Source organism: Allobosea sp. Root483D1 (genome assembly GCF_001429505.1).
Taxonomy (GTDB): domain Bacteria; phylum Pseudomonadota; class Alphaproteobacteria; order Rhizobiales; family Beijerinckiaceae; genus Allobosea.
On sequence record NZ_LMJW01000001.1, the window covers coordinates 954234 to 1069576 of the forward strand.

The 115343-nt window shown below is 67.3% G+C and carries 96 protein-coding genes (2 of these 96 cut by a window edge); 46 read left to right on the forward strand and 50 right to left on the reverse strand.

The window, feature by feature from the left end:
* The 3 genes in view from ASE66_RS04460 to ASE66_RS04470 are tightly spaced (at most 20 nt apart) and all read left to right on the forward strand, a layout consistent with a single transcriptional unit that may run on beyond the window.
* Positions 1 to 360, forward strand: the end of a protein-coding gene (locus ASE66_RS04460) for a leukotoxin LktA family filamentous adhesin (RefSeq protein ID WP_057188323.1). Its footprint begins 17178 nt before the window's first position; the window shows 360 of its 17538 coding nt (coding positions 17179-17538); its start codon lies off the left edge, out of view; its stop codon occupies positions 358 to 360.
* A complete protein-coding gene (locus tag ASE66_RS04465) occupies positions 357 to 1988 on the forward strand; it encodes a ShlB/FhaC/HecB family hemolysin secretion/activation protein (RefSeq protein ID WP_057188324.1) in 1632 nt (543 codons plus the stop codon). The genes ASE66_RS04460 and ASE66_RS04465 overlap by 4 nt, the downstream gene beginning before the upstream one ends.
* Positions 1989 to 2008: 20 nt before the next feature.
* Entirely contained in the window at positions 2009 to 2719 is a 711-nt protein-coding gene (locus tag ASE66_RS04470; protein WP_057188325.1) for a SapC family protein, read from the forward strand.
* A gap of 23 nt (positions 2720 to 2742) precedes the next feature.
* On the opposite strand, the gene ASE66_RS04475 is transcribed toward ASE66_RS04470, so the two are convergent.
* The 12 genes from ASE66_RS04475 to ASE66_RS04535 form a co-directional block, all read right to left on the reverse strand.
* Complete coding sequence (locus ASE66_RS04475) at positions 2743 to 3945, reverse strand: MFS transporter (protein WP_162262441.1); 1203 nt, start codon at positions 3943 to 3945, stop codon at positions 2743 to 2745.
* A gap of 216 nt (positions 3946 to 4161) precedes the next feature.
* Positions 4162 to 4911: an SDR family NAD(P)-dependent oxidoreductase gene (locus ASE66_RS04485; protein WP_057188328.1), complete on the reverse strand. Its 750-nt coding sequence runs from the start codon at positions 4909 to 4911 to the stop codon at positions 4162 to 4164.
* 156 nt (positions 4912 to 5067) lie between these two features.
* On the reverse strand, positions 5068 to 6435 hold the full coding sequence (locus ASE66_RS04490) for an aldehyde dehydrogenase family protein (protein ID WP_057188329.1): 1368 nt from the start codon (positions 6433 to 6435) through the stop codon (positions 5068 to 5070).
* Complete coding sequence (locus tag ASE66_RS04495; RefSeq protein WP_057188696.1) at positions 6432 to 8087, reverse strand: GMC family oxidoreductase; 1656 nt, start codon at positions 8085 to 8087, stop codon at positions 6432 to 6434. Before ASE66_RS04495 ends, ASE66_RS04490 begins: the two co-directional genes overlap by 4 nt.
* A gap of 39 nt (positions 8088 to 8126) precedes the next feature.
* Entirely contained in the window at positions 8127 to 9332 is a 1206-nt protein-coding gene (locus ASE66_RS04500) for an ABC transporter substrate-binding protein (RefSeq protein WP_057188330.1), read from the reverse strand.
* 259 nt (positions 9333 to 9591) lie between these two features.
* Positions 9592 to 10566 (reverse strand): quinone oxidoreductase family protein, encoded by a 975-nt coding sequence (locus tag ASE66_RS04505; protein WP_057188331.1) that lies wholly within the window; start codon positions 10564 to 10566, stop codon positions 9592 to 9594.
* Between the two features lie 35 nt (positions 10567 to 10601).
* The gene (locus tag ASE66_RS04510) at positions 10602 to 11594 is read right to left on the reverse strand and encodes a Bug family tripartite tricarboxylate transporter substrate binding protein (RefSeq protein WP_057188332.1); all 993 of its coding nucleotides are present in this window, start codon (positions 11592 to 11594) and stop codon (positions 10602 to 10604) included.
* Positions 11595 to 11657: 63 nt separating this feature from the next.
* On the reverse strand, positions 11658 to 12593 hold the full coding sequence (locus ASE66_RS04515) for a hydroxymethylglutaryl-CoA lyase (RefSeq protein ID WP_057188697.1): 936 nt from the start codon (positions 12591 to 12593) through the stop codon (positions 11658 to 11660).
* 5 nt (positions 12594 to 12598) lie between these two features.
* Positions 12599 to 13396 carry an enoyl-CoA hydratase/isomerase family protein gene (locus ASE66_RS04520; protein WP_057188333.1) on the reverse strand — a complete coding sequence of 266 codons (798 nt, stop codon included), beginning with the start codon at positions 13394 to 13396 and terminating at the stop codon, positions 12599 to 12601.
* A gap of 22 nt (positions 13397 to 13418) precedes the next feature.
* Positions 13419 to 14834: an MmgE/PrpD family protein gene (locus tag ASE66_RS04525; protein WP_057188334.1), complete on the reverse strand. Its 1416-nt coding sequence runs from the start codon at positions 14832 to 14834 to the stop codon at positions 13419 to 13421.
* A gap of 23 nt (positions 14835 to 14857) precedes the next feature.
* On the reverse strand, positions 14858 to 16018 hold the full coding sequence (locus tag ASE66_RS04530) for an acyl-CoA dehydrogenase family protein (protein WP_057188335.1): 1161 nt from the start codon (positions 16016 to 16018) through the stop codon (positions 14858 to 14860).
* Between the two features lie 25 nt (positions 16019 to 16043).
* On the reverse strand, positions 16044 to 17237 hold the full coding sequence (locus ASE66_RS04535) for a CaiB/BaiF CoA transferase family protein (RefSeq protein ID WP_057188336.1): 1194 nt from the start codon (positions 17235 to 17237) through the stop codon (positions 16044 to 16046).
* 273 nt (positions 17238 to 17510) lie between these two features.
* Here ASE66_RS04535 and ASE66_RS04540 point away from each other — a divergent pair, with 273 nt between their 5' ends.
* Positions 17511 to 18233, forward strand: coding sequence for a GntR family transcriptional regulator (locus tag ASE66_RS04540; protein ID WP_057188337.1), 723 nt, complete (start codon positions 17511 to 17513; stop codon positions 18231 to 18233).
* Here the strand turns inward: ASE66_RS04540 and ASE66_RS04545 are convergent.
* A complete protein-coding gene (locus ASE66_RS04545) occupies positions 18201 to 19037 on the reverse strand; it encodes an AraC family transcriptional regulator (RefSeq protein WP_057188338.1) in 837 nt (278 codons plus the stop codon). The two genes, ASE66_RS04540 and ASE66_RS04545, sit on opposite strands and share 33 nt — an antisense overlap.
* Positions 19038 to 19268: 231 nt before the next feature.
* Here ASE66_RS04545 and ASE66_RS04550 point away from each other — a divergent pair, with 231 nt between their 5' ends.
* Both ASE66_RS04550 and ASE66_RS04555 read left to right on the forward strand, forming a co-directional pair.
* Entirely contained in the window at positions 19269 to 21440 is a 2172-nt protein-coding gene (locus tag ASE66_RS04550; protein ID WP_057188339.1) for a TonB-dependent siderophore receptor, read from the forward strand.
* A gap of 59 nt (positions 21441 to 21499) precedes the next feature.
* Positions 21500 to 22594: an ABC transporter substrate-binding protein gene (locus ASE66_RS04555; protein WP_162262442.1), complete on the forward strand. Its 1095-nt coding sequence runs from the start codon at positions 21500 to 21502 to the stop codon at positions 22592 to 22594.
* Positions 22595 to 22632: 38 nt separating this feature from the next.
* Here ASE66_RS04555 and ASE66_RS04560 read toward each other — a convergent pair whose 3' ends face one another.
* The 6 genes from ASE66_RS04560 to ASE66_RS04585 all read right to left on the reverse strand — a co-directional run bounded on the left by ASE66_RS04560 (position 22633) and on the right by ASE66_RS04585 (position 28920).
* Positions 22633 to 23106: a YHS domain-containing (seleno)protein gene (locus ASE66_RS04560; protein WP_057188341.1), complete on the reverse strand. Its 474-nt coding sequence runs from the start codon at positions 23104 to 23106 to the stop codon at positions 22633 to 22635.
* Positions 23107 to 23126: 20 nt separating this feature from the next.
* Positions 23127 to 23612 carry a hypothetical protein gene (locus tag ASE66_RS04565; RefSeq protein ID WP_057188342.1) on the reverse strand — a complete coding sequence of 162 codons (486 nt, stop codon included), beginning with the start codon at positions 23610 to 23612 and terminating at the stop codon, positions 23127 to 23129.
* Positions 23613 to 23632: 20 nt separating this feature from the next.
* Entirely contained in the window at positions 23633 to 25027 is a 1395-nt protein-coding gene (locus ASE66_RS04570) for a tetratricopeptide repeat protein (protein WP_057188343.1), read from the reverse strand.
* A 69-nt stretch (positions 25028 to 25096) separates the two neighbouring features.
* Positions 25097 to 26293 carry an OpgC family protein gene (locus tag ASE66_RS04575; RefSeq protein WP_057188344.1) on the reverse strand — a complete coding sequence of 399 codons (1197 nt, stop codon included), beginning with the start codon at positions 26291 to 26293 and terminating at the stop codon, positions 25097 to 25099.
* Positions 26293 to 27945, reverse strand: a complete 1653-nt coding sequence (locus ASE66_RS04580) for a thiamine pyrophosphate-binding protein (protein WP_057188345.1) — start codon at positions 27943 to 27945, stop codon at positions 26293 to 26295. Before ASE66_RS04580 ends, ASE66_RS04575 begins: the two co-directional genes overlap by 1 nt.
* A gap of 72 nt (positions 27946 to 28017) precedes the next feature.
* Entirely contained in the window at positions 28018 to 28920 is a 903-nt protein-coding gene (locus tag ASE66_RS04585; RefSeq protein WP_057188346.1) for an alpha/beta hydrolase family esterase, read from the reverse strand.
* Between the two features lie 162 nt (positions 28921 to 29082).
* On the opposite strand from ASE66_RS04585, the gene ASE66_RS04590 reads away from it, so the two are divergent.
* The 3 genes from ASE66_RS04590 to ASE66_RS04600 all read left to right on the forward strand — a co-directional run bounded on the left by ASE66_RS04590 (position 29083) and on the right by ASE66_RS04600 (position 32101).
* Entirely contained in the window at positions 29083 to 29658 is a 576-nt protein-coding gene (locus ASE66_RS04590; protein ID WP_057188347.1) for a sigma-70 family RNA polymerase sigma factor, read from the forward strand.
* A gap of 75 nt (positions 29659 to 29733) precedes the next feature.
* A complete protein-coding gene (locus ASE66_RS04595; protein ID WP_057188348.1) occupies positions 29734 to 30375 on the forward strand; it encodes an NrsF family protein in 642 nt (213 codons plus the stop codon).
* Between the two features lie 205 nt (positions 30376 to 30580).
* Positions 30581 to 32101: a globin-coupled sensor protein gene (locus ASE66_RS04600; RefSeq protein ID WP_082613194.1), complete on the forward strand. Its 1521-nt coding sequence runs from the start codon at positions 30581 to 30583 to the stop codon at positions 32099 to 32101.
* Between the two features lie 36 nt (positions 32102 to 32137).
* Here ASE66_RS04600 and ASE66_RS04605 read toward each other — a convergent pair whose 3' ends face one another.
* From ASE66_RS04605 to ASE66_RS04615, 3 genes are all read right to left on the reverse strand, one after another.
* On the reverse strand, positions 32138 to 32923 hold the full coding sequence (locus ASE66_RS04605) for an SDR family NAD(P)-dependent oxidoreductase (protein ID WP_057188349.1): 786 nt from the start codon (positions 32921 to 32923) through the stop codon (positions 32138 to 32140).
* A gap of 121 nt (positions 32924 to 33044) precedes the next feature.
* Positions 33045 to 34103 carry an Ldh family oxidoreductase gene (locus ASE66_RS04610; RefSeq protein ID WP_057188350.1) on the reverse strand — a complete coding sequence of 353 codons (1059 nt, stop codon included), beginning with the start codon at positions 34101 to 34103 and terminating at the stop codon, positions 33045 to 33047.
* Between the two features lie 93 nt (positions 34104 to 34196).
* A complete protein-coding gene (locus ASE66_RS04615) occupies positions 34197 to 35207 on the reverse strand; it encodes an amino acid ABC transporter substrate-binding protein (RefSeq protein ID WP_057188351.1) in 1011 nt (336 codons plus the stop codon).
* Positions 35208 to 35393: 186 nt separating this feature from the next.
* Between ASE66_RS04615 and ASE66_RS04620 the strand changes: the two genes are divergently transcribed.
* Genes ASE66_RS04620 through ASE66_RS04630 form a run of 3 tightly spaced genes read left to right on the forward strand, consistent with a single transcriptional unit; the run spans position 35394 to position 38069 of the window.
* Positions 35394 to 36194: an HpcH/HpaI aldolase family protein gene (locus ASE66_RS04620; RefSeq protein ID WP_057188352.1), complete on the forward strand. Its 801-nt coding sequence runs from the start codon at positions 35394 to 35396 to the stop codon at positions 36192 to 36194.
* 13 nt (positions 36195 to 36207) lie between these two features.
* Positions 36208 to 37125, forward strand: a complete 918-nt coding sequence (locus tag ASE66_RS04625; protein ID WP_057188353.1) for a hypothetical protein — start codon at positions 36208 to 36210, stop codon at positions 37123 to 37125.
* 11 nt (positions 37126 to 37136) lie between these two features.
* A complete protein-coding gene (locus ASE66_RS04630; protein WP_057188354.1) occupies positions 37137 to 38069 on the forward strand; it encodes a DUF6282 family protein in 933 nt (310 codons plus the stop codon).
* Positions 38070 to 38302: 233 nt separating this feature from the next.
* Here the strand turns inward: ASE66_RS04630 and ASE66_RS04635 are convergent, their stop codons facing one another.
* From ASE66_RS04635 to ASE66_RS04665, 7 genes are all read right to left on the reverse strand, one after another.
* Positions 38303 to 39178 carry a flagellar motor protein MotB gene (locus ASE66_RS04635; RefSeq protein WP_057188355.1) on the reverse strand — a complete coding sequence of 292 codons (876 nt, stop codon included), beginning with the start codon at positions 39176 to 39178 and terminating at the stop codon, positions 38303 to 38305.
* Between the two features lie 27 nt (positions 39179 to 39205).
* Positions 39206 to 40063, reverse strand: coding sequence for a flagellar motor stator protein MotA (motA, locus tag ASE66_RS04640; protein ID WP_057188356.1), 858 nt, complete (start codon positions 40061 to 40063; stop codon positions 39206 to 39208).
* Between the two features lie 384 nt (positions 40064 to 40447).
* Positions 40448 to 41434 (reverse strand): Bug family tripartite tricarboxylate transporter substrate binding protein, encoded by a 987-nt coding sequence (locus ASE66_RS04645; RefSeq protein WP_057188357.1) that lies wholly within the window; start codon positions 41432 to 41434, stop codon positions 40448 to 40450.
* 85 nt (positions 41435 to 41519) lie between these two features.
* Complete coding sequence (locus ASE66_RS04650; protein WP_057188358.1) at positions 41520 to 42323, reverse strand: DNA-binding transcriptional regulator; 804 nt, start codon at positions 42321 to 42323, stop codon at positions 41520 to 41522.
* A gap of 91 nt (positions 42324 to 42414) precedes the next feature.
* A complete protein-coding gene (locus ASE66_RS04655) occupies positions 42415 to 43398 on the reverse strand; it encodes an NAD(P)H-quinone oxidoreductase (RefSeq protein ID WP_057188359.1) in 984 nt (327 codons plus the stop codon).
* Positions 43398 to 44033: a fumarate hydratase C-terminal domain-containing protein gene (locus tag ASE66_RS04660; protein WP_057188360.1), complete on the reverse strand. Its 636-nt coding sequence runs from the start codon at positions 44031 to 44033 to the stop codon at positions 43398 to 43400. The genes ASE66_RS04655 and ASE66_RS04660 overlap by 1 nt, the downstream gene beginning before the upstream one ends.
* Positions 44030 to 44899: a fumarate hydratase gene (locus ASE66_RS04665; protein WP_057188361.1), complete on the reverse strand. Its 870-nt coding sequence runs from the start codon at positions 44897 to 44899 to the stop codon at positions 44030 to 44032. Before ASE66_RS04665 ends, ASE66_RS04660 begins: the two co-directional genes overlap by 4 nt.
* Before the next feature lie 164 nt (positions 44900 to 45063).
* Between ASE66_RS04665 and ASE66_RS04670 the strand changes: the two genes are divergently transcribed.
* A complete protein-coding gene (locus tag ASE66_RS04670) occupies positions 45064 to 46518 on the forward strand; it encodes an aromatic amino acid ammonia-lyase (protein ID WP_057188362.1) in 1455 nt (484 codons plus the stop codon).
* A gap of 4 nt (positions 46519 to 46522) precedes the next feature.
* Here the strand turns inward: ASE66_RS04670 and ASE66_RS04675 are convergent, their stop codons facing one another.
* The 5 genes from ASE66_RS04675 to ASE66_RS04695 are packed head-to-tail and all read right to left on the reverse strand — an operon-like array spanning position 46523 to position 52434.
* Positions 46523 to 49006: a glycosyl hydrolase 2 galactose-binding domain-containing protein gene (locus ASE66_RS04675; protein WP_057188363.1), complete on the reverse strand. Its 2484-nt coding sequence runs from the start codon at positions 49004 to 49006 to the stop codon at positions 46523 to 46525.
* Between the two features lie 3 nt (positions 49007 to 49009).
* Positions 49010 to 50023 (reverse strand): DUF1839 family protein, encoded by a 1014-nt coding sequence (locus tag ASE66_RS04680; protein WP_244494811.1) that lies wholly within the window; start codon positions 50021 to 50023, stop codon positions 49010 to 49012.
* Between the two features lie 5 nt (positions 50024 to 50028).
* Positions 50029 to 50949 (reverse strand): amino acid--[acyl-carrier-protein] ligase, encoded by a 921-nt coding sequence (locus ASE66_RS04685; protein WP_057188364.1) that lies wholly within the window; start codon positions 50947 to 50949, stop codon positions 50029 to 50031.
* Positions 50950 to 50953: 4 nt separating this feature from the next.
* Positions 50954 to 52138 carry an acyl-CoA dehydrogenase family protein gene (locus tag ASE66_RS04690; RefSeq protein ID WP_057188699.1) on the reverse strand — a complete coding sequence of 395 codons (1185 nt, stop codon included), beginning with the start codon at positions 52136 to 52138 and terminating at the stop codon, positions 50954 to 50956.
* A gap of 50 nt (positions 52139 to 52188) precedes the next feature.
* A complete protein-coding gene (locus ASE66_RS04695) occupies positions 52189 to 52434 on the reverse strand; it encodes an acyl carrier protein (RefSeq protein WP_057188365.1) in 246 nt (81 codons plus the stop codon).
* A gap of 357 nt (positions 52435 to 52791) precedes the next feature.
* Here ASE66_RS04695 and ASE66_RS04700 point away from each other — a divergent pair, with 357 nt between their 5' ends.
* Positions 52792 to 53985: an acyltransferase family protein gene (locus ASE66_RS04700; protein ID WP_057188366.1), complete on the forward strand. Its 1194-nt coding sequence runs from the start codon at positions 52792 to 52794 to the stop codon at positions 53983 to 53985.
* Here ASE66_RS04700 and ASE66_RS04705 read toward each other — a convergent pair.
* Together ASE66_RS04705 and ASE66_RS04710 are read right to left on the reverse strand one after the other, a co-directional pair.
* Positions 53961 to 55217: a UDP-phosphate alpha N-acetylglucosaminyltransferase gene (locus ASE66_RS04705; protein WP_156412004.1), complete on the reverse strand. Its 1257-nt coding sequence runs from the start codon at positions 55215 to 55217 to the stop codon at positions 53961 to 53963. The genes ASE66_RS04700 and ASE66_RS04705 overlap by 25 nt on opposite strands.
* Positions 55214 to 57196, reverse strand: a complete 1983-nt coding sequence (locus ASE66_RS04710; RefSeq protein WP_057188368.1) for a GumC family protein — start codon at positions 57194 to 57196, stop codon at positions 55214 to 55216. The genes ASE66_RS04705 and ASE66_RS04710 overlap by 4 nt, the downstream gene beginning before the upstream one ends.
* Positions 57197 to 57903: 707 nt before the next feature.
* Here ASE66_RS04710 and ASE66_RS04715 point away from each other — a divergent pair.
* The 9 genes from ASE66_RS04715 (at position 57904) to ASE66_RS04755 (ending at position 70361) form a co-directional block, all read left to right on the forward strand.
* On the forward strand, positions 57904 to 58791 hold the full coding sequence (locus tag ASE66_RS04715) for a glycosyltransferase family 2 protein (protein ID WP_082613198.1): 888 nt from the start codon (positions 57904 to 57906) through the stop codon (positions 58789 to 58791).
* 79 nt (positions 58792 to 58870) lie between these two features.
* On the forward strand, positions 58871 to 60400 hold the full coding sequence (locus ASE66_RS04720; RefSeq protein ID WP_057188370.1) for a lipopolysaccharide biosynthesis protein: 1530 nt from the start codon (positions 58871 to 58873) through the stop codon (positions 60398 to 60400).
* Positions 60401 to 60441: 41 nt separating this feature from the next.
* On the forward strand, positions 60442 to 62229 hold the full coding sequence (locus ASE66_RS04725; RefSeq protein ID WP_162262443.1) for an alpha/beta fold hydrolase: 1788 nt from the start codon (positions 60442 to 60444) through the stop codon (positions 62227 to 62229).
* Positions 62226 to 63254 carry a glycoside hydrolase family 5 protein gene (locus tag ASE66_RS33100; protein ID WP_057188372.1) on the forward strand — a complete coding sequence of 343 codons (1029 nt, stop codon included), beginning with the start codon at positions 62226 to 62228 and terminating at the stop codon, positions 63252 to 63254. The genes ASE66_RS04725 and ASE66_RS33100 overlap by 4 nt, the downstream gene beginning before the upstream one ends.
* Positions 63251 to 64402, forward strand: a complete 1152-nt coding sequence (locus ASE66_RS04735) for a glycosyltransferase family 4 protein (RefSeq protein ID WP_057188373.1) — start codon at positions 63251 to 63253, stop codon at positions 64400 to 64402. Before ASE66_RS33100 ends, ASE66_RS04735 begins: the two co-directional genes overlap by 4 nt.
* A gap of 126 nt (positions 64403 to 64528) precedes the next feature.
* Complete coding sequence (locus tag ASE66_RS04740; RefSeq protein ID WP_057188374.1) at positions 64529 to 65236, forward strand: GntR family transcriptional regulator; 708 nt, start codon at positions 64529 to 64531, stop codon at positions 65234 to 65236.
* Positions 65237 to 65316: 80 nt separating this feature from the next.
* Positions 65317 to 66900: an ABC transporter substrate-binding protein gene (locus ASE66_RS04745; protein WP_057188375.1), complete on the forward strand. Its 1584-nt coding sequence runs from the start codon at positions 65317 to 65319 to the stop codon at positions 66898 to 66900.
* A 68-nt stretch (positions 66901 to 66968) separates the two neighbouring features.
* On the forward strand, positions 66969 to 68564 hold the full coding sequence (ggt, locus tag ASE66_RS04750) for a gamma-glutamyltransferase (RefSeq protein ID WP_057188376.1): 1596 nt from the start codon (positions 66969 to 66971) through the stop codon (positions 68562 to 68564).
* A 93-nt stretch (positions 68565 to 68657) separates the two neighbouring features.
* A complete protein-coding gene (locus ASE66_RS04755) occupies positions 68658 to 70361 on the forward strand; it encodes an IlvD/Edd family dehydratase (RefSeq protein WP_057188377.1) in 1704 nt (567 codons plus the stop codon).
* 6 nt (positions 70362 to 70367) lie between these two features.
* Here the strand turns inward: ASE66_RS04755 and ASE66_RS04760 are convergent, their stop codons facing one another.
* The 7 genes from ASE66_RS04760 to ASE66_RS04790 form a co-directional block, all read right to left on the reverse strand.
* On the reverse strand, positions 70368 to 71336 hold the full coding sequence (locus tag ASE66_RS04760) for an ABC transporter ATP-binding protein (RefSeq protein WP_057188378.1): 969 nt from the start codon (positions 71334 to 71336) through the stop codon (positions 70368 to 70370).
* Positions 71329 to 72312 carry an ABC transporter ATP-binding protein gene (locus ASE66_RS04765; RefSeq protein WP_057188379.1) on the reverse strand — a complete coding sequence of 328 codons (984 nt, stop codon included), beginning with the start codon at positions 72310 to 72312 and terminating at the stop codon, positions 71329 to 71331. Before ASE66_RS04765 ends, ASE66_RS04760 begins: the two co-directional genes overlap by 8 nt.
* Positions 72309 to 73814: an amidohydrolase family protein gene (locus ASE66_RS04770; protein ID WP_057188380.1), complete on the reverse strand. Its 1506-nt coding sequence runs from the start codon at positions 73812 to 73814 to the stop codon at positions 72309 to 72311. Before ASE66_RS04770 ends, ASE66_RS04765 begins: the two co-directional genes overlap by 4 nt.
* The gene (locus tag ASE66_RS04775) at positions 73811 to 75010 is read right to left on the reverse strand and encodes an amidohydrolase family protein (protein WP_057188381.1); all 1200 of its coding nucleotides are present in this window, start codon (positions 75008 to 75010) and stop codon (positions 73811 to 73813) included. The genes ASE66_RS04770 and ASE66_RS04775 overlap by 4 nt, the downstream gene beginning before the upstream one ends.
* Before the next feature lie 29 nt (positions 75011 to 75039).
* Positions 75040 to 75975 carry an ABC transporter permease gene (locus ASE66_RS04780; protein WP_156412006.1) on the reverse strand — a complete coding sequence of 312 codons (936 nt, stop codon included), beginning with the start codon at positions 75973 to 75975 and terminating at the stop codon, positions 75040 to 75042.
* The gene (locus ASE66_RS04785) at positions 75965 to 76957 is read right to left on the reverse strand and encodes an ABC transporter permease (RefSeq protein WP_057188383.1); all 993 of its coding nucleotides are present in this window, start codon (positions 76955 to 76957) and stop codon (positions 75965 to 75967) included. Before ASE66_RS04785 ends, ASE66_RS04780 begins: the two co-directional genes overlap by 11 nt.
* Before the next feature lie 145 nt (positions 76958 to 77102).
* On the reverse strand, positions 77103 to 78671 hold the full coding sequence (locus ASE66_RS04790; protein ID WP_057188384.1) for an ABC transporter substrate-binding protein: 1569 nt from the start codon (positions 78669 to 78671) through the stop codon (positions 77103 to 77105).
* A gap of 184 nt (positions 78672 to 78855) precedes the next feature.
* Between ASE66_RS04790 and ASE66_RS04795 the strand changes: the two genes are divergently transcribed.
* The 3 genes from ASE66_RS04795 (at position 78856) to ASE66_RS04805 (ending at position 81653) form a co-directional block, all read left to right on the forward strand.
* Positions 78856 to 79617: a GntR family transcriptional regulator gene (locus ASE66_RS04795; protein WP_057188385.1), complete on the forward strand. Its 762-nt coding sequence runs from the start codon at positions 78856 to 78858 to the stop codon at positions 79615 to 79617.
* Positions 79614 to 80318, forward strand: coding sequence for a flavin reductase family protein (locus tag ASE66_RS04800; protein ID WP_244494793.1), 705 nt, complete (start codon positions 79614 to 79616; stop codon positions 80316 to 80318). The genes ASE66_RS04795 and ASE66_RS04800 overlap by 4 nt, the downstream gene beginning before the upstream one ends.
* Positions 80319 to 80408: 90 nt before the next feature.
* The gene (locus tag ASE66_RS04805) at positions 80409 to 81653 is read left to right on the forward strand and encodes an aminopeptidase (RefSeq protein ID WP_057188386.1); all 1245 of its coding nucleotides are present in this window, start codon (positions 80409 to 80411) and stop codon (positions 81651 to 81653) included.
* 1 nt (position 81654) lies between these two features.
* Here the strand turns inward: ASE66_RS04805 and ASE66_RS04810 are convergent, their stop codons facing one another.
* Both ASE66_RS04810 and ASE66_RS04815 read right to left on the reverse strand, forming a co-directional pair.
* Positions 81655 to 82995: an aminotransferase class III-fold pyridoxal phosphate-dependent enzyme gene (locus tag ASE66_RS04810; RefSeq protein ID WP_057188387.1), complete on the reverse strand. Its 1341-nt coding sequence runs from the start codon at positions 82993 to 82995 to the stop codon at positions 81655 to 81657.
* Positions 82996 to 83072: 77 nt separating this feature from the next.
* Complete coding sequence (locus tag ASE66_RS04815; protein WP_057188388.1) at positions 83073 to 83954, reverse strand: FCD domain-containing protein; 882 nt, start codon at positions 83952 to 83954, stop codon at positions 83073 to 83075.
* 83 nt (positions 83955 to 84037) lie between these two features.
* Here ASE66_RS04815 and ASE66_RS04820 point away from each other — a divergent pair, with 83 nt between their 5' ends.
* Together ASE66_RS04820 and ASE66_RS04825 are read left to right on the forward strand one after the other, a co-directional pair.
* Positions 84038 to 85180, forward strand: a complete 1143-nt coding sequence (locus ASE66_RS04820; protein WP_057188389.1) for a C45 family autoproteolytic acyltransferase/hydolase — start codon at positions 84038 to 84040, stop codon at positions 85178 to 85180.
* A gap of 45 nt (positions 85181 to 85225) precedes the next feature.
* Complete coding sequence (locus tag ASE66_RS04825) at positions 85226 to 86785, forward strand: ABC transporter substrate-binding protein (RefSeq protein WP_057188390.1); 1560 nt, start codon at positions 85226 to 85228, stop codon at positions 86783 to 86785.
* 140 nt (positions 86786 to 86925) lie between these two features.
* Here ASE66_RS04825 and ASE66_RS04830 read toward each other — a convergent pair whose 3' ends face one another.
* Positions 86926 to 87573 (reverse strand): GntR family transcriptional regulator, encoded by a 648-nt coding sequence (locus ASE66_RS04830; protein WP_057188391.1) that lies wholly within the window; start codon positions 87571 to 87573, stop codon positions 86926 to 86928.
* A gap of 152 nt (positions 87574 to 87725) precedes the next feature.
* Between ASE66_RS04830 and ASE66_RS04835 the strand changes: the two genes are divergently transcribed.
* The 7 genes from ASE66_RS04835 (at position 87726) to ggt (ASE66_RS04865) (ending at position 97067) form a co-directional block, all read left to right on the forward strand.
* On the forward strand, positions 87726 to 88610 hold the full coding sequence (locus tag ASE66_RS04835) for a hypothetical protein (protein ID WP_057188392.1): 885 nt from the start codon (positions 87726 to 87728) through the stop codon (positions 88608 to 88610).
* 40 nt (positions 88611 to 88650) lie between these two features.
* On the forward strand, positions 88651 to 90195 hold the full coding sequence (locus ASE66_RS04840; RefSeq protein ID WP_057188393.1) for an ABC transporter substrate-binding protein: 1545 nt from the start codon (positions 88651 to 88653) through the stop codon (positions 90193 to 90195).
* Between the two features lie 63 nt (positions 90196 to 90258).
* The gene (locus tag ASE66_RS04845; RefSeq protein WP_057188394.1) at positions 90259 to 91809 is read left to right on the forward strand and encodes an ABC transporter substrate-binding protein; all 1551 of its coding nucleotides are present in this window, start codon (positions 90259 to 90261) and stop codon (positions 91807 to 91809) included.
* 36 nt (positions 91810 to 91845) lie between these two features.
* Positions 91846 to 92790 carry an ABC transporter permease gene (locus ASE66_RS04850; RefSeq protein ID WP_057188395.1) on the forward strand — a complete coding sequence of 315 codons (945 nt, stop codon included), beginning with the start codon at positions 91846 to 91848 and terminating at the stop codon, positions 92788 to 92790.
* A complete protein-coding gene (locus ASE66_RS04855; RefSeq protein ID WP_057188396.1) occupies positions 92787 to 93605 on the forward strand; it encodes an ABC transporter permease in 819 nt (272 codons plus the stop codon). The genes ASE66_RS04850 and ASE66_RS04855 overlap by 4 nt, the downstream gene beginning before the upstream one ends.
* On the forward strand, positions 93602 to 95248 hold the full coding sequence (locus ASE66_RS04860; RefSeq protein ID WP_057188397.1) for an ABC transporter ATP-binding protein: 1647 nt from the start codon (positions 93602 to 93604) through the stop codon (positions 95246 to 95248). Before ASE66_RS04855 ends, ASE66_RS04860 begins: the two co-directional genes overlap by 4 nt.
* A gap of 205 nt (positions 95249 to 95453) precedes the next feature.
* Complete coding sequence (gene ggt, locus ASE66_RS04865; protein WP_057188398.1) at positions 95454 to 97067, forward strand: gamma-glutamyltransferase; 1614 nt, start codon at positions 95454 to 95456, stop codon at positions 97065 to 97067.
* A 6-nt stretch (positions 97068 to 97073) separates the two neighbouring features.
* Here the strand turns inward: ggt (ASE66_RS04865) and ASE66_RS04870 are convergent, their stop codons facing one another.
* Entirely contained in the window at positions 97074 to 97574 is a 501-nt protein-coding gene (locus ASE66_RS04870; protein WP_057188399.1) for an Lrp/AsnC family transcriptional regulator, read from the reverse strand.
* Positions 97575 to 97783: 209 nt separating this feature from the next.
* On the opposite strand from ASE66_RS04870, the gene ASE66_RS04875 reads away from it, so the two are divergent.
* The 6 genes from ASE66_RS04875 to ASE66_RS04900 all read left to right on the forward strand — a co-directional run bounded on the left by ASE66_RS04875 (position 97784) and on the right by ASE66_RS04900 (position 106037).
* Complete coding sequence (locus ASE66_RS04875; RefSeq protein WP_057188400.1) at positions 97784 to 99016, forward strand: 3-methyl-2-oxobutanoate dehydrogenase (2-methylpropanoyl-transferring) subunit alpha; 1233 nt, start codon at positions 97784 to 97786, stop codon at positions 99014 to 99016.
* A 2-nt stretch (positions 99017 to 99018) separates the two neighbouring features.
* Complete coding sequence (locus ASE66_RS04880) at positions 99019 to 100035, forward strand: alpha-ketoacid dehydrogenase subunit beta (protein WP_057188401.1); 1017 nt, start codon at positions 99019 to 99021, stop codon at positions 100033 to 100035.
* The gene (locus ASE66_RS04885; RefSeq protein WP_057188402.1) at positions 100035 to 101345 is read left to right on the forward strand and encodes a dihydrolipoamide acetyltransferase family protein; all 1311 of its coding nucleotides are present in this window, start codon (positions 100035 to 100037) and stop codon (positions 101343 to 101345) included. The genes ASE66_RS04880 and ASE66_RS04885 overlap by 1 nt, the downstream gene beginning before the upstream one ends.
* Before the next feature lie 16 nt (positions 101346 to 101361).
* Entirely contained in the window at positions 101362 to 102759 is a 1398-nt protein-coding gene (gene lpdA / locus ASE66_RS04890; RefSeq protein ID WP_057188403.1) for a dihydrolipoyl dehydrogenase, read from the forward strand.
* Positions 102760 to 102870: 111 nt separating this feature from the next.
* Positions 102871 to 104364 (forward strand): amidase, encoded by a 1494-nt coding sequence (locus ASE66_RS04895; protein ID WP_057188404.1) that lies wholly within the window; start codon positions 102871 to 102873, stop codon positions 104362 to 104364.
* Between the two features lie 86 nt (positions 104365 to 104450).
* Positions 104451 to 106037 (forward strand): ABC transporter substrate-binding protein, encoded by a 1587-nt coding sequence (locus tag ASE66_RS04900; RefSeq protein ID WP_057188405.1) that lies wholly within the window; start codon positions 104451 to 104453, stop codon positions 106035 to 106037.
* Between the two features lie 108 nt (positions 106038 to 106145).
* Here the strand turns inward: ASE66_RS04900 and ASE66_RS04905 are convergent, their stop codons facing one another.
* Together ASE66_RS04905 and ASE66_RS04910 are read right to left on the reverse strand one after the other, a co-directional pair.
* The gene (locus ASE66_RS04905; protein ID WP_057188406.1) at positions 106146 to 107747 is read right to left on the reverse strand and encodes a gamma-glutamyltransferase; all 1602 of its coding nucleotides are present in this window, start codon (positions 107745 to 107747) and stop codon (positions 106146 to 106148) included.
* A 164-nt stretch (positions 107748 to 107911) separates the two neighbouring features.
* Positions 107912 to 108748, reverse strand: coding sequence for an endonuclease/exonuclease/phosphatase family protein (locus tag ASE66_RS04910; RefSeq protein WP_244494794.1), 837 nt, complete (start codon positions 108746 to 108748; stop codon positions 107912 to 107914).
* Positions 108749 to 108906: 158 nt separating this feature from the next.
* On the opposite strand from ASE66_RS04910, the gene ASE66_RS04915 reads away from it, so the two are divergent.
* Positions 108907 to 110454: a phospholipase D family protein gene (locus tag ASE66_RS04915; protein ID WP_057188407.1), complete on the forward strand. Its 1548-nt coding sequence runs from the start codon at positions 108907 to 108909 to the stop codon at positions 110452 to 110454.
* A 4-nt stretch (positions 110455 to 110458) separates the two neighbouring features.
* Here the strand turns inward: ASE66_RS04915 and ASE66_RS04920 are convergent, their stop codons facing one another.
* On the reverse strand, positions 110459 to 111709 hold the full coding sequence (locus ASE66_RS04920; RefSeq protein ID WP_057188408.1) for an ROK family transcriptional regulator: 1251 nt from the start codon (positions 111707 to 111709) through the stop codon (positions 110459 to 110461).
* A gap of 168 nt (positions 111710 to 111877) precedes the next feature.
* Here ASE66_RS04920 and ASE66_RS04925 point away from each other — a divergent pair, with 168 nt between their 5' ends.
* The 4 genes in view from ASE66_RS04925 to ASE66_RS04940 are tightly spaced (at most 37 nt apart) and all read left to right on the forward strand, a layout consistent with a single transcriptional unit that may run on beyond the window.
* Complete coding sequence (locus ASE66_RS04925; RefSeq protein ID WP_057188409.1) at positions 111878 to 113137, forward strand: extracellular solute-binding protein; 1260 nt, start codon at positions 111878 to 111880, stop codon at positions 113135 to 113137.
* Between the two features lie 37 nt (positions 113138 to 113174).
* Positions 113175 to 114101, forward strand: a complete 927-nt coding sequence (locus ASE66_RS04930; RefSeq protein WP_057188410.1) for a carbohydrate ABC transporter permease — start codon at positions 113175 to 113177, stop codon at positions 114099 to 114101.
* Positions 114101 to 114937, forward strand: a complete 837-nt coding sequence (locus ASE66_RS04935) for a carbohydrate ABC transporter permease (RefSeq protein ID WP_057188411.1) — start codon at positions 114101 to 114103, stop codon at positions 114935 to 114937. The genes ASE66_RS04930 and ASE66_RS04935 overlap by 1 nt, the downstream gene beginning before the upstream one ends.
* Positions 114938 to 114942: 5 nt before the next feature.
* Positions 114943 to 115343, forward strand: partial view of an argininosuccinate lyase gene (locus ASE66_RS04940; protein WP_057188412.1) — the 5' end (the start) only. 1117 nt of this gene lie beyond the right edge of the window; the window shows 401 of its 1518 coding nt (coding positions 1-401); it begins with the start codon at positions 114943 to 114945; its stop codon lies beyond the right edge, outside the window.

A 115343-nucleotide genomic window follows, 5' to 3' on the forward strand; every position in this document is an offset into this window, starting at 1 on the left:
CTCGCCAACAACCGCAGCCTCGCTCCGGTGGCCGGCTACGATGTCCAGATCTATGCGCGGGATCGGGGCTTCTCGTTGACGGTCAACGGCAATCGGTTGGCGACGAGCGCCTTCATCATCGGCGTCGACACCGATGTCGTCGATGCTCCGGAAGGCATGCAGCTCGGCCGCGACCTGGCCCGGCTCGGCGCGCTGTTCTCGAACGGGCCATCCTTCGGCGAGATCGCGCGCGGCTTCGTGCTGGGCACGGATGGGCGCTGGCGCAGCACCGGCACGACCGATGAGCCCGCAACAATGCCCGGCGCCGGCGTGCGGCAAAAGCCGCTCGTCAACCTCGCCGGTTTCGAGGAGCAGCCTTGATCCGCGTCGGACGCGCCGCCCGCTGTTTCGTCCTGGTTCTCGGCGCGGGTCTCATGGCGGGGCCGGCGCTGGCGCAGGTCCTGCCGCAGACCCTGGAAAACGAGGCTGCGCGCCAGCAGCGCGAGATCGAGCGCCAGACCGCGCCGCCGCGCCAGCGCGGCCCGGGCGTGGTGGCGCCGACGCCGGGGCCGAGGCTGGAATTTCCGGCCGGTGGGGCGACCGTATTGCTGACACGGGTCGAGTTCGACGACTCCAAATTTCTCAGCCTCGCCGAGCTCGATGCGATCCGTGGCCGCTATCTCGGCAAGAAGGTCGATCTCGCCGCGATCGGCAGGCTCGTCCAGGAGGTCAACGACCTCTATGCCGCGAAGGGCCAGATCACAGCGAGCGCCGTGCTGCCGCCGCAGAAGCTCGATGGCGGCGTCCTCAAGGTCAAGCTGGTCGAGGGCCGCGTCGGCAAGGTCGGCATCAGCGGGGCGATCCAGACCTGGCCCTGGTATGTCCGCTCGCAGGTCCCGCTCGCGGAGGGCGAGGTCGTCGATGCGCCGGCGCTCAACCGCGAGGTCTCGATCTTCAACCGGCTCAACGAATTGCAGATCCGGGCCCAGCTCGCCGCGGGAGCAGGTTTCGGACTGACGGATGTCGAGCTCGGGCTGACGGAACCGCCGCGCAACACGGCGCAGATCTCCTACGACAACCAGGGCGTGCTCACCACCGGGCGCTATCAGGGCACCCTGTTCCTGCGCCACCACAACCTGCTCGGGATCGACGACAAGCTCATCCTCTACGGCTCACGCTCGCGCGGCAGCGTCCTCGGCAGCGGCAGCTACACGATCCCGATCTCTCCCTGGGGTACGCGGCTCGGCGTGACCTATACGCGCTCGGCCTACCGCATCATCGGCGGCCCGATCCGCGAACTGCACCCGGAGGGCATATCGGAGAGCGGTTCGCTGACGCTGTCGCAGCCGATCTTCGCGACCGACACCATCCTGCTGCAGGCGACGGGTGCGCTTGGCCGTGGGCGCGGCCGCAGCAAGCTCCTCGACATCACGACGGTCGACACCAATTACATCCGGACCCAGGCCGGCGGGACGCTGACCGTGAACCTGCCGAACCTCACCCATTCGACCAGCGTGAACTGGTCGCAGATCGCGCATGAGGACACGCTGGCGGGGACGCAGCGCAACTACACGATCTGGACCGGCAACACCGCCTCGCTCTGGCGCATCACCGACAACATCTATGGCTCGTTCGTCGGCAGCGGACAGTACACCACCGAGTCGCAGCTCCCAGGCGACCAGATCTACCAGATCGGCGGCCCGACCACGGTCCGCGGCTATCCGATCGGCAGCGCTTTCGGCAATTCGGGCTTCTACGGCCAGGCCGAGTTGCACTATGCGCTGCCGGAGCCGCTGAAGCTCGAGAGCTTCGTCTTCCTCGACCACGGCCAGACCTATCTCAACGGTGGCGCAGCGATGCGCGCGACCTCGGTCGGAGCGGGACTGATCTGGCGCCCGCTCGAATGGGCCTCGCTCGAAGGCGGTGTCGGACGGCCGCTTCAGCGCGTCTCGGCGGCACAGCGCGATGTCGAGCTCTATTTCCGGCTCACTTTGCGCGCGAACATCTGATTTTCTGACGAGGACCCATCATGGCGCCCCTGCCGCTGTTCTATTCCAGCATCACCGTACTCGATCGCAACGAGCACCGCGAAGTACGCATAGCCCCGTCCGACAGCCCCTATCGTTTCGCGTCCGGAGCCCATGTGCTGCCGGCGCTGATGGCCGAATTCACGGTCGCATGCCGGGACATGCCGATCCTTTTCATCGAGGAGGCCGGTGTCGTCTCACCGCTGTTCATGGTCGGGATGCGGGCCGGCGAGAGCTGCTTCGTCGATGCCGACGGGCGCTGGCGCGGCCAGCATGCCCCTGCCTATCTGCGACGCTACCCGTTCGTCGGCGGCGAGGTTTCGGCGCAGCAACAGGTCATCTGCGTCGATGGCGGTTTCTCCGGCCTGCAGGACAAGGAAGGCGAGCGCCTCTTCACCGAGGCGGGCGAGCCGACGGAGGCCTTGCAGCGAGCCGTCGCCTTCGTCGGCGAATATGCCGACGCGGCGGCAAAGACAGCCGCCTTCACCGCCGAGCTCAAGGCGCTCGACCTGTTTCAGACCATCAACATCGAGATCCGTTCGCCCGGCGGGGCGAGCTCGAACTTCTCGGGCTTCGCGGCGGTCAGCGAAGAACGCCTCAACGCGCTGTCGGACGAGGCCTGGATCGACCTGCGGCGGAAAGGCTATCTGGTGCCGATCCATGCCCATCTGATCAGCCTGGCGAATTTCTCGCTGCTCGGCGAGCGCTCATAGGCTGCGTCCTCATGCCATCGGCGTCAGCGCCAGCCGCGACGCCACAGCACAAGGATGCCGCATGCGGCGAGTTGGGCGGCAACCAGCAGATAGGGCCAGTCGAAGCTCGCCGTCTGGCTGGCGATCAGCGCGAAGATGAGGGGACCGCAGAAGGAGCCGGCGAAGCCGAAGAGGTTTGCGGCGGAGGTGACGTCGCCGATCAGCGCCGGGGGCGAGAGCCGCGCCAGCTCAGCCATGTAGATGCCGTTCCATCCCAGGGACGTCGCTCCGATCAGGGCGACGCTGCCGTATAGGAGCCATGGCGGGCCGGCCGCCGACCAGACGAACAGGACGAGCGCACCGCTCGCAGCCAGCAAGAGCAGGCATAGCAGCAGCAGGCCTCGGCGCCACCGATCCGCCACCCAGCCGAGGACGATCCGCGACAGCGTGCTGGCGGCGAGCAGGACGGCCACGAAATATCCCGCCTCGGCGAGATCCTTGCTGCGCTGCGTGACCAGATAGGTCGCGGTGAAGGCCTGGACGCTCGCCTGGGCGATCGAAAACGAGATGCCCATGCCGGTGATGAGCGGCAATGACGGATGGGACCGGATGACCTTGGCCGAGCGGCGCAAGGCCGAGGGCGACAGGAACATCCGCGCCCACGCCCGGTTCGCAGGCCCTTTCTCGATATCGAGGCGTTTCTGAAACGGCTGGACGGCCAGCAGGCTGAGGACGACGATAGCCGCGATCAGCCAGGCCGTGTGAGCAAAGCCCAGACTGACCACTGCCGGGGCCACCGTTATGCCGGCGATCGCTCCCCCGAGCGGGACACCGGCCTGCCGGATCGAGAAGATCAGATTGCGATGCCGGGGCGGCGCCGTGCGCATCAGCATCGTGCTGCCCGCCGGATTGTTCGGCGCCAGACCGAGGCCGAGCAGTAGGGCGCCGATGAAGCCGAGCACGGCGACCGGCTGCGACAGGAAGATCATGCCCAGGCAGATCGAAGCCAGGCCGAGTTGCAAGGTGCGGATCGGGCCGTGGTGATCGAGCATCGGCCCGCCGCAGGCCAGGCACCAGCAGATCCCGAACGAAACCGTGGCGGAGACATAGCCGATGCTTTCCGGCGGCAGGTTCCAGCGTTGCGTCAGGATCGGGCCGAGCAGAGGGACGGCTGCCGCTGCGAAAGAACTCACGACCTGCACGAGGAGCGTCGCGCTCAGGGCGCTCCCCCACAATGGCAGCTTCAAAACAATGTCCTCCCGGCGCCTTTGCCGCATGGTCGAATCGGCGCGCCTTCGGCGGCGGCGTTCGACATCGGCTTGCACTGGTCTTCCGTGAATGCGCCGGCGCGGTCGAGGTCGGGCCCGGATTGCCTGACCTGCAGGATTTGCATGCGGCCGGGCTGACGGCCGGAGCAGGCCTGCCGGACCATAGCCTCCACGCGGCTTGCCAATCAGGAGCGATCAGGGTCCGACGAGCTGGCCGCCGTCGACCACGATGCTCTGGGCGGTGACCCAGCTCGCCTTGTCCGAGGCGAGGAAGAGCACGACCTCGGCAACCTCCTCGGGCTTGCCCATCCGGCCGAAGGGGATACTCGCCAGCGTTCCCTGATAGAGCTCAGGGTTCGAGGTTTTCCGGTCCTCCCAGGTGCCGCCCGGGAACTCGATCGAGCCGGGCGCGACGCAGTTCACCCGGATGCCCTTCCGCGCCAGCATCTTCGCCTGGCTTGCCGTGTAGTGCATCACGGCCGCCTTGACGGCGCCGTAAGGCGCCGAACGCGACGAGGCCCGCAGGGCCGAGATCGACGAGATGTTCACGATCGACGAGCCCGGCTTCAGATGCGGGATCGCCGCATGGCTGCCGCGGACGACGGCCATCATGTCGACATTGAGCGAGGCCGCCCAGCCCTCCTCGTCATCCGAATGGCCGAAGCCGGAGGCGTTGTTGACGAGGACGTCCAGCCCGCCGAGAGCCTCCACCGCCGCGGGCACATAGGCCTTGATCGCATCCGCATCGGCGAGGTCGACGCTGGCCGCATGTGCGGTGACGCCGAGCGCCTCGATCTCCCGACGCGTCGCCTCGAGCGGCCCCGCGCTGCGGGCGCAGATCGAAACGGAGGCGCCGCCCGCCGCAAAGCCGAGCGCGATGGACCGCCCGATGCCACGGCTGCCGCCCATCACGATGACGCGCTTGCCGGTGAACTGCTTGGCCATAGGGCATGCCTTCCTGATTGCCTGTCAGCGCCGTTATAGCAGCGGCGGCGTGCCTGACTTCCAGGCCCGACAGCATGGGGGGTACCGTCGAAACACGGGCTCGGCTACCGGCCGCCGCCAGGTTCGGACCGGATGGAGGCGCCCCCGTCGTGGTTCTCAGCCGCGAGCCCGCAAGGAGGGTCTCACCACGACGACCTTCGGCCGCGTATATTCCTCGACCGCATAGCGGATTCCCTCGCGCCCGAAGCCGGAGGTTCCGGTGCCGCCATAGGGCATGTGGTCGACGCGCCAGGTGCCGGGGCCGTTGATGATCACGCCGCCCGCCTGGATGCGGTCCGCCATCGCGAAGGCCGTGTCGATGTCTGCCGTATAGATGCCGTGGTGGATCGCGCCCTCGACGGCGTTGATCTCGGCGATCGCCTCCTCGACGCCCGCGACCGCCGCGACCGCCACAACGGGACCGAAGGCCTCGCGCCGCATCACCGTCATCGCGCCGGTGGCGCCCGCCAGCACGGTCGGCGCCAGCATCGCCTGCGACAGGCTGCCGCCGCAGACCAGTTGCGCGCCCTTGGCGAGAGCATCCTCGATCAGCGCCATGACCCGGCCGGCAGCGGCTTCGTCGACCATCGGACTGATCGCAGCCGTGCCGCCGGGCAGCATCGGCCGCACTTGCTCGGCGAAGCGGCGAACGAACTCGTCATAGACCGGGCTCTCGACATAGATGCGCTGCACCGAGATGCAGGACTGGCCGGAGCGCACGAAGCCGGCCGCGGCGCATTCGCGGGCCGCGGCCTCGACATTGCCGTCGGCCGCGACGAAGACCGCACCGATGCCGCCGAGCTCGAGATGCACATGCTTGCGCGGCACGCGGTCCTTGATCGTCCAGCCGAAGGTGCCGCCGGTGAAACTGACCACCGGCAGGCGCGGATCCTCGACCAGCGCCATCGTGCCGGCATCGTCGAGATCGAGGACCGCGACGGCATCCTGGGGCCAGCCGGCGCGGACCGCGAGCTCGGCCAGGCGGATCGCCGCCCGCGGCACGCGCGGCGACGGCTTGAGCAGGATCGGCGCGCCGGCGGCGATCGCGGGCGCGAGCTTGTGGGCAGGGATCAGCAGCGGGCCGTTATAGGCGGTGATGCCGAGGATCGGCCCGATCGGCTCGCGCCGGATATGCGCGACGGCGCCGCGGGCGCGTTCGACCGCATCGACATTGAGCGTCTCCGACGTCCCGACCCGGGCATAGGCTGCCGAGAGCTGGAAGACCTCCATGGCGCGCTGCGTTTCGAGCCTCATGTCGGCGACGCTGAGATAGCCGCTCTCCTCGGCGAGGCTCTGCGCGATGCCTTCCAGCCCTTCGCCCAGCGCCAGGGCGACCTTGTCGAGCACGGCGGCCCGGTCGAAGCTGCTGGTCGCGCGGACCGTTTCGGCGGCGGCGGCCAGCCCCGCGACGGCGCGTTCGACCGCACCCGCATCGAGCAGGACCTCCTGGCCGGCGACGAAGCCCGTCCGCGGGATGTCCGTCATGATGCCACCTGCATGAGTGAAGGAAGGATGTCGGCGGCCTGATGCCCCGTCCGGGCGGCGATGATCATCGCCGCAGCCTTCTCGGCGATCATCAGCGTCGCGGCGTTGGTATTGGCCGAGGGAATGCTGGGCATCACCGAGGCGTCGGCGATCCGCAGCCCATCGATCCCGATCAGCCGCAATTGCGGGTCGACGACGGCGAGGGGATCGCTCGCCGGCCCCATCCGGCATGTGCCGGTGAAGTGGAACACCGTCGATCCGCGCTGGCGCGCGAAGTTCAGCAGGTCGCCGTCGCTCTGGGCCTGCGGACCCGGCAGCTCCTCGCGCTCGACATAGCGCGCCATCTCCTGCGTGCCGAGGAAGGAGCGCGCCAGCCTGATCCCGGCGAGCAGCACGCGCCGGTCGTGATCGTGCTGGAGGTAGTTCGGCTGAACCAGCGGCGTCTCAACCGGGTCCGGCGAGCGCAGCCTGACATGGCCGCGGCTCTCCGGGCGCTGCTGCCAGACGCCGCAGGTGACGCCGGAGAAATCGTCGAGCACGCCGACCGAGCCCTCGCGATAGCTCGCGGGGGTGAAGGTGAACTGCAGGTCGCTGTCGTCGAGCAGCGGATCCGACTTGGCGAAGACATAGGCGAGCGAGGGGTTGAGGGCCAGGATGCTGGGTCGCCCAGCCAACCAGCGAAGCCCTTCCCAGAGCAGGCGCGGGCCGCGCACCCGGTCGTTGATCGTGTCGACGCCGCGGATGCGGGCGACGAGGCGGACGGCGAAGTGATCCTGCAGGTTCTCGCCGACACCGGGCCGGGCATGAACGAGCGGCAGGCCGAGCTCCGCGAGCAGCGGCGCCGGACCGATGCCCGAGAGCTGCAGCAGCCGCGGCGAATTGAGGGTGCCACTCGACAGCACGATCTCGCGCCTGGCGGTGATGCTGCGGGTCCGCGTCAGGTCGGGGCCATGGGCGTAGACGAGCCCGCTCGCCCGGCCCTCGGAAACGGTGATCCGCAGCACGCGGGCATCGGTCCGGACGGTCAGGTTGGGCCGCGTTCGGATCGGTTTCAGGAAGGCGCGGGCGGAGCTGACGCGCCGTCCCCCGCGGATGAGGCGCTGATAGAAGCCGACGCCCTCCTGCCGGCCGGCATTGTAGTCGGGGTTCCGCGGCAGGCCGAGGCCGGCAACGCCGGCGACGAAGGCGTCGCAGAGCGGGTGGCTCCAGTCGATGTCAGTGACGGGGAGCGGCCCGTCCTGCCCTCGGCCGCTCGCGCCGGGGCGGCGCTCGCTGCGGTTGAAATAGGGCAGGACGTCGTCATAGGCCCAGCCGCCATTGCCCTTCTGCGCCCAGATGTCGAAATCGGCGCGCTGGCCGCGATTGTAGACATGGCCGTTGATCGAGCTCGACCCGCCCAGCGTCCGGCCGGTCCGCAGCGGGATGCTGCGGCCGTCGGTCCAGCTGGTCGGCTCGGTCGGAAAGGCCCAGGTCAGATCCGGATTGGTCAGCGTCTTGATGAAGCCGGCCGGGATATGGATGTAGGGATTGCGGTCGGGTGGGCCGGCCTCGATAACGCAGACCGAGTAGCGGCCATCCTCGCTGAGCCGGTTGGCGAGGATGCATCCTGCCGAGCCGGCCCCGACGACGACATAATCGAAGCTCTCATTCATGCCGGCCATCGCAGCCCAATTCTTCGTCGCGGAGGCGGTTCAGCCCGGCACCTTCGCCGTGGGGCACTCGCTGCGCGACAGCGGCTTGCTGACGTCCTCGGCCGGCACGGTGGCAAGCACCTTGTAGTAGTCCCACGGACCTTTCGACTCCGCGGGCTTCTTCACTTCGAGCAGGAAGTAGTCCTGCATCACCTTGCCGTCCGCGCGGATGTGGCCGTTGCTGATCAGCGCGTCCTTGATGGGCATCTCGCGCATGGCCGCCGAGACCTTGTCGGCGTCGGTCGTCCCGGCCTTCTCCACCGCCTTGAGATAATGCGTCACGGCGCTGTAGAGCCCGGCATGGTACATGCCCGGCGCGCGGCCATTGGTGCGCTCCATGAAGCGCTTGCCCCAGGCGCGGGTGCTGTCGGTGCGATCCCAATAGAAGGATTCGGTCACGACCGTGCCCTGCGCCGCGGGAAGGCCGAGGGCGTGCACGTCGCTGATGAACAGCACCAGCGCGGCGATCTTGGTGCCCGCTGCGGTGAGGCCGAATTCGCGCGCCTGGTTGATCGAGCGCACAGTGTCGCCGGTGCCGTTCGCCAGGCCGACGACATTGGCGCCGGAGGACTGCGCCTGCAACAGATGCGAGGCGAAGTCCTGATTGTTGAGCGGGTGCTTGGCGCTGCCGGCAACGCTGCCGCCAGCTTCCTTGACCGCGGCTGACGCGTCGCGCTCCAGCGCATGGCCGAAGGCGTAGTCGGCGGTGATGAAGAACCATTTGGTGCCGCCGGCCTTGACCAGCGCCCGCCCGGCGCTCGAGGCCATGGTGTAAGTGTCCATCGCCCATTGCGTGGCATAGGGCGAGCAGGCCTTGCCGGTGAAATCCGACGAGGCGCCGGCGGTGTTGAGGAAGACGCGCTGCTTCTCCTTGGTCAGCGCCTGGATGCCGAGGCCGATCGAGGAGACGGGAACGTCGACGATGGCGCTGACGCCCTGAGTGTCGAGCCATTCGCGCGCAACGGCCAGCCCGACATCGGGCTTGGCCTGATGGTCCGCCGTGACGAGCTCGATCGGCTGGCCCAGCACCTTGCCGCCGAAATCCTCGACCGCCAGCCGGGCCGCAGCGACGGAGCCCGGACCGGTGATGTCGGCATAGACGCCGCCCATATCGCTGAGCACGCCGATCTTGACCCGCTCCTGGGCGACCCCGGCGCCGCCGGACAGACACAGCGCCAAAGCGGCGACACTGAGGGAAATGCGCATGGGACGGCCCTTCTCTTCGTTTCCCCGAACACGCGGCACTGCATGGCATCGCGCTTTATGTCGAATGAATAAGAAGAGTTGCGAAAGCCTGTCAAGGGTAGGCAACAGTTCTGCGGTATTTTGTTCGACCTTTTAAAGGGAGGCCCGGATTTTCAAGCCATGAAGGCTGATCTCGACCGCTTCGGGCGAAGTCCAGGGGGCGGCGAGGCATGGCAGAGCCGCACCGGCAGACTTGACGGCCGCGGCTGACGCTTGCCGATCAGGGAAGCAGGATGGTCGGTCCCATTGTCTGGCGCGCCTCCAGCAGGGCGTGCGCCCTGCCCGCTTCCGCGAGCGGCAGGCGCAGGCCGATCTCAACGGCGAGAATGCCCTGGCCGAGCAAGGCGAAGACCTCGTCCGCCATCTGGTGCAATCGGGCGGGATCGCGCAGATAATGGAACACGATCGGCCGCGAGAGCGCGTTCGAGCGCGCCGCGAGCTGTGAGACCTCGAAGGGCGGCACGGGCCCGGAGCTCTGGCCGAAGTTCACCAGCCGGCCGAACCAGGCCAGGCTGGCCAGCGAAGCCTGGAAGCTGTCGCGGCCCACGGAATCATAGGCGACGGCGACGCCCTGGCCAGCCGTGATCTGCCGGACGCGCTCCGGAAGATCACCCATGGCGCCGGTGATCACGTGCTGCGCGCCACAGGCGCGGGCCACCGCCTCCTTGCTGGTATCACCGACGGTGGCGATGACCGTTGCCCCGAGATGCCGTGCCCAGCGGCAAAGCAACTGGCCGACGCCGCCTGCGGCGGCATGGACCAGAACAAAGTCCCCGGGCCCGACCCGGTATTCACGACGCAGCAGCATGCAGGCCGTGAGACCCTTGAGGATCGTGGCTGCGGCGACCTCGTCGCCGACCTCCGCCGGCAATTTCAGCGCCAGAGCCGCCGGCAGGTTGCGTTCGGCGGCATAGGCGCCGTAGCTGCCGGTGACGTAACAGACCCTGTCGCCGACGGCGAAGCCCTCGACGCCGGCGCCCAGCCCTTCGACGACGCCGCTGGCCTCGATGCCGGGGATGCCGGGCAAAGCCAGCGTGCGGTAGAGCCCCGAGCGCACATAGACGTCGTGAAAGTTGACGCCCACTGCGGTCTGCCGCAGCCGGAGCTCGCCCGGCCCCGGCTCGGCCAGGGCGACCTGCCTGAGCTCGAGCCTCTCCGGCCCGCCATACTCGCTGAGAAGAATTGCCGCGGTCATCGGTCCCGCCTCCTGGACGTGCTGCGCCCGAGCTCTCAGCCGGTGATCTTCAGGCCGGTGCGTTTGCCGATCTCGCGAAAGCGCGCATTCTCGGCCACGACAATATCACGGGCGCTCTCGGGCGTGTTGACGCCCGTCCAGGGCTCCATGCCGGCCTTGAGGAAGCGCTCGCGCGTGACCTCCTGCTTCAGGGAGGCCGCGCTCGCGCGGCTCAGCCTGGCGAGGACATCGCGCGGCAGTCCCGCCGGGGCATGGATGAGATAGTAGATGTTCAGCTCCATCTCCTTGAAGCCGAGCTCGTTGAAGGTCGGGATATCCGGAAACAGCGGGAAGCGCTGCGGGCTGGTGACGGCCAGCGCCCGCACGGCGCCACCTTCGAGCAGACCGGTGGCGGAGCCGAGCGAGGCTAAGCCCCAGGCGGTCTCGCCGGTCGAGACGCTCAGCACCGCCGGCGCGCCGCCGCGATAAGGCACATGGCGCGACTGGTTGGAGGGACCGGCCAGGTGGCGCAGCAATTCGCAGCCGATATGCGGGATCGAGCCGGCGCCCGAGCTCGAATAGTTCAGATCGGCCGATTTCTGCGAGCGCAGCACGTCGATCGCCTCGGCTACCGTCCTGGCCGGAAAATTGGGGCTGACGATGAAGGCCATCGGCGCGGTGCAGACCGTCGCGATCCAGTCGAAATCCTTAATCGGATCGTATTTGATGCCGAGTTCGTGCATCGCCGGCCAGATCGCGAAGGACGAGGATTCCGACAGCAGCAGGCTGTAGCCATCGGGCTGCTGCCGGGTGAGCCAGGCCGCGGCGACGGTGCCGCTGGCGCCGGGCCGGTTCTCGACGACCAGGCGGTGGCCGCCGAGCTCGGCTGCCATGCCCTCGATCATCATCCGCGCGGCGACGTCGGTCGAGCCGCCCGGAGGGTAGCCGTTGGCCATGATCGGCGAGCGGGTCGGATAACCTTGCGCTGCGGCGCCTCCGGCTAACAGCGGCAACGTCGACAGCCCGACGAGGCATTCCCTGCGGTTCATGATCTCCTCCCTGCTGATGCGGACTGTCCTCGCCCGCTTGGTTTCGTTGGAACCGTGCCGAGGTCAGCCAGGCGCCGCTGCGCGACGAAAGCTCTTCGGCAGCCCGACGCGGGCGACGCCGCCCGAGAAGCGCTCGCCCGGGAGCCATTCCTCGAACCGACGACGCAGCGCCAGGAGCGCCTCGATGTCGATCCCGGTGTCGAAGCCCATCGCCTCGAGCATGAAAGCGCAGTCCTCGGTGCCGATGTTGCCGGTCGCGCCCGGCGCGAAGGGGCAGCCGCCGAGCCCGCCCAGAGAGGCATCGAAGCGCCGGACGCCGGCTTCGAGCGAAGCCGCGACATTGGCGAGGCCGAGGCCGCGGGTGTCGTGGAAATGGGCGGCGAGCGGGATGTCGCCGACAGCGCGGCGCAATGCTTCGAACATATGGCGGACCCGGTACGGATCGCCATAGCCGACGGTGTCGGCCGCCATGATCTCGTCGGCACCGTCGCGGGCGAGGGTCTCGGCTATCGCGACGACGCGTACCGCCGGGACCTCGCCCTGCAGCGTGCAGCCGAACGCCGTGGCGATGCCGCAGCCGAGCACGACCTGTCCGACCAGGCCGCGGGCGCGGCGCTCGGCGACGATCAGCCGGAATTCTTCCAGCGCGGCATCGGTGCTGCGGCGCGCATTGGCGAGACTGTGCGCCTCGCTCGCCGACACGACATAATTGACCTTGCGCAGGCCGGCATCGAAGGCGCGGATCGCGCCCTTCAGATTGACGACCAGGGCCGAGACCGTCGCGCCCGCGAGCGCCCCGACGCCAGCCGCGACCTCGCCGGCATCGGCGAATTGCGGGATGACATGGGCCGGCACGAAGGAGGTGGCCTCGATCTCGCGCAGACCGGCAGCCGCCGCGGAGCGGGCGAAGTCGAGCTTCTGCGCGGTGGAAAGGACGGTCTTCGCCATCTGCAAGCCGTCGCGCAGGCCGACCTCGCGGATCAGGACGGGCTCCGCCATGGCGCTCATCGACCCTGGAAGCGCGGGGCGCGCTTTTCATTGAAGGCGCGCACGCCTTCGTGGCGATCCTGCGTCGGGACCATCCGGGCATAGGCCTCGATTTCCAGAGCGAGCCCGTCGCGCAGCGACATCTGCAACCCGCGATGGATGGAGAGCTTGGCCTGCCGCGTGGCAATCGGCGCGTTGCGGGCGATCGCGGTGGCAGTCTCGCGACTCTGCGGCAGCAAGTCCTGCAGCGCCAGCACGCGGTTGACTAGGCCCCAGCCCTCCGCCTCCGTCGCCGTGAAGGGCCGACCGGTCAGAATCAGCTCCTTGGCCCGGCGCTCGCCGAGCGCACGCGGCAGCGTCTGCGTGCCACCGCCGCCGGGCATGATCCCAAGCGTCACCTCGGTCTGGGCGAAGCGGGCATGCTCCGCCGCGTAGAGGAAGTCGCAGCAGGCCGCGATCTCGCAGCCGCCGCCATAGGCCGCGCCGTTGACGGCGCCGATCAGCGGAACCGGGCAGTCGAGCAGGGCACGCACCATACGCTCGAACACGAGATGCTGACGCTGCCATTGCTCGTCGGTCATGCCGCGGCGCTCCTTGAGGTCGCCGCCGGCGCAGAAGGCCTTCTCGCCCTCTCCGGTCAGGATGATGCAGCGCAGATCGGCCGGGTCGAGCGCGATCGCCTCGAAGAGCGCGACGAGGTCCCGGCCCATCCGGGTGTTGAGCGCATTCATCGCGGCGGGCCGGGCCAGGGTGACCACCAGCACGTGCTCCTGCGTGCGGCCGAGTTTCAGCGTTTCGAAGTCGTTCTCCGTCATCGGCTTTGCTCCGGCTGCCTCGTCACGCTGCCTGCCGGCGCAATGCGTTGCTGCGCAGGCGCGACAGCCAGTCGTCGATCCGCGCCTGCCCGGCGAGCGACAGCCCCTCGTCGAACAGCGCCCTCGCCTCCTCCCGGGCGAGCGACGGCTCAGCGCGCTGCAGGCAATCGAGCCATTTCGCTTCGAGCTGGGGCCCGGTCAGCGGATCCTGCCGCGATCCCGGCGAGGCGGTGATCGTGCGCGACAGGGCGCGGCCGTCGCGCAGACCGAGGGTCACGGTAACCGGCGCGCTGCCGAGATCGCTGCCCTTCTGCGCCGCGCCCGCTACCTCGACGACCGTGACGTCGGCCAGGCGCGCCTGGATTTCGGAGCGCAGCACCGCGGCGTCGGTGAAACTCTTCAGATCGATGCGGCCATCGGCGAGGCTGGCGACCACGGCATAGGGCGCGCTGAAGAGGCCGTTGAGGCCGCTCTTCGGAGCGGGGTGGATCAGGGGCTTGGTCCCACCCGCGGGCATCTCGACCCGCATGGTGGCGACGTCGTCCAAGGCGAGAGCGTGCTCGCGCCCGAGCGCCAGCGTCGCCTCGATCATCTTGTGCAGCATGTAGCAGCAGGGATAGCGCTTCTGCTCGAAACCCGGCTCGACGATGGCAAAGGGCTCGCCGAGCGTGAGCCCGGCCGGCCAGAGATCGGTCTCACCGCCGGAAAACGCGTGCAGGAAGCCCTCGCGCTCGACCGGGTCGGCCGCGCCCTCGACGCCTGCCACCGCAAACCGCACGGCGCGCAGTCCGTTCGCGGCGGCGATGCCGACATGCAGCGACTTCACCATCGAGCCGAAGTTCTTGCGCAGGCCGGACGACATGCTGGCGGCGATCGCCAGGGCATGGCGCGTGCGGCCTTCATCGAGCCTCGCCAGCCTGGCGCAGGCCGCCGCCGCACCGACGGCACCCAGGGTCGCAGTGGCATGGAAACCCAGGGCGTAATGGCGGAAGCCCATGGCCTGGCCGAGCCGGATCAGCACCTCCGTCCCGATCGCGAAGGCCTCGAGCAGATCGCGCCCGCTCGCCTGGCCGCGCGGCACCGCCGCCAGCAGGGCCGAGAGCACCGGCGCACTCGGATGGCAGACGGTCAGCATGCTGACATCGTCATAGTCGAGCACATGGCTCGCCATGCCGAACAGCATCGCGGCATCGTCGGCACGATAGCTGGCATCGCTCCAGAAGGAGGGCACGGCGCCAACGCGTGCCTCGGGCTCGAGCGCCCTTTGCAACGCGGCCAGGCCGGGCTCGACGCCACCAGCAATGGTCACGGCCAGTGTGTCGAGCACGGCCGGAACCGCCTGCGCGATCACGACTTCATCCACCGTGGCGGAAGTCACGAAGCGGACGAGGTCCTGCGTCGCCGATGCGGCGGGCTGGCTGCCGGGTTGAAGCGTCATCGCGGCCCTCCGGGCGGTTGCTGTCAGTAGGAGCGGGGCATCCCGAGCGCGTGCTGAGCGACCTGCGCCAGGATCAAATTGTTGGAGATCGGCGCCGTGCGGAACAGGCGCGCCTCCTTCCACTTGCGTTCGACATGGTATTCGCAGGCGACGCCGTAGCCGCCGAAGGTGGTCATGCAGGCCTCGGCAGCCTCCCAACTCGCCTCGGTCGCTAGGTATTTTGCCATGCTGGTCTCGGTGCCGCAGGGCTTGCCCTGGTCGAACAGGGCGGCCGCCCGGTTGCGCATGAGCTCCGCCGCCTGGACGTTCATATGGGCCTTGGCGATCGGGAACTGGATGCCCTGGTTCTGGCCGATCGGCCGGTCGAAGACGCGGCGCTCGCCGGCATAGCGCGACGCCTGCTCAACGAACCATTTGCCGTCGCCGAGCGCCTCGCTGCTGACCAGCAGGCGTTCGGAATTGAGGGAGTCCAGGAGGTAGTGGAAGCCCTTGCCCTCCTCGCCGATGCGGTCCTCCTCGCCGACCTCGAGATTGTCGATGAAGACCTCGTTGGTGTGGTGGTTCATCATGGTGCGGATCGGCCTGCCCTTGAGAGAGGCGCCGGCCTTGGCGATGTCGACGAGGAAGAGGCTAAGCCCCTCGGTCTTTTTGGCGACCTCCTCGATCGGCGTGGTGCGCGCGATCAGCAGGTACATGTGCGACTGGAAATAGCGCGAGGTCCAGATCTTCTGGCCGTTGATGACGTAGCCGCCCGGCACCTTCCGCGCGAAGGTCTTGATCTTCAGGGTATTCGAGCCGGCATCCGGCTCAGTCACGCCGAAGGCCTGCAGCCGCAGGCTGCCATCGGCGATCTTCGGCAGGTATCTGCGCTTCTGGGCGTCGCTGCCGTGATTGAGCAGCGAGCCCATCGTGTACATCTGGGCATGGCAGGCGGCGCCGTTGCCGCCCGAGCGGTTGACTTCCTCCAGGATGATGCAGCCGTCGAGGACGCCGAGCCCGGAGCCGCCATAGGCCTGCGGAATCAGCGCCGCGAGCCAGCCGGCCTCCGTCATGGCCTGGACGAAGGCCTCCGGGTAGGCGGCCTGCTCGTCGCAGGCCAGCCAGTAATCCGGCCCGTAGCCGGCACAGAGCCTGCGCACCGCTTCGCGGATCTCTTGTTGTGTCTCGGTGTAGTCGAAGTCCATCTCTCGCCTCGTCCCGGCCCGCGGCTCAGCCGATGATTCCGGCGTCGCGCAACTGCGCGAGCCGCTGTGTTCCGACGCCGAACTCGGCCAGCACCGCAGCCGTGTCGGCGCCCAGCCCCGGCGGAGATCGCGGCGGGCCGTTGCGCTTGCCACCCAGCCTGAGCGGCAGCGCCACCACGCGGTGGTCCGACACGCCCTCGACCGGCATGTCCGCGATCATCTCCGATGCCAGAACCTGCTCGTTCCCGAGCATCTGCGAGACGTCGTGCATCTCGCTGCAGGGCGCTCCGGCCCGGCGCAGGCGCGCGACGATCTCCCCGGTCGGGAACTGCAAGGTCAGGGCCGTGACGGCGAGGCACAGTGCCTCGCGATTGGCCACGCGCAGCGGGTTCGTCACGAAGCGCGGATCGTCCGCGAGGGCGGGATCGCCCAGCCCCTCGCAGACGCGCCGGAACAGGCCGTCATTGCCGGCGGCGATGAAGACCTGCCCGTCCGCCGACTGGAACAGCTCATAAGGAGCGGTCATCGCCATGGCCGAGCCCATCTTGCGCGGCAGCTTGCCGGTGGCGAGATAGCTCGCGACGAAGACGGTCATCCAGTTGACGCCGGTGTCGAGCAGGCTGGCCTCGACCGTCAGTCCCCGGCCGGTCCTGGCGCGCTCGACGATCCCGGCGAAGATGCCGAGCGCCGCCCACATGCCGGTCCCGATATCGATCAGCGATACGCCGACGCGCACGGGGCCGTCGCCCTCGCTGCCGGTCACGCTCATCACCCCGGTGAAGGCCTGCATGAGCGGGTCGTAGCCCGGCAGCCGGCTCAGCGGGCCGCTCTGGCCGAAGGCGCTGATCGCGCAATGGATCAGGCGCGGATTGAGCACCATCAGCTCGTCCGCGCCGAAGCCGCGCGCCTCGGCGCTGCCGGGCTTCATCGCATGGATGAAGATGTCGGCTCCCGCGACCAGCTCGCGCAGCAGGGCGACGCCGTCCGGCGTGTCGAGATCGATGCAGATGCTGCGCTTGTTGCGGTTGAGCGACAGGAAGGTCGAGGACTGGCCGCCGATCTCCGGCGGGCGCCAGTCGCGCGTGTCGTCGCCGCGGCCCGGCCGCTCGACCTTGATGACCTCGGCGCCGAAATCACCGAGCACCTGGGTGCAGAAGGGGCCGGCCACGTTCTGCGTCAGGTCCACGACCTTCAGCCCGGCCAGAACGGATTCGATCATGATGTCCCTGTCCGCCGCTTGCCCGCGGGCAACCTCAGCGGCCGCGGTCTATTTGTTCGACGAATATGGCAGAGAGAGATCGAGATCAAGTGGTGAGACCCATGCGACTCACATTAATGTCGAATAATATAATCCGCAGGCTGCGCAGGTCGCCGCCAAGCCGGGGCTGAAAATGGCAAACGGCGTAAAGCCGCAATATGTCCGCCGCCGGCGCTTGCCATTCCCTTCGTCCGATGCCTAGCATCGCGGCCCCGGGCTCAATCATTCGGCACTATGGACAAGCAGCAGTCAGGCTCACGGCACGCCGCACTCGCGGCCGAATTGTCGGAGGAAATCGCCAGGGGGCTCTATCCGCTCGGCGCGCGCTTCCCGAGCGAGCAGGAGCTGCAGGAGCGCTTCGACGTCGGCCGCCACACCATCCGCGAGGCGATGAAGGCCCTGACCGAGCAGGGACTGCTGGGACGCCGCCGCAAGACCGGTACCGTCGTGCTCTCGCACAAGCCCGTCTCGCACTATGTGCACAGCATGCGCGACATCCGCAGCCTGTTCGATTTCGCCCATAGCACGACGCTCGACATCCACTATGAGGGCTTCGTCACCGGCTCGGACGAATTCTCGCAGCTCCCCGACAAGCGCTGGTTCCGGGTCGCGGGCCTGCGCTCGACCCGCAGCGACGGTGCTCCGCTCTGCTGGTCCGAGGTGGCGGTGCCCGAGCGCTTCACACCGGACCGCGACAACGTCCAGCGCGGCGACAGGGCGATCTACGAGATCGTGCTCGAGCAATTCGGCCTGCGCCTCGACCATGTCGAGCAGGCGATCACGGCGACGAATCTCTCACCGAAGCTCGCTGCGGTGCTCAAGGCCCAGCCGCACAGCGCCGCGCTGATGGTCAAGCGCCGCTATGTCGCGCACCCGAACACGATCTTCGAGATCTCGCACAACATCTACCCGGCCGAGCGCTTCTCAATGCACAGCATCATCCGCCAGAGAGCCTGACGGCGGCAGCACCGTCGTCGCCAGCGTCCGGCGCATCATGTCGCGCAGCGCGTTGGGGCTGCGATAGCCGGCGCTGCGCGCCGCCTCGCGCAGCGACATGCCGTCGGCCTGCATCGTCAAGGTGTGGAGGATGCGCAGGCGCCGACGCCATTCGGCGAAGCTGAGGCCCGTCTCCGCACGGAACCGGCGGGTGAAGGTCGAGCGGCTGACGCCGACCTGCTCGGCCCAGCCGTCGAGGTCGAGGTCGAGCGCCGGCTTCTGCACCATGTCGCGCGCCAGCTTGCGCAGTCGCGGCGCCCGCGGCATCGGCAGGGCGATGTGGATTTCGGTGGCGCCGACGATCTCCTCGACGATCAGCGCCGCGAGATGACCGCCGCGGCCATTGGGCTCGTAGAGCAGCGGCCCGCTCGCCAGCGCCCGTAGCGTGACGTCGAGCAGCTCCGACACGGCGATGACCCGGCAGTTGCGCGGCACGGCCTCGCCGAGCACCTCGTCGGTCAGGAAGGCGGCTCGCATCTCGCAGCAGCCATAGGCCGCAAGCTCGTGCGGGACATCGGCCGGTATCAGCAGGGCATGCCCGGCCGGCACGGTCCAGGTTCCGGCTTCGGTATGGAGCACGAGCAGCCCGCCGGAGGCGTGCAGCAACTCGGTGCGGCGGTGGCTGTGCCAGCGTGTCTTCGCGCCGCTGCGGAACGCCTGATGCAGCACCGTGACCGGGCGCGGCGTCTCCTCGTCGAGAGGGAGCCGGTCAACGGTCGGGGGCTCGGCCTGACCCGAATACGGTGCTTTTGTCAAAATCTGCATGGGATTGACCAAACTTGATCCGATCTCGGTCGATTCTGAGCCACGCCCGCGAAAGGGGCGAAGTTATAATATTGACGGATGGAGCCAGTTTAAAACCAATCTAAATTGGCTCGTAATCAATAATAATGAAGCAATAGCATAAGCAATTCAAGACTGATCGGGGCAGTATACCATATGGGCGGCGAGTTGGTGTCGAAGCGGATTTCGCGCGGGGGCGAACGGATTCATCGGATGAGGCTGCGGGATGTCTCGCTCGCGGCGATTTTCATTGCCTTGACGGTTCCGGCCGCGGCTCAGCAGGCAACGCCCGCGATCCGGCTCGACACGATCGAGGTGCAGGGCAATGGCGAGCGCGCCAACGGGCCGGTCAACGGCTATGTCGCGACCCGCAGCGCCAGCGGATCCAAGACCGATACGCCGATCCTGGAAGTGCCGCAGACGGTCAACGTCGTCACTGCCGACCAGATCAGGGCGCAGGGCGCCCAGAGCGTCAGCGAGGCGCTGCGCTATACCGCAGGCGTGCGCGGCGAGGTCTATGGCGGCGCATCGCAATTCGACAGCTACACGCAGATCCGCGGCTTCAAGGGCGATCTCTTCCTCGACGGGACACGCCTGCCCGATGGCGCCGCCACCGCCGACTGGACGACCTCGGTGATCGAGCCCTACGGGCTCGAGCGCGTCGAGGTGCTGAAAGGTCCCTCCTCGGTGCTCTATGGCCAGAGCGGTCCCGGCGGCCTCGTCAACATGGTCAGCAAGCGCCCGACCGCGACGCCCTTCCGCGAGATTCAGCTCCAGACCGGCAGCTATGGCCGCCTGCAGGGCGCCTTCGACCTGTCCGGCCCGATTGATCCGCAGGGCCGGTTCCTCTATCGCCTGACCGGGCTCGGCCGGATGTCGGAGACGCAGACCGACTTCATCGACGACGACCGCATCTTCATCGCGCCGGCCTTCACCTGGCGGCCGAGCACCGACACGACGCTGACCGTGATGGGCCAGTACCTGCGCGAGCGCGACGGCAAGACCAGCTTCAACTATCTGCCGACCTCCGGCACGCTCTATCCCAACCGCGTCAATGGCCGCCTGCCCTGGAACCGCTATGCCGGCGAGCCGGGCTTCGACCGGTTCGAGCGCGATCAGGGCTCGATCGGTTATGCCTTCGAGCACCGCTTCAACGATAGCCTGAGCTTCAGCCAGAACCTGCGCTACACCCAGAACGACGTCTATCTGCGCGCGCTGAACCGCAATGGCGAGCTGCTCGCGGACAATCGCACGCTGAACCGCGCCGCCTTCCGGATCGATGCGGCGGCGCGCGCCTTCACCCTCGACAACCGGCTGGAGGCGAAGTTCGGCACCGGGCCGCTGTCGCATACCGCCCTCATCGGCCTCGATTACCGCAACGAGATCAGCCAGTACGATGTCGGCCGCGGCCCGGCCGCCTCGATCCAGATCTTCAACCCGGTCTATGGCGCGGCGATCGCCGATCCCGGCATCAACTTCCAGCGCAAGGATGCGGAGCTGCGCCAGCTCGGCTTCTATCTCCAGGACCAGATCAAGTTCGAGCGCTGGATCGCGACCCTCTCCGGCCGCTACGACATCGCCGACACCAAGACGCGCACCCACACGCTGACGACCAATGCGCTGGTGCGCTCCAGGACGAGCGACCGCGCCTTCAGCGGCCGCGCCGGCCTGAGCTATGTCTTCGACAATGGCCTCGCGCCCTATGTCAGCGTCTCGACCTCGTTCCAGCCGACGGCCGAGACCGACTTCTTCGGCGGCGCCTTCAAGCCGCTGACGGCGACGCAATACGAGGCCGGCATCAAGTACCAGCCGAGCTGGATCGACGCCTCGCTGACCGCGGCGGTGTTCGACATCCGCCAGCAGAACACGCCATCGGGCGACCCCAACCCGGCCCATCCCTTCGCCCGCGTCCAGCTCGGCGAAGTCGCGGTGCGCGGCTTCGACATCGAGGCGCGGGCGCAATTGACGGAAGGCCTCGGCCTGATCGCCTCCTATGCCTTCCTCGACCACGAGATCAGCAAGAGCTCGGTCATCACCGATATCGGCAAGCGCCTGCCGGCGACACCGATGCATCAGGGCTCGCTCTGGGCCGACTACACCCTTCAAGGCGGGCCGCTCGCCGGGTTCGGTTTCGGCGGCGGCATCCGCTTCGTCGGCAGCACCTACGACACCGCCAACACGGTCCGGATCCCCTCCTACACGCTGGTCGACGCCAGCCTGAGTTATGATCTCGGCAAGGCGCTGTCGGCGCTGAACGGGGCCAAGCTCTCGGTCGTCGCCAAGAATCTGTTCGACCGCTACTACGTCTCGCAATGCGGCAACGTGCCGGGCTGCACGCTCGGCTCCCGCCGCAGCGTGCTGGCGACGCTGACCTATCGCTGGTGAGAAGGATGAAGCAGGCCTGCCGGAGAGGATTGGCCACCGCGATTGCGGCATGGGGCTTCATGCTCACGTTGCTCGCCGCATCGCCGTCATGGGCGCAGGCGATCCGCGTCACCGACATCGCCGGCCGCGAGGTCGTGCTGGCGCAGCCGGCCAAGCGCATCGTGCTCGGCGCCTGGGTCAGCCTCGACGTGCTCTCGCTGATCCATCCCGATCCGGTCGGCCTGCTCGCCGGCTGGGCGGAGGCCGGCGCCAACGCGATCCAGCCGGCAATCCTGCGAAGTAAGTTTCCGGCGATCGACAAGGTGCCGGTGATCGGCAAGGGCTCCTTCGAGACGATCTCGATCGAGGCGGTGATCGCGCAGAAGCCCGATCTCGTCCTGCTCAGCCGCTTCGATGCCTTCCGCTTCGGTGCGGAAGCCGCCCCCGGCCTCGATCAGCTCGCCGCGGCCGGCATCCCGGTCGCGATCGTCGACTTCTTCCTCGATCCCCTGACGAATACCGAGCCGAGCCTGCGCCTCCTCGGCAAGCTGCTCGGGCGCGAGGTCCAGGCCGAAGCCTTCCTCGCCTTCTATCGCCAGCGCCTTGCAGCGATCGACGTGAAACTGAAGCAGGTCAGTAGTGCGGCGCGGCCGGCGGTCTTCCTGCATGCCTTCGCGACGCGGCCCGAATGCTGCTTCTCGGCCGGGCCGGGCACAATCGACGGCTTCATCCGCCTCGCCGGCGGCCACAACATCGGCACCGAGAAGCTTGCGACGCCCGTCGGCCAGCTCAGCCAGGAATTCGTGCTGACGCGCAATCCGGACGTCTATGTCGCGACCGCGATCTCCGACGGCCCCGATGCCGGCAGCTTCGCGCTCGGCCCGGGCGTCGAACCAAAGCGCGCGGCGGAAGGCTTCATCAGGCTGCTGCGCCGCAACGATCTCGCCGCGCTCGGAGCCGTCTCGCGCGGCCGCGCCTTCGGACTCTGGCATCTTTTCGTGCACACGCCGGTCCATCTCGTCGCCATTGAAGCGCTGGCGAAATGGACGCATCCCGAACTCTTCGTCGAGCTCGACCCGCAGGCGACACTGGACGAGATCAACAACCGCTTCCTGGCCGCGCCGCTGGAGGGAACGTTCTGGATATCTTCGTCAGCAGGCAGCGAGAAGCGCTGAGGGCGGCAACCCGCGAAGCCCTCCCTGTTCGGCCTGTGCTACCGGATATCCCTCGCCGTGAGGCGCGGCCAGCTGCCCTCGGCGCGGGCGATGTAGGTTTTCGTCCGGCCTGCCCAAGTCGCGCGCACGCCGAGGTCGTAGTTCAGGTAGAGCCGGCCGTCGACGATCGACCAGGCTTCCGGCTCGATCTTGACGAGATAGCCGCGCGAGGCGCCGTAGGCGCAGAACCCGCCATAGGCCGGCAGGTAGCGCTGCGGATCAGCCTCGAACAGCGCCTTGTGCTCGGCGCTGGCAAAACGCCAGCTGGCGCCGCCATGGCGCACCGAGAATTCCGCCTTGCCTTGCCGCGGGCCGCCGTCGCGGAAATAGGCGACAGGGTCGTAGCCGCGGATCGCGAGCCCGTCTGGAGAACCGAGCGTGTTGACCGGGCGGGACGTGTCCGCACGGGCTTCGCGCGTCGCGGCAGTCAGCGCTGCCGCGGCGAGCCAGAGGAAGCTGCGTCTGTCGAGCATGGCGCTGTCCTCCTCCGCGCTCAGGCCCGGCGCGCTTCGAGCGCCTCGAAGACATAGGCCGCGAGCCAGCCATAGATCGCGTGGCCGACGAGGCTCATGGCGGAGAGGCGCGGCACGTCGTTGAGCAGGAAGTGCTGCCCGGCGAGGGGAGCGAAGAAGGCGAGCGCGATGAAATAGGTGATCACGCCCCAGATCCAGCCATCGGCCGGCATGCCGAAGCTCTTCACCCAGCGGGTCAGCAGCCAGTAGCCGAGCGGATAGAACAGGAAGCCGGTGACGAAATGCAGCAGCTTGGCGACCGGCGTCGACAGGGTCAGGCCGAGCTGGTGTGCGAACAGCGCCTTCACCAGTTCCGGCGGCTCCAGCGGATACTCGGCGAACCAGGCGGTCGGCACGGCCGAGAACAATTCCCAGAAGCCCAGGCCGGCGAAGCCGCCGATGGCGAGGTTGATCACGGTGCGGGCGGAGGGCAGCGCGAAGCCGTGGGTCATGGTCGCAGTGGTCATGGCGTGTCCTTTCTGGGCGTTCAATGGGCGATGGCGAGCGGAGTGGAGGCGATGGCGAGGGCGGCCAGGCGCCCGGCGCCGCGGCGCTCGAGCAGCGCCAGGCGTTGCGCCGCGAAGAGATTGTCGCCGCCGCGGCGGGTCAGGCGCTCGCCAAGGATAGAGGCGGCACGGTCGTGCTGGCCGGACCGGATCAGGCTCTCGGCATAGGCCTGCTCGAACAGGTCGCGCTGGGCATGGCTGCCGCCGATGGCCGTGAGCCCGGTGCGGGCGGCGCCGAGCAGGCGGGCCGCCTCGTCATAGTCGCCTTCGTGGAAGGCGATCAGCCCGAAGGCCGCGAGCGCGCCGTTGCGGGACGCGTCGCGCCGCTCGCCGCTGGGATGGGACAGGGCATCGTCGATCAGGCTGCGGGCGATGGTTTCGGCGCCATCGGCCTGACCGGCACCGAGCAGCGAGAGCGCATAATGCAGGTCGGCGAAGACGAGGCGGCCGTCATGGATGCGTCCCTGCGCCTTGGCGGCGAGTTCGTCCCAGCGATCGCCGACATCGACCCCGGCATAGGCGAGCCGCGCCAGCAGCGAGGCGCCGTTGGCGATGTCGCGATAGTCGTCGGTCTGTTCGGCCCGGATCTCCTCGTCATAGAGCCGCAGCACCTCGGCAGTCTCGCCGTGCTCCAGCCGGAACAGGGCAAGATGCCAGAGGATGTGGAAGCGCAGATTGTTGGCATGGGCGATGGCGCGAGCGTCGCCGAGCCAGGCGATGCCCTCGTCGACCCGTCCCCGCATCTCCAGCACATGGGCGACAGCGTGCCGTCCCCAAGCATCTCGCGGGCTCAAGGCGACGGCGTGGCGGCCGACGCGCTCGGCCTCGGCATAGAAGCCGCGCTCCTCCAGCGCGAAGGCATAGCAGCCGTTGACATAGCCGGAGAAGGGATGCTGCTCGCCGAAGGCGGGGGCGGCACGGTGCAGGGTCGCCAGCATCTCTCTCTGATCGCCGAGCATGAAGCGGATGCCATGCGAGAGCTTCAGCGCCAGCACGTCACGGGGATAGGCGTCCAGGATGGCTTCGAGCCGCTGCGCCGCCCGGCGCGGGGCGTCGCCGAGCCAAAGCGCCAGCGCCTCGACGACCATCGTCTCGCGCCCCGTGATCGGCCGCAGGCGCGCGGCCGAGCGAGCTCTGGCAAGGCAATCGCGCGCCGGACCGAGCAGCTCGCCGCGCGCCAGCGAGAGCAGCATCAGGCCCTTGGCGGCGTGTGCAAGCGCGAAACCGGGATCGGCTGCGAGCGTGCGGGCGAGATGGTCGGGCGTGGCGGCGGCATGGGCGAGCAGCGCTTCAAGCGTATCGTTCCAGGCGAGCCGCGCCGCATCGTTCGCAACGGAGATGCGATCGCCGGAGAGGTCGTAATACGTGGCAGACATGGGCTGCTCCGTTGCCGCGCCGCGAAGGGCGCTCTTCAGGGAGTTCGCAAGAGGTCGATCAAGCGGCGTTCAATTCGCTTCACGGACGCGTGTGGGCAGCGCGGCGGTGGCCACGGCGTGTTCTTGCCGTTCCGCCACGGGCTTGCGTTCCGGGCCGGCCCAGGGCGCGCTCTTGAACCAGCCGACCACGACCGCGGTGGCGAGGATCAGCGCGAAGCCGGTGAGGTTGAGCAGGGCCACGACGGGCTCGCTGCGCCCGGCCATGTCGGCGACCGCACCCAGCAGGCGGGCGAGCACCGCGCTGGCGAGGAAAGCCGCCAGCGACTGCCGGCCGATCAGGACGAGCAGATGGCCGGCGCCGCAATCGAGCCGGTTCCGCCAGGGCTCGACCAGGCTGAGCACGAGATAGGCGAGCGCCAGGAAATGCAGCACGCGCAGGATATGCAGGTCGGTCTTCTCGCTGGCCGGGAGGAGGAGATCCCGGGCCGCCTGCGCCGGCGGCCAGTGTTCCAGGATGCCCCAGAAGGACAGAGGCACCGCGACGAGGAGAAAGAGCGCGGCTGCGAGCATCAACCGCCGGTCGCCGAGCCGGGGCACCGGCAACCACTTCATGCCGATGAAGAAGCCGATGAAGAAGATGAATTGCCAGGCGAAAGGGTTGAGGAACCAGCCGGCGCCGTTCCAGGGATTGCCGGGCAGGTTGATGCCCCTGGTCCAGACCGCGGCGTAGAGCAGTGCGGCGATGAGGAACGGAAGGAGGGGATGGAGGCGCCGACCCAGCATCATCACCGGCACCAGCGCGAGGATGACCAGATACATCGGCAGGATGTCCAGATAATCCGGCTGCCAGGTCAGCGTGGCGATGCCGAGCAGCGCGGCCGCCGGATCGGTGAGCAGCGGCGGGAATTGCTGCGTAAGTTCGTCCAGGCCGAAGAGACGATCCAGCGCAGCGGCCAGCGCGATCAGCGCCAGGACGAGGCCGATCTGCGCCCAGTAGACCTGCCAGATCCGGTAGGCGATGCGGGCCGTGCCAAGCTGGAGGCCGCGCCGGACGAAGACGCCACCGAAGGCGAGCGCGCTGGCGATGCCCGAGCAGAAAACGAAGAGCTCGGCACCCGAGGAGAAGCCGAAGCGGGCGGGGATCCAGGCGTTCCAGCTGTTCTCCGGCAGATGCGCCACGAAGATGATCAGCATGGTCAGGCCGCGGAAGAGATCGAGCCGCCCGTCGCGCGCCTGTTTTACCGCTGCGGAAGGGAGCGCGGCCATCAGAAGGCTCCCTCATAGCTTGCGGCATCGATGCGGCAGGCCAGCAGCGTGAAACCATGGCGCCTCTGGAAGGCCGCTTCGGTTTCGCGCGCCAGGGTTTCGCGATCGTCGATCGTCACGCCATGGCCGCCCATCGCCCGGGCGACGGCAGCGAAGTCGGTTTCGCCGATATCGACGCCGGCCCGCGGCAGGCCGAGCTGGCGCTGCTTCAGCGCGATCAACCCAAGCGCCTTGTCGACGAGCACGATGACGATCACCGGCAGGCGAAGATCGCGCAGCGTCGCCAGTTCGCCGAGCACCATTTCGAGGCCGGCGTCGCCGACGAAGCAGAGAGTTGGCTTGCCGGGGCCGAGCGCCGCGCCCGTCGCCAGCGGCAGGGCGCAGCCCATGGTGCATAGCCCGCTCGACTGCAGCAGATGGCGCGGCCCATCGCAGCTCCACATCTGGCTGAGCAGGATGCGGTGCGCGCCGGAATCGGCGGTCGCGACCGTGCCCGCGGGGGCGACGGCGCGCAGCGTCTCGAAAACGGCGTGCGGCCCCCATGCGGTCGGAGTGGCGAAGGCCGCACGGACGCGATTGCGGATCGCAATTGGCTCGCCACCCGGCCAGGTGGCCCTCGTCGCGAGCCCCTCGGCCAGGCTCGTCAAGATCGCGCCGACATCGCCTTCGAGCAACAGACTGGGCTGGTGCATGCCGTGCTGCACCGGCTCGGCGACGATGTCGATCACCGGCTTGCCGGCAGGCCAGGGATTGCGCCAGCCCTGACGCATCTCGATCGGATCGTAGCCGGCGAGAACGATCAGATCGGCCGCCTCGATCAGGGGGCGCACGATCGCGTCGGCTTTCGGCGAAAGGCCGACGGCCCCGACGACGCGCGGATCATGCTCCGGCACCAGCCCTTTGGCCTTGTAGGTGGTCAGCAGCGCTGCGCCCGTCCGGGACAGGAAATAGTCGAGCCCGGCACCGCCGTCCTGATCGACAAGGTCGAGACCGGCGATGACCAGCGGCTTCCTCGCTTCGGCGATCAAGGCGCGGGCGAAGGAGAGGTCACGCGGGACGCCAGGCAGCGGCGCCGGGATCGCCGGTGGCGGCCGCCAAGCGGTGCGGGCTTCGGCGACTGAGATCGGCAAGTCGATATGGACCGGGCCGGGCCGCCCGCGCCGCGCGATGGCCACGGCCTTCTCGGCGACGAGGTCCTCGGTGCCGGGCGCGGCGCGGAAGCTCGCCTTGACCAGCGGGCGCAGCACGGCCTGATGGTCGAAGACCTGATGCGTGTAGCTCTCGGCCAGCGCCTGATCGACGCAGCCGGTGACAACGATCAAGGGCACCCTGTCCTGCTGCGCGTTGGCGACGACATTGACCGCATTGGCGACGCCGGGGCCGAGAGTCGTGACCAGGACCGGCAGCGCGCCGGTCGCATGCCAGAGCCCCTCGGCCATGAAGCCGGCGGAATTCTCGTGCCGAGCCAGCTGGAAGCGGATGCCGGCGCGCTCGAGCGCGGCGACCAGCACCAGCACCTCGCCGCCGGGGATGCCGAAGGCGTGGGTCGCGCCGGCAGCGGCCAGGCGAGTCGCCAGGAGATCGGCGCCGGTGACGACCTCGTCCGGACCGCTCCCAGCCGGCTCCGCGGCCGCTATCCGTTCGTGGCGCATCGTCTCTCTCCGCTTCGCCGCTGCGGCGGCCATGCGGGAGAGATCGCGCGGGACGGGGGTTTGGTTACACGATCACGGAGACGTGAGGCCGCCTCGCCTCGCGGCGACGGGGGAGCCCGCCGGCATCGTCAACCGCCAGGCGCGCTCGACCCAGGCCGCGTCGGCGACATGGCCGCCGCCGTGCAGGCAAAGCTCGAGCCGCGCTTGGTCGCCGCAACCCTTCGCAACCCGGCAGATCAGGGTCCCCGGCGCAGGAGCGGCGCGAGCATCCTCCGCCCAGCCGGCGGTGCAGCCGGCCGGTGCAAGGATGGAAAGGCTCTTGAAGACATCGCCTTGCCGGGCGCTGGAGCGCAGAGCGCGGCCGGCCAGCGGCACCGTGGCATCGCTCGTGCCGTGGACATGGATCAATGGCGGACGCGGGCCCTGGCAGCTCTCGGGCAACGGCTCCCAAAAGGCGCCGGCGATCGGAGCGAAAGCGGCGAAGCGCTGCGGCATCCGGCAGGCGAGATACCAGACCATCGAGCCGCCCTGCGAGAAACCGCTCGCCAGGATGCGGTGGGGGTCTATTGAAAAGCGCGGCAGGGCATCGTCCAGCACCTGCCCGACAAAGGCGAATTCATCGCGGTGACGTGCAGGCGAGCCGGGATAGGACCAGGTGCGCCCGGCTCCGTCGGGCGCGATCAGCGCGACGCCAAGTCGTCGGGCGACGGCTACGAGGCCAGGGTCGGCGATCGTCTCGTCTGCTGATCCCTGATAGCCGTGGAAATACATGATCGCGCCGAGGGGCTCCGCGTGGGGTCGGGGCGGCAGGAGGATGCGGTAACGGCCGCTCGCGACTGTGCAGCCCTCGATCACGGGACAGGCGTCGGCCGTTGTGCCGACTTTGCCCTGCTGAGCCTGCAACGCCGAGCCGGCGAAGACTGCCATCGTGACGATCGCGGCCAGTGGCAGGACGAGGCGAGCTAACGGCACCATATCTGCCCCCATACGAGCGCCTGGTCGCGGCCCTCACGTACATACGAGCGTATCGGCGCGGCCCGGCCGCTTCAGCGGCTGGTCACGGGCTTGTGAGCCCGCCATGAGCGTGCGACGGAATAAGCCTGCCCATCCCGCGGCTCCCCGAACAGCACGCAAGCCTTGTCGCTCGACGAACTCGAAACGCAGCTTCGGCCTCTCTTCCTCGCCGCGCTCGCCGGCGATGGCGCCGCCTATCGCCTCTTCCTCGACACGATCAGCGTGCGACTGCGCGCCTATCTGCGCCGGATGCTGGCTCGCGCCGGGCGCAGCGAGCCGAGCGAAGCCGAGGACGTGCTGCAGGAAGCGCTGCTGGCGCTGCATCTCTCGCAGCACACCTATGATCGCTCCAGTCCGGTGACGGCCTGGGCGCATGCCATCGCGCGCTACAAGCTCGTCGACCATCTGCGCCGCTCCGGCCGCCATGCCGGCAACCTGCCGCTCGACGACGAGGCATATCAGCTCGCCGGCCCGGCCGACGGCGGCGCCTCGGAAGCGAAGCTCGATCTGGAACGCGCCATGGCGGCCCTGCCGGAGCGCACGCGCCGCCTGATCGACCGGGTCAAGCTCCAGGGCACGAGCGTCGCCGAGGCCGCGCAAGCGGCGGGCATGACCGAGACGGCGGCCAAGGTCGCGATCCATCGCGGCCTGCAGGCCATGGCCAAATTCCTGTCCCGACGCGGGGAGCGACCGGGATGATCTTCCTGCGCGATCGTGATTGCGTAACCTTTCGCCGGCTCGGCGCGAATTCCCTGCCGAGTGGAACCGACAACCATGCAGACCGATGATCTGATCGCCGTGATGACCGCCGGCCACCGCCCGGTGGACACCGGCTGGCTGCGCCGCGCCAGCTGGCTCTGCGCGCTGGCGGCGCTGGCGCTCACCGCCCTGCTCGTCCTTCTCGCCCTGGGTGCACGTCCGGACCTCGCCAGCGCCTGGCTGACGCCGCCCGTGATCGCTAAGGCGATGCTCGGCACCAGTGTCGCGAGCATCGCGCTCGTGCTGTTCCAGCGCAGCCTTCGGCCGGGGCTGAAGCCGGGCAAAAGCCTGCCGTTCATCGTCATCCCGATCGCGCTCGTGGTCGGTTGGGCGCTGGTCACGCTCGCCCAGGCGCCCGCCGAGCAATGGGGGGCGCTGATCTTCGGCCGCCACTGGCGCGCCTGCCTCGTCGCGGTGCCGCTCTATGCGCTCGTCCCGCTCATCGTCCTGCTCGGGCTGGCGCGCCGCGGCGCACCGGTCGACGGCAGGTTGACGGGGGCCTGCGCCGGCCTCGCGTCGGCCGGCCTCGCCACCATCGCCTACAGCCTGCACTGCCCGGACGACGCTGTGCCGTTCCTGGCGACCTGGTACACGATCGCAATCGCGGCGGTCAGTGGCCTCGGCGCACTGGTCTTCCCACGACTATTGCGCTGGTGAAGGAGCCGCTTCGGCTATGGAGTTCGCCCTCCCCGAGGGGCTGCCTCGGCGTCGAGCGGGCTTGATCCAGATCAATTTCGCCGCGTCGCGACCGCGAAAATCCCCGACCGGCCTTGCCGCCGGTAGGAATTCTTAACCATGCGGCTTCCAGAGCTTCCTCGACCGACCTTGTGCCCAGAGCGGCGATGCGTTGAGGGAAGAAGCGATGTCAGCGTCCGACGATCTCGCCCGGCGACTCGAGTTCCTGCAGTTCGACGGACAGGCGCGACAGCAGATCCGCGCTGTCGAGAAGACGATCGTCGCGGCGCTTCCGGGGGCGCTCGACGCGTTCTATACGCAGATCAGGGCCTTTCCGGAGACCAACGCCCTGTTCCGCAGCGAAGAGCAGCTCGGCGGCGCCAAGGCGAGGCAGGCCTCGCATTGGGCACGGATCGCCACGGGGCAGTTCGACGCCGACTATGTCGCGGCCGTCACCCGCGTCGGCCAGGTCCATGCCCGGATCGGACTCGAGCCGCGCTGGTATATCGGCGGCTACGCTTTGCTGCTGTCGCAGCTGATCGGCAAGGTGCTGGAGGAGCGCTGGCCGAAGAGCCGCTTCGGCTCCAGGTTGCCGGGCGCGAACGAGCGGGCCGCGGAGATCGCCGCGATCGTCAAGGCCTGCCTGCTCGACATGGACTATGCCATCTCCGTCTATCTCGAAGCTTCGGAGGCGGCCCGCCTGAAGGCTGAAGCCGAGGCGCGCGCGAGCGAACAGGCCAAGGCCGCCGAGCGCGAAAAGGCCGTCGCCCTGGTCAGCGAGGGCATGGCGGCGCTGGCGAACGGCGACCTCACCGTCCGCATCACCCAGGACATGCCGGCCGAGTACGCGATGATAGGCACGCATTTCAACGACGCCATGGAGCGGCTCGGCACGATGATCGCGACGATCAAGGCGAGCTCGACCGCCATCGCCGCCTCCTCGCAGGAGATCAGCGACGGCGCGGCCGATCTGTCGGAGCGAACCGAGCAGCAGGCCTCCGCCCTGGAGCAGACGGCGGCGACAACGGAGGAACTCGCGGCGTCGGTGAAGAGTTCGGCCCAGTCTTCGCGCGCCTCGACGGCGCTCGCCGACGAAGCGACGGCGGTCGCAAGCGAGGGCGGCGGCATCATCAAGGAAGCGATCGCAGCGATGGCGCGGATCGAAGACGCTTCCAGGAAGATCTCCGAGATCACCGGCGTGATCGACGGCATCGCCTTCCAGACCAACCTGCTCGCGCTCAACGCCGCGGTCGAAGCGGCCCGCGCCGGCGATGCCGGACGGGGCTTCGCCGTCGTCGCCGCCGAGGTGCGCGCCCTCGCGCAACGCTCGGCCGAGGCCGCCAAGGATATCACCGGCCTGATCGGCACCTCCGGCAGCGAAGTGACCGAGGGCGTGCGGCTGGTCAGGCTCGCCGGCGATACGCTCGAGCAGATCGTCGGAGCGTCGGGTCGGGTTTCGGCGACGGTCGGCGAAATCGCGGCCGCGGCGGGCGAACAGGCCAGCGGCATCGCGGAGATGAGCCAGGCCGTCAGCCATATGGACGAGATCACACAGCGGAATGCCGCGCTCGCCGAGCAGAGCGCAGGCTCGGCGCGCACGCTGCTGACGCAGATCGAGCGGCTGAGCCAGCTCGTCTGCGCCTTCCGCACGCAAGGCGATCAGAAGCCCCCCGCTACGGCTCCGATGCCGCGCAGCCGGGCGGCTTGAACGCGCGAGCCGGTTGCCGCTGAGCTCCCGGCCGGATTACATCCGGCCGGCGTCGACCTTGAGGCGCTCGGAGGTGATCGAGGAGGATTGCTCGCTCGCCAGGAACAAGGCGGCGCGCGCCACCTCCTCCGGCTCGACCCAGCGCTTCAGCGCCGCCTTGTCGGTGTAATTGAGCCGGATGATCTCCTCCGCCGGCCGGTTCTCCTTGGCGACACGGGCGGCGATGACGCGCTGCATCAGCTCGCCATTGACCGCGCCGGGGCAGAGCGCATTGACCCTGATGCCGTGGACGCCGACCTCCTGCGCCACCGCTTCGGTGATGCCGATCACCGCGAATTTCGTCGCGGTATAGGCGCTGCGCATCGGATAGCCGCGCAGGCCCATCAGCGACGACATGTTGATGATCGAGCCGCCGCCGCGGGCCCGCATCAGCGGCACGCAGTGCTTGATGCACAGGATCGTGCCGCGGATGTTGATCGCCATGGTCTCGTCCCATTGGGCGATGTCGAGATCCTCGGCATTGGCGACCTGTCCGGTGACACCGGCATTGTTGACGAGGATGTCGACGCCGCCGAAGCGCGCGGCCGTGTCCTGGGCGAGCCTGCTGGCATCGGCCTCCTGCGAGACGTCGGCGGCGATGGCATGCGCCCCGATCACCGCGGCGGCCTCGTCGAGCGCCGCCTGGGAGCGGCCGGCGATCACCACCTGCGCGCCCTCATCGACGAACATCCTGGCGATGGCGAGGCCAATGCCGGTACCGCCGCCGGTGACGATCGCGACCTTGCCGGAGAGGGCTGGAGCACGGGACGATTGCGATGCCATAATGCAGCCTTCTCCTCACGACGATCGACGCGATGTCGGCCGCCATTGTTTGACCTACAATATCTCGTTTTGCATATCAACGAAATGCACCTGGCCGCGTTCATGCCGGCCGCGACCCAGCTCAATCGCCGAGCGCGTCCGGGATCGCGACGCCGAGGCGGCGGGCCTGCTTGCGCAGGGCCTGAAGCGTCTCCGCCGCCAGCGCGCAGTTCCCGTCGAAACGCTTTCGGGCTTCGGCAGCGCGGTCGCCGGGCACGCGTATCGGAGCAGCGCCCGGAGCGGGCTTCGAGTGGCGGATGCGGTCGGCGAAGCCGGCGGCGACGGTCTCGTAGTCGGCGACGGGCCGCAGGCCTTCGATCTCGATCGCCATAACCAGGTTGGCGCTGCCATAGGGTCGGGAGGAATCGCCATAGAGCGGCTGGACGTCGCTGCCGACGCCGCCGGCCGACAGTCCGCCGGCAAGCAGGTCGACCATCAAGGCGAGCCCGAATCCTTTGGCGCCTGCGGCTGGGAGGAGTACGCCCTTGATGGCTTCCGCAGCATCGCGGGTCGGCACCCCCTCGCCCGTCTGAGCCCAGCCCTCGGGGATGGACTCGCCCTTGTTCATCGCCAGCCGGATCTTGCCCAGCGCACCGGCGCTCATGGCGAGATCGAGCACGATGGGTTCGCCACCGGTCGGCACGGCGATCGCCAGCGGATTATTGCCGACGACCGCCTCGGCTCCGCCCGGCGCCGGCAGCATCGGACGCGTATTGGCCATGACGATGCCGATCTTGCCGGCGAGCGCGATCTTGCGGGCGAAGCGCCCGGCCGCGCCGAAATGGAAGGCGTTGCGGACGGCCACGATCGCGACGCCGTGTTCGGCGGCCCGGGCGATCGCGATGTCGCAGGCACGCTCGGCCGTGACCTGGCCGAGCCCGTTGCCGGCGTCGAGCGTCAGGCGCGCGCCCTTGTCGACGACGATCTCGCCCTCGGCCGCGGGATCGACCGAGCCCCGTTCGATCCGTTCGAGATAATTGGGCAGCTGCATCAGGCCGTGCGACGCCAGCCCCTCGATGTCGGCATCGACGAGCGCCTCGGCCGTCAGCGCGGCGTTGCCGGGCGGAGCGCCGACGGCCTCCAGCAGCGCCGCTGCGAAACGCTCGAGGACATCCGCTGGATAAGAGCCCGCCGCAGACATCGTTTCCCCTGAACATGCTGAACTGTGAGTGGCACGGTCACATAGCACGAGGCGGAGCGCGATCACGCTCCGCCCGCGCTTCCGCTCCGAGGCTCAGCGCACCGGCGGGGCGTATTGCAGGCCGCCCTTGGTCCAGAGCTTGTTGAGGCCGCGCTCGATGCCGAGCTTCGAGCCCGCGCCGACATTGCGCTCGTAGACCTCGCCGTAATTGCCGACCTGCTTGACGATCTGCAGCGCCCAGTCCGGCTTCAAGCCCATCGACTCGCCGAGATTTCCCGAGGCGCCGAGCAGGCGCTGGACTTCGGGCGAGCCGGTGCGCTTCTGCTCGTCGGCATTGGCTGAGGTGACGCCGAGCTCTTCGGCCACGAGCATGGCATAGAGCGACCAGCGCACGATGCTGGTCCAGGCCTCGTCGCCCTGGCGCACCACCGGACCGAGCGGCTCCTTCGAGATCAGCTCGGGCAGGATCACATATTCCGTCGGGTTGACCAGCTTCAGCCTGTAAGCAGAGAGCGCCGAGACGTCGTTGCTGAAGACGTCGCAACGGCCGGACTCGAACGCCTTGGCGACCTGGTCGCCGGCCTCGAAGGCGACGCCCTCGTATTTCATGCCATTGGCGCGGAAATAATCGGCGATGTTGAGTTCGGTGGTCGTGCCGGTCGGCACACAGACCGAGGCGCCGTTGAGCTCCTTGGCCGCTTTGATGTTCAGCGACTTGCGGACCATGAAGCCCTGGCCGTCATAATAGCCGATGCCGACATAGCGCAGGCCCATCTGGGTGTCGCGCGACAGGGTCCAGGTCGCCTGCCGGGACAGCATGTCGATCTCGCCGCTCTGCAGGCTGACGAAGCGGTCCTTCGGGCTGAGCGGCGTGTAGCGGACCTTGCCGGCATCGCCGAAGACGGCGGCGGCGACGGCCCGGCAGATGTCGACGTCGAAGCCGCCCCAGCGACCGGCCTCGTCGGGCACCGAGAAGCCGGCGACGCCCGGGCTGACGCCGCAGATCATCTCGCCGCGGCTCCGCACGGTCTCGAGCGTGCCGGCGGCAGCCGGCATGGCGGAGGCGGCCATCAGGCCGGCGATCAGCAACAGGCTTGTCTTCATTCGGATACCCTCCCCCGAGTTTCGTATCTGACGTTTCCTCGTCAGATCCCAGAACGATCCTGACGGCTTTCTGCCGCAGGGGGCGCGCGCCTCGGCTGATTTCGAGATGTGAAACGCGGTGACTTCCGGCGATATCCGAGAGCGGCAGTGCCATCATCCGATTATCGAAATCGGGACGGCCTATCCATGCAGCCCCCTGCCCTTACCAGCTTCCGCCATCGCCTCGTCAGCGGCGCCTTCCTGGCGGGGAGCTTCGTCAAGACGCCGAGCCCGCACGCCACCGAGATCCTCGGCAATAGCGGCTTCGACTTCATCGTCGTCGACCAGGAGCACGCGCCCTTCGATCGCGGCACGACCGACCTCGTGCTGCTGGCGGCGCGGGCGGCCGGCATCGCCGGCGTCGTCCGCGTCCCGACGCTGGCGAGCGACGCGATCCAGGCCTCGCTCGATTGCGGCGCGGTCGGCATCCTCGCCCCACATGTCGCGAGCGTGGCGGATGCGGAGGCTCTCGTCGCCGCCTGCCGCTATCGCGGTGGCAAGCGCGGCTTCTCCGGCGTCACCCGCGCCGGCCGCTATGGCGGCAGCAAGATGTGGGATCTCGTCGACGCAGCCGATGCAGCGGTGGCGACAATCGCCATGATCGAGGACCCGTCGGCATTGGATCAGATCGACGCCATCCTCGCAGTCGAGGGGCTCGACGCTGTCTTCATCGGTCGCGGCGATCTCACCGTCGCCTTCGGCGCCCCCACCCGCGATGCACCCGCGGTCCGCGATGCGGTCGATGCGATCCTCAAGGCTGCGAAGAAAGCCGGCAAGCCAGTCTGCGTGATGACCGACAATGGCGAGGAATCCGCCAGCTTCGCCGAACGCGGCGCCAGCGCGTTCATCCTGTCCTCGGACCAGGGCTTCCTGCGCAAGGCCGCGAGCGAAACCCTGGCGCAGATGCAGATAGCCAGAAGCCGGGTCGAGAACCCAGGCTCCCGATAGGAGAAACCGACCCGTGAGCTACCCCTCCAGCGATCCGCGCTCAAAGCTCTCCGCGCCGGCGGCGGCGAAGGCCGCCCCGGTCAAGGCCTATGCCGGCGCTGACTATGCCCGCTTTTATGCCGAAGAACCGCAGCAGGCGAACGAGACCGAGCGGACCTGGCTGGCGCGCGGCCAGAACTTCATTGTCGCCTATTCGGATGTGAAGCCGGGCGCCGTGTTGGCGCGCGACGCGCAGCCGGACGAATACTGCCTGATCCTGCCGGAAAAGGAGCTCGGCGCGACCGTCACGGCCGGAACCGAGACGGTCGAGGTCGCGGGCGGCTCGATCGTCTTCATGCCGCCGGTCGCCTCTCGCATCGCCCTCAAAGGCCCGGGCCGCGTCATCCGCATCTTCTCCAGCGTCGCAGCCGATCTGGCGGCAGCGTGTTCGAATGCCGCCTCCTATGCGCAGCCCCATGCCAATGTGGCGCCGCTGACTCCCTGGCCGGAGCCATCAGGCGGCTTCAAGATCCGCGCCTACAGCCTTGATGCCGGCGGCGGCGAGGGCCGCTTCGGCCGCATCTTCCGCTGCACCACGCTGATGGTGAACATCCTCGACCCGCGCCTTGGCCTGCGCGACGTCACCGCGCTTTCGCCGCATCACCATGACGATTTCGAGCAGGGCTCGCTGGTGATCGACGGCGGCTATATCCACGACATCCGCTGGCCGTGGACGCCCGACATGCGGATCTGGCGCGAGGACGAGCACGAATTGATGGCCGCGCCATCGCTGACCGTGATCCCGCCGCCCTCGATCCACACCTCGCGCTCGGTCCTGCCCGGGCTGAACCAGATGATCGACATCTTCTCGCCGCCCCGCCTCGACTTCTCGCAGAAGCCCGGCTGGGTCATCAACGCCGCGGATTATCCGATGCCCGGCGAAACCGCCTAAGGGCTTGCGACATGACCGCCAACACTCAGACCACCGACGCCCGCAGCCGCCAGATCGCCGAGCTCCTGGTCGGCGCCGTCGACCTGCATTGCCATAGCGGCCCGGCCGCGATGCCGCGCATCCTCGACCATCACGAGGCGATGCTGGACGCGGCCGCGGCGAAGTTCCGCGCCGTCGTCTACAAGGACCATTTCTACCTCGGCACCGCCCATTCGATCCTGCTAGAGAAGCTGGTGCCGGACACCGGCGTCAGGCTGTTCTCCGGCATCGCGCTCAACAATGCCTCGGGCGGCTTCAACCCGCATGCGGTCGACCATGCCATCAAGCTCGGCGGCAGAATCGTCTGGATGCCGACCCTCTCGGCCAAGAACCATATCGACGTGCTCGCCTCCGGGGCGGTGAAGACCTTCCCGAAGACCGCGCAGAAGATGCTCGATCCGATCCCGCTGACGCCCTTCGGGGCCGACGGCAAGCTCACCGACGAGGTCAAGCTGATCCTCGACCTGATCGCAGCCGGCGACATCATCCTTGCCGGCGGGCACCTTTCGACCCCCGAACTCTTCGCCGTGTTCGAGGAGGCGAATGCGCGCGGCGTCAGGAAGCTCCTGGTCAACCACCCGACCTACATGGTCAACAATTGCAGCGATGCGGAGATCCGCGACCTCGTCTCGCTCGGCGCGGTGATGGAGCATTCGATCTGCATGTTCGTCGAGGGCAAATCGAAGAAGTTCGAGCCGCCGGAGCTGCGCCGGGTGATCGAGGTCGCCGGTGTCGAGAACACCGTGCTGTGCTCGGATCTCGGCCTCACCGGCTCGCCGCGCCCGATCGACGGTTATCGCGAGATCGTCGGCCACCTGCTCGACCTGCAGTTCACGGAAGCCGAGATCAAGCGCCTGACCGGCGGGCATGCGGCGGAGCTTTTGGGGCTCGACGCTGCCGCCTGATATAAAGCGAGAGACTTGGCGGGACAGTCCGCTCGCGCGCCATTGCGGGCATTTGCAGTGTCCGGATTCGGGGGCCTGGCTGGCAAACAGCCTGACGTGATGGATGGCGTTTCGCGATCGACTGGCGCTGATGCCGGGACGCACATGCTCCGCGTTGCAACGATCAGCCTCTCACGGGTTGTCAGCCTTGAGCTCAATCTCAAACGGACCGTGAGGCGGCCGAGGCGACGTGTTCAGCGCAAGAGGTTCGGGGGCAATGGCGGCTCTTCACTGAGCAGAGTGATCCTTACCCGTCGGTTTGGCGAGATGTAGGGGTTGTCGGGGAAGACCGGCTCGGTGTCGGCGCGCCCCACCACGGAAACGAAGCGGTCGTTGGGGAACCCTGCACCCGACAGGATCTCGCGCACGGCGAGCGCGCGCCCGGTGGTAAGGCTCCAGGGATCGACGCCCGCCGCCGAGCCCGGACGCGCGGCGGCCGTGTGGCCGGTGACAGCCAAGCGGTTGGGCAGGCGGCGCAAAGTGGGCGCCAGCGTCTCCAGCACGCGACGGGTGCTCGGGTAGGGCTGGACCGAGCCCTCGGGGAACATGGAGCGGCCGGACTCGTCCATGAGGGCAACATCCAACCCCTCCTTGGTCGGCTCGATCACGATGTTGCGCGACAGCTCGGCAATTTCGGGCATGCTCTGGAGCGCCTGCCGGAGGCTGGCTATCGCGCTGTGGTTGGCCTGCTGGCTGGCAGCCGAGCGGTTGACCTCCTCGCGGTCGCCGGTGCCGCCGGAGTTGGTCCGGCGCGCTCTGTCCTCCGGCCTGGCGGCCCCTGTCGCCACCTCGCGTGGCGGCGACGGCTTGCTGCCTGATTTGTCGAGGGCGGTACCCCACAGCATGCCGCCAGAGCCACTGGTGCTGGGACTCAAAGACCCCGGCGCGAAATACTCCGCCAGGCCTTCCTTCTGCTCCTGCGTCGTCATGCTGATCAGCCACATCAGCAGAAAGAACGCCATCATGGCGGTCACGAAGTCCGCATAGGCAATCTTCCAGGCGCCGCCATGGTGCGCATGCGCGGCCTTCTTGACCTTCTTGACGATGATCGTCTGGGCGGGCTTGGTCATCGAGTCCCTGCTGGAGATTGGGCCGGATCAGGCGGCCAGTTTGGCGGTTGCCGCTTCCACTTCGCTGAAGGTCGGGCGGACGTCGCTCATCAGAGCCTTGCGAGCAAATTCGACCGCCATCACCGGCGGCTGGCCGCTGACATGGGCAAGGAGACCCGCCTTGAGTGACAGGAAGTATTTGGCTTCCGCCTCGAAGGTGCTCTTGAGCGATGCCGCCATGGGCGCGAAGAAGCCGTAGGCGACGAAGACGCCGAAGAAGGTGCCCACGAGCGCGCCGCCGATCAGATGTCCCAGCACCTCCGGCGGCTCTTTGATCGCCCCCATCGTCTTGATCACGCCGAGCACGGCGGCGACGATGCCGAGCGCCGGTGTTCCGTCGGCGAGCGACTGCATGGCCGAAACGAGACGCTCCTGCTCCTGGTGGTGCGTTTCCAGTTCCTCGTCCATGAGAGCGTCGATCTCGTGGGCGTTGTTGGCGCCCAGCGACAGCATGCGCATGTAGTCGCAGACGAACTCGACCGCATGATGGTTCGCAGCGAACGTCGGGAAGGCATTGAACAGCGTCGATTTTTCCGGATTTTCAATGTGCTCCTCGACAGCGAGCATGCCCTTCTGCCTCACGAGCTTGTACAATGAATACTGCATCCCCAGCAGTTCGACGTAGCATTCCTGCGTGTACTTGGAGCCCTTCAGGATCGTGCCGAGCATGGAAGGCACGGCCTTGAGGACCGGCGGGGGATTGCCGATGATGAAGGCGCCGATCGCGGCACCGAGGATGATGACGAACTCGAACGGCTGCCAAAGGACGAGGAGGTGGCCACCCATGGCCGCGTAACTGCCGAAGACGCAGACGAAGACAATGATTGCGCCGACGATCAGCCGCATGGTGTGTCACCCTCGCACCGCAGCAGCTACAGCCCGCGCGAAGCCACTACCCGTCCCAGGAAATGAACGATCAAGGTTAATGGCGAGTTAGGGACATGGCGGGCTTGGGGCGACAAATTGGCCCAGGGGAGGAAACCGGAGTGCAATGACCGGCCCGCGGCTCGCCTGGTGAGCAGCGACTCTTGCGAATGCCCGCTGAGGGCGGTCGCGGTTAGTAAGCAACGGTCGCCTGGTTATGTCTGCTTTCCGGCAGTAGTAGAACGCCGACCGCTGACCCAATCGCGATATTCGTCACGTCAGGCGACTTGACCCGATTGGCCCAATGGAGACGAGAAGCCTGGCCTGGGCGAACCTCAGGCCAGGCTCTGCTTCGTAACTTTCGGATCAATCCAGCGAGATCGCCGCAGCCTTCACGACCTCCGCCCATTTCGCCACTTCCTGCGTCTGCGCGGCCTTCACCGCCGCGGCATCGCCGCTGAGCGAACGCACGCCGATCGTCGCGAGCTTCTCGCGCCCTTCCGTGCTTTCGACATAGGCGCGGGTGATCGCGGCGATGCGCGCGACGATCGGTTCGGGCAGGCCCTTCGGCCCGACCATCGCGAACCAGCCCGTCGCGTTGACGCCCGGCAGGCCTGCCTCTGCCAGAGTCGGCACCTCCGGCAATTGCGGGGCGCGCTGGTCGCTGGTCACCGCCAGCGCACGGATGGCGCCGCTTTTGACATGCGGGATATAGGCGGGGATGAAGTCGATGGCGACATTGACCGTTCCCGCCAGCAGATCGGTCGAGAGCGGGGCCGAGCCGCGATAGGGCACATGCGTCATCTGGAAGCCGGCCTTGTGCTGGATCAGCTCGCCGGTGACATGGCCCATCAGCCCGAAACCGGGGCTGCCGAAGGTCAGCTTGCCCGGATTGGCCTTGCCGTAGGCAACGAGCTCGGCAAAGGACTTGACCGGCAGCGAGGGATGGACCGCGACGATGCCCTGGACGTCGCCAAGCAGCGCGACTGGCGCGAAATCGGCAAGCGGGTCGAAGGCCAGCTTCTTGTAGAGCAGCTTGTTGGTCGCCAGTGGCCCGGAGGAAGAGAACAGCAGCGTATAGCCGTCCGCCGCCGCCCGGACGACGCCGGTCGCCGCGATGTTGCCGCCGGCACCGGTCTTGTTCTCGACGACGAAGCCCTGACCGAGTTCGCTGCGCAGACGCTCCGCCAGCAGGCGGGCGACGACATCGGTCGAGGCGCCCGCCGGGAACGGCACGACGATGGTGACCGGCCGGCTCGGCCAGGTATCGGCGAAAGCCCTCCCCTGGGCGGCCAGCGCGCCGGCGCCTGCGAGAGAGGCCATGAAGCCACGGCGTGAGATCGGCCGCATCATTGAGGTTTCCTCCAGACAAAGTTGCTTTGAAGCTGTTGTCCGGACACTAGGCACGGGCCGCGCGCGTCCCTTTGGGAAAGCCCCGCTATTTCTCGCCTTGAAACGCAACGCCCATGGATTGCGAGAGCGCATCGAGCTGCGCCTCGATATTGGCGGCCGCCTTCTTCAGCGGATGGATGATCCTGGCCTTGTCGTCGGGATTGGGAACCGCGGCACGGAAGAAGGTGACGCCGAAGGTCGCGAGCACGCGCTCGCCGAGCTTGATCGGCACCGCGATCGTCGCGGAATTGCGCGGCTCGGCGGCAGGATCGCGCTCGGTGTAGCCGCGCCGGCGCGCCTGCTCGATCATGCGCTCGACATCCTCGTCGCTGAGGCTGCTGTTCTCCGGCTCGGCCGAGCTACGCATGGCGGCGCGCAGCACCTCTCGTTCCTCTTCGGGGCAGAAGGCGAGATAGGCGCGTCCGAGCGCCCGGCCGCCGAGATTCAGCCGATAGCCGAGGGTCGCATGAAAGGGCGAGATCGGGCTGTCGGGAATCGTCGAGAAGCGCACGACCACCGCGTCATAGTCGAGCAGGCAGACGGCGCAGGGCCATTTGATCTGGCGCGTCAAAGCGGTCGCCCAAGGCCGCGCCGCCTCGATCACCATCGGCGCGCCATGGAAGCCCGAGCTCAGATGCGCGACCTGCGAGGTCACGAGATAGCCGCGCATGCGCTCGTCGCGCACGACATAGCCGGCCCCGATCAGGGTCTCGAGCAGCCGCACGATCGTCGGCTTCGGCAGGCCGGTGCGGCGATGCAACTCGCCGACGGTCGCGACGCTGCAGCGGTTGACCTCGGTCAGCAGCCGCAGCGCCTTGAGAACGGACTGGACAGGCGCAAAGGAGAACACGTTGCGGATCCGGCTAAGCGAGCACGAACCGCCTTTCTAGACCGGAATCTGCCGAGCAGGATGCTTTATTCGCGCCCGCCCTCCGCGAGCCTTATTCGGGCACGGTGAGGACGACCTTGCCGACCTGGTCGCCGGCATCCATCAGGGCGTGTGCATCCCGGACGTCGCGCCAGTCGAAGCTCGCACAGACATGGCTGCGGATCGCCCCGCTCGCCAGGAGCGGCCAGATCTGCGCCACCAGCTTGGCGGCGATCCGGCCCTTATAGGCAGCATCGCGCGGACGGAGCGTCGAGCCGGTCAGGGTGAGCCGGCGGCGGACGATGTTGCGGACATTGACCTCGGCGGTCTGGCCGAGATGGCTGGCGATCAGCACGACGCGGCCATCGGGGGCGAGCAGTTGCAGCTGCTTTTCCGTATAGGGACCGGCCTGCGCATCAAGCACGACGTCGACCTTCTCCTTGCCGATCGCCGCCTCGATCTCCGCAACCCAGTCGGCGCGATAGTCGACGGCGAGATCGGCGCCGATCTCCAGGCAGACCGCGCGCTTCTCGGCGGTGCCGGCGGTCGCGATCACCCGGGCGCCGCGCAAATGTTTGGCGATCTGGATCGCGGCCATGCCGACACCGCTGGTTCCGCCCTGGACGAGCAAGGTCTCGCCGTCAGCCAGCCGGCCGAGCCAGACGACATTGTTCCAGGCGGTGAAGAACACCTCCGGCAGCGCCGCCGCCTCAGCGAAGGAGAAGCCTTCCGGCAAGGGCATGCATTGCAGGGCCGGCACGGCGCAGAATTCGGCATAGCCGCCGCCATTGGCGAGCGCGCAGACCGCATCGCCGACCTTCGGCCAGGCGACCTCGGCGCCAACAGCCTCGACCACGCCGGAGACGTCGAGGCCGGGCAGATCGGTCGCGCCGGGCGGCGGTGGATAGAGGCCGCGCCGCTGCTGGATGTCGGGCCGGTTCACGCCCGCCGCCCGCACGCGGATCAGCACATCGCCGGCACCGAGCGTCGGCATCGGGCGGTCGCAGAAGGCGAGGACCTCGGGGCCGCCCGGCTTGGTGATCTCGATCGCTTGCATCAGTCGGTCTCGTTGTTCTCTGAGGGGCGGAGCGAGCGCATGATTTCCGGCATACGCTCGCGGGCCGAAGTCATCAGGCGCTCGTAGATCGAGTTGCCATGGGCATCGATCGCGACGATCACCGGCCCGAAACCGCCGAGCTGGAGCCGGTTCAGGCGGAACTGCATGATCAGGTCGCGCCAGGCGCAATCGGTCACCGCCTCGACGCCCTCGCTCAACAGGGCAGAGGCGCCGCCGACGAAGGAGAAATAGACGCAGCCCACCTCGCGCATCGCGTCGACGCTGTCCTGCGAGAGCCCGCCCTTGCCGCCGGTCGCGGTCAGGCGCAGGCCCCGGATCAGCGTCGGCATCAGATGGTTGAAGCGGCTCGAGGTCGTCGGGTTGACGTAATGGACCGCGCCAGGTCGACCGTCGCTGTCCTCATAGCTCACGCCCATATGGAAGAAGGCGCCGTCGCGCAGGGACAGGGGCAGCTCGCGGCCGGCCTCGACCTCCGAAACCATGCGCTTCTGGGTGGGCATGCCGACGGTCGCGACTGCGTCGCCGTCGAGCAGCACGACATCGCCGACCTTGAGCGCGCGCGCCACCGCCGGCGTCAGCGGCAAGGTCAGGCGTATCGGGGACGGGCTCGTCATTCGATCCGCTCCACCACGCCGGAATTATAGATCCGGGCCCGCGTCCGCCGGTTGATCCAGCAATTGAACGAGACCGCGACCGGGGTGAAGCCATGGCCGGAGGCGTATTCGACATGGACGCCGAAGGTCGTGGTCGAGCCGCCGACGCCCATCGGGCCAAAGCCCATCTGGTTGACCGCGCGGGTCAGCCGCTCCTCCATCTCGGCGACCATCGGCTCGGGATTGCGCTCGCCGAACGGGCGCAGCGTCGCGTCCTTGGAGAGCTTGGCCGCATGGTCGAAGGTGCCGCCGATGCCGACGCCGATCACCACGGGCGGGCAATGCTGGCCGCCGGCCCGCAGCACGAGTTCGAGGATGCAGCGCTCGATCTCGTCGAGGCTCGGGCTGACCAATATCTCGACCGCCGCCCAGCGCCCGCCGCCGAGCGCCTTCGGGGCGCAGGTGATGTCGAGATAGTCGCCCTCGCCGACGAGGTCCCAGGAGACCAGCGGCATGTCCTTGCCGTGAAAGCTGCGCTCATTGGTCAGCGGGTTGGTGACGAAACGCAGGAGCGGCGGCTGGATCGTCCGGGTGAGCTCGGCGAAGCCGTCGACGATCGCCTGGCGGATGTCGCCTTCCATGCGCACGCCGGAGCCGATCTTGATGCTGTAGCTCGGCACGCCGGCATCCGAGCACAGGAACTTGCCGGTGGTCTCGGCCCGCTCGGCGCTATCCAGCATGAAGGCGAGGGTCTGGCGCGCCTGCGGCTCGGTCTCGCTCGCCAGTGCCTTGCGGAACTCGGCCTTGGAGGATTCAGGGATACGGCGCAGCGACCAATCATAGAGATTGGCGGTGACCTCCTTGACCAGATCATAGGTGATTGCCATGCGCACCGTCCGTTCGATGGCGTGAAACTAGTCGAATGACAGAAGCCGGCTGGGCGCCCACGCTGCATTTCGCGAGGTGAAATCGAGACAGCGCCCCTCCTCGCCTCCCGGCTTCGCTTTATTGAGCGAGTCAGGAAGTGCGCCCGAGGACAGGACGAGCGATCATGAGCCATGTCGACATCTCCGGCTTCGATCTGACGATCGCCGAGATCGCCCGCGTCGCCAGGCAGAAGGCGCCAGTCGCCGTAACGCCGGAGGCGGTCGACCGGATGAAGTCGGCTCGCGCCATCGTCGACGACGCCGTGGCGCGCGGCGAGAAAGTCTACGGCGTCACCACCAGCGTCGGCGCCAAGACCGGCGTGCCGCTCGCTCCGGAGCGCATCGGCGAGTTCAACCGCCGCCTGCTGCTCACACACAATGTCGCGCACGGCCCCCTTGCCTCGCCCGAGGCCGTCAGGGCGATGATGGTGGTCCTGCTCAACTCGATGGCGAGCGGCCGCCTCGGCGTGCGTCCGCTGCTGGCCGAGCGGCTGGCCGATGCCCTCAACAGTGACCAGCAGATCGACGTGCATGTCTGGGGCTCGATGGGCCAGAGCGACATGGCCCCGATCACCGACCTCGCCCTCACACTCTATGGCGATCTCGAGCTGCAAGCCGGCGAGGCATTGGCGATGCTGAACTCCAGCGCGCTTGCGCTCGGCATCGCGGCGCTCGCCATCGCCGATTTACAGCGCAGCCTCGACCTCTGGAGCCTGATCGCTGCGCTGAGCATGGAGGGCTTCGCCGCCAACCCGTCGATCGTCTCCGAGGCCGCCTTGCGCTCGCGCCCCTTTGCCGGGCTGGAGCGGCATGGTCGCCGGATCAGGCGCTATCTCGACGGCAGCTATATCCTGGCCAAGGGCGGGCCGCGCCACCTGCAGGACCCGCTGAGCTTCCGCTCGTTGCCCCTGTTGCACGGCACGGCCGCGGACAGCCTGGATTTCGCCTGGCGCCAGGTGGAGACCGAGTTCCGCTCGAGCCAGAACAACCCGATCGTCTCGCTGGAGGAGCGCTCGCTGGTTTCGGTCGCCAATTTCGACACGGTCAGCCTGTCGATGGCGCTCGACATCGCCCGCCTCGCCTTCGCGCCGGTCGTCACCGGTTCAGCCGAGCGCGTCGCCAAGCAGGTCGATTCCTTCTGGTCGGGGCTGACTGTCGGGCTGATCGAGGAGGACGGTGTCGGCCTGCCCGGCTTCAATGGCCTCGCCCAATTTCACAAGGCGATCACCTCGGAGGCGCGGCTGGCCACCGCTCCGGTCGTTCAGGAGCTCGCCAGCTCCAGCCACTCCAACGGCAATCTCGACCGCGCCGGCATGGCGACCTTCGCCGCCCGCAAGACGATGGAAGTGGCGATCCTGTGCAAGTCGATCGCCGGGGTCGAGCTGATGGTCGCGGCCCAGGCGGTCGAAAGCCGCAAGGCGACGCCGCTCGGCGCGACGACCGGCAAGCTCTTCGCCCTGGTGCGCGAGGCGGTTCCGTTCGCCGCTGCCGGTGACCGGGTGCCGCATCTCGATCCGCTGCTGCGGCATGTCGAGGTGAAGCGTGGCGAGATCGACGCCCTAATCGGCGCCGGCGGCTGAGCCTTCACGCCTTCGCAGCGTAGCCGGCACGGTCGAGCGCATTGACCGCACGGACCTCGCCCGATGGGTCGTCGCTCGTACCCGGGCGTCGGTGCAGGCGGACCCGTCGCGACTCGCCCGGCGCGAGATGGAACCAGTTCCGTTCCGGCCGCCAGCCGGGATCGACGATCTCGACCGATTGCGCGAAGCGCTGGGTCGAGAGCACGAGCCAGCAATCGTCGCCCTCGCGCTCCAACTGCACCGACAGCTCGCAATGATGGCGCTCATGACCGCGCCCGAGCGGGAAGTGGAAGGCCTCGGCCAGTACCGCGCCGCTCGCGGCATCGCGCAGCACGGCCGAGGTCACGTCATGACCGGGCGGGCCGAAGCGATAGGCATAGGCAATGTCGAAGAAGCGGCCGATCAGATCGAAGGCCGAGAGCGTCGTCGCCGAGCGGGGTTCGAGCGCAAGCTCGCGCTTCGCCTGCACCACGACGACCTCGCCGGCGCGCCAGCAGGTCAGCTCCACCGTCGCGGCCAGCGGCTCCGGACGCTCGTTCAGGACATGCAAGGCGAGCCCATTGACGCCCTCGTCGGTAAGCGCGAGCTGGACCGGCCGGAAGGCGCGGGAGAGGCCATGCCAGGCCGATTTCGGCTCGCCATCGCTGGCGATCACGCCCCAGCCGGCACCGGGCTGGAGGTCCTGCAGCAGCCAGACCAGCGCGCCTGATGTCGGCGAACCCGGCCGGCGCCATTCGGCGAAGGTTTCTTCCATCACCTCGGCGACAACTGCACGCGACAGCGCGAAATAGCGCTCGGGGTCCTCGCGCCGCAAACGCGCCGGTTCGAGCCCATAGAGCCGTTCGAGATAGTGATCGCGCACATCCTCGAAATCCCAGGATGCGCCGGCATCGCGCGGCACGCCGCGCTTCCAGTCGGGATGATGGGTGATCGCCGGCGGCTTGCCTGAGCGCAGCGAGACCTCCTCCGGCACATTGGCGAAGGCGAGGCTCTCGGCGGCGAAGCGGACATTGGCGCGGCGGGCATCGTCGAGGCCGCGCATATAGGCGCCGACGCCGTAGTAATGCGTCACGCCCTTGTCGGCGACGAAAGGCAGCGGCCCGCCCGAAGGCGAATTCGGGACATAAGCGATGTCGGGCCGAAGGCGAGCGACCGCTTCCGGCAGTATCTCGTCGAAGACCGGGCCGGACCAGGCTTCGGGCGGCGCGCCCAGCATCGCCGACTGCTGGAAGACCTCGCTGCCGCCGCAGAGCACGGCGAGAGAAGGCGAACCCTGCGTGCGGCCGAGCAGCGCCTCTGCCTCCGTCTTGATCGCCGCTCGGAAGCCGGCATCGCCCTGCGGATAGTCGAAATTGGCCAGCATCATCTCCTGCCAGACCATGATGCCGAGCTCGTCGCAGAGCGCGAAGAAGGCGTCGTCTTCATAGCTCATCACGCCGGGCAGGCGGATCATGTTCATGCCGGCCTCGCGCGCCAACTTGAGCCAGGGCTCGTAAGTCGCCCGCCCGCCAGCCAGTGTCGCGACGTCGGCATTGCTCCAGCAGGCGCCGCGGCAGAACACCGGCACGCCGTTGACGACGAGGCCGAAGCCTTCGCCATCTTCGCCGCGGTCGACCTCGAGCGAGCGGAAGCCGACGCGGCCGAGATCGATCGTCTCACCATCCAGTTCGAGTATCAGGTCATGCAGGGCCGGCTCGCCATGGGTATGGGGGAACCAGGGTACGATACCGGGCAGAGATAATGTGCCGGCTAATTTCCCTTCGCCATTCACCTGCAAAGCCACTTCACCATCAGCGCAGCACATGATGGCGCTACCAGGCAGCGGCGCATCCGCAGCAAGCGCCAGGCTGAGCGCAACAGTGCCGCCCTGCCCGTCATAACTCGTGCGCAGGTCAACGGCTTCGATTCTCGCGGCCCCCGCCTCGCCCTCGATCCGCAGCACCGCACGATACGGTCCGGTCGGCAGGCCGGGCGGGCACCAGCCTGGCATCGAACCTAGCGCGCTGGTACGGAACCAGCGCAGGCCGTTCGGCTGGATCATCGCCGGTCGCCAGCGGGCCCGGCGCGGCGCGGCGGCGAGCTTCGGCGCCAGAGCGCGGAAGCACAGGGCGATCTCGGTCCCGGCCAGGCATCCGACCGTCAGCTCGACGGCCGCGAACATGGAGGCGCTGTCGGCCCGCTTGGTGCCGCCGATCCAGATTTCCGTGACGGTCGCCAGCCCTTCGAAACGCAGGCGACCGTTCAACGGCTCTGCCAGCCTCGCCCGATACCAATGATCCTGCTGGCCGATCGCATTGGCGCTGGCATCGTCGAGCCGCCCGAGGGACCGCAGAGTCCCGGCGACCGTGCCCGGCACGGCGGCTTCCTGCCAGTCGCCGGCCTCCGGGAGATCGGCCGGCGTCGCCGCCGCGTCGGCCGGCGTCGCGAGCCAGGACCAGCCCATGAGCGGCTCCACCCGCTCACCGGTGTGCGCGACGATGCGAGCCATGGCTCAGCCGGGGAAGCGCTGCCCGAGCGCTTCGCTGAGTTTGGCATATTCGCCGACGAGGCCGGCGAGGGTTGCATCGAGGCGTTCGAAGCGCTTCTGCTTCATCGCCCTGGCGAGATGGAACTGCGCCACCTTGGCGCCCTCGGCGATGCGCAGCGCACCGTCGCGGGCCAAGTCCAACCCCTCGACGGTCTGGCCGAGCCAGCTCAGATGGCTGGCGAGCAGTTCGAAATTGGCGCCGAGCTGACGCAGCGTGTTGAAGGCGTAGTGATGGAAGGCCGTCCCCGGCCGCTCGGCCAGCGCCTCGGCCTGCGCGGTCGCGACAATGCGGAAGGCAGCGACCGGGTTATCCTGCGGCCGGCGCGCCACATGGCGGGCGAGCAGCTTCAGCGCGGTGGCGCGCAAGGCAGCCTTGTCCGGCCGGCGCTGCGGCAGACGCACCATCTCGGCATAAGGGAAGAGCGTGTCGTCGCGCATCTGCCCCGGCAGAAGCCGGAACAGCCCGTCGAAATCCTCGCCTTCGGCGCGGTGCAGCCCGTCATTGTGGAAATAGTCGAGCTCGCGGGCGACCCGGTCGAGCCGGTTCACCGCGATCGTCGTCTTGCCGTGGCTGTCGCGATAGGAGACGCCGCGGGTGTCGGGCATGTAGAAGGAATCGAGCTCGAGCAGGACGAGGCGGCCGAGCCCGATCTGCTGCTCGATATGGCCGATCAGATCGTCATAGAGCGCCAGCTCCGTCACCTTGAGGCCGTAGAGCGCTTCGAGATCATCGAGCGGCGGCTTGAAGAAGGTGAACTGGTCGCCCTCGAAATCCTGCGTGATGGTGAAGCCGAATGCCGCCGCCGGCTCCAGCCTAAGCGCATGCAGGATCTCGATCCAGAGATCGGCATAGCAATTGGTCTGCGGCCAATGCCGCTCGCCGGCATGCATGGCATGCCTGTCATAGGCGAGCGGATCGACCGGCAGCAGCCGGCCCGCCATGACGGCGCGCGCGGCGATCTTGCGCTGGGCCGTCATGGCGCTCACGGCCAGAGCACGTTGCGGACCGCAGCCGGCCAGCGCGCGACGTCGTAGCCATGGTGCTTGAACAGAGCGAGCGCGACCCGCTCCATGCCGAAGCCGACACAGGCCGTGTGGGCGGTCTCGCCGGCCGAGGTCTCGATGCCCCAGGTCGTGCCGAAATGGTCCTGATGGTAGTTGAAGGAGAGGCAGGCGGTCGGCTTCTCCTCGCTCTCGATCGGGATAAGCAGCTCGAACTTCAGGCGCTGGTCGCGCTGATTGTTGGCGAGCATGCGCCCGGCGCGGCCGAAGAACGGGTCATTGGCGACATCGAGATTCAGGGGCACGCCGAGCGAGGCCATCATCTCCTGGCCGCGCTCGAGCCAGAGTGCACGGAACTCCGTGACCTGCTCGGGCGTGCCGAAGCGGACATATTCGCGCATCCGGAAGAGCTGCATCCGAGCCGGGTCCTTCGAGGGCTCGTGCCGGAAGCAGTAGGATTGCAGGTCGAACAGTGCGCCGTCCGGCTCGAGCGGGCCGCGCTTGGCGACGACCGGGTAGAGCGGGTAGCAGGCGGCCGGGGTCAGCACGACCTCAGTCGAAACCTGTCCGTCGGTCCAGTCGACCCCATCAGCAACCTTGTGCAGCAATTCGGCATGGGCACGCTCGTCGCCCGCAAAGGAATGCACGGTGCCGGCAAGTTGCGGGAAGCTCTTGAGATAGCCGCTTTTCTCGAAATGCTTGCGGCTCATTGCCGGCGGAAAGCGTACGATCTCGGCGCCGTCCTTTCCGCCATGGCGGGTGATCAGCAGGTCGAACTGGGCGACGACCTCCTCGAACAGGCCGCTGCGGCCATAGAGCCCGTCGACGCCGGTGTCGATCAGCAGGCCGTTATCGATCAGCTCCGCAAGGAAGCCCTGCGGCTGGGGGCAGTTCTGGCACATGCGATCACCGGGAAAGGCTGGGGTCGTGCTTGTACACGGCCAGCAGGTTGGAGGTGTTGCCGAGGATACGGTCGTTGTTGATCATGATCGGCGCCGAGAGCGCATCGCGCATCAGGCGCGCCAGGCTCGCCGGGCTGTCGTTGCGATAGCCCTGGATGCCGCAGATCAGGAAGGCCTGCATCACGATCTCGCCGACGCTCTGCGAGGCCACGACCTTGATGCTGTTCATCGCCACGACGAAGCCCATCGAGGAGAGCTCATCGGCATCGCCGCGGGCGCGCTCATAACGATCGAGCCCGGCGACGACCAGCGCCTTGAACTGCTGCAGGCGGGCAAGCAGCTCGGCGAGGCGCAGCGCGCTCGGCGGGGTCGAGCCCGGGCGCTTGCGCGCCTCGCTGCGCACGAAGCCCTCGGCGCGGGCGACGGCCTCGGCCGCGATGCCGTACCAGACCGAAGCCCAGAGCAGATGCGCGTTGGGGAGCATCGACTGCGCCGCGATCTCGGCGAAGGATGTCGGGATGACCTGCTCGGCCGGGGCGCGGCCGGCGAAGGTGAAATTGTCGGAGCAGGTGCCGCGCATGCCCATGGTGTCCCAGGCCGCGCTGCGCTCCAGTCGGTACTGATCCTTGGTCAGGACCGACATCACCTGGTCGGAAGGCGGCGCCTCGGGGGTGCGCCGCGAGGTGATCAGGATAGCGTCGGCCTGCGCACCGTAGGAGATCAGGCAGCCTTCCTTGTCGAGCGTGAAGTCGTCGCCCTCGCGCACCACGCCGCAGATCGAAGAGCGCAGGTCACCGCCGACGCCGCCACCCTCGGTCGTGGCCGAGGCGAGCAGGAGCTGCTCGCGGGCGATGCGGGCCATGAAGGAGCCGTGCCAGGGATCATCACCGCAATGCACCACCAAGCTCGACACCTTGATCTGGTGCATCGCGTAGATCATGCCGGTCGAGCCGCAGGCCTGGGCCAACACGGCGCAAATCTCGGAGATCGTCGAGAGACTCGCCTGCTCGCCGCCATGCGCCGCCGGGATCATGATGCCGAGCAGGCGCTCCTGCTTCAGCGCCTCGAAAACCTCGTGCGGGAAACGCGACTTCGCGTCGACATCCGCTGCGTGCTCGGCCGCGATCTTGGCGATCTTGCGCGCCGCGGCGACCATCGCCTTCTGCGCCTCGGCGCTGGCGCCGAGCATCTCGGAGGTGAGCTGGTAGCCGGCTTCGGCGAGGCGGGCGAGCGTCGTCATCAGACGTGCTCGCTCTGAATGGTGCGGATCGCGCTCTCGATCGCGGCGATCGAGGCGAAGTTGCGCCGGTTCATCATGTTGTCGGGGAATTCGACCTCGAAAGCCTCCTCGAGCGCCATCATCAGCTCGACCGTGCCGAAGGAGGTCAGGCCGGCATTGTAGAGATCGGCCTCGTCGGCGAGGGCGGCGACATCGACCGGCAGCTTGCCGGTGGTCTTGAGGATTTCGCGGATCCTGGTCTTCATCTCTCGTCCTGCCCTGTATCGGATCACTGGTGCGGCGCTTCGCAACAGCCGTACCGTCACTGCCGGAAAGCCTTTTGTCGGCCAGCCAGACATTTCTTTTTCTTCCGAGAGCCTAGTCTCTAAGATTTAAGGCTGCCTTGCTTTCGCTGTCGAAAACCAGCCGCAATCGCCGTTGCGGCTGCCATTGCAACCTGTGGTAAACGGCGCCTTGCGGGGATGAGGATCACATGGGCCGGATCACGTTTACGATGATCCGGGATTTCGCCAGCCGTCGCCTGCCGGTCGCCCGACTTGGCCGCTGCCTTGCTTTATCCGACGAGGATGCGCGGAAAACAGTAGCCGCGTCGGAGACAGATAATGGCGACTTTCGGATCACGGCTCGCCGAGCACAAGGGCGTGGGTCCGGGCTTTGACGCAGTCCGCATCACGCTCGCGCTTTCGGTCCTGTTCATCCATGCCGGATTGCTGCGCCCGGCGACGCCGGAAGCGCTGCTCGCGCCGGTCGTTCCGTTCGCGCCGCTGCAGCAATGGGCCTTCGATCTCGCCATCCTGCCGATGTTCTTCGCGCTCAGCGGCTTCCTCGTCGCCGGCAGCGCCGACAGGCTCTCCGTGGGTCAGTTCGTCGTCAACCGCGGCCTGCGCATCCTGCCGGCGCTCGCGGTCGAAATCACGCTGTCTGCGCTGATCCTCGGGCCGCTGCTGACTGCCTACGGCCTGCGGCAATACCTGTCCGACCCGCTCTTCGCCAGCTACTTCCTCAACATCCTCGGCAACATCCATTACGAACTGCCGGGGCTGTTCCTCGACAATCCGCAGCCGCGCATCGTCAACGGCTCGCTCTGGACGGTGCCTCACGAGATCGCCTGCTATGCTCTGCTGGTGCTCTGCATCACGACGGGCCTGTATCGACGTCGCAGGCTGATGCTGGCGCTCACGCTCGCCTTCTTCGGCGTGTCGATCGCGGTCTTCGTCTGTGCCAATTTGGGCCTGAGGCTGCCCTATCATGACACACTGACCTATCTCTTCGTCACACGCGGCGCGGCCCGGCTCGTCCCGCTCTTCCTGGCCGGGATCGTGTTCTACCAGTACCGCGACCGCATTCCCTATCGCTTCGACTACGCCGTGGCCTGCGTCCTGGCCTATATCGCGCTCGCCGCCTTCGGCTCGCCCGACTGGATAGCGAACCCGATCATCTCCTGCGTGACGGCGCCGATCTTCGCCTATGTCGTCACCTATGCCGGACTGTCGCCGAAGCTCGTCTTCCCGCTGCCTTCGCGCGGCGACTATTCCTACGGGCTCTACCTCTACGGCTACCCGCTGCAGCAGGCGATGATCCAGACCATGCCCTGGATCGACAACCGCGCCATTTTCTTCGCCCTTTCGGTGGCGGCTGCCGGCACCATGGCGGTCTTCTCCTGGCACGTGATCGAAAAGCCCGTGCTGCGCCTGCGCCGCAACTTCTCCCTCACGGCCCGCATCCATGCCGGACCGGCGCCCGCAACGGCCAAACCCGTGCCCCAGCCGGATCAGCCGGTCGCAGCGGCGGAATAGGCCGGCGCTGCGACCTCCCGCGCAGCGCCCGTGGGCTCAACGCTCGCGGCACCATCGCTCGTTCCGGTCATGAACCAGAGCAAGGCGGCCGTCTTGATCGAATAGACGGAGTCGCTGACGATCATCAGCAGGCAGATATAGGTCGCGACGCAGACCTTGAAGCGCCAGGCCCGGGGCGAGCGCTCCGGCGCGAAGATGAACAGGCTCCAGAAGCCGATGACGCCGACCAGCCCGATCTGGTTCAGCGAATACGCATAGCCGGAATCCGACAGGAAGGGCTTGTCCGGCGACAGGCCGAAGACCGCGGCGGGCGAGAGCGAGGTGATCAGCCGCGCCGTCCAGAGCATGCGGCCGCCGAAATTGTTCTCCCATTTCACCTCGGCGCTGACGAAGCCGTAGACGGCGAACCCGATCAGCAGGGTGAAGGGCGCGACCAGCCAGACGAAGCGCGGCGTGATCGGCGCCGCGAAGTAAGCGACCGTCGCGACGATGCAGACATTGGCGCCGAAACGGGAGTCGCTGAGCACGATCGCCGCCAAGCCCGCCGCCATGGTCAGCCAGCGTTTCGCCATCGCCGGGCGGTTGAGCGCCCAGATATAGAGGATCGCGCCGAAATTGCCGGTCGAGACTGGCTCGAGAAAGACCGAGGAGGCACGGTGCGGTCCGAGGAAGGGCAGCAGGGTGCGCGCATCCGGACGCAGGCCGCTGGTGAAGAGCGTACCGGTCTGGCTGCTGATGTCGCTCGGCGCCACCGAGCCGCGCGCGACATAATATTTGATGACGTTGAAATAGGTCACATAGACGTCGAGGGCGACGAACTCGAACACGCCGACGACGACGACGATAATCCCGCAGAGCAGGGCGGCGCGATCGGCCACGCGCGGGTCGTTGCAGCTCTTGCCGAGCAGATAGAAGGCGACCGGGATCAGGAAGTCGCGTACCGCCTTGGGGTCGATCAGCGGACGCATCGCCATCAGCATGGCGGCGTAGGAGAGGAAGATCGCCAGCAGCAGATAGGGCGCGACGTTGCGGCCGAGGCCGAGATAGAGCGCGGTCGCGACCAGCACCACCTCGCAGCCCATCACCATGGTGTCGTTGATGCCCATCACGTTGGTGTTGATGAAGCACAGCGCCATGTTGAAGGTGAGCGCGCCGATCAGCAGCGCGATCGGCAGGGTCGGCATCGGGCTGGGCGGGTCGATGCCACCGGCCATCGCCGCCTGCCCGCTCACGCGGCGGCCTGCGCCGGGCGGCGCAGCCAGCGCGACGCCAGGCTGCGCGGACCGGCTCCCGCATCCTCGGGAACGACCAGGGCGACGATGTGCTCGCCGACCGGATCGATCGCCGCCGCCTGGTCGGCGAGGCTGCGCGGGGTTTCGCCGGTGAGAGAGGAAGCGAGCACGATCGCGTCCGGACGCGCACCCGCCTTGCCGTCGGAAGGAGAGGTGCGCCGCATGATGATGAAGTTGCGCCGCCGGCCGGGCCGGGCCGTGGCCGACGCCGGCGGCTCGATGCGGCGGATGTTCATGTCGCGGCCGGAGCCGTCCTGGCAGAGCAGCACGCTCTCGCCATGCGCCGCCAGGCTGTTGGCGAGATGCTCGGCGAGCGCCTTCTGCGTGGCGTCGTCGACCGAGCCGGCGATCATCACCGAAGCCGGCAGATGCTGGCCGAGCGTCTTCTGCAACATGCGCGTCACCGGCATGAGCGCGTCCTCACGGCGGCCGGCGGCGGCGGGCAGCGACACCACGGTGCCGACGCCGATCGCCTGGCCGGCGGCCTCGGGCGTCAGCGGCTTCAGCCTTTCGGGCATGATCGGGGACGTGGGCAGCCATTCCAGCAGATAGGCGATGCCCAGCCCGGCGCAGGCGCCGAACATCAGGGCCGCGGCCAGCACCAGCAGAGCCGGCGGCTTGGTCGGCGTGGCCGGTGCCACCGCCTCGGAGAGCATGCGCGAATTATTGGTCTCGATCCGCTTCTGCTGCTCGAGTTCCTTGGCGCGTTGCAACGAGGCGCTGTAGACGACGCGGACCGCTTCGGCCTCGCTTTCGAGCTGGCGCAGCTTGATCTGGGCGCCGCCGCTGACCTCTTGCGACTTGGTCAGCTCAGTCGCCCGCTTCCTGAGATTGGCGAGATTGGCCTCGGCCTGGCGATAGCCTTCCTGCACCGTGGCACGCAGGCGGACCAGTTCACCGGCGAGAAGCCGGCGCGTCTCGGCGAGCTCGGCCCGGATCTCGATCAGGCGCGGGTGCTGCGGCGCGAGCGTCTGGGCAAGGCTCGCCGCCTCGCGCGCGCTCTGGGCATATTGTGCCCTGAGCGAGGTCACGACCGAGGAGGTGAGCGCCTCCGGCAGCGTGTCGGCAAGCGGATCCCGATTTTGATAGCGGCTGAGCTGGTCGCGCCGCGCCTGCTGGCGGGCGGACTCCGCTTCTGCCAGGCTGATCTGGCCGTAGAGGTCGCGCAATTGCTGCGAGATGATGAGGCCGCCCTCGCCGGTGCTGACGAGGCCGTGCTGGCTGCGGAAGCCCTGGACGGCGCGCTCCGCCGTATCGAGCTGCGTGCGCAGGCCGGAGATCTGGTCGATCAGCGTCACGTTGGCGCGCTCGACCACGGAGCGGCGTCCGTCATTGCCCTGGCGGAAATAGACCTGGGCGAGCGCATTGGCGATGTCGGCAGCCTTTTGCGCGTCCGGATGCGAGACGGTGATGCGGAAGACCAGCGAGTTGTCGACGCGCTGGATCACGATCGCCTTCTTCAGAGCGTCGACCGCCTGCGCCAGCCGCTGATCCGCGGTCGGTTGCACCAGCCGGCCGAGCAGACGCGAGACCAGCCCGGGAGGGCGGACGAAGGCGGAATCTTTCTCGAGGCCGAGCTCATCGATGACCTGACGCAGCACGCCGGTCGAGGTCATCACCAGTGCCTGGCTGTCGACATTGGCGAAGTCGATCGAGGCCGAGGTATCGGTACGGACGATGTCCTTGCCGACGACCTGCAGCGCCTGCGGATCGACGAGGAGCTCCGCCGTGGCCCGGTAGATCGCGGTCTGGACCGAAAGATAGGCGAGTGCCAGCAGCAGGCAGAGGGCTGCGCTCGCGATCACCAGCCAGCGGCGGCGGCGCAGCAGCTGGAGCAGTTCGGGCAGGCTGAAGGCAGCAGAGAGCCGGCCCGGCGCCGACGCGTCGTCTCTTCCACCTGCCTCAAGCGCAGCCGGCACCGCAAATCTCCTCGACCCGTCCCGATACCGCGCACATCCGCGTCCGGATGCGTCGGCGGGCTCGGCTGGAATTCCACTGCGCATCCTGTCGATGCGTAGTTAACATTTCGGTAACGGAATAATTACGATTTGTTTCAAGTATTCAATAATCAGCCTTTCCGAAAATTAACTAAATAGCCAAAGCACCGCGAAACAACATTCCGCTTCAGGGCAGCCGGTGATAGTTCAATATTTACGACAATTGGCGTGATCGGAACCGTTTTCCGTCGGCGCACCCGCCATCCAGGCGGTCTCGTTCATGCCTCGTTTACAACAGGAAGAAATCCCTCGGTCACGCCAACCTTTGCTTAGCTCGCACCGGGTATTCCTGCCCTTGGGACAGGCCGGCTCAGCAACCACGCCGTGACGAGGACAGGTCCAGACAGCATGCGTACCCTGATGGCCTGTGTAGCGTTCCCGCCCTTCATCGATGGCGGCGGGTCGATTTTCCGAGGCAATGCGACTTCATCGGTCCTGATGTGGGATCTTCCAGCGATGTACCGTTCAGTAGCTCCGAGACAGGGAAGGAAACCGCCAGACCGCCGGTTGCGGACTGCGGACGGCCATGCGAACCCGGCTCATGGAAACCTAAAGCTCACGTCCGGCAAACGGACGAGCCTTGCGGTGTCAGCCGTCAGCACCTGCACAGTTTCGGCGGCATAGCTGGAATGGTTCCGCAGTCTTCAGAACTTCTGACGTCCCTGATCGTCGCCACGCTTGGTCGATCACGCGAGCTGGAAGGCTTGCTTCGTTCGCTCGCAGCGCAGAAACGGGGCGATTTCGAGATTATCGTCGTGGACCAGAACATCGACGATCGCCTCGCGCCGATCCTCGACGGCTGGGCCGATCGCCTGCGGATCAAGAGGGTGCGCGCGGAAAGCCGCGGTGTATGCCGCGCCCGCAACATCGGCGCCGCTCACGCGCGCGGACAATGGCTTCTCTTTCCGGACGATGATTGCTGGTATCCGCACGACTTCCTGTGCCGCCTTGACAAGCTGAGGTCGGAGCATCCCGTAGCCTTCTACAGCGGCCGCGCTGTCGACGCTCAGGGTCGTACGATCATGGGCGCTTTCGAGAGCAAGCCGGGACCCATCGGTCGGGACAGCGTCTGGACGACGCTGATCGAATGGATGATGGTCGTCCGCAGGGACGCTTTCGAGGCGGCCAGCGGCTTCGACGAGGCACTCGGCCCCGGCGCGGGCACGCCCTGGGGCGCCTACGAGGCTCAGGATCTGGCTCTCGGACTGCTCACGGCCGGATATGTGGGCTATTACGATCCCGACCTCACGGGGCATCATCCTGACGAACGCAGCGATCGCATCTCCGCGGCCGGCATTGCCAAGATCCGGACCTACAACGTCGGCATGGGCTATGTGATGCGCAAGCATGGCTACGGCTTTCTGGTTTATCTGCCGCGTCTGTTGCGCCCGCTGGCCGGAGTAGCCGTCTACACGTTGAGCGGCCGGCTGGAGATGGCGAGGCGTTCCTGGGGGATATTCTCCGGCCGCTGGTCCGGCTGGAGAGGCGCGCCGACGCCGGAGTCGAACAGGACATGAGGCCAGGTTTGTCGGCGATCGACGCGCCGCGCCGCGTTTGCGACACCATTGGCCGGATGCAAGGCAGGCCGGTGCTTCAATGACCCGCAGCAGCATCATGTCGAACTCGATCATCAACGCAGCGGCCGGCTTGCTGTTGCTGGTGAGCGGATTCGGCTCTTCCGTCATCGTAGCGCGCCTGCTCGGACCAGAGGCGAACGGAACAATCGCCTTCGCATTGTGGCTCGCCACAACCGGCTCGCTGATCGCTGAGCTCGGCACCGGCGTCCTGCTCTTGCGTCTGCTGCCGCAGCTCAAGGCCCGGGACGTGGATGACGAGGGCCGGCGCGGCTTCGCCGCGTATCTCGCCCTGCCGGTCACGGTAGCCACGACCGTTCTGGTCGCGCTCTTCTGGGCGTTCTGCTGGTTCGGCGGCACCGATTGGATCGGTTCCACGCAAGCGGCTGTCACGCTCACGGGCCTGCTGCTGTTCGTCCAGTCGATAGGCTCCTTCACTAAGAATTACCTCATTGGTGACCAGCGCCTGCGCCTATTTTTCCATTTCACCACCATCGTCTCCGCGCTCCAGATCAGCCTCGTATTCACTGGGGCTTACCTCTACGGCGTGGAGGGCGCGCTCATAGGCTATATTGCCGGGCAATCGGTCTTCTTCCTCTACTCGATCCGGATTCTGCTGACCGCGCCGAACAATGCTGGCTACGCCGCACGCACCCTCGCGGGAACCTCGATGGTTCTGTTCTTCGAGTTCGTGCTCACCTCCGTGTTCCTGACCCGGCCGGAACTGGGTTTCCTCCAGCATTTCCAAGGGGCACAGCAAGTCGGCTTCTATGCGGTGGCGTTGACGCTAACCAACCTTGCGCTGCAGCTGCCGGTGCAACTGACCGGCAGCCTCATACCCTTCTATGTCGAGAGGCAGCACATCGGAGAGGAAGATGCTTCGTCGGAGATCTTCGCCGCAGTCATGCGGAATTTCTCCTACATCACGTTTCCGCTCTGCTTTGGCCTTGCCGCTATCTCCACGCCGCTCGTCCTGTCTGTCTACGGCCCCGCCTTCGAACCCGCCGGCCTCATCGTGGCGATCATGGCCGTCGGCGCCCCCGCGGCCGTCTTCATTCAACTCGTCACGCAATATCTCTACGCCATGGACCGGATGAAGTATCGCCTTGCCATCAGCGGCCTGGGGGCGATCCTGATGGTCTCGGGCTGCTTCATTGTCGTCCCACGATGGGGGGGCATTGGCGCGGCCGTTGTCCGGGATCTGGTGTTTCTGACCATGAGCGTGGCGCTGCTGTGGAGCATCAGGCTGCAGAGCGATTCGCGCGCACTGACGGTGGTGATCGTCAAAGTCGCCGCGGCCGGCGCGCTCTGCGGGCTTGCCGCACTGGCCATGACGCAGATGCTGTCAGGGGCGAGCGGCGTGGTCGCCGGCATCGTTGCGGGCGCCGTCGTCTACGGCGTGATGCTGCGCCTGCTGGCAGCTGTGCCGAGCCAAGATGCGGAGGTGCTCGACGATCTGCTGGAGCGCCTGCCGCCCGAACGGGCACGGCTGCCCAAACTGTTCCTGGGCCTGATCGTGCCCGGTGCCACCGCTTCGGAAGCCGCAAAATGATGCCCCAACCTGCCTTCACATACGCCGAAGGGAGCACACCCTTGAGACAGAGGTCGGCTCAGGGTGCGCAGCATCCAGCTTCTGGCGAAGCTGCCAGGGCCTGGCCTTTCGGCGAGCCCGTCACTTTCGCCGGCAGCATGGGCGTCTTCCATGCCGGCCGGGCCCCGGTCGCGGTGCTGATGCTCGGCGCCATCGGCTATGAGGAGTTCTGCCTGCGCGCGACCTGGCGCAGCCTGGCGCAGGCGCTGGCCGACAAGGGCATCGCTTGCCTGCGCTTCGACTATCCCGGCCAGGGCGACGCCCATGAAGCCGCCGACCCGCAGGGCCTGGACGACTGGTTCGGGACGGTCCGCGCCGCCGCCGACCTGCTGCGCCGCGCCAGCGGCTGCAAGCGCCTCGTCCTGCTCGGCCAAGGGCTCGGCGGGGCACTGGCGCTCAGGCTCGCCGAGGAACTCGCTCCGGTCACGGCAACCGTGCTGCTGGCGCCGGTCGGCAACGGCAAGCGCTATCTGCGTGAGCTCTCGGCCTGGGCGCGCATCGTCTCGGACCGGATCGGCATGGGTACCGACCCCGACGACCATACGCGCTGCGCCGTGGCCGGCCTGCGCATCGCGCCTGGCTATCTGCCGGCGATCGCCGCGCTCGGAACGACGGCGCTCCAAAAGGCGCCGTCCGGGCAAGTCCTGCTGCTGTCTCGCCCCGGCCATGGCGGCGACGCGGCCCTGGCCGAGACGCTCACCGGTCTCGGCGCTGCCGTGACGCAGCGCGACTATGAGGGCTACGAGACGCTGACCACCGATTCGACCACGGCCCGCCCGCCAAAGGCGACGATCGCCGGTATCGTCGACTGGATCGCCAAGCGAGCCCAGGCGGCGGGCTCCGCACCGGACAACGTCAGGACACCGCAGCCGCTCGCCCCGGCGGAAGGCCTGCTCGGCGACGGCTTCGTCGAGCGGCCGATCCGCTTCGGCCCGGAGGGGCGCCTCTTCGGCGTGCTCTGCGAGCCGCTCGGGCCGGCCGCGCGCGAGCCGATCATCTTCGTCAATGCTGGCCGCGACTACCATATCGGCTGGGCGCGGGTCAGCGTGAACCAGGCGCGCGCCTTCGCCGCGCGCGGCATCGCCTCGCTGCGCTTCGACGCCAGCAGCGTCGGCGACAGCGGGGTCGCTGCCGACGGCCCGGAGGAAATCCTCTACTCGCAGGCCCAGATCGACGATGTCCGCCTCGCCATCGACGCCATGCAGGCGCATGGCTTCGACGCGCCGGTCCTGATCGGGCGCTGCAGCGGCGCCTATGCCGCCTTCCATGCCGCCGTGGTCGACGAGCGCATCCGCCGCCTCGTCATCGTCAACAATGAGCGCTTCGTCTGGGATCCGGACGAGAGCGTCGAGGATGCGATCCGCTATGCCCATCGTAGCACCGGCGATCTCGGCGCGACGCTGGCCCGCAAGGACGGCTTGGGCCGCCTGCTCACCGGCAAGCTGCGCGTCGGACCGGCGGGGCGCTATCTGATCTACCGCTACCGCAAGCGGCTCTCAGTCAAGCTCTCCCCAATGCTCGGGCGATTGACCAAGCATGGTCGGCTCCATCACCAGTGCCACCACCATTTCGCCACGCTCGCCGCACGCAAGGTCGAGTTGTCGTTGCTCTATGCCGACGGCGATGTCGGCATAGCGGAGTTCCAGACCTATTTCGGCGAGGCCGGCAAGGGCCTCGCCGCGTACCCGAACGCCTCGCTGACCATGCTCGCCGACGCGGACCACAACTTCACGCATCTCGCTGCGGGACGTCGGCTGCTCGACGCGCTTATCCGGATCGTCGCGCCATGAGGGCGGCCGTGCTCGCTTTGGCGCTGGTCGCCGCCTTGCCGGCTCGGGCGGAGACCTGCCTGCGCGGCGTCAACCTCTCGGGCGCCGAGTTCGGCGATGCGCCCGGCAAGGTCGACACCGACTACACCTATCCGGGCGAGGCGGCGATCCAACGGCTCGGCAAGCTGGGCGCCAGCGCCATCCGCCTGCCCTTCCGCTGGGAGCGCATCCAGCCTGATCTCAAAGGCTCGCTCGACATCATGGAGCTGGCCTATCTCGATCAGACAGTCCGGCGGATCAACGAGGCAGGGCTTATCGCCATCATCGATCTGCACAATTACGGCTACTATGCCAAGAAGCAGCTCGGTTCGGCCGAGCTTCCGGCCGAAGCGCTCGCCGATGTCTGGAGCCGCCTCGCCACGCACTACCGCGATCGCCCCAAGCTCGTCTTCTCGCTGATGAACGAGCCCCACGACATCCACAGCGCGAACTGGGCCAAGATCCAGAACGTCGCCATCGCCGCGATCCGCAAGACGGGCGCGAAGCAGCTCCTGCTCGTCACCGGCACGGCCTACGGCGGCGCCCATAGCTGGACCGCCGATCTGCCGGTCGGCAACAACGGCCGCGACCTTATCGGCGTCGTCGACCCGCTCGATCGCTACGCCTACGACTTCCATCAGTATCTCGACGCCGACTATTCCGGCCGGGCCCCGGAATGCTCGGCCGCCCCCGGCGCGCTCAAGGCGATCGACGACGTCACCGCCTGGCTCAAGGCCAATGGCCGCCGCGGCTTCCTCGGCGAGTTCGCCGCCTCGAACAAGCCGGAATGCCTGACCGCCCTCAGGCAGATGGCGGCAAAGGTCGATGCCCACCCACAGCAATGGCTCGGCTGGGCCGCCTGGGGTGCCGGTCCCTGGTGGCCGGCGGACTATGTCTTCAACCTCGAGCCGACCAAGGCCGGCGAGCGCCCACAGATGAAGGTGCTGCTCGAGCGCTTGAAGACGAAGCGGCCGACCGCCATCTGCGGCCTGGAGGCCAAACCGTGACCGCCCCGTTCTCCCATCGCGCCGCGCCCGCTCTGCCGGCCGGCACGCGCATCGTCCATGTCGTGCGCCAGTTCCTGCCCAATCGCGGCGGGCTGGAAGACGTCGTCGCCAATCTCTGCCGCGCGCAGCTGGCGCTCGGCCTCAAGCCCTCCGTGGTGACGCTCGATCGCCTGTTCTCGCGGCCAGCGCTCGTCCTGCCGGCAAGCGAGGTGATCGACGGCATTCCGGTTACCCGCATCCCGTTCCGTGGCTCGACGCGCTATCCGCTCGCGCCCGAGGTCTTCGCCCATCTGCGCGGCGCCGATCTCGTCCATGTCCATGCGATCGACTTTTTCTTCGATGCGCTCGCGCTCGGCTGGCTGCTGCATCGCAAGCCGCTCGTCGCCACCACCCATGGCGGCTTCTTCCACACCGCTGATTTCGCCGGCCTGAAGAAGCTCTGGTTCAACGGCCCGACCCGGCTATCGGCACAGGTCTATCGCGGCATCGCCGGCTGCAGCACGAACGATGCCCGCATGTTCGAGCGGCTCGCGCCCGGCAAGGTCCGGGTGATCGAAAACGGCGTCGACCTCGACAAATTCGCTGGCGCCTCCAGCCTCGAGCCGCAGCGCCGCCTGGTCAGCATCGGCCGCTTCTCCAAGAACAAGCGCCCGGATCGGCTGATCGCGATGATGGCGGTGCTGGCGCAGCGTGAACCCAGCTGGCATCTCGACATGCTCGGCGTCGCCTCCGACTGGACAGAAGAGGCCCTGCGGAATGCGATCGCCAGCGCCGGCATGGAGCGGAATGTGACGCTGCATCTCGGCCTGGGCGATGCCGCGGCGAGGCAGGTGATGAGCCGTGCCTCGCTCTTCGTCTCGGCCTCCGAATTCGAGGGCTTCGGGCTCGCATTGGTCGAGGCGATGAGCGCCGGCCTCGTGCCGATCGTCCAGCCCAATGCCGCCTTCGCGAGCCTGGCCGGCAAGTTCCCGGTCATCCGCACGGTCGACTTCGCCGATCAGGAAGAAGCCGCTTCGGCCGTCGAGCAGGCTCATGCCGACCTCGTCCATTTCCCCGGCAACACGCGCCCGCGCCTTTCGGATCTCGCATCCTATTCCTGGAACGAGGTCACCCGCCGCTATCTCGAATTCTACGCCGCGGCGCTCTGACCCCACCACAATCGCCCTCCGCCGGCGCAAGGAATCCCTTGCGTGCCGGCGGCTTCTGCCTTTGTAATAGTGGATACACTCATACAGAATAGCTGACCGAGTGCAGACGGCTTGCGAGGGAACGGGATGAGCTTCGCCTCCAAGGGCATGGCCGCGACGGCGCAGGACGAGGCCTATCGCGCCATCCTGCAGGACATCCGCAGCGGGCGTTATCAACCCGGCGAGCGCTTGATCCCGGAGACGATCGCGCGCGAGCTCGCCATGAGCCGCATGCCGGTGCGCGAGGCTTTCCAGCGCCTCGCCAATGAAGGGCTCGTCCTCATTCGCCCCAATCGCGGCTGCGTCGTCTCGGGCCTGACCATCGAGGAGATCTATGAGCTGTTCGAGATCCGCTCCGTGCTCGAAGGGCTCGCCGTGCGTCTCGCCATGCCGCGTTTCGATGCCGCGGCGCTGGCCGAGCTCGACGACCATCTCGTCCGCATGCACCGCGCCGGCGCGGCCGGCGGCGCCGACTGGCTCGGCAAGCACCAGGAATTCCACGCCTATATCTGTGGGCTGAGCGGGCGACCCAAGCTGATCGCCCGGATCGCCGCGCTGCACATCGCGGTCGAGCCCTATATGCGCGTCTGGCTCCATCATGTCGCCCAGCCTGCCCATGCGACCGAGCGCCAGGACGAGGTCGTCGAGGCGATCCGGACCGGCGATGCCGAGCACGCCGAGGCGGTGATGCGCGACCATGTCCTGCGCACCGCACCGCGCCTCGCCGAGTTCCTGCGCAGCCGCGGCCAGGCAGCCGGCGCTCTATCGACCCTGCCGGCCAGCGCCCAGATCTGAGCCGAACGATTGAGCGGCTCGCTAGAAGCCGCACTCCCGAGGACGCCCGAGGGTCAGCCAAAACAACGAGGGGATCAACGATGGATCGACGCCAGTTCCTGAAAGCTTCGGCGGCAGCTGCCTTCCTGCCGGCTGCGCCGCATATCGCTACGGCGCAGGATGCCAAGACCCTGCGCTTCGTGCCCTATTCGGACGTCGCGATCATCGATCCGATCTGGACCAACGGCTATTCGACCCGCACCCATGCGCTGCTCGTCTGGGACACGCTCTATGGGCTCGACGACCAGTTTCAGCCGCAGCCGCAAATGGTAGAGGGCCATGTCGTCGAGGATGACGGCAAGCGCTGGACGTTGACGCTGCGGCCCGGCCTCGTCTTCCATGACGGCAGCAAGGTGCTGGCCCGCGACGCCGTCGCCTCGATCCGGCGCTGGGGCGTTCGCGACACCTTCGGCCAAGCCCTGATGGCCGCGACCGACGAGCTTTCGGCGCCCGACGACCGCACAATCATCTTTCGATTGAAGACACCCTTCCCGCATCTGCCGGCAGCGCTTGCCCGCCCAAGCGCGCTCGTCGCCGCGATCATGCCGGAGCGCCTCGCCCAGACCGATCCGTTCAAGCAGATCCCCGAGGCGATCGGCAGCGGTCCGTATCGCTATGTCACCGCCGACCGCATTGCCGGCGCCCGCCATGTCTATGCAAGGCACGAGGCTTACGTCCCGCGTCCGGGCGGCACGCCGAGCTTCACCGCCGGGCCGCGGACGCCCTATCTCGACCACATCGAGTTCACCGTGATGCCGGATGCCGCGACCGCGGTCTCGGCGCTGCAGACCGGCGCGGTCGACTGGGTCGAGCAGCCGATCATCGATTTGCTGCCGCTGCTGCGGAAGGACTCGAACATCGTCGTCGAGGTCAAGGATCGCAGCGGCATGGCCGGGCAGCTCCGCCTCAACCATCTGCAGCCGCCCTTCAACAACCCGGCGATCCGCCGCGTCATCCTCAAGGCGATCGACCAGGAGGATTGCATGAACGCGGTCTGCGGCGGCGATCCGCAGGTCGAGCGCGGCAGCATGGGCTTTTTCGGCAATTCTCCCCTGGCCTCGGACGCCTCGGCCGAACTGCGCAAATCGCCCAAGGACATCGCCAGGCTGAAGCAGGAGCTCGAAGCCGCCGGCTACAAGGGCGAGCGCATCGTCTTCCTCTCCGGCCAGGACGTGCCGCGCATCGCGCTGGTCTGCGAGGTCGCGGCAGACGCGCTGCGCAAGATTAGCTGCAATGTCGATTTCGTCGCTGCCGACTGGGGCACGGTGCTGCAACGTATCAGCAGCCGCCAGCCGGTCGAGCAAGGCGGCTGGAGCTGCTATGTCAGCTACTGGTCCGGCATCGATCTCGGTTCGCCGGCGACCAACTCGCCTTTGCGCGGCAATGGCGCCAAGGGCAGCCCGGGCTGGCCCGACAGCCCGCAGATCGAGGCGCTGCGCGCCCGCTTCCTCGCCGCCGCCGATCCCGCCGCGCAGAAGGCGATCGCCCGCGAGATCGAGCAGCAGGCGATGCAGGACGTGCCCTATGTTCCGGCCGGCCAGTATTTACAGCCGGTCGCGTACCGCAAGAACCTGACGGGCATGCTGAACGGCGTCCCGGTCTTCACCAATCTGCGCAAGGGCTGAACGCTCTTCGCCTCCTTCCCCGATGGCCGGCGACGAGCGCCGGCCAGGTTTCCACGAAAGCCTCTTCCATGCGTGATCTAGAGCTTCCCGGCCGCTCCCTCGCCATCAGCCGCAATGCGATGGCGGCGACCTCGCATCCCGCCTCGACGCTGGCCGCGCTCGAGATCATGAAGGCCGGCGGCACTGCGATCGACGCCGCCATCGCCGCCTGCGCCGTACAATGCGTCGTCGAGGCCGGCTCGACCGGGGTCGGCGGCGACTGCTTCGTGCTCTATTCGCCGGGCGGCTCGACCGATGTCGTCGCCTATAACGGCTCCGGCCGTACGCCCGCCGCCGCGACGCTGGATTGGTACGCGAAGGCCGGCATCGCCACGCTGGAACGGCATTCGCCGCATGTCGTCACCGTGCCCGGCGCGATCGACGCCTGGACACGGCTCAACAAGGACCACGGCCGCCTGCCGCTCGCGGAAGTGCTCGCGCCCGCGATCGCCTATGCCCGCGACGGCTATGCCCTGACGCCGCGCGTGGCCTACGATCTCGCCGCCCAGCACGAAACCCTGATCAAGGATGCCAACGCCACCACGACCTTCCTGGTCGACGGCAAGGCCCCGCCGGCCGGTATCGTCCAGCGTCAGCCGGCTTTGGCCGAGACGCTCGAAGCAATCGGCCGCGAAGGCCGCGACGCCTTCTATCGCGGCGAGATCGCCCGAGAGATGGTCGACTATCTCAAGGCCGCCGGCGGCCTGCACACAGCTGACGATTTCGCCGCGGCCGAAGGCGAATACGTCACGCCGGTCAGCGCCACCTTCCGTGGCCGCACCGTCTATGAGTGCCCGCCGAACGGCCAGGGCGTCATCGCGCTGCTGATCATGAAGATCCTCGAGCGCTTCCAGCCCAAGGGCGGCCCGCTTGCCGTCGAGAACCTCCACATCGAGCTGGAGGCAACCCGACTCGCCTATGCCGCGCGCGACCGCTTCCTCGGCGACCCCGCCACGGCCGATGTTCCAGTGGAGCATCTGTTCTCCGACAAGCTCGCCGACGAACTCGCCGGGATGATCGATCCGCAGCGTGCGCTCGACCCGCTGCCGGTCATCCCTGGCGGCGCCGAACACAAGGACACGGTCTACATCAGCGTCGTCGACAAAGACCGCAACGCCGTCTCCTTCATCAACTCGATCTTCTCGCCCTATGGCAGCGGGCTGATGACCAAGAAGGCCGGCGTGCTCTTCCACAATCGCGGCCAGAGCTTCGTGCTGCAGCAGGGCCACCCGAACGCGATCGCGCCACGCAAACGGCCGATGCATACGATCATCCCCGGCATGCTCGCCGAGAACGGCCGCGTCGTCATGCCTTTCGGCGTGATGGGCGGCCACTACCAGGCGATGGGCCACGCCCATTTCCTGGCCAAGCTGTTCGACCACGGCCTCGATCTGCAGGAGGCGATCGACCTGCCCCGCCTCTTCCCGCTGCCGGGCACGAACACGGTCGAGACGGAAAAGCGCCTGCGCGAGAGCGTCGGCGCGGCACTCACGGCGCGTGGCTTCGACGTGCAGCCGCCGAAATCGCCGATGGGCGGCGCCCAGGCGATCTGGATCGACTGGGAGAAGGGCACGCTGACCGGCGGCTCCGACCCGCGCAAGGATGGCTGCGCCCTCGGCTATTGAGCAGCGCGCGAGGCCGCCCTGCATGGGGCGGCCTCGACAGCGCCGGCGATCCCGGCAAGCTTCTCCTCAGAACAAATCCAGGGAGAAGCGGGCATGGCGGACGACAAGCCCAAGGGTCGCGGCATTGCCGGCGGGCTGACCAATTACGGCGACCCGGAATTCGCCGCTTATCTGCGCCGCTCCTTCGCCCGCTCGATGGGCTATTCCGACGAGGCGCTGGCGCGGCCGATCGTCGGCATCGCCAACACCTATAGCGGCTTCAACAACTGCCACCGCCACTTCCCCGAGTTGCTGGAGGCGGTGAAGCGCGGCGTGCTGATGGCCGGCGGGCTGCCGGTCGAATTCCCGACGATCTCGCTCGGCGAGGTCTTCCTCAATCCGACCAGCCTGAAATTCCGTAACCTGATGGCGATGGGCACCGAGGAGATGATCCGGGCCCAGCCGATCGACGCCGTCGTGCTGATGGGCGGCTGCGACAAGACCGTGCCGGCGCAGTTGATGGCGGCGCTCTCGGCCAATGTCCCGGCCGTCGAGCTCGTCGGCGGGCCGATGTCGACCGGCCGCCACAAGGGCGAGCGCCTCGGCGCCTGCACCGATTGCCGGCGCTTCTGGGCCCGCTTCCGCGCCGGCGATGTCGACCAGGAAGAGATCGACGTGGTCGAGGGCCGGCTCGCCACCACCGCCGGTACCTGCGCGGTGATGGGCACGGCCTCGACCATGGCCTGCATCGCCGAGACGCTGGGGCTCGCTTTGCCGCGCTCGGCTGCGATCCCCGCCGTCCACGCCGACCGGCTGCGCTGCGCCGAGGCAAGCGGCAAGCGCGCGGTCGAGCTGATCGGTACGCAAACCCTGCTGCCGCGCCAGATCGTCACCGAAAAAGCGGTCGAAAACGCCTGGCGCGTGCTGCTGGCGATCTCCGGCTCGACCAATGCCGTGGTCCACCTGACCGCAATCGCCCGCCGCGCCGGCATCAAGGTCAATCTCAATCGTCTCAACCAGCTCTCCGACGAGACGCCGGTGCTGGTGAACCTGAAGCCTGTCGGCGACAACTACATGGAGGATTTCTTCGCTGGTGGCGGCGTGCCGGCCGTGCTGCGGGAGCTGCGCGACCTGCTCCATCTCGACTGCATGACCGTGACCGGCAAGACGCTGGGTGAATTGATCGATGAACCCCTGCTCGACCAGCTCGACCGCACGATCATCCACTCGCGTGAAGACCCGGTCGATCCCGATGGCGGGCTCGTCGCGGTGTTCGGCTCGCTCGCTCCGCGCGGCGCCATCGTCAAGCGCGCCGCGGCCGAGAAGCGCCTGCTTGAGCATGAGGGCAGAGCCGTCGTCTTCTCGTCATTGGAAGACCTCGCCGCCCGCATCGACGACCCCGATCTCGACGTCACGGCCGACGACATCCTCGTCCTGCAGAATGCCGGCCCGAAGAGCGCCGCAGCCATGCCGGAAGCCGGCTATCTGCCGATCCCGCGCAAGCTCGCGGCCAAGGGCGTCAAGGACATGGTCCGCATTTCCGACGCCCGCATGTCCGGCACCGCCTATGGCGCGATCGTGCTGCATGTCGCGCCGGAGGCGGCGGTCGGCGGTCCGCTTGCTTTGGTCCGTAATGGCGATCGCATCCGGCTCAGCGTGCGTGAGCGGCGGCTCGATCTGCTGGTCGACGAGGCCGAGCTTACGGCGCGCCGGGCAGCGCTGCCGCAGCCGGTCGCGAAGGCACGTCGCGGCTATGACCGGCTCTATGACGAGCACGTGCTCCAGGCCGACGAAGGCGTCGATTTCGACTTCTGCTGACCAGCCTCAAGCGAGGTGGCAGGCGATCTCCAGCTCACCCTCGCGGCGCAGCGCCGGTGCCTCGACTCGGCAGCGCTCGACCGCCTGCACGCAGCGCGGATGGAAGGCGCAGCCCGGCGGCGGCGCGATCGGGCTCGGCACCTCGCCCGACATCGGCCGGCGCTCGCGGTTCGGCTTTTCAACGTCGGGAATCGTGTCGAGCAGCAGCCGCGTATAGGGATGGCGCGGCCGGGCGAAGACCTCTTCCGCCGGCCCGCTCTCGACGAAACGACCGAGATACATGATCGCGAGATGGTCGGACATGTGCCGGACCACCGAGAGATTGTGGCTGATGAAGAGATAGGTCAGCCCGAACTCCTTCTGCAGCCGCACCATCAGGTTGAGGATCTGCGCCTGGACGGAGACGTCGAGCGCCGAGGTCGGCTCATCGCAGACCAGGAAATCCGCTTCGGTCGCCAGCGCGCGCGCGATCGAGATGCGCTGGCGCTGACCGCCCGAGAACTCGTGCGGGAAGCGGCTCGCATCCGTGCGCGACAGGCCGACGATCTCCAGGAGATCGCCGACGCGGGCAGCCGTCTCGCCTTCGTCCTTGCGCAGCTTCAATTCGCGGATCGGCTCGGCGATGACGTCGCCGACGCGCCAGCGCGGGTTGAGCGAGGCGTAAGGGTCCTGGAAGATCATCTGCACGCGCGGCGGCCCGACCGAGCCGTCGGAGCGCTTGACGTCCTTGAAATCCAGCATGCCCTGCGTCGGCCTTTGCAAGCCGACGACCATGCGCGCCAGCGTCGACTTCCCGCAGCCGGATTCGCCGACGATGCTGAAGGTCGTGCCACGCGCGACGCTGAACGAGACGTTCTCGACCGCGCGCAGCACGCGGCGCGGCTCATGCGAGAACAGGCGCGACAGGGCCGGCGCCGAGACGTCGAAGCGGCAGGAGGCGGCGGAGACCTCGAGGATGGTGTTCTGCTCAGCCATGGGCCGCCTCCTGAAGCGGGAAATGGCAGGCGGCGGCATGGCCTGAGACCGGCAGCCTAGGCCTGTGCTCGCGGCAGAAATCGGTGGCGAAGCCGCAGCGCGGGTTGAAGGCGCAGCCGGCGGGAATCGCATTCAGCCGCGGCATCGAGCCGTCGATCTGGCTGAGCTGCGCATTGCGGCGATGCACGCTCGGGATCGAGGCCATCAAACCGGCGGTGTAGGGATGGCGCGGCCGGCGCGTCACCTCCTCGACCGGGCCGATCTCGACGATGCGCCCGGCATACATCACCGCGACCCGGTCGGCCGTCTCGGCGATCACGCCCATATCGTGGGTCACCAGCATGATCGCGGTGCCGTGCTCGCGGCAGAGCCGCTTCAAGAGGGTGGTGATCTGCGCCTGGATGGATACGTCGAGCGCTGTCGTCGGCTCGTCGGCGATGATCAGGATCGGCTCGGCGCAGAGCGCGAGCGCGATGACGACGCGCTGGCGCATGCCGCCGGAGAACTGGTGCGGGTAATGGTCGATCCGCGTTTCGGCGGCGGGGATGCCGACCTCCTTGAGCAGATCGAGCGCGCGCTTGCGCGCCTCCGCCTTGCCGACCGGCAGATGCGTGGTGATCGTCTCGATGAGTTGCTCGCCGACGGTCAGCAGCGGATGCAGCGAGGTCAGCGGATCCTGGAAGATCGCGCCGATCCGGCGGCCGCGCAGCTTGCGCATCGCCTCGGCCGGCAGGTTGTCGATGCGTTGGCCGGACAGCTTGATCTCGCCACCGGCCAGACGTCCCGGCGGGTCGAGCAGGCCGATCACCGCCGTGCCGGTCAGCGACTTGCCGGCGCCGGACTCGCCGACGACGCCGAGGATTTCGCCCGGCGCGATCTCGAAGGAGACGCCGTCGAGCGCCGTCAGCGGGCCGCGCCGCCCGTCGAAGACGATGCGCAGGTCGTGGACCGAGAGCAGCGCTGGCTGGGCATTCACGCGGCGTCCTCCCTGCGTTCGACCACGTAGCTCGACGAGAAGATCTCGCTCATCGGCGGGTTTCCGAAGGTGCGCTGCGGATAGCGCGCCATCACGTCATCGAACTGCTTTTGCGCACGGGCATTGTCGGCGGCCTCATCGATGCCGGGGATGACGCGGTCCTGCATGACGAAGCGCCCGTCGATGATCACCGTCGAGACGTCGCGGCCATGGCCGGTGAGCAACATGGTCTGGATCGGGTCGATCACCTGGCCGCTATGGGGCCGGTCGAGCGCGAAGACGGTGATGTCGGCGCGCGCACCCGGCTGCAGCCGGCCGAGATCGGGCCGGCCGAGCGCATCGGCTCCGCCGACGGTGGCGGCATCGTAATAGTCCTCGCTGCGCACGGCCGTCGCGCTGCCAGCCATGGTCCGCGCCAGGATCATGCCGACCTGCAGGTTCATGATCATGTCGGGCGGGCTGGTGTCGGTGCCCATGCCGATCTTGAGGCCCAAGGCGCGATAGCGGCCGAAATGGTCGATGGCGTTGCCGTGCCGGCCGGAGACCAGCGGGCAATGCACGATCGCAGCGCCAGCATCGCGGATGATCTCGAGGTCGTGGCCGGGGCGTTCGACAAGGCGGCTGCCGGAGACGACCGTGCCATGCGGCAGGAGGCAGCGCTCGCCCAGGAAACCGAGGCTTGCCAGCCATTCCGGCGGGCTCATGCCATGCTGCGCGAGGACGAGGTCGTATTCGATCTTCGACTGGCAGCAATGCAGGCGGACCGGCACGTCGAGATCGCGCCCGGCCGCCGCCGTGCGGCGCAAAAGCTCGGCAGTCGAGGTCTCGATCCTGTCCGGCGCCAGCATGGTGCGGATCAACCCGCCGGCCACGCCTTCATGACGCTTACAGAAGTCGATCGCGCCATCGAGTTCGGCGAGGCCGCGCTCCTCGTCATAATAGGTGACGATGCGCCCATCGGCCTCGACCAGCTGGTTGCCGGTGCGATAGCCGGGGCCGAGATAGGCGCGCAGGCCCAAGGTCGCGGCAGCCTCGGCCGCATCCTCGAACTCCTCGACGGTCTCGCCCCAGGCGCGGTAGAACAGCGAGGCGATCGGCAGCGCCGTGGTGATGCCGTTGCGGATCAGCGTGGCGAAGGCGTGCTTCTTCTGGAAGGCCAGTTCCTCGCGCGAATACATCTCGTAGGGGCCGGCTTCGAGATAGCTGCGCGGCCAGACCCGGCCCTTCTTCCAGGCCGGCTGGTTGTCATAGGCGAGGATGGTGGTGTCGAGATCGGAGAGCGCGTCAAGATCGACGAAGCCGGGCCCGATCACGGCGTTGCCGTAGTCGATCCGCCTGGCGACCTCGCCGGGGAAGCGATGGCCGGTGAAGACGACCTCACCATCCTCGAAGACGATCTCGCCGTTCTCATAGAGGCGATGCCGTCCTTGCGCGTGGCCGACGAGCCAGCGCGCGGTCAGCAGGATGCGTCCTTCGGGGCGCTTGGCGGCTTGCAGGGTCACGGCGCGGTCCTGATCGAGACGCCGTCGCGGGCGACGATCTTGCCGCGCTTGATCACGCGGCGCTGCGGCGGACGGTTCGCGACGGCCTCGGCGATCGACTCGGTCGGCAGCAGGACGAGATCAGCGACGCAGCCGACGTCGAGCCCGTAGCCCTCGATCTCCATCACCTTGGCGCCTTCTGTCGTGCAGACATCGAGCGCCAGCCTGACCTCGTCGTCGCGGCGGAAATTATTGCGCAGGCCAACGAACATCGCCCGCTCCAGCATGTCGGCGTTGCCATAGGGGCTCCAGGTGTCGCGGATGCCGTCGGACCCGGAGCAGACGCGCACGCCGGCCTGCAGCAGCTTCTTCACCGGCGGAGCCGGGCGGCTCGCCGGCGCCGTCGTCATGATCGCGATGTCGAATTCGGCGAGTTGGTCGATCAGCGGGTCGATCAAGGCGGGATCGGGGGTGCCGAGGCAGAAGGCGTGACTGACCGTGACCTTGCCTGCCATGCCGAGCGCACGAGTGCGCTCGATGATCAGGTCCAGCGAGAAGGCGCCGACCTCGCCCGGCTCGTGCAGATGGATGTCGAGCGGCTTGCCATAGCGCTGGCAGAGCGCGAAGACGGCATCGAGATGGCCCTTCGGGTCGCGGTCGATCGTGCAGGGATCGAGCCCGCCGACGATCTCGCAGCCGGCCTTCATCGCCTGGTCCATCAGCTCGAGCGTGCCCGGCCGGCGCAGCAGGCCCGATTGCGGGAAGGCGACGAGTTCGATGTCGACGATGTCGCGATAGGCATCGCGCGTCTTCATCACGCCCTCGACGCCCCACATGCCGTGCTCGGTGTCGACATCGACATGGCTGCGGATATGGGTCGTGCCCTTGAGCGAGGAGAGGATGCTCTGGCGGGCGGACTGGCGCGCGGGATCGATGTCGAGCCGCTTCTTGTTCATCCGCTCATTGTCGATCTTGTCGAGCAGCCTGGGGCCGACCTCGTTGGTGTACCAGGGCAGGCCGAGCAGGCTCTTGTCGAGATGGGTATGGGCCTCGACCAGGCCGGGGATGACGATCTCGCCTTTGCCGTCCTCGACCGCGATGCCGGCGGGTGCGGCAAGACTCGCGCCGACCTGCGTGATCTTGCCGTTCTCGATCAGGAGGTCGACGGCCTTGCCGGCATAGGGGCGGACATTGCGGAGCAGCAGGGAGGCGGTCATCGCAGGCGTATCCTCTTGGTTTCTTGTCGTCAGCGCAGCTTCGGGTTCAGCGCGTCGCGCAACCAGTCGCCGAGCAGATTGACCGAGAGCACGATCAAACCGAGCTGCAGCGAGGGGAAGACGACGAGCCACCAGGAGCCGGAGAACAGGTACTGGTTGCCGATCCGGATCAGCGTGCCGAGCGAAGGCTGGGTGATCGGCATGCCGACGCCGAGGAAGGACAGGGTCGCTTCCGAGAGGATGGCGAGGCCGAGATTGAGGGTGGCCGCGACCATCACCGGCGTCAGCGTGTTCGGCAGGATGTGCCGGCCCATGATCCGGCTGGCGGGGACCTTGATGATGCGTGCCGCCAGCACATACTCCTTGCGCCGCTCGACCATGGTCGAGGCGCGCACCGTCCGGGCGTATTGCACCCAGTTGGTCAATGCGATCGAGACGACGAGCACCGCCGCGGCGAAGGGATCGCGCAGACTGGGCGGCAGCAATTCGCGGAAGATCGCCGAGACCAGGATCGCCATCAGCAGCGTCGGGATCGACAGCACGGTATCGCCGAGCCGCATCAGGAGGTTGTCGATCCGACCCCCATAGAAGCCGGCGGTCAGGCCGATCGAGACGCCGATCACCATCGAGACCATGACGGCCGAGAAGCCGATGATCAGCGAGACCCGCGTGCCATAGAGGATGGCGGAGAAGACGTCGCGCCCTTGCGGATCGGTGCCGAGCAGGAAGGGCCATTCGCCGTCCCCCGACCAGATCGGCGGGATCTCGGCCTTGTCGATGAATATCTGGGCGAGATCGTGCGGGTTCTGCGGCGCGATCAGCGGGCAGAACAGCGCGGTCAGGATCAGGATCGCCAGCACCAGCGCCGAGAGCCAGGCCGCCGGCGTGCGCCGGAAGCTCCAGCCGACATCGCTGTCGAGGAAGCGGCGCAGGCGGCCGGGCTTGGCGGCGACTTCAGCGGGCATTGGCGCCTCCTGTAAGCGCATCCTCGCGCAGGCGCGGATCGACCCAGGCGTAGGTCAGGTCGACCAGCGTATTGAGCGAGACGAAGATGAAGGAGACGACGATCAGGTAGGCCGCCATCACCGGGATATCGACGAAGGTGACGGCCTGGACGAAGAGCATGCCCATGCCCGGCCACTGGAACACCGTCTCGGTCACCAGTGCGAAGGCGATCAGATTGCCGATCTGCAGGCCGGTCACGGTGATCACCGGCATCAGGCAGTTGCGCAGCGCGTGGCGGAAATGAACGGTGCGCGACGGCAGGCCGCGCGCCTTGGCGAAGCGGATGAAATCGGTCCGCATCGTCTCCAGCATCTCGGCGCGCACCAGGCGCATCACCAGCGTGATCTGGAACAGCGAGAGCGTGATGCCGGGCAGGATCAGCGCCTTGCGGCCGGACGAGGTGAGCAATCCGGTACTCCACCAGCCGAGCTGCACGACCTCGCCGCGGCCGAAGGCCGGCAGCCATTGCAGGTTCACGGAGAAGACCAGGATGAACAGGATGCCGAGCGCGAAGCTCGGCAGGGAGACGCCGAGCACCGAGACGAATTGCAACGCCTTGGCGAGGAGACTGTCTCGCTTGATCGCGGTGTAGACCCCGAGCGGGATGCCGATCGCCAGCGACAGGAAGGTCGCGACCAGCACCAGCTCGAAGGTCGCCGGGAAGCGCTCGGCGATCAGCGTGAATACCTCCTGCTGATTGCGATAGGAGATGCCGAAATCGCCGCGCACGGCGTTGCCGACGAAGGTCGCGAACTGCAGCACGAAGCCCTTGTCGAGCCCGAGCCTGGTGCGCAGTTCGTCGCGCTGCGTCTGGCTCGCCTGCTCGTTCAGCATCAATTCGACGGGGTCGCCGACGAAGCGGAAGGTCAGGAAGGCGAGGAACGCCACCGCCAGCATGACGCCGGCGGCATTGACGAAGCGCTTGAAGAGGAAGGCCGGCATGGAATGACTACTCCAGCTCTCGGATGAACCCCGCCGTCATGCTCGGGCTTGACCCGAGCATCTCAGGACCAGGGGGCGGCATTGCCTTCTCGTCACGAAATTCTCGGGTCTGCGCTTCGCTTCGCCCGAGAATGACGGCTCGCCTTCACTTCATCTTGGTCAGCCACAGGCGCGGCTTGTTATCCGAAGCCTGCACGGTGGAGGCGACCGTGCTGCGCATCGCCCAGGCCATCGGCTGCTGGTGCAGCGGGATGAAGAGCTGCTCGGCCTTGGCGATCTTCAACGCCTCCTTCATCAGCTCGATGCGCTTTGGCGTATCGAGCTCGACGCCGGCCTTGTCGACCAGCGCGTCGATGCGCGGATCGCCCCAATTGCCCCAGTTGAACACGCCGCCCGTGCCGCTCTTCGAGCGCAGCACCTGCACCAGTAGCGAATAGGCGTCGATCATCGGCTCGTTGGCCCAGCCGAAGGAGATCACGTCGAAATCGCCCTTGACCCGCTTCGGCGTCTGCTGGCTGCGCGGGGCGAGGCTGAGGTTCGGCTTCAGGCCGGCGCGCGACCACATCGCCGCCACCGCCTGGCAGAACTCCTCCTCGTTGACGAGCGAGTCGCTCTGGCAGTTCATCAGGAAGGAGAAGCCGTTCGGATAGCCGGCATCGGCGAGCAGCTTCTTGGCGCCGGCGAGATCGAAGGGCAGGCGCTCGTCCTGTGACGGCTCGTAGCCGGGGATCGCCGGAGCGACGAGCGCGCCGGTGTTGCGCGAGAGGCCGCGCATCGCCCGCTTCTGCACCGCGTCGATGTCGATGGCGCGGTAGAGCGCCTCGCGCACCTTGATGTCCTTGAAGGGGTTCTTCTCCTTGACGTCGCTCTCGACGAGCTTGTCGGTCAGGTTGAAGGCGAAGAAGACCGAGCGCAGTTCGTTGGTCTGCAGCACCTTGACCTCGCTCGAGGCCGAGAGGCGCGGCAGGTCCTGCAGCGGCGCGACATTGGTGTAGTCGATCTCGCCGGAAAGCAGCGCCGCGACGCGGGTCGAGGACGAGGTGATCGGCGTGAATTCGATCACGTCGATATTGTGCTGCGGCTTGTCCCACCAGTCCGGATTTTTGGCGAAGACCGTCTTGGAGTCGGCGCGGCGGCTCTCGACCTTGAACGGGCCGGTACCGTTGGCATTGTCGGTGGCGTAGCCCTTCACGCCCTTGCCGGAATCGGTGGGGAGCAGCGAGTTGTTCGCCTCCATCCACTCCTTGTCGAAGATGAAGATGTTGGTGAGGTCGTTGAGCAGCAGCGGATAAGGACCGTTGACCTCGAGCTCGACCGTGTAATCGTCGATCTTCTTCGAGCTCTTATAGGCCGGCAGATTGCCCTTGAGCGGCGAGGTGTCGTGGGTGACGCGCGCCAGCGAGGCGATCACGTCATCGGCGGTAAACGGGTTGCCATTGTGGAACTTGACGCCTTGGCGCAGCTTGAAGCGCCAGGTCGTCGGTGTCACCGTCTCCCAGGATTCCGCCAGAGCCGGCTCGATCTTGAGGTCGCCGGTATAGCGCACCAGCCCTTCATAGACATGGTTCAGCACCGCGAGCGTGAAAGTCTCGCCATAGGAATAGGGGTCGAGCGAGGCGATCTCGCGCGACGCGCCCCATTTCAGCGTCTTGGCTTCGACCGCGCCGTTGAGCGCGAATGCGGCAACCGCCGCCAGCAGCCAGGCCTTCTTCATCGGTCTCTCCCCTTTTCGTTGCTCGCCGGCCCGCTTTGCGCACCGGGGAATGCCGTTCCGTTGCCACCTCTGTGATCATCGTGGCGCTTTGCGCGCCATCTCGTGTGCGATCGTTGAGCAAACTTGCATACGATAGAAGAACCGTATTGTATGCGATTATTGAAGACAAGCGGAAACTCGATTCATGCCGCACCCTGCCCGCCCGCTCGCAGCGAACAAGCCCCGCCCCAATGGCAAGTCGGCCGAGGCCGGCACGCCCGTGCCGCGTGCACAGGCGGTCTACAAGGCGCTGCGGCGCGCCATCATCGAGCAGGCATTGAAGCCGGGCATGAAACTCCCTGAGGATTCGATCGGCGAGCAGCTCGGCGTCAGCCGCACTCTGGTGCGCGAGGCCTTCGGGCGGCTCGCCGTCGAAGGGTTGGTCGAGCTCAAACCCAATCGCGGCGCCAATGTCGCCTACCCGACACTCGAAGAAGCGCGCGACGTCTTCGAGGTCCGTCGCGGGCTGGAGCGGCTCGTCGCCGAAAATCTCGCCGGCCGGCTGACCCCGGCACAATCGGCCGAGCTCGAGGCCCATGTGCGGCTGGAAGAGAAGGCGCACGAGCAGGATGGGCCGGAATCGATCCGACTCTCCGGCGAGTTCCACATCAAGCTCGCCGAGATGACCGGCAATGCCCTGTTGCTGCGCTATGTCCAGGAAGCCTCGTCGCGCTGTTCGCTGATCCTCGCCATCTATGGCCGCCCGCATTCCTCCGAATGCGCCGTCTCCGAGCATCGCCAGTTGATCGAAGCCCTGCATGCCGGCGACGCCGCCCGCGCCGCGGCCTTGATGGATCACCACCTGCAATCCGTCGTCACCCGCGCCTTGCTGGCGCCGCGCGGTGAACGCGACATCCGCGACGTGCTCGCACCCTATGCCTTGAGTGAAGGATTGACCCCATCGTGACCCAGACGCTGACGCAGGACCGGCCGGCCACCGCCGAGATCGTCACCTTCGACTTCGCCGCCTTGACGCCGCGCGAGCGCTACAAGCTGCTGATCGGCGCCGTAGTGCCGCGCCCGATCGCGCTGGTGACCACGATCGACGCCAACGGCGTCGTCAACGCCGCGCCCTTCTCGTTCTTCAACTGCCTCTCGGCCGATCCGGCGATCCTGGCACTCGGCGTCGAGTACCGGCAGACCGGCGGGCAGAAAGACACCGGTCGCAATGTCCGCGAGACCCTCGCCTTCACCGTCAACATCGTCTCCGACGCGCTGCTCGACGGCATGAACGCCTGTGCCGTGCCGTTCGAGCCGGGCACGGATGAGCTCGCCGAGGCCGGCCTTTCCGCCATGCCCGGCGTCAAGGTGCCCTGCCCCTGGATCGGCCAGGCGCCGGCTGCCTTCGAATGCCGCCACCACACCACGCTCGGCATCGGCAATTCGCGCGAGATCATCCTGGGCGAGGTCGTCTACGCTCATTTCCGCGCCGATACGGTCGACACGATCAAGCACTATGTCGATCCGGTCGCGCTCGACGCGATCGGCCGCATGGGCGGGCATGGCTACGCCACGACGCGCGACTATTTCGACCTGCCGACCATGTCCGTCGCCGACTGGCGCGGCGATCGCTCCAAAGCGCGGCGCACGCGGCCAGGCCAGCGCTGAGAGAATACGCCGCCCGCACCGAAACGGTTGACCCGCGCCAGAATTCCGCCAGCAATGCGGCCTCGTAAAATCAATCCGACGAGGCCCCCGATGAACAAGCACGTCTCCGGCATCGATGCCGCCAAGCTCGATAATCTGGCTGAGGTCGCGATCAGGGTCGGCCTCAACCTCCAGCCGGGCCAGGACCTCTTCCTGACCGCGCCCGTCGCGGCGCTGCCGCTGGTTCGGCGTATCGCCGAGCACGCCTACAAGGCCGGCGCCGGCCTCGTCACCCCGATCCTCTCGGACGAGGCGCTGACGCTGGCGCGCTACCGCTTCGGCCAGGATCAAAGCTTCGACCGCGCCCCGTCCTGGCTCTATGAGGGTGTCGGCAAGGCCTTCGCGGCCAATACCGCTCGACTCGCCATCGTCGGCGACAACCCGATGCTGCTCGCCGAGCAGGATCCGGCCAAGGTCGCCCGCGCCAACAAGGCGAACTCGATCGCCTACCAGCCGGCGCTGGAGAAGATCGCCAATTTCGACATCAACTGGAACATCGTCGCCTATCCCGGCGCGGCCTGGGCGAGCCAAGTCTTCCCGGGTGATGCCGAGGAGGTCGCGGTCACTCGGCTGGCCGAGGCGATCTTCGCGGCATCGCGCGTCGACCGCGATGATCCGATCGCGGCCTGGGCGGAGCACAACGCCGCTTTGGCGCTGCGGACCAAATGGCTGAACGGCCAGCGCTTTTCCGCGCTGCATTTCACCGGGCCTGGCACCGATCTCACCATCGGCCTCGCCGACGGACATGAATGGGAAGGTGGTGCCTCGACCGCCAAGAACGGCGTCACCTGCAACGCCAACATCCCGACCGAGGAGGTCTTTACCACCCCGCATGCCCGCCGCGTCGACGGCCATGTCGCCTCGACCAAGCCGCTCTCCTACCAGGGCACGCTGATCGACAACATCCAGGTCCGCTTCGAGGCCGGGGCGATCGTCGAGGCCAAGGCGAGCCGCGGTGAAGAGGTGCTGAACAAGGTGCTCGACACAGACGCGGGCGCGCGCCGGCTCGGCGAGGTCGCGCTGGTACCGCACTCCTCGCCGATCTCGCAGAGCGGCATCCTGTTCTACAACACGCTCTTCGACGAGAACGCCTCCTGCCACATCGCGCTCGGCCAGTGCTATTCGAAGTGCTTCATCGATGGCACCAAGCTGACGCCGGAGCAGATCGCGGCGCAGGGCGGCAACCGCAGCCTGATCCATATCGACTGGATGATCGGCTCCGGCGAGGTCGACATCGACGGTGTGAACGCTGATGGCAGCCGCGTTGCGGTCTTCCGGAAGGGCGAGTGGGCCTGAGCTAGTCGATCCGCCCCAGCGCCTGTTCGATCGCGGCGAAGATCGTCTCGATCTCGGCGGGCGCGATCACCAGTGGCGGCGACAGCACCAGCGTGTCGCCGGCATTGCGGATCAGCACGCCGGCATCGAGGCAGAGCCTGTTGGCCTCTCCGCCCCGGGCGCCATCCGCGCCCGGGCGCGGCGCAAGATCGATCGCGCAGAGCAGGCCCGCGGTGCGGATGTCGACGACATGGGCCGAGCCCTTCAGCCGGTGCGCCCGCTCCTCCCAGAGCGGCAACACCCTAGCGAGCCCACCCAGAATATCCTGCTCTGCGAAGACATCGAGCGTCGCGAGACCGGCGGCACAGGCGAGCGGATGGGCCGAATAGGTATAGCCGTGCAGGAGCTCGATCGCCTCGGGCGGGCCGGCCATGAAGGCGTCGTAGACATGGCCGGCAACGAGCACGCCGCCCATCGGCACCGCGCCATTGGTCATGCCCTTGGCGCAGCTCATCAGGTCCGGCCTGACGCCATAGGCCTGCGCCGCGAAGGGCGCGCCGAGCCGGCCGAAGCCGGTAATGACCTCGTCGAAGATCAGCAGGATGCCGTGCCGGTCGCAGATCGCGCGCAGGCGTTCGAGATATCCGAGCGGCGGCGGATAGACACCGCCGGAGCCGGTCACCGGCTCGACGATGACAGCGGCGACCGTCGCCGGATCGTGGATCTGAAGAAGCGTCTCCAGCGCCTCGGCAGCGGCGAGCCCGCCTTCCGGCCTGCCGCGCGAGAAGGCCATGCTGGCGCGGTCATAGGGCAGCGGCAGATGCGCGACATCGGGCAAGAGCGGCCCGAAGGCGGCCTTGTGCCGGCCGATGCCGGAGACCGAGAGCCCGCCCCAGCCCATGCCGTGATAGCCCTTGGCCCGGCCGATCAGCTTGGTGCGCCCCACCTGGCCGCGGGCGTGGTGATAGGCGCGCGCGATCTTGAGCGCCGTATCGACCGCTTCCGAGCCGGAATTGACGAAGAAGACATGGTCGATGCCTTCAGGCGCGACGTCGCAGAGCCGCGCCGCATAGGCCTCCGCATCGGGGTGGCTCATCTTGAAGGAGGAGACGAAATCGAGCCGGCCGGCGGCTTCGCGGATCGCTTCGGTGATCCTGGTCTGACCATGCCCGGCATTGACGCACCAGAGCCCGGCCATGCCGTCGAGCACGCGTCGCCCGTCTGGCGTGACGTAGTGCATGCCCTCGGCGCGCTCGAACAGCAGTGGCGCCTGCCGGAAGGCGCGCATCGGCGTGAACGGCATCCAGAAGGCGTCGGGCGCGTTGTCGCGACGGGTTTCAGGGGCAAGTGCGTGCGCGGTCATCGGCGGATCCTCGCTGTCGATCGCCGCATAGTGTCTTTCTTAAATTCAAAAGACAATAGCGAGAACGTCGAGCAACCTCAATCCAACCCATCCGGGCGACGCAATTGCATGGCGCGCTGGAGATGGCTGCGCATCAGGGCGCTGGCGAGCTGATAATCGCCAGCCTCGATCGTGGCGAGCATCTGCAAATGCTCGCGACTGTTCACCACGACGCGCTCATAGCCATAGGTCCAGTCGTAATTGGAGAGCCTGCGCATCTGGTTCTGCCGGCGCACCGCCGAATGCATGAAACGGTTGCCTGAGGCCGCCGCCAATCCCTCATGGAAATCGGCATTCATCTCGTAGAAGCCGATCGCCGAACTTTCCCTCCAGGGCTGCGACAGGGCCTGCTCGTGTCGGGAACGCATCTCGTCGATCCAGACCTGCTCGAGCGAAAAGGCGGGTTCCAAGAAGACCATCGGCTCGATCAGCAGGCGGAAGCGATAGCGCTCGTCGTGGGCAGACTGGTCGCGCGGCTCGTGCAGGAAGCGCCAGCCATAGCCACGCTTGCGCTCGACCATGTCGAGATCGGCGAGCCGCGCCATCAAGCGTTGTACCTCGGGCCGGCCAAGCTCGTAGCGCCGCATCAGTTCGAGCTCGGAGATCTCGTCGGGCAGGCGCCCGCCATGCCGGTCCTGCGCCACCTTGACCATGGCGAGTTCGACCGCATCGGCGTTCGCACTGTGACCCGCGGACGCCTCGGGCGCGCTCAGGAGCTCGACGCCCTTGTTCGGATGCCGGCGCACCAGCCCCTGCCGGGCGAGATGGTCGATCGCAGCGCGCACCGGCGTGCGCGAGACGTTGAGGCGGCGTGCCGCGTTGTTCTCGTTGAGCCAGGCGCCGGCCTCCAGGCCATCCTCCCGGACCATGCGGAGAAGGCGTTCGGCGATCTCCTGCTGCAGCCGTGTCGGAGATGTCATCGAAAGGCTCTTGATTGTCTTAGTTTGAAATGAAATACATTATGGATCGAGATAGCGCCAGCGCGAACCGCGGAGATCCGGTCATGGTCGAGCCCTTTCCCTTCGTCGATGTCTCGGGCACGCCCTATGAACGCGGCCGCCAGCATGGTGCGGCGGCCCCCAAGCGCGTCAAGCGTTCGATCGAACTCTATGGCGGTCAGCTCGGCGAGCTCGGCTATGACGCTGCCGCCAAGTCGCGCCTGATCGGCGAATTCGCCCGCGAGATCGAGGCCTTCGGCAAGCATTATGTCGAGGAGATGCGCGGCATCGCCGACGGTGCGGGCGTCACGCTCGAAGACGTCATCATGATCAATGCCCGCACCGAGGTGATCGCCAAGGCCAAACTGGAGAAGAACAAGCCGGTCGGGGCGGAGGAAGAGCTCGACGACGGCTGCACCGGCGCGATCATCCTGCCCGAGCGCAGCGCCTCGGGCGAACTGATCCACGGCCAGAACTGGGACTGGAAGGCCGAATGCGCCGAGACAGCAATCGTGCTGCGCGTGCGCCGCGATGACGGCCCCGATTTCCTGACCTTCGTCGAGGCCGGCGGCCTCGCGCGCTGCGGCATGAACGCGGCCGGCATCTCGATCACCGCCAACTACCTCGAAAGCGAGCGCGACTTCACGCAAGCCGGCGTGCCACTGGCACTGATCCGCCGCAAGGTGCTGGAGCAGCAGCATTTCGCCTACGCGATCAAGGCGGTGGCAACCACGCCCAAGGCCTGCTCCAACAACATGATGCTCTCGACCGTCGCCGGTTTCGGCATCGACTTCGAGTGTGCGCCCGACGCCGCCTTCCCGCTCTATCCCGAGGACGGGCTGATCGTTCACGCCAATCACTGGGTCGGCCAGGTCGCGCTGACCAAGATCACCGATACCGGCACCCCGCGTGTGCCCGAGAGCTTCTACCGCGACTGGCGCGTCAAGAAGCTGCTCAACGAGGCCGGCCGTAAGCTCACGGTCGACGATCTGAAAGAAGCCTTCTTCGACGATTTCCTCACCCCGCATTCGGTCTGCCGCCCGCCGCGCCTGAACGACACCGGCAATCTCTCGGCCACCGTCTCGATGGTGATCATGCAGCCGGCCAAGGGCACGATGGAGGTCGCGCCGCTGCCGGCCCTCAACCGCATCTTCACCCGCTACAGCCTCACCGATGAACCAATGACGCTCGCACAGGCCGCCGAATAAGGCGGCGACGACGCGTCCAGATCATAAAACAAGGGGAACCCGCCGATGCATAGCCGACGCCGCCTTTCCCTCGCTTTCGCGACGCTCGGCGTTGCGGCCGCAGTCGCCTTGCCCGCCGCGGCCGCGACACTGCGCGTCCACCTCAACGCCGACATCCGCAGCATCAATCCCGGCGTCAACCGCGACGACAACACCGACTCGGTCGTCCTCCACATCGTCGAGGGCCTCGTCGCCTATGGCGAGGATTCCGAGGTCAAGCCGTTGCTGGCCGAGAAGGTCGAGCTTTCGCCGGACGGGTTGAGCTACCGCTTCACCCTGCGCAAGGGCGTCAAGTTCCACAACGGCGCCGAACTGACCTCGAACGACGTGGTCTGGAGCTGGAACCGTTACATGGATCCGAAGACCGACTGGCGCTGCCTGTCGGAATTCGACGGCCGCGGTCGCGCCAAGGTCGAGGCGGTCACGGCGCCCGATCCGGCGACCGTGGTCTTCAAGCTCGACAAGCCGAGCTCGCTCTTCCTCGCCAACATCGCCCGCACCGACTGCGCGATGACCGCGATACTCCACAAGGACTCGCTCAAGGCCGACGGCTCCTTCGACAAGCCTGTTGGCACCGGCCCCTACAAGCTCGGCGAGTGGAAGCGCGGCGAATATATCCGCCTCAGCCGCAACGAGGCCTATGCCAGCCTGCCGGGCGCGCCGGACGGCTATACCGGCGGCAAGCGCCCGCTCGTCGACGAAGTCCGCTTCATGGTCATTCCCGACGGGGCGACCGCCAAGGCGGCCCTGCTGCGCGGCGACATCGACATCGTCCCCGACGTCGCCAATGCCGAGGTCAAGGAGCTCAAGAAGGACCCGCGCGTCGAGCTCTCGATCACGACCAATATGGGCCTGGTCGGCATCCTCCTGCAGACCCGTGATCCCCTGCTCGGCAACGTCAAGCTGCGCCAGGCGATCGCCGCGGCACTCGACACTGAGGAACTGGTCGCCCAGGTCACCGACGGGCTCGGCAAGCGCAACAATTCGATCGTGCCGTCGCTGTCGTCCTATTACGACGCGGCCCAGGCCAAGGGCTATAAGCACGACCTCGCCGCCGCCAAGAAACTGCTCCAGGAAGCCGGCTACAAGGGCGAACCCTTGGTGATGCTCGCCAACAAGCGCTACCCGCAGAGCTTCGATGCCGCCGTGGTCTCGCAGCAGATGCTGCAGGCTGCCGGCATCAACGTCCAGATCGAGGTGCTCGAATGGGCGACGCAGCTCGACCGCTACTCCAAGGGCAACTACCAGCTCCAGGCCTTCCCCTATTCGGCAAGGCTCGACCCCGCCCTCTCCTTTGAATCGGTGACCGGCCCGAAGGCGACCCAGCCGCGCAAGGTCTGGGATAATCCCGAGGCACAGGCCCTGCTCGACAAGTCGATGGTCGTCTCGGACAAGGCCGAGCGCCAGAAGCTGTTCGACGAGTTGCACCAGCGCTTTATCGCCGAGGTGCCGATGGTGATGCTCTATAACGGCATCGACGCCGGCGCCTATGGCAAGCGGATCAAGGGCTACAAGTCCTCGATCCTGTCGAAGCCGCGGCTCTGGGAAGTCACCGTCGCGGATTAAGAACTCGTCTCGAAACTCGCTCCGGCGCGCCAGATGGCGGTATTTTCGAGAACCGGAGCGCAGCGGACATTGGTCCGTGAGCACCGGAAGCGCAGAAAATGCCGTTAGATGGCCGCCGGAGTAGAGTTTCGAGGCGAGTTCTAGGCCGCGCCGTTGACCTCGATGAGGTCCTTGATGATGTGGTGGCTGGTGAGCTCGGCCAGACGCTCGCCGTCCCCGGCCCGGATCGCTGCGACCATCGCATGATGGTCGGCGTCGCTGGCGAGCAGGGCCTGATGCGAGGCCCAGACCGTCACCGCCGAGCCGCGCGAGCGGTCGCGCAGGCTCCAGATCGTTTCCGCCAGCACCGGATTGCCGCAATGGGCATAGATCAGGCTATGGAAGGCGCGGTTGATCTCGCTCTGCTGCGGACGCGTCCCGCTCCGCACCGCCTCGCTGAACTCATGGGCGATCGCATCGAGCCTGGCGATCACCTCATCGTCCATCCTGCCGATCGCGAGGCGGGATGCGGCACTCTCGAGGATGATGCGGGTGTCGCGGATCGCGCGATAGGTGGCGATATCGATCTCGGCCACCCGATAGCCGCGATTGGGCACATGCTCGATCGTCTTGCGCACCGCGAGTTCGTCGAGCGCGGCGCGGACGTCGAAGCGCGTCGCCTGGAAGGCCTCTTCGAGATCGATCTGCCGCAGCCACTCGCCCGGCCGATAGGCGCGGCCATGGATCGCCCGGGCGATCTCGTTGGCGAGTTCGCCCTTGGCGCGCTGGGTCTTGGGACGAGTGGCCATAGCGGGTCTCTAGAGCATTTCACCGGCGCTTGTGAACTGGTTCGCCAGCATCGCGCACAGCCGGCACAACATCTGTCGAATCCGGCTTGCGGCATGGAGCGTATCATGCAACAAAATTGGCGCCAATCTTATAACCAATCAGGAGACGCCGCATGACTGCTCCCGTCGCAAGCCAGGCCAAGCAGGACGATGCGGCAGCGATCGCCCGCGCGCTCTACGATCTCGGCCCGACCCCGGTCACCGCCTGCAAGGCCGATCCGCGCTTCAGCTATTGCCTCTATGTGCCGAAAACCCTCGGCAAGGGCGGCCAGGCGCCCGAGCTCGTCGTCGCCATGCACGGCACCGGCCGTGGCTTCACCGGTTATCGCGACGCCTTCGAGGCCTTCGGCCGCTGGAACAACTGCATCATCCTCGCCCCGCTCTTCCCGATCGGCGTGATGGGCGACGGGAATCGCAACGGCTTCAAATACATGCGCGAGGGTGAGGTCCGCTACGATCACATCCTGCTCGCCATGGTCGAGGAAGTCGCCCAGCATTACGGCCTGCGCTTCGACCGCTTCGCCTTGTTCGGCTATTCCGGCGGCGGCCACTTCACCCATCGCTTCCTGATGCTGCAGCCGAAGAAGCTCTGGGCCGCCTCGATCGGCGCGCCGGGCTCGGTGACGCTGCTCGACCCGACCCGCGACTGGTGGGTCGGCAGCCGCAACATGGCCGAGCTCTTCGGCACCGCCCCCGATATCGAGGCGATGCGCCAGGTCCCGGTCCAGATGATCGTCGGCGCCGCCGATCTCGAGACTTGGGAGATCACCCACCAGCCCGGCAACGCCAGCTGGATGCCGGACGCCAACCATGCCGGAGCGAACCGCCCGGAGCGGCTGGCTACCCTGCGCCGGAATTTCGAGGAGCACGGCATCACGGTGCGCTTCGACCTGGTGCCGAACATGCCGCATGACGGGCTGAAAGCCATCCCGCGGGTGGAGGATTTCTTCGCGGACATGCTCGCCAAGCGCCGATCGGGCGCGGCCAAGGCGGCCTGAGCCGGCCCGGACCGAACTGCGAACAGCGAGGGGAACGACAATGAACCGCCGGCTCATCTTCGCCTTCGCCCTGCTCGCTCTTGCGAGCCCCGCTGCGGCGCAGACGATCAACGTCGCGCTCAACGCCGACATCCGTTCGACCAATCCCGGCGTCAATCGCGACGACAATACCGATGCCGTCGTCCTGCACATGGTCGAGGGGCTGGTCGGCTATCGCGAGAACGGCGCGGTCGCGCCGCTGCTGGCGGAGAAGATCGCCGTCTCCGCGGACGGGCTGACCTACACGTTCAGCCTGCGCAAGGGCGTCAAGTTCCACAACGGCGCCGAGATGACCTCGGCCGACGTCATGTGGAACTGGACCCGCTACATGGAACCCAAGACCGACTGGCGCTGCCGGTCGGAGTTCGACGGCCGCATCGGCATGAAGGTGACCGCCGTCTCGGCGCCCGATCCCGCGACCTTCGTGATGACGCTGGAGAAGCCGAGCGCGCTCTTCCTCGACACCATGGCGCGGACCGACTGCGCCATGGTCGCCATCATCCACAAGGATTCGCTGAAGCCCGACGGCTCATTCGACAAGCCGATCGGAACCGGCCCCTTCATGCTCGGCGACTGGCGCCGCGGCGAGTTCGTCTCGCTGAAGCGTTTCGATGCTTATGTCTCGCCTGCGGGCGACAAGCGCGACGGCTATGTCGGCCGCAAGCGCGCTCTGGTGCCGGAGGTCAAGTTCCTCGCCATCGCAGACGGCGCGACCGTCAAGGCCGGCCTGATCTCGGGCGCGCTGCATGTCGCGGACATTCCCGATGCCGACATGCCGGAGATGAGGAAGGTCCCGACCCTGCAGGTGCTGAGCGCCCCCAGCGCGACCAAGCACGCGCTGCTCCTCCAGAGCCGCGATCCGCTGCTCAGCGATGTCAGGATGCGCCAAGCGATCGCGGCGGCGCTCGATCTCGACGAAATCGTCGCCCAGGCCTCGAACGAGCTCGGCAGCACCAACAACTCCGCGGTCTATGTCAGCTCGCCCTATTACAGCGAGGTCCAGCGCCAGCGTTACAATCACGATCCGGCCCGGGTGAAGAAACTGCTCGCCGAGGTCGGCTACAAGGGCCAGACCATCAAGCTGATCGCCAACAAGCGCGCGAGCGTGCCGAGCTTCCCGGTCGCGGTCGTGGCGCAGGCGATGCTCCAGGCCGCCGGCATCAACAGCGAGATCGAAGTGCTGGAATGGGCGACGCAGCTCGACCGCTACAGCAAGGGCAACTACCAGATGATGTCCTTCAGCTATTCCGCGCGCCTCGATCCGGCGCAGAGCTACAACCAGTTCAGCGGCCCCAAGGACACCTACCCGTCCAAGGCCTGGGACAGCCGCCGCGCCGACGAGCTGATCGAGAAGGCGACCATCACCGCCGACGAGGGCGAGCGCCAGAAGCTGTTCGACGAGTTGCACAAGCTGATGCTCGCCGATGCGCCGCTGATCTTCCTCTACAATCAGGTCGACACGTCCGCCGTCTCCAAGCGGCTGAGCGGCTTCGCGCCCTGGGTTGCCGGGAAGCCGCGGCTCTGGGAGGTCGGCTTCGCCAATTGAACCGTCGCGCACGCGACGGCCTGACGATCACAACGACAAACGAAAAAACGACAGGGGACCGAGATGAAGTATCTTTTTGCGCCGGCCGCCGCCCTCATCGCCACCGCCGCCTTCGCCGCGCCGGCGATGGCCCAATCGATCACGGTGGCCGTCGCCGCCGACATCCGCAGTAACAATCCCGGCGTCAATCGCGACGACAACACCGATGATTTCGCGCTGCAATTGGTCGAGGGCCTCGTCGGCTACAATGAGGGCGGCGTCGCGACGCCGCTGCTCGCCGAGAAGGTCGATCTCTCCGCCGACGGCAAGACCTACACCTTCACGCTGCGCCAGGGCGTCAAGTTCCACAACGGCGCCGAGCTCTCCTCGGCCGACGTGCTGTGGAACTGGACCCGCTACATGGACGCAAAGACCGACTGGCGCTGCACCTCGGAATTCGACGGTCGCTCCGGCCTCAAGGTCGAGTCCGTGACGGCGCCGGACGCGCGCACCGTGGTGATGCAGATCGACAAGCCGAACGCGTTGTTCCTCGATACGCTCGCCCGCACCGACTGCGCCATGACCGCGATCCTGCACAAGGATTCGGTCAAGGCCGACGGGTCCTGGGACAAGCCGATCGGCACCGGCCCCTACAAGTTCGGCGAGTGGAAGCGCGGCGAGTATTTCACCATGACCGCCTTCGAGGGCTACAAGTCGCCATCGGGCAGTCAGCGCGACGGCTATGTCGGCTCGAAGCGGCCGCTGCTCAAGGAGGTCAAGTTCCTGATCGTCAAGGATCCGGCGACGGTAAAGGCCGGGCTGGTTTCGGGCGCGCTCGACATGGCTGACATCCTGCCCAGTGACGCTGTCGAGTTGCGGAAAAACCCCAAGCTCGCCGTCGCGGTTGAGCCGAACGCCGTCCGCCACGTCTTCCTGATCCAGACCAAGGACGCGGTGATGGGCAACCAGAAGGTCCGCCAGGCGATCGCCGCCTCGCTCGACATGGATGAGATCGTCGCATCGTTCTACAACGACCTCGGGAAGCCCAACACCTCGCCGATCTATTCCGGTTCGAGCTATTTCGGCGAGGTCGAGAAGAAGGGCCACGCCTTCGACCCGGCCCGCGCCAAGAAGCTGCTGCAGGAGGCCGGCTACAAGGGCGAGAAGATCGTGATCCTCGCCAATAAGCGCCCGGTGGTGCCGAGCTTCCCGGCTGCGGTGGTGGCGCAGCAGATGCTGCAGGCCGTCGGCGTCAACGCCGAGATCGAGGTGCTCGACTGGGCGACCCAGCTCGACCGCTTCAACAAGGGCAACTACCAGATGCAGTCCTTCTCCTTCTCGGCCCGCTTCGACCCTGCGATCGCCTTCGAGCAGTTCTCGGGACCGAAGGACAAGCAGCCGCGCAAGACCTGGGACAACCCGGAAGCGCAGAAGCAGATCGACAAGCTCTATGTGACCTCCGACCGGGCCGAACGCCAGAAGATCGTCGACGAGCTGCACAAGCGCGTCATCGACGAAGTCCCGATGATCTTTGCCTTCAACGGCCTCGACATCATCGCGCATGCCAAGCGCGTCCAGGGCTTCAAGCCGTGGCAGTCGAAGCTGCGCATGTGGGAAGTCACGCTGGCGAACTGATCCCACCCGTATCGTCCGCACACCGGGAGGAAGCCGATGCTGCGCTTTGCGCTGACGCGCATTCTGATGTCCGTGCCGACATTGCTGATCGTGTCGGTCGCGGTCTTCGGGTTGATCCGGCTGATTCCGGGCGATCCGGCCTCACTGATGCTCGGGGACCTCGCGACACCGGCCTCGATCGCCGACCTGCAGGCAAGGCTCGGCCTCGACCAGAGCGTGCCGGTCCAGTTCGGCATCTGGTTCGGCAACCTGCTCAAGGGCGATCTCGGCCAGTCGATCAACTCGCAACAGGCGGTGCTGCCGCTGATCCTGCAGCGCTTCTGGATCTCGGCCCAGATCGTGCTGGTCGCGGTCGCCCTCGCGAGCCTCGTTGCGGTGCCGGCCGGCGTCCTCGCCGCGTGGAAGCAGGACACCTCGCTCGATCTCTCGCTGGTCGCCGTCGCGACGCTGCTCCTGTCGATCCCGACCTTCTGGCTCGGCCTGCTGCTGCTGCTCTTCTTCGGACTCAAGCTCGAATGGTTGCCGGTCGTCGGCTATGTCTCGATCGCCGAGAACCCGTTGGCCGGCATCCTCTATCTGATCATGCCGATCATGACGCTGTTCCTGCACGAGATCGGCGTGATCCTGCGCATGGCGCGCGCCTCGACATTGGAGGTGCTCCGGCTCGACTACATCACCCATGCCCGCGCCAAGGGCCTGACCGAGAGCGCGGTGCTCTGGAACCACGCCTTCAAGAACGCCTTCGGGCCGACATGGACACTGATCGGCCTCGTCCTCGGCAACCTGCTGGGAGGCATCGCCGTGGTCGAGACGGTCTTCACCATCCCCGGCCTCGGCCGGCTCCTGGTCGATTCGATCTTCGCCCGCGACTATCCGGTGATCCAGGGCTGCATGCTCTTCGTCGCCTTCACCTATGTGCTGGTCAATCTCGTGATCGACCTCTGCTATCCGATCTTCGACCCGAGGGTGACGGCGCAATGAAGCTCCCCGCTCCCAACGCCCTGGTCGGCGGCACGCTGATCGGCTTCCTCGCCATCATCGCTTCGGTCAGCGCGCTCTGGACGCCCTATGACCCCTTGCGGCTCTCCTTCCGCGCCAAGCTTGCCGCACCTTCGGCGATGCACTGGCTCGGCACCGACGAGTTCGGTCGCGATGTGCTCTCGCGCCTGATGGCGGGCGCCGCGACATCGGTCTGGATCAGCCTGCTGACGGTCACGCTCGCCGTCTCGCTCGGCACGGTGATCGGCCTGTTCTCGGGCTACGTCCGCGGCTGGGTCGACCGCACCATCATGGCCTTCAACGACGCGCTGCTCGCCTTCCCCGGCATCCTCCTGGCACTCGGCCTGCTCGCGGTGGTCGGCGCCAACAAATACGGCATCATCCTGGCGCTCGGCATCGCCTATGCGCCCTCGGTCGCCCGGATCGTGCGTGGTACCGTGCTCTCGCTGCGCGAGCGCGAGTTCATCTCGGCCTCGCGGGTGATGGGCAACTCCGAAGCCTTCACCATGCTGCGCCACATCCTGCCGAACTGCATCGCGCCGCTGACCGTATTGGCGACCTCGATGTTCGGCTGGGTGCTGCTGGCCGAGAGCTCGCTCTCCTTCCTCGGCCTCGGCGTGCCGCCGCCGGCGCCGACCTGGGGCAACATGCTGGCAGGCTCGCGGCCCTATATCGGCCAGGCCGTCTGGCTCGGCGTCTTCCCGGGCCTCTGCATCTCGCTGACGCTGCTCGGCATCAACCTGCTCGGCGACGCGCTGCGCGACAAGCTCGACCCGCGGATGAGGGGTGCGCGATGACCTCCACCAGACCCTTGCTCGAGGTCGACGGCCTCACGCTCAGGATCGGCGCGAGCGGCCGCACCGTCGTCAACAATGTCAGCTTCTCGGTCTCGCCTGGCGAGATCGTCGGCATCGTCGGCGAATCCGGCTCGGGCAAGACGCTCGCCGCTCGCGCCGTGATGGGCTTCATCCCGCCGGCGGTGCGCCTGATCTCGGGCTCGATCCGCTTCGACGGCGAGGAGGTCACGACCATGGCGCCAAAGCGCCTGCGCTCCATTCGCGGCGCCAAGGTCGGCATGGTCTTCCAGGAGCCGATGACCTCGCTCAACCCGTCCATGCTGATCGGGCGGCAGCTGGAGGAAGGGCTGGCGCTACATCGCAAGCTCGACGCCAACGGCCGGCGCGAACTCATCCTCGACATGCTGCGGCGCGTCGGCATCCGCGATCCCGAAGGCGCCTTCAACGCCTATCCGCACCAGTATTCCGGCGGCATGCGCCAGCGCATCATGCTGGCCTCGGTGATGCTGCTGAAGCCGGCGCTGCTGCTCGCCGACGAGCCAACGACCGCGCTCGATGCCGTCGTCCAGCGCGACGTGATGGAGCTGATGGTCGACCTGACCAAGGAGAACGGCACCGCCGTGCTCTTGATCTCGCACGATCTCGGCATGGTCGCGCGCTATTGCAGCCGCATCGTCGTGATGTGCCAGGGCGATGTCGTCGAGCACGGCAACAGCGAGGATATCCTCGCCCGGCCGCAGCACCCCTATACCCGCAAGCTCCTCGCCGCGATGCCGCATCGCGAGCCGGCGCGCGAGGTGCCGGAGGCCGGGACACCCCTGGTCGCGGTCAACGACCTCGTCGTCGACTATGGCGGCCGCCAGGGCTTCTTCCGCAAGGAACAGCCCAAGCGGGCGCTGCATGGCATCAGCCTCTCGGTGAAGCCCGGCGAGGTCGTCTCGGTGGTCGGCGGCTCGGGCTCGGGCAAGACCACCCTCGGCCATGCCATTGCCGGGCTGATCAAGCCGAGCGAGGGCGCGATCCTGTTCAACGGCAAGCCGATCGCCAAGAACGAGACGGCCTATTGGGACTATCGGCTGAACTGCCAGATGGTCTTCCAGGATCCCTATTCCTCGCTCGACCCGCGCATGACCATCGGCGAGCTCGTCGGCGAACCCTTGCGGCTGGTGAAGGGCATGAGCGCCGCCGACAGGAAAGCGCGGCTCGCCGAAGTTCTGGGCGAGGTCGGGCTCGGCGACGGCTTCGCCGAGCGCTATCCGCACGAACTCTCCGGTGGCCAGCGCCAGCGCGTCGCCATCGCCCGCGCCATCATCCGCCGGCCGAGCTTCGTCATCGCCGACGAGCCGGTCTCGGCGCTCGACGTCACCGTGCGCGCCCAAGTGCTGGAGCTCTTCGCCGAACTGCAGCGCAAGCACGGCTTCTCCTGCCTGTTCATCAGCCATGATCTTGGCGTGGTCGAGCAGGTCTCCGACCGCGTCATCGTCATGCATGAGGGCCGCATCGTCGAGGAAGGCACGCGCGACCAGATCTTCGACGCGCCGCAGCACGACTACACCCGCAAGCTGCTCTCAGCGGTTCCCGGGCTGGAGAGCATGGCGGATGGCGGTGTCAGGCTGTTCTGGCGGCTGGGCGAGCCGGCGTGATGAAGGGCGCGGGGAACCCTTCTCCCGTGTGGGAGAAGGGCAGGGATGAGGGTCTGCCCTCACCGCAGAAGGCGCAACGGCGCCGTAGCACCCAAGCAATCAGCGGCGGTCCCTCACCCCTGCCCCTCTCCCATCCGGGAGAGGGGTTCCCCGCGGCCTACGCCCGACCGACAACATGCTCCAATGAGGGGCGAAAGGCTGCACCATGAAGAACGGAATGATCGTCGCCCCACAGCCGGAAGCGGTGGAAGCAGGCGCGGCCGTGCTGGAGCGCGGCGGCAATGCGATCGATGCGGCGATCGCCTGCGCCTTCATGCAGGGCGTGGTCGATCCGCTGATGTCAGGGATCGGCGGCTTCGGTTCGATGCAGCTCTACATGCCCGGCAAGGGCGTGCACGAGATCGTCGAGTTCTACGCTCGCGCCTCCTATTCTGCGAAGCCGGACATGTGGCTCGACAAATTGCGCGGCCAATCGCGCGACGGCTTCGCCTTCCTGCTCGAGGGCGGCATCAACGAGTTCGGCCATCTCGCCGTCTGCACGCCTGGCAGCGTCAAGGGCTACGACTACGTATTGTCGCGCTTCGGCACCATGGACTGGGCCGACGTCATGGCGCCGGCGATCAGGCAAGCACGCGAGGGCGTGCTGGTGCGTCCGCACATGCACTGGTTCTGGTCGCAGGATCAGAGCGGCTCGGGTCAGGTCAACACATCGGACAAGCTGCGCTACAGCGAGACCGGCAAGCAGCTCTATTTCCGCCCCGACGGCAGCGCGAAGCGCCCGGGCGATGTCATCGTCAATTCCGACATGGCCAACACGCTGGAGCGGCTGGCCAAGGGCGGCGCCGACCTGTTCTACCATGGCGAGCTCGCCGAGGAGATCGCCGCCGACTTCGCAGGGCATGGCGGGCTGATCTCGCGGGAGGACCTCGCCCGCTACGAGCTCTCCGTCGCCGAGCCGATCTGGGGCTCCTATCGCGGCCATCGCATCTCGACCTCGCCGCCGCCAGCGAGCGGCATGTCGATGCTCCAAATCCTCAATATGCTGGAGCCCTTCGACCTCGCCGCGCTCGGCCATGGCGGCGCCGAGCATGTCCGCCTGCTCGCCGAGGCGATGAAGCGCATGACCATCGACAAGGACCAGTTCATGGGCGACCCGGCCTATGTCGATGTCCCCGTCGAGCGCCTGATCTCGAAGGAACATGCTGCCGAGCAGGCTGACAGCATCCGCCGCGGCGAGCGCGCCGACGTCAAGCGGCTGGAGCGCTCATCGTCGCGCGAGACCACTCATGTCACGGTGGTCGACCGCCACGGCAACGCGGTCGCGCTGACCCATACGCTCGGCAGCCCGTCCGGCGCGATCACCGAGGGCCTCGGCTTCATCTACAATGGCACGATGAGCCGCTTCGACCCGCGCCCCGGCCGCGCCGGGTCGATCGCGCCCGGCAAGCGCCGTTCATCGTCGGCCGCACCGACGATCGTCTTCAAGGACGACAAGCCCTTCATCGTCATGGGCGCGCCCGGCGGCAGCTATATCGCTCCGGCGATGGCGCAGGGCATCATGAACGTCATCGATTTCGAGATGTCGATGCTGGAGGCGGTGACAGCGCCGCGCGTCATGGGCGTCTCGAATTCCATCGACATCAGCAACCGCATCCGCCGCAGCGTCGAGGCGCAGCTCAAGTCCGCCGGCTACGACGTCAAGCGCTCGGCCCAGAGCTATCCCTTCGCCGCCCTGCATGGCGTCAGAATCGAGGACGGGCTCGCGACCGGCGGCGCCGACCCGCAGCGCGACGGCATGGCGATCTCGGTGCCGGCGTAACTCCGCTCACACCGGCGCGATCTGCAGCGGGTCGACCGAGATCGCCCGTTTCAGTGCGCGCAGGCCGAAGGTCGTGCGTGATTGCCGCATCCCCGGCAGGCGGTAGATTTTCTCGCGCAGGAAGCGCTCATAGTGCTCGGTGCCGCTGACCACGGCCTTGACCAGATAGTCGTAGTCGCCGGTGACGAGATAGGCCTCGACCACCTCGGGAATCCGCGCCAGCGCCTCGCCGAAGCGGTCGAGCAGCTTGTCGTCATGCTTGTCGAGCGTGATCTCGATGAAGACGACATTGTCGAGCCCGAGCGCCCGGTGGTTCAGCACCGCGACGTATTTCTCGATCGCGCCGTTCTCTTCGAGCCGCTTCACCCGCGTCCAGCATGGCGACGGCGAGAGACCGACCTTCTCGGCCAGCGCATTGATCGTCAGCCGGCCATCCTCGTTCAGCGCCGAGAGGATGCGCCGGTCGATCTGGTCGAGCTCCTCGCTGCGCCGCGCCTTGATCGCCATCAGGTGAATTTTCCGCACTAGGCCAAGCTGACAGAATAATCCTCCGACCAGAGCCGAATCTCAAGGCCATTTCGGCAAGAAATCGATGCGTCACCACCCTAACATGCCCGAATAATCAGGGCGTCTCGACCGACATCCCTGCAGACGCGCCTTGCAGACGCCTTCGCATGGCTGAATGCTGGGTCGGACAGAGCCTAGGGAGCGCGGACATGACAGACCCCTCACCGCTTCGGTTCCATGTTCCCGTCCCGGCCAGTCGCCCCGGCGAGAAGCCCGATTTCTCGCATGTCGTGATCCCCAAGGCCGGCTCGGTGCAGCGCCCGCCGGTCGATGTCGATCCCAGGGAAATCCGCGACCTCGCCTATTCGATCATCCGCGTGCTCGACCGCGAGGGCGAGGCGGTCGGCCCCTGGGTGCCCGATCTCTCCAAGGACGATCTGATCCGCGGCCTGCGCCACATGCTGACGCTGCGCGCCTTCGATGCGCGCATGCAGATGGCGCAGCGCCAGGGTAAGACCTCGTTCTACATGCAGCACACCGGCGAGGAGGCGGTGTCTTGCGCCTTCCGCATCGCGCTCAATGACGGCGACATGAACTTCCCGACCTATCGCCAGGCCGGGCTCCTGATCGCGCACGATTATCCGCTCGTCGAGATGATGTGCCAGATCTACTCGAACGAGCGCGATCCGCTGCGCGGCCGCCAGCTGCCGATCATGTATTCGGCCAAGGCGCATGGCTTCTTCTCGATCTCCGGCAACCTCACCACCCAATACGTCCAGGCGGTGGGCTGGGCGATGGCCTCGGCGATCAAGGGCGACAACAAGATCGCGGCCGCATGGGTCGGCGACGGCTCGACGGCGGAATCGGATTTCCACGCAGCGCTGGTCTTCGCATCGACCTACAAGGCCCCCGTCGTCCTCAACGTCGTCAACAATCAGTGGGCGATCTCGACCTTCCAAGGCATCGCCCGCGGTGGCTCCGGCACCTTCGCCGCTCGCGGTCTCGGCTTCGGCATTCCGGCGCTGCGCGTCGACGGCAACGATTACCTCGCCACCTATGCCGTGGCGCAATGGGCGATCGAGCGGGCCCGCCGCAATCTCGGACCGACGCTGGTCGAATACGTCACCTATCGCGCCGGCGCGCATTCGACCTCGGACGACCCCTCAGCCTACCGGCCGAAGCACGAATCCGACGACTGGCCGCTGGGCGACCCCATCGTCCGGCTGAAGCAGCACCTGATCGCGATCGGCGCCTGGACCGAGGAGCGCCACAAGCAGACCGAGGCCGAGATCATGGCGACCGTGATCGCCGCCCAGAAGGAGGCGGAGAGCTTCGGCACGCTGCATGCCGGCGGCAAGCCCTCGTCCCGCGACATGTTCGAGGACGTCTATGCCGAGCTGCCGCCGCATCTGCGCCGCCAGCGCCAGCAGATCGGAGTCTGACCATGGCCCGCATGACCATGATCGAGGCGATCCGCTCGGCCCTCGACGTCTCGATGGGCCGCGACGACAACGTCGTCGTCTATGGCGAGGATGTCGGCTATTTCGGCGGCGTCTTCCGCTGCACCCACGGCCTCCAACAGAAATACGGCGTCAACCGCTGCTTCGACGCGCCGATCAGCGAGCTCGGCATCGTCGGCACCGCGATCGGCATGGCGGCCTATGGCCTTCGCCCTTGCGTCGAGATCCAGTTCGCCGACTACATGTACCCGGCCTATGACCAGATCGTCTCGGAGGCGGCGCGCCTGCGTTACCGCTCGGCCGGCGACTTCACCTGCCCGATGGTGATCCGCATGCCGACCGGCGGCGGCATCTTCGGCGGCCAGACCCACAGCCAGAGCCCGGAAGCCCTGTTCACCCATGTCTCCGGGCTGAAGACGGTGGTGCCGTCCAATCCGCGCGATGCCAAGGGCCTGCTGATCGCGGCGATCGAGGATCCCGATCCGGTGATCTTCCTCGAGCCGAAGCGGCTCTACAATGGCCCGTTCGACGGCCATCACGACCGCCCGGTCACGCCCTGGTCGAAGCACGAGCTCGGCGAGGTCGAGGAAGGCCACTACTCCATCCCGCTCGGCAAGGCGGCGATCCGCCGCGAAGGCCAGGCCGTCACCATCGTCACCTACGGCACCATGGTCCATGTCGCGCAGGTAGCCACCGAGGAGACCGGCATCGACGCCGAGATCATCGACCTGCGCACTTTGCTGCCGCTCGATCTCGACGCGATCGTCGCCTCGGTCTCCAAGACCGGCCGCTGCATCGTCCTGCACGAGGCGACGCTGACCTCCGGCTTCGGCGCGGAGCTGGCCGCTCTGGTGCAGCAGCACTGCTTCTACCATCTGGAGGCGCCGATCATGCGCGTCACCGGCTGGGACACGCCTTATCCGCACGCCCAGGAATGGGACTACTTCCCCGGCCCCGCCCGTCTCGGGCGCGCGCTGCGCGATATCATGGAGGCACGCTGATGGCCGAGCGCATCATCAAGCTGCCCGATGTCGGCGAAGGCATCGCCGAGGCCGAGCTGGTCGAGTGGCACGTCAAGGTCGGCGACATCGTCCGCGAGGACGATCTCATCGCCGCGGTGATGACGGACAAGGCGACTGTCGAGATCCCCTCGCCGGTCGAGGGCGAGGTCACCTGGGTCGGTGCCGAGATCGGCGACACCGTCGCGATCGGCTCGGCGCTGGTGAAGCTCAAGGTCGCCGGTGGAGCCACGGCCGAGGAACCGGCCGAAGCCGAAGCGCCCGCCGGGCTGCCACAGGAAAAGCCCGTTGCTGCGGTGCCCGCCACGGCGGCAGCGGCTCCCGAGCCTGCCCCAAAGCAGCTGCCGACGCCGAAGCCCGCTCTGGCTCCGGCCCGCCCGGCACCTGTCGCCACCACGCCCGCGCCGCGCCGCCCGGTCGGCGAGAAGCCGCTGGCGTCCCCCGCCGTCAGGCTGAAGGCGCGCGAGGCCGGTATCGACCTGCGCCAGGTCCAGGGCTCCGGCCCGGCTGGCCGCGTCAGCCACGAGGATATCGACGCCTTCATCCAGCGCGGCCCGGAGGCCCCGGTCACGGGCCGGCTCGCACCGAAGACGGCGGTGACCGACGTCAAGGTCGTCGGCCTGCGCCGTCGCATCGCCGAAAAGATGGCGCTGTCGAAGTCGCGCATCCCGCACATCACCATCGTCGAGGAGGTCGACGTCTCGGCACTGGAAGATCTGCGCGCGGCGCTCAACAAGAAGCCGACGGCCGAGCGGCCGAAGCTGACGCTGCTGCCCTTCCTGATGCGGGCCATGGTCAAGGCACTGGGCGAGCAACCCGGCCTCAATGCAATCTATGACGACGAGGCCGGCATCGTGCACCAGCATGCCGGCATTCATATCGGCATCGCGACGCAGGCGCCCTCCGGCCTGATGGTGCCGGTGGTCAAGCATGCCGAGGCGCGCGACCTCTGGGGCTGCGCCATCGAGCTCTCCCGCCTGGCCGAGCGTGCCCGCGACGGCAGCGCGACCCGCGACGAGCTCACCGGCTCGACCATCACCATCACCTCGCTCGGTGCGCTCGGCGGCATCGCCACCACCCCGGTGATCAACCATCCCGAGGTCGCGATCGTCGGCGTCAACAAGATGATGATCCGCCCGGTCTGGGACGGCACGACCTTCGTGCCGCGCAAGATGATGAACCTCTCTTCCAGCTTCGACCACCGCGTCATCGACGGCTGGGACGCGGCGGTCTTCGTGCAGCGGCTGAAAGAGCTGCTCGAGACGCCCGCGACGCTGTTCGTGGATATGTGAGCGGCGGGAGAAAACCATGACCGAGATCACCTGCAAGCTGCTCGTCATCGGTGCCGGTCCCGGCGGCTATGTCTGCGCCATCCGCGCCGGCCAGCTCGGCATCGACACCGTCATCGTCGAGAGCGGCAAGCTAGGGGGCAGCTGCCTCAATGTCGGCTGCATCCCCTCCAAGGCGATGATCCATGTCGCCGAGGAGTTCGAGAAAGCCGCTCACGCCGCCGCCGGCAAGACGCCCTTCGGCCTGACCGCCGCCGAGCCCAAGCTCGACCTGAAGCAGGCCGTTGCCTGGAAGGACGGCATCGTCCAGCGCCTCAACAACGGCGTCGCCGGCCTCCTGCGCAAGGCCAAGGTCAAGATCGTTCACGGCCAGGCCCGCTTCCGCGACGGCAAGACCGTCGCCGTCGAGACCGAGACCGGTCCGAAGGTGATCACGGCCGAGACGATCGTGATCGCGACCGGCTCTCATCCGGTCGAGCTGCCCTTCCTGCATTTCGGCGGCAACGTCATCTCCTCGACCGGCGCACTCGCGCTGACCGAATTGCCGAAGCGCCTCGTCGTGGTCGGCGGCGGCTATATCGGGCTCGAGCTCGGCACCGCCTTCGCCAAGCTCGGCAGCAAAGTCACCGTGGTCGAGGCGCAGGAGAAGATCCTGCCGCTCTACGATGCCGAACTGACCACCCCCGTCGCCAAGAGCCTGTCGGCGCTCGGCGTCGAAGTACTGCTCGGCGCCAGGGCGCTCGGCCCGACCGCCAAGGGCGACGGCCTGCGCATCGAGACGGCCGACGGCAAGGAACAGGAGCTGCCGGCCGACAAGATCCTGGTCACGGTCGGCCGTGCGCCTGCGACGAGCAAGCTTGGCCTCGACGAGCTCGTGCTCGACATGGACGGCCGCTTCATCCGGATCGGCGAGCGCTGCGAGACCTCGATGCGCGGCATCTACGCCATCGGCGATGTCACCGGCGAGCCGATGCTGGCCCATCGCGCCATGGCGCAGGGCGAGATGGTCGCCGAGATCGTCGCCGGCGAGCCACGCCTCTGGGACAAGGCCGGCATCGCGGCGATCTGCTTCACCGATCCCGAGATCGTCTCTGTCGGCCTCTCGCCCGCGGAAGCCAAGACTGCCGGCTTCGAGACCAAGACCGGCCAGTTCCCCTTCCAGGCCAACGGGCGCGCCATGACCCGCCATGGTGAGACCGGCTTCGTGCGCGTCGTCGCCCGCGCCGACAACCATCTCGTCCTCGGCATCCAGGCCGTCGGGCAAGGCGTGTCGGAGCTCTCCGCCGCCTTCGGCCTCGCCATCGAGATGGGGGCAAGGCTGGAAGACATCGCTGGCACGATCCACGCCCATCCAACATTGGGCGAAGGCTTCCAGGAATCGGCGCTGAAAGCGCTCGGCCACGCCTTGCACATCTGAGGCGAACGCAGGCCCGGACTCAACCCGGCGAGGGTTGACGCGGGGGCAGAGGCCGCTTCGACTGGCAGGACGGGCCGCAACGGCTCGCACTGACTGCCGGAGCCTTCTGCCGTGACCGAACCCTGCGATCTCAATGCCGTCACCGCCCGCCGCCTGATCGGCGAGAAGAAGCTCTCGGCCACCGAGCTGCTCGAAAGCTGCCTCGCCCAGATCGACGCGGTCGACCCTGCCGTCAACGCCATGGTCGCGCGCGACGACGAGCGAGCGCGAGCGACGGCGAAGGCCGCCGACGCTGCTACCATGCGCGGCGACGAGCTGCCGGCGCTGCACGGCCTGCCGATCGGCATCAAGGATCTCGAGGACGTCGCGGGCCTGCGCACCACCTATGGCAGCCCGCTCTTTGCCGAGCATGTGCCGACAAAGGACCAGGGCATCGTCGCCTCCGTGCGGAAGGCCGGCGCCGTCATCGTCGGCAAGACCAACACCCCTGAATGGGGCGCCGGCGCCAACACCCGTAACGCCGTCTACGGCGTCACCGGCAACCCGTTCGATCCCTCGCGCTCGGCCGCCGGCTCCTCCGGCGGCTCCGGCGTCGCGCTCGCGACCAATATGGTGCCAATCGCCACCGGCTCGGACACCGGCGGCTCGCTGCGCAATCCCGCAGCTTTCAACGGCATCGTCGGCTTCCGGCCGTCGCCGGGGCTGGTGCCGAGCGACAAGCGCGCTCTCGGCTGGAATCCGCTCTCCGTGCTCGGTCCGATGGCGCGCACGGTGCCCGATCTCTGCCTGTTGCTCTCGACCATGGTCAGTGACGACGGGGTCGACCCGCTGGCGACGACGATCCACGGCAAGCAGGTCCGGCGCGCGGAGGACTTCGCCCGGCCGGATCACTGCGATCTCGCTTCGCTCAAGGTGGCGCTCACTCCGGATTTCGGCTTTGCGCCGACCGAGAAGCACATCCGCGAGGTCTTCACCGACAAGATCGGCCGCTTCACTAAGGTCTTCGCCAGCGCCGATGAAGCCACTCCCGATTGCAGCGGGACCGATGAGAGCTTCGAGGTCCTGCGCGCCGTCAACTTCCTCGCCGGGCAATATGAACGCGTCCGCGACACGCCCGATAAGGTCGGCCCCAATGTCCGCGCCAATGTCGAGGAGGGCCTGCGCTATGGCGCGCTCGACATCACCCGGGCGCTGAAGCAGCAGACGGTGCTCTACCATGAGTGGCAGCGCTTCTTCGAGCGCTACGACGTCATCCTCTCGCCGGCGATGACACTCTCGCCGCGACCCTGGTCGGAGCTCTATCCGGCCGAGATCGATGGCAAGCCGACGCGGACCTATTTCCATTGGCTCGCCATGGCTTATGCGGTGACGATCGTCGGCCATCCCGCGATCTCGCTGCCGGTCGGGCTCGACCGCAACGGCATGCCATTCGGCCTGCAGATCGTCGGCCCGCGCGGCGGCGACGCCAAGGTGCTTGCGGTCGCGGCGGCGCTCGAGTCACTCTTGGCGGGCGATCCGCTGACGGCGCGCCCCGTGCCCGACATCGCCAGGCTGAAGGCCGCGCCGAGACTCGCGGACAGCCCGAATTTCCTTGGCTTCGACTAGCCGAAGCACGCAACTTTCCAAGCCACGACAGCAGGACGAACAGAGTTTGTAGCCGCACGATCCAATCAAAAAAGGGGAGAGATCATATGAAGCGTCGTCAGTTCCTGCAGGGCACGGCAGCCGCCGCCCTGTTCGCTCCAACGCTTGCCCGGGAGGCGCTGGCGCAAGCGCCGAGCGCGAGCGTGCTCAAGATGGCACCGCAGGCGAACCTCACCTCGCTCGATCCGATCTGGACGACGGCGACCGTGACCAATAATCACGGCTATTACGTCTATGACACGCTCTATGGCGGCGACCTCGACCTGAAGCCGCAACCGCAAATGGCCGAGGGCCACGAGATCTCGGCCGACGGCAAGGTCTGGAAGATCAAGCTCCGGGAGGGCCTTGCCTTCCATGACGGCCAGCCGGTCAGGTCGGCCGACTGCATCGAGAGCCTGAAGCGCTGGTGCCAGCGCGACCCTTACGGCCAGCTGCTGATCAAGGCGGTCGAAGCCTGGGGCGCGCCGGATGAGCGCACCATCGAGATCAAGTTGACCCGGCCCTTCCCGATGATGCTCGACTGCATGGCCAAGGCCGACAACCCGCCCTTCATCATGCCGGAGCGCCTGGCCAAGACCGAGGCGACCAAGCAGGTCACCGACATGACCGGCTCGGGTCCCTACAAATTCGTCGCCAGCGAATATGTCTCGGGCAGCCGCGTCGTCTACGAGAAGAACGAGGCCTACAAGCCGCGCAGCGAGCCGCCGAGCCGCAATGCCGGCGGCAAAGTAGCGCATTTCAAGCGGATCGAATGGCCGATCCTGCCCGATCCGGCGACCGCCGCCGCCGCGCTGACCAAGGGCGAGATCGACTGGTGGGAGCGCCCGCTCGCCGACCTCCAGCCCTTGCTCGCAAGGAGCCCGGACATCACCCGCGAGGTCATCGACAAGAACGGCCGTGGCTCGATCATGCGGCTGAACCATCTGCAGCCGCCCTTCGACAATCCGAAGGTCCGCGCCGCCGTCCGCCTCGCCGTCAACCAGGAAGACTATATGCGGGCGAGCCAGGGCGACGACACCACCGCCTGGCAGGTCTGCCGGAACCTGTGGTGGCGCGGTACGCCCTACTACACCGGCGAGCTCGAGGATTTGATGCCGCAGAGCGTCGACAAGGCCAAGGCGGCGCTGAAGGACTCCGGTTACAAGGGCGAGAAGGTCGTCATCATCAACCCGACCGACTTCCCCGATATCGGCCCGCTCGGCGACGTCACCTACGAGTTGCTCAAATCAATCGGCATGAATGTCGAGATGGCGGCGAGCGACTGGGGCACGGTGATCCAGCGCCGCAACAGCCGCGAGCCGGTCGAAAAGGGCGGCTGGAGCATCTTCCACACCACCGGCGCGGCCGTCGGCTGGGGCAACCCCGCTTTGTCCAACCTCGTCCGCGGCCCGGGCGACAAGGGCTGGTTCGGCTGGTGGACCAACGCCAAGGCCGAGGAGATGGCCGAGGAATGGCTCTATGCGCCGGATGAGGCGAAGCAGAAGCAGGTCGCCGTCGCGCTCGGGCGCCTGGCGCTGGAGGAATGCGCCACGATCCCGCTGGGCCAGTTCGTGATCAAGACGGCCTATCGCAAGGGCCTGACCGGCATGCTGCCGGGCTCGGCGCCGTATCCCTGGGGGCTGAAGCGGGGGTAGCGCTCCGCCGTCATTCTCGGGCGGCGCACAGCGCCGACCCGAGAATCTCAGGACGAGAAGGCACTGATTTCTGAGATGCTCGGATCAAGCCCGAGCATGACGCACTTGCTACGACGCCGCCACCGCCGCCGACCAGGGAGAGGCGGCGTCGCTGATCCCCTCCTGTTCGCCCTGCCCGGCCCGCACCATGTTCGGGCAGGCGAAGTTGAGCGGCAGCACGCCGTGCTCAACCACCGTCAGCGGGCCGGCCGCTGCCAGCGCATCGAGTGTGCCCTCCGGCAGGCGCGCATCGGCGCTGGTGCCGTCGGGGCCGGAGACGTCGATGCGCGGCTGGTGCGCGGCATCCTCCAGGCTCATGCCGCTGTCGAGGGTGAAAGCCAGCATCTGGTAGACGCTGGCGAGAATCCGCCGCCCGCCCGAGGCGCCGGCGCCATAGCGCGGAAAGCCGCCATCGGCCGGCGTCACCACCACCGGGCACATATTGCACAAGGGGCGAGCGCCTGGCGCGATGGCATTGGCGCTGCCCGGGCGAGGATCGAACCACATCATGCCATTGTTCATCAGCACGCCGGTTTCGGGCAGGACGAGACGACTGCCCATCGAGGAGAGCAGCGTCGTCGTCAGCGCGACGATGGTGCCCTCTCCGTCGACCACGGTGAGATGCGTGGTGCAGGTCTCGCCCGGCTCCTTCGCCGCTTGCGCCGCGCCGAGCCCTTCGAGCCGGCTGGCATAGGCCTCGCGCATCACCTGCGACAGCCTCGCGAACCAGGCCGAATCCGGTCCGCCCTCCGGCGGCGGGCTCGAGGCCATGCCCTCGACCACCGCCTGCAGGGTCGGTGCCGCCGTCAGCCCGCCGGCCGTATGGATGCGGTGCGTGCCGCGCCAGTCGATCACCGGCGCCTCGCGCACGCTCGCCCGGCAATCCGCCAGGTCCTGCGCATCGACCACGCCGCCGGCAGCGGCGATGTCGGCGGCCAGCCTGATGGCAAGGTCGCCGCGATAGAAATCATCGAGTCCGGCGTGGGCGAGATGCTCGAGCGTCGCACCGAGATTGCCGAGCCTCCTGAAGCCCGGCACGCCCTGATAGGGCGGCACCGGCGGCAAACCGTCGGGCAGGTAGATGCGGGCGCTCTCCTCGTAGAGCCTGAGCACCGAGGCCGAGGAAGCGATCTTCAGCGTCGTGTACCAGTCCTGCGCCAGCCCGCGCCGGGCCAATGCGATCGCAGGCTGGAGCAGTTCGGAGACCGGCATGCTCGTCCCGAAAGCCTCTTTGAGCTTGGCGTAGCCGGCGACCGAGGACGGAATGCAGAAGGAGAGCGGGCCGTGGATGTTGCGATCGTCGACCACGCCCGGCCAGGCGAAGAGATCGAGCTTCATCTCGCCGGTGAGCGGATAATCGGCCGGATCGGCGCGGCGCGGCGCGACCGGGCCGAAATCGACGACCTGTGCCCTGCTCTCGCCGGCCTTGAGCACGACGCCGAAGCCGATGCCGCCAAGGCCGCTGTTCCAGGGCTCGACCGCTGCCAGCGCGAAAGCGGCAGCGACCGCGGCATCCGCCGCATTGCCGCCAGCTTCGAGGATTGCCGCGCCGGCCGCCGCCGCCTCATGGTTCTGCGAGACGATGACGCCGCCGCGTCCGCGCGCCGAAGGCTTGGTCAGGCTCCAGTTCTGGGTGCGGTAGGCCTTCGCGCGGCGCGGCTCGGTCGTCATTGGGCAGGATCCGGTCTCGATAGGGACGGGCCCATCGTGGCATGCCCCCATCGGTGCGTCACTTGAGGATGCCTCAAGCCTGCCCCGCGATCCACGCTGGCTCAACTTTTTGATTTTGCGCGAATTCTTTTCGTTCGATCGTGTCCGATCAAACGGAAAGCGCGCTAGTGCGCCTGGCGATCCTCGCCCGGCAGGTGCACCACTGCCTTGATCGGCAGGTGGTCGGAGGCGAGCCGCGACAATGCGGTGTCGTGGAGATCGACCTGCGTGATGGTCTCGGCCGGATAGGCGACGATGCGGTCGAGCGCCCAGATCGGGAAGCGCGCGGGAAAGCTCGGGATCGCCGCCTGCAGCGGCCCGAATTTCGGCGCCAGCCCGTGCAGGCTCGATTTCTTGCCGATCCGCCATTCGTTCAGGTCGCCCATCAGGAAGATCGGGCGGCCGTCGGTCGGTTTCGAGGCGGAGATCAGCGTCTCGACCTGGCGCGAGCGCGAATGGCGCAGCAGGCCAAGATGCGCCGCGACCACCCGGATCGGCGCACCGCAGACGGTGAGATCGACGATCAGCGCGCCGCGCGGCTCGACACCAGGCAGGACGAGCTGCCGGGTCGCGGTGACGGCTCCGTCGCGGAAGAGCACGACGTTGCCATGCCAGCCATGGCCCTGCCAGGCGCTCTGCACCGGCACCGGCTTCAGGCCCGTACGGCGCTCGAGACGCGCCAGATCGAGCAACCCGGAGCGCTCGCCGAAGCGTTGGTCGGCCTCCTGCAGCGCCACGACATCGGCGTCGATCTGGCGGATCACCTCGATGATCCGGTCGGGATCGAAGCGGCGGTCGCGCCCCACGGCCTTGTGGATGTTGTAGGAGGCGATCTTGAGCTCCGCGGCCGGCGAGGCGCTGGCGAGCGCAGGCTGCCCGACGGCTTCGCGCGTCCAGCTCGACATTTGCGGCGGGCGCAGCACCCGGATGCGGCGCAAGCCGCGCCCTTCAAACTCAAGCATCAAGCCGGCATCTCCACGAAGGCTCACTCGCTCCAGAGGCTCTTAGCAAGAGCCTTGCCATGATCAATTCCCGAAAGCGGCAAGGGTTCGATCGGCTCTGAGCGAACGACTTGCGAGGATAGGGGTTATAGGAAAAACGGAGCTCCGGCAGTCGCTGAATGTCATTTCTCGAAGTCTTGATCGCTGCCCTGGCCTTGATCGCGCTGGCCGCCGTCGCAGCCACCTATTCCTATGGCCGCTTCGCCCGCCACACCAGTGCTCCGCCTTCGCATGCACTTCCGCCAGCCGAGGGTGCGACGCCGATCGACCGTGCGCTGGTACCGCTGCTGACTGCTCATCCCGAGCTCAATGGCGTCGCCCTGCTGGCTGATGGTGGGCGGGCCTTCGCTGCGCGGGTTCTTACCGCCCGCAGCGCCGGCCGCAGCCTCGACCTGCAGTATTACTACTGGCGCAAGGATGTCGCGGGCCGCCTGCTCATGCGCGAGATCATCGCCGCCGCCGATCGCGGCGTGCGCGTCCGCTTGCTGATCGACGACATCAACGCCCGCGGCAACGATTCGATCTACCTTGCCCTCGACGCCCATCCCAACATCGAGGTCAGGCTGTTCAACCCGAGCCGGAACCGCTCCAACGGCATCCGCCGCGGCCTGGAACTCGCGTTGCGCGCCTTCCGCGTGACGCGCCGGATGCACAACAAGGCGTGGATCGCCGATGGCCGCCTCGCCATCATCGGCGGCAGGAATATCGGCAACGCCTATTTCAACGCGGCGCAGGCCAGCAACTTCCACGACCTGGACCTGCTCGTCGCCGGCGAGGCGGTCACGCAGGCCGAGACGATCTTCGACGGCTTCTGGAACAGCCCGACCGCAGTCCCGATCGCCTCGCTCAGCCGCCCCATCGCCCGGCGTCTGCCGAGCCTGCCGGTGCCATCGATCGACCGGGACCGCGCCAATGTCGAGGCTCTGCTGCGCCTCGTCGAAAGGCTCGATGCCGCCACGGCCCTGGCCGAGCTGTTGGGCGCGCTGCGCTGGATCAGCCAGGTCCAGATCATCTCCGATCCGCCGGAGAAAGCTGTCGCCGCCGGTAAGCAGGGCTGGCTGGCGCGCCGGCTCTACCGGGCGATCGCCGAGACGCAAAGCGAGCTGCAGATCACCTCGCCATACTTCATCCCCGGCGAGCGCGGCGTGCTGGCGCTCTGCGCTCTCGTCGCACGCGGCGCCGAGGTCACGGTCCTGACCAACTCGCTGGCCGCCACCGATGTCGTCGCCGTCCATGGCGCCTATGCCAGCTATCGCAAACGACTGCTGCGGCAAGGCGTCAGGCTGTTCGAATTGCGCCCGGAACTCAGGCCTGCCGGCGTCTCGCTCTTCGGCTCGAAGGGCGCAAGCCTCCATACCAAGGCCTTCACGGTCGACCGGCACACCGGCTTCATCGGCTCATTCAATTTCGATCCGCGCTCGGCCTCGTTGAACACGGAAATGGGCGTTGTCGTCGTCGACGATGGCCTCGTTGGCGAAATGCGCGACATCTTCGCGCAGCAAACCACGCCGCACTGCTCCTTCAGGCTCGGCCTCGACCATGGCCGTCTCTGTTGGGACGAGGGGTCGCAGCCCGAGGGCCGCTTGTTGCAGGAGCCCGCGGCGGGTTTCGGCCGCCGTCTCACAGCGGCGCTGATCCGCTTCCTGCCGATCGAATCGCAATTGTGAGGAGTCAGGACACGGCGATCTGGTCAGATTCGATCGGCTCCGCCGCAGCAGTATTCCTCACCAGCCGCGGCGCGATCGCATCGAGGAGCGGCAGTGCCGCCGCGCCGAGCGCCGCCGTGAGCTGGCCGGTCGTGCCGCGCTGGAGACGTGGGATGGCACGGCCACCGCGCCTGGCGACGGATAGCGGCAATGGCTCGGCCGCCAAGATCAGCGCATCGATGACGCTATCGGGAAGTCCGCCACCGAGAATGATGGTCTCCGGGTCGAACAGGTTCTCCAGCATGGCGAGCACCGGCGCCAGCAACGGCCCGGCTTGCGCGATCCAGCCGATCAACGCCGGATGCCCCTCTGCATGAAGCCGCGCAATGCCTGCCGCATCGACCTGAGCGATACCGGCCTTGCGCAGCGTCTCCTGCAGGGCCGAGGGCGAGACATAACTTTCGAGACAGCCCTGACGGCCGCAGACGCAAGGCAAGCCCTGCGGCACCGCCGGGACATGGCCGAGCTCGCCGGCATTGCCGAAGGCGCCGCGATAGGGCTCGCCGCCGAGCATCAGCCCGAGCCCAAGGCCGAGCCCGAAATAGACCAGGCAGAAATGCCTGAGATTGCGGCCGAGACCGTAGAGATGCTCGCCGACCGCCGCCGCCGTCGCATCGTTCTCGACCGTCACGGAGGTCGCCAGCGCGGCGCTCATCAGCGCGGTGACGTCGCGTCCCGTCCAGCCAGGCAGCGCCGTCGAGCCGACGGTGATCGTGCCCTCGAAATCGAACGGGCCGGGCATCACGACGCCGCAACCGAGCAGGCGCTCCGGCAGTCCTCGCCCCGCCCGCGCCCGCTTGAGCTCGGCCGCCGCCAGCGCCTGCACGGCTTCGACCGAAAGGTCAGGCAACGGCACGATCCGCTGGGCCCGGATCTCGCCGGTGAGATCGACCAGTACCGTAGTGATATGGTCGGCGGCGATCTCCATGCCGGCTGTCACGCCGCCATCGGCGTTGAGCGCGAATTCGACCGGCGGCTGGCCGCGCGCCGTGCGCCGGCGGCCGAGCTCGACCAGGAAGCCCTCTTCCAGCAATTCGGCGACGATGTTCGAGACCGCCTGTGCCGTCAGCCGGGTCAGATTGGCGATGTCGGAGCGGCCGAGCCGGCCATGCTGGCGCAGCGTCTCCAGCACGACGCGCCGGTTATGGCGGCGTCCGCGTTCGGGATTGGCGCCGAGGGCGACGCTGTGCGCGGCTGGAGGCTTGCGGTGCGGCATCGTGGGTCGGCCCGTCCTGTGTGCACAAGCTGCGATGGCCATTAATCAAACTCAAGTGAATTAATCGATTGACAGCAGGCGGGCGGCGGGAAAAGCATGGCGGCTGAACGTCCGGCAGCCGGGAGCGAGCATGCGGGCGGACGTCGCAACGAGATGGGAGGACAGATCATGCGCGGCTTTCGCGGACTGGTTCTGGGTGTTCTGATGTCGGTCGGCGCCATTGCCGGCGCCCGCGCCCAGGCGGTCGAGATCGAGTACTGGCAATATGTGTTCGACGCCCGGATCAAGGCGATGAACGAGCTGATCAAGCGCTTCGAGGCTGCCAATCCCGGCATCAAGGTCAAGCACACGACCTTCCCCTATGCCGACTACCAGACCAAGATCGCCGCCGCCGTGCCGGCCGGCCAGGGTCCGGACGTGGTCCAGCTCTACTATGGCTGGCTCGACAATTTCGTCGGCGCCAAGTTCATCCAGCCGCTGCCGCGCGACGCCTTCCCACACGACGTGATCGAGAAGGAATTCTACCCGATCGTCCAGACGATGAAGCGCGACGGCGAGTATTACGGCCTGCCGACCGCCGTGCGCACGCTGGCGCTGTTCTACAACAAGAAGCTGTTCCAGGATGCCGGGCTCGACCCGAACAAGCCGCCGCAGACGCTCGACGAGTACCTCGAAGCCGCCAAGAAGACGGTGAAGCGCGACGCCGCCGGCAACATGCTCTCGGCCGGCGCCGTGATCGACATGCCGGGCCAGGACCTGCACTGGTGGCGCGAGGTGCTGCTGCGCCAGATGGGCGGCAAGCCCTATTCCGACGACAACAAGACCGTCGCCTATGACAGCGAGGCCGGCGCCAAGGCGCTGAACTGGTATGCGGACCTGCAGCGCGTCCACAAGGTCGGCCAGGCCGGCTTCATGGACGAGGGCCAGGCCGCCTTCCGCGCCGGTCGCGCCGCGATGACGGTCGATGGCTCCTTCCGTCTCGGCGCCTTCGGCGGCATCAAGAACTTCGAATGGGGTGTCACCGAACTGCCGGCGAGCGCCGACGGCAAGCGCTCGAACTTCGCCAGCTACTGGGTCAACGCCATCACCGCCAAGCCGACCGGCGCCAAGCTCGAAGCCGCCAAGAAGTTCATGGCCTTCACCACCTCGCCGGAAGCGATGCAGGTCTGGCTCGACATGGTCGGCGAACTCCCGGCCCGCAAGGCAGCGGCCGAGACCGAGAAGAACCTTAGCCACCCAATCTATGGCCCCTTCCTCAAGGCGCTGAACTATTCGCAGGCGACGGTCTTCGTCGACGAGCTGGCACAGCGCCAGGTCGGGCTCGACATGGCCAACCGGGTGTTCATCCAGAACCAGGACGCCAAGGCCTCGCTGGCCGAATCCGCCAAGGCCGAACAGGCGATCCTCGACCGCTTCTACAAGAAGTGATCGCGGCTGCCTGAAGCCCAGCACGGCAGGACGCGCCATGACCGCCAATATCCAAGTCGCCCGCTCCGGCGGGCGCCTCTGGCAGGGCCTCACCCTGCAGCAGAAGCAGGTGGTCTGGGCCTGGGGCTTCCTGGCCGTGCCGATCCTGTTCTACGGGCTGATCCGCTTCTACCCGACGGTCGAGGCCTTCGTGATCTCGACCACCAACTGGAACCTGATGAACTCGCCCTCCTTCGTCGGGCTGGCGAACTTCAAGCGGCTGATGGCCGATCCGGTGTTCTGGCAGGTGTTCCGCAACACGTTCCTCTATCTGATCATCGGCACGCCGTTCAGCCTCGTCCTCGCCTTCACCATCGCCTACCATCTCGACCGCGTCCGCTTCATGCACGGCTTCATCCGGGCGCTGTATTTCCTGCCCTTCCTGACCACCGCGACCGCGATGGCCTGGGTCTGGCGCTGGTTCTATCAGCCGGTGCCGATCGGCCTGATCAACGACGTCATCTCCTCCCTCGGCTTCTCCCAGCAGCCCTTCCTGCGCTCAACCACACAGGCATTGCCGGCCGTGCTGGCCCCGGCGATCTGGGCCGGGCTCGGCTTCCAGGTGGTGATCTTCCTCGCCGGCCTGCGCGCCATCCCGACGACCTATTACGAAGCGGCGCGGATCGACGGCGTCTCCGACTTCGCCATCCTCAGAAAGATCACGCTGCCCTTGCTCAAGCCGACGATCATCTTCCTCGTCGTCTTCTCCTCGATCGGCTTCCTGCGCATCTTCGACCAGGTCTACAACATGACCAGCGGCGATCCCGGCGGCCCGCTCAACGCGACCAAGCCGCTGGTGCTGATGATCTATCAGACCGCGTTCTCCTCCTTCGACATGGGCTATGCGGCGGCACAGACGGTCGTGCTCTTCCTCGTCCTGCTCTGCGTCTCGCTGCTGCAATTGCGCCTGCTGAGGGACCGTTGATGACCGGCTCCTCTCTCATGCACCGCTTCGCACCCGGCCGCGTCATCGTCTGGCTGCTGCTGCTCGCCGGCGGCCTGCTGATGCTGACGCCGCTGCTCTTCATGTTCTCGACCTCGCTGAAGGACTCGGCCGATATCTACGATCTCCGGCTGATCCCGGCGGCGCCGACGCTCGACAACTACAAGACCGTGCTCTCGGACGGGCGCTTCCTGCGCTGGTTCTGGAACTCGCTGGCGATCGCCACCATCGTCACCCTGTCGAACGTCTTCTTCGACAGCCTGGTCGGCTACACCCTCGCCAAATTCCAGTTCCGCGGCCGCTATCTCGTCTTCCTGGCGATCCTCTCGACCCTGATGATCCCGACCGAGATGCTGGTCATCCCCTGGTACGTCATGGCCAAGAACTTCGGCTGGCTCGACAGTTACTGGGGCATCATGTTCCCCGGCATGATGACGGCCTTCGGCACCTTCCTGATGAAGCAGTTCTTCGAGACGGTGCCGAACGACTTCCTCGAGGCGGCGCGCGTCGACGGGCTCAACGAGTTCGCGATCTTCTGGCGCATCGCCCTGCCGCTGGTGACGCCGGCGCTGTCGGCGCTGGCGATCTTCACCTTCCTCAGCAACTGGACAGCGTTCATCTGGCCGCTGATCGTCACCACCAGCAAGGAGCTCTACACGCTCCCGGTCGGGCTCGCCTCCTTCGCGGTCGAATCGCAGATCCAATGGGAGCTGATCATGACCGGCGCGGCGCTGGCGACGATCCCGACGCTCACCGTCTTCCTGCTGCTCCAGCGCTACATCGTCCGCGGCGTCGTGCTCGCCGGGCTCAAGGGATAGTTGCGATGACCGCCCACACCGATCCGCGCACCAGCGACAGCTCCGTCTTTCCCGATCCGGTCTACAAGGAGACGGTGCTGCGCCCGCTCTTCGACGCGGTCAGGACGCATCATGTCGAGGGCTTCCGCGCCGTCGACCGCGCCCATCTCGTCATGCTGGCCGAGACCGGCATTCTCTCCCGCGAGACGGCGTCCGGCATCGCCCGCGCCCTGATCGAGATCGAGCGCGAGATCGACCCGGCGACGCTGACCTATACCGGCGAGGTCGAGGATTATTTCTTCCTGGTCGAGTCCGAGCTCCGCAAGCGCCTCAAAGCCGACGACAATGGCCGCCTGCACACCGGCCGCTCGCGCAACGATATCGAGCACACCTTGTTCAAGCTGGCGCTGAAGCCCCGGCTCGACAA

Bases quoted from the DNA above. Each gene is read 5' to 3' on its own strand.
- ASE66_RS04470 (WP_057188325.1), top strand. From the start codon at position 2,009: ATGGCGCCCCTGCCGCTGTTCTATTCCAGCATCACCGTACTCGATCGC.
- ASE66_RS04485 (WP_057188328.1), bottom strand. From the start codon at position 4,911: ATGGCCAAGCAGTTCACCGGCAAGCGCGTCATCGTGATGGGCGGCAGC.
- ASE66_RS04490 (WP_057188329.1), bottom strand. From the start codon at position 6,435: ATGACGGACATCCCGCGGACGGGCTTCGTCGCCGGCCAGGAGGTCCTG.
- ASE66_RS04495 (WP_057188696.1), bottom strand. From the start codon at position 8,087: ATGAATGAGAGCTTCGATTATGTCGTCGTCGGGGCCGGCTCGGCAGGA.
- ASE66_RS04500 (WP_057188330.1), bottom strand. From the start codon at position 9,332: ATGCGCATTTCCCTCAGTGTCGCCGCTTTGGCGCTGTGTCTGTCCGGC.
- ASE66_RS04505 (WP_057188331.1), bottom strand. From the start codon at position 10,566: ATGACCGCGGCAATTCTTCTCAGCGAGTATGGCGGGCCGGAGAGGCTC.
- ASE66_RS04510 (WP_057188332.1), bottom strand. From the start codon at position 11,594: ATGAACCGCAGGGAATGCCTCGTCGGGCTGTCGACGTTGCCGCTGTTA.
- ASE66_RS04515 (WP_057188697.1), bottom strand. From the start codon at position 12,593: ATGGCGGAGCCCGTCCTGATCCGCGAGGTCGGCCTGCGCGACGGCTTG.
- ASE66_RS04520 (WP_057188333.1), bottom strand. From the start codon at position 13,396: ATGACGGAGAACGACTTCGAAACGCTGAAACTCGGCCGCACGCAGGAG.
- ASE66_RS04525 (WP_057188334.1), bottom strand. From the start codon at position 14,834: ATGACGCTTCAACCCGGCAGCCAGCCCGCCGCATCGGCGACGCAGGAC.
- ASE66_RS04530 (WP_057188335.1), bottom strand. From the start codon at position 16,018: ATGGACTTCGACTACACCGAGACACAACAAGAGATCCGCGAAGCGGTG.
- ASE66_RS04535 (WP_057188336.1), bottom strand. From the start codon at position 17,237: ATGATCGAATCCGTTCTGGCCGGGCTGAAGGTCGTGGACCTGACGCAG.
- ASE66_RS04540 (WP_057188337.1), top strand. From the start codon at position 17,511: ATGGACAAGCAGCAGTCAGGCTCACGGCACGCCGCACTCGCGGCCGAA.
- ASE66_RS04545 (WP_057188338.1), bottom strand. From the start codon at position 19,037: ATGCAGATTTTGACAAAAGCACCGTATTCGGGTCAGGCCGAGCCCCCG.
- ASE66_RS04550 (WP_057188339.1), top strand. From the start codon at position 19,269: ATGAGGCTGCGGGATGTCTCGCTCGCGGCGATTTTCATTGCCTTGACG.
- ASE66_RS04555 (WP_162262442.1), top strand. From the start codon at position 21,500: ATGCTCACGTTGCTCGCCGCATCGCCGTCATGGGCGCAGGCGATCCGC.
- ASE66_RS04560 (WP_057188341.1), bottom strand. From the start codon at position 23,106: ATGCTCGACAGACGCAGCTTCCTCTGGCTCGCCGCGGCAGCGCTGACT.
- ASE66_RS04565 (WP_057188342.1), bottom strand. From the start codon at position 23,612: ATGACCACTGCGACCATGACCCACGGCTTCGCGCTGCCCTCCGCCCGC.
- ASE66_RS04570 (WP_057188343.1), bottom strand. From the start codon at position 25,027: ATGTCTGCCACGTATTACGACCTCTCCGGCGATCGCATCTCCGTTGCG.
- ASE66_RS04575 (WP_057188344.1), bottom strand. From the start codon at position 26,293: ATGGCCGCGCTCCCTTCCGCAGCGGTAAAACAGGCGCGCGACGGGCGG.
- ASE66_RS04580 (WP_057188345.1), bottom strand. From the start codon at position 27,945: ATGCGCCACGAACGGATAGCGGCCGCGGAGCCGGCTGGGAGCGGTCCG.
- ASE66_RS04585 (WP_057188346.1), bottom strand. From the start codon at position 28,920: ATGGTGCCGTTAGCTCGCCTCGTCCTGCCACTGGCCGCGATCGTCACG.
- ASE66_RS04595 (WP_057188348.1), top strand. From the start codon at position 29,734: ATGCAGACCGATGATCTGATCGCCGTGATGACCGCCGGCCACCGCCCG.
- ASE66_RS04600 (WP_082613194.1), top strand. From the start codon at position 30,581: ATGTCAGCGTCCGACGATCTCGCCCGGCGACTCGAGTTCCTGCAGTTC.
- ASE66_RS04605 (WP_057188349.1), bottom strand. From the start codon at position 32,923: ATGGCATCGCAATCGTCCCGTGCTCCAGCCCTCTCCGGCAAGGTCGCG.
- ASE66_RS04610 (WP_057188350.1), bottom strand. From the start codon at position 34,103: ATGTCTGCGGCGGGCTCTTATCCAGCGGATGTCCTCGAGCGTTTCGCA.
- ASE66_RS04615 (WP_057188351.1), bottom strand. From the start codon at position 35,207: ATGAAGACAAGCCTGTTGCTGATCGCCGGCCTGATGGCCGCCTCCGCC.
- ASE66_RS04620 (WP_057188352.1), top strand. From the start codon at position 35,394: ATGCAGCCCCCTGCCCTTACCAGCTTCCGCCATCGCCTCGTCAGCGGC.
- ASE66_RS04630 (WP_057188354.1), top strand. From the start codon at position 37,137: ATGACCGCCAACACTCAGACCACCGACGCCCGCAGCCGCCAGATCGCC.
- ASE66_RS04635 (WP_057188355.1), bottom strand. From the start codon at position 39,178: ATGACCAAGCCCGCCCAGACGATCATCGTCAAGAAGGTCAAGAAGGCC.
- motA (WP_057188356.1), bottom strand. From the start codon at position 40,063: ATGCGGCTGATCGTCGGCGCAATCATTGTCTTCGTCTGCGTCTTCGGC.
- ASE66_RS04645 (WP_057188357.1), bottom strand. From the start codon at position 41,434: ATGATGCGGCCGATCTCACGCCGTGGCTTCATGGCCTCTCTCGCAGGC.
- ASE66_RS04655 (WP_057188359.1), bottom strand. From the start codon at position 43,398: ATGCAAGCGATCGAGATCACCAAGCCGGGCGGCCCCGAGGTCCTCGCC.
- ASE66_RS04660 (WP_057188360.1), bottom strand. From the start codon at position 44,033: ATGACGAGCCCGTCCCCGATACGCCTGACCTTGCCGCTGACGCCGGCG.
- ASE66_RS04665 (WP_057188361.1), bottom strand. From the start codon at position 44,899: ATGGCAATCACCTATGATCTGGTCAAGGAGGTCACCGCCAATCTCTAT.
- ASE66_RS04670 (WP_057188362.1), top strand. From the start codon at position 45,064: ATGAGCCATGTCGACATCTCCGGCTTCGATCTGACGATCGCCGAGATC.
- ASE66_RS04675 (WP_057188363.1), bottom strand. From the start codon at position 49,006: ATGGCTCGCATCGTCGCGCACACCGGTGAGCGGGTGGAGCCGCTCATG.
- ASE66_RS04680 (WP_244494811.1), bottom strand. From the start codon at position 50,023: ATGACGGCCCAGCGCAAGATCGCCGCGCGCGCCGTCATGGCGGGCCGG.
- ASE66_RS04685 (WP_057188364.1), bottom strand. From the start codon at position 50,949: ATGTGCCAGAACTGCCCCCAGCCGCAGGGCTTCCTTGCGGAGCTGATC.
- ASE66_RS04690 (WP_057188699.1), bottom strand. From the start codon at position 52,138: ATGCTCGGCGCCAGCGCCGAGGCGCAGAAGGCGATGGTCGCCGCGGCG.
- ASE66_RS04695 (WP_057188365.1), bottom strand. From the start codon at position 52,434: ATGAAGACCAGGATCCGCGAAATCCTCAAGACCACCGGCAAGCTGCCG.
- ASE66_RS04700 (WP_057188366.1), top strand. From the start codon at position 52,792: ATGGCGACTTTCGGATCACGGCTCGCCGAGCACAAGGGCGTGGGTCCG.
- ASE66_RS04715 (WP_082613198.1), top strand. From the start codon at position 57,904: ATGGTTCCGCAGTCTTCAGAACTTCTGACGTCCCTGATCGTCGCCACG.
- ASE66_RS04720 (WP_057188370.1), top strand. From the start codon at position 58,871: ATGACCCGCAGCAGCATCATGTCGAACTCGATCATCAACGCAGCGGCC.
- ASE66_RS33100 (WP_057188372.1), top strand. From the start codon at position 62,226: ATGAGGGCGGCCGTGCTCGCTTTGGCGCTGGTCGCCGCCTTGCCGGCT.
- ASE66_RS04740 (WP_057188374.1), top strand. From the start codon at position 64,529: ATGAGCTTCGCCTCCAAGGGCATGGCCGCGACGGCGCAGGACGAGGCC.
- ASE66_RS04745 (WP_057188375.1), top strand. From the start codon at position 65,317: ATGGATCGACGCCAGTTCCTGAAAGCTTCGGCGGCAGCTGCCTTCCTG.
- ggt (WP_057188376.1), top strand. From the start codon at position 66,969: ATGCGTGATCTAGAGCTTCCCGGCCGCTCCCTCGCCATCAGCCGCAAT.
- ASE66_RS04755 (WP_057188377.1), top strand. From the start codon at position 68,658: ATGGCGGACGACAAGCCCAAGGGTCGCGGCATTGCCGGCGGGCTGACC.
- ASE66_RS04760 (WP_057188378.1), bottom strand. From the start codon at position 71,336: ATGGCTGAGCAGAACACCATCCTCGAGGTCTCCGCCGCCTCCTGCCGC.
- ASE66_RS04775 (WP_057188381.1), bottom strand. From the start codon at position 75,010: ATGACCGCCTCCCTGCTGCTCCGCAATGTCCGCCCCTATGCCGGCAAG.
- ASE66_RS04780 (WP_156412006.1), bottom strand. From the start codon at position 75,975: ATGCCCGCTGAAGTCGCCGCCAAGCCCGGCCGCCTGCGCCGCTTCCTC.
- ASE66_RS04785 (WP_057188383.1), bottom strand. From the start codon at position 76,957: ATGCCGGCCTTCCTCTTCAAGCGCTTCGTCAATGCCGCCGGCGTCATG.
- ASE66_RS04790 (WP_057188384.1), bottom strand. From the start codon at position 78,671: ATGAAGAAGGCCTGGCTGCTGGCGGCGGTTGCCGCATTCGCGCTCAAC.
- ASE66_RS04795 (WP_057188385.1), top strand. From the start codon at position 78,856: ATGCCGCACCCTGCCCGCCCGCTCGCAGCGAACAAGCCCCGCCCCAAT.
- ASE66_RS04805 (WP_057188386.1), top strand. From the start codon at position 80,409: ATGAACAAGCACGTCTCCGGCATCGATGCCGCCAAGCTCGATAATCTG.
- ASE66_RS04810 (WP_057188387.1), bottom strand. From the start codon at position 82,995: ATGACCGCGCACGCACTTGCCCCTGAAACCCGTCGCGACAACGCGCCC.
- ASE66_RS04815 (WP_057188388.1), bottom strand. From the start codon at position 83,954: ATGACATCTCCGACACGGCTGCAGCAGGAGATCGCCGAACGCCTTCTC.
- ASE66_RS04820 (WP_057188389.1), top strand. From the start codon at position 84,038: ATGGTCGAGCCCTTTCCCTTCGTCGATGTCTCGGGCACGCCCTATGAA.
- ASE66_RS04825 (WP_057188390.1), top strand. From the start codon at position 85,226: ATGCATAGCCGACGCCGCCTTTCCCTCGCTTTCGCGACGCTCGGCGTT.
- ASE66_RS04830 (WP_057188391.1), bottom strand. From the start codon at position 87,573: ATGGCCACTCGTCCCAAGACCCAGCGCGCCAAGGGCGAACTCGCCAAC.
- ASE66_RS04835 (WP_057188392.1), top strand. From the start codon at position 87,726: ATGACTGCTCCCGTCGCAAGCCAGGCCAAGCAGGACGATGCGGCAGCG.
- ASE66_RS04840 (WP_057188393.1), top strand. From the start codon at position 88,651: ATGAACCGCCGGCTCATCTTCGCCTTCGCCCTGCTCGCTCTTGCGAGC.
- ASE66_RS04845 (WP_057188394.1), top strand. From the start codon at position 90,259: ATGAAGTATCTTTTTGCGCCGGCCGCCGCCCTCATCGCCACCGCCGCC.
- ASE66_RS04850 (WP_057188395.1), top strand. From the start codon at position 91,846: ATGCTGCGCTTTGCGCTGACGCGCATTCTGATGTCCGTGCCGACATTG.
- ASE66_RS04855 (WP_057188396.1), top strand. From the start codon at position 92,787: ATGAAGCTCCCCGCTCCCAACGCCCTGGTCGGCGGCACGCTGATCGGC.
- ASE66_RS04860 (WP_057188397.1), top strand. From the start codon at position 93,602: ATGACCTCCACCAGACCCTTGCTCGAGGTCGACGGCCTCACGCTCAGG.
- ggt (WP_057188398.1), top strand. From the start codon at position 95,454: ATGAAGAACGGAATGATCGTCGCCCCACAGCCGGAAGCGGTGGAAGCA.
- ASE66_RS04870 (WP_057188399.1), bottom strand. From the start codon at position 97,574: ATGGCGATCAAGGCGCGGCGCAGCGAGGAGCTCGACCAGATCGACCGG.
- ASE66_RS04875 (WP_057188400.1), top strand. From the start codon at position 97,784: ATGACAGACCCCTCACCGCTTCGGTTCCATGTTCCCGTCCCGGCCAGT.
- ASE66_RS04880 (WP_057188401.1), top strand. From the start codon at position 99,019: ATGGCCCGCATGACCATGATCGAGGCGATCCGCTCGGCCCTCGACGTC.
- ASE66_RS04885 (WP_057188402.1), top strand. From the start codon at position 100,035: ATGGCCGAGCGCATCATCAAGCTGCCCGATGTCGGCGAAGGCATCGCC.
- lpdA (WP_057188403.1), top strand. From the start codon at position 101,362: ATGACCGAGATCACCTGCAAGCTGCTCGTCATCGGTGCCGGTCCCGGC.
- ASE66_RS04900 (WP_057188405.1), top strand. From the start codon at position 104,451: ATGAAGCGTCGTCAGTTCCTGCAGGGCACGGCAGCCGCCGCCCTGTTC.
- ASE66_RS04905 (WP_057188406.1), bottom strand. From the start codon at position 107,747: ATGACGACCGAGCCGCGCCGCGCGAAGGCCTACCGCACCCAGAACTGG.
- ASE66_RS04910 (WP_244494794.1), bottom strand. From the start codon at position 108,748: ATGCTTGAGTTTGAAGGGCGCGGCTTGCGCCGCATCCGGGTGCTGCGC.
- ASE66_RS04915 (WP_057188407.1), top strand. From the start codon at position 108,907: ATGTCATTTCTCGAAGTCTTGATCGCTGCCCTGGCCTTGATCGCGCTG.
- ASE66_RS04920 (WP_057188408.1), bottom strand. From the start codon at position 111,709: ATGCCGCACCGCAAGCCTCCAGCCGCGCACAGCGTCGCCCTCGGCGCC.
- ASE66_RS04925 (WP_057188409.1), top strand. From the start codon at position 111,878: ATGCGCGGCTTTCGCGGACTGGTTCTGGGTGTTCTGATGTCGGTCGGC.
- ASE66_RS04930 (WP_057188410.1), top strand. From the start codon at position 113,175: ATGACCGCCAATATCCAAGTCGCCCGCTCCGGCGGGCGCCTCTGGCAG.
- ASE66_RS04935 (WP_057188411.1), top strand. From the start codon at position 114,101: ATGACCGGCTCCTCTCTCATGCACCGCTTCGCACCCGGCCGCGTCATC.